We start from the raw sequence: 115343 nt of genomic DNA on the forward strand, positions 1-115343 counted from the left end.
GATGCAGGACCTGCCGTGGATCCCGATCGTGGCGCCGCGGGCGCTGGTGTGGCAGAACACGAAGGTGACCGGGGCGCCGCTGACGTTCTCGTACATGTCCTACGCGTGGGGCGCGGCGGTGGGCGCGCCGTGACGGTCCGATTCCTGATCCGCAGGCTCGGCGGGCTGGGGGTGACGCTGCTGCTGGCCAGCATGCTGATCTTCTCCTCGCTGTACCTCGCGCCGGGGAGCCCGGAGAACATCGTGTTCGGGAACCGGACGCCCTCGCCCGCGGCGCGGGCGGCGGTGCGGCACCAGCTGCACCTGGACGATCCGCTGCCGGTGCGGTACTGGGACTGGCTGACCGGGGCGCTGCACGGCGACTTCGGGCGGTCGATGGTCACGGACCAGCAGGTGTCCGACCGGGTCGGAGCGGGGCTGGCGACGACCGTGACCCTGGTGGTCCTGGCCGCGCTGATGATCGCGGTGCTGGGCCTGACGCTGGGGGTCGCGGCGGCGTTGAAGCCGGGGTTCGTGGACTCGGCGGTGAACGTCTACACGTCGGTGTCGGTGACGGTGCCGCCGTTCGTCGCCTCCGCCCTGCTGATCTCGACGTTCGCGGTGAAGCTCGGCTGGTTCCCGGCCTCGGGGGTCGAGAACGGGTTCTGGGGGCGGATCGACAGTCTGGTCCTGCCGGCGGCGGCGATGGCGCTGATCTCGTGCGGGTTCCTGGCGCGGGTGACGCGCAACGCGATGCGGGAGCAGTTGGCCAAGGAACACGTGCAGACGGCGACGGCCCGCGGGCTGCCGCGACGGCACGTGATCCGGCGGCACGTGCTGCGCAACGCGCTGCCGCCGATCGTCACGGTGATCGGGCTGCAGGTGGCCGGGCTGTTCGCCTCGACGCTGATCGTCGAGTCGGCGTTCGGGGTGCCGGGGATCGGGCGGCTGACGATCCAGTCGGTGGCGCAGAAGGACTTCCCGGTGGTGCAGGCGGTGGCGCTGCTGCTGGTTGCGGCGTTCGTGGTGGCCAACGCGGTGACGGATCTGGTCCAGGGCCTGGTCGATCCGCGGTTGAAGACGGCGGGAGGTGCGGCGTGAGGAACAAGAAGCAGGGCCGGATCCGGGCCGTCTACAAGTGGCTCGGTCCGTCCGGCACGCTGGCCGCGCTGTTCCTGCTGCTGATGGTCCTGGCGGCGGTGTTCGCCTCGGTGCTGGCTCCGGCCGACCCGAACACCGGCGACCTGCTGAACAACTATCAGGGCTCTTCGGCGAGCCACCTGCTGGGCACCGACGGCATCGGCCGCGACATCCTGTCCCGGCTGCTGTACGGGACGCGCACCTCACTGCTGGGCCCGGCGCTGGTCGTCGGCGTGTCGATGGCGATCGGGATCCCACTGGCGCTGCTCGGCGCCTGGTACGGCGGCGTCGTCGACTCCGCGGTCGCCCGGGTGCTGGACCTGGTGTACGCGCTGCCGGGGCTGTTGCTGGCGGTGCTGACCGTGGCGCTGTTCGGCCCGGGGCTGACACCGGCGGTGGTGGCGTTGTCGATCGCGTACGTGCCGTTCCTGGCGCGGATCGTGCGGGCGGCGGCGCGGCAGCAGCGGGTCAGCCCGTATGTGGACGCACTGGCGGTGCAGGGCTTCGGGGTGTTCCGGATCAGCGTCCGGCACATCCTGCGGAACATCGCGCCGGTGGTGCTGGGGCAGGCCGCGATCGCGTTCGGGTACGCGCTGCTGGACCTGGCGTCGCTGTCGTATCTGGGACTGGCGGTGCAGGCCCCGACGGCGGACTGGGGCGTGATGGTCAGCGACACCGACGCGCTGTTGAAGGGCTATTCGACGCCGGTGCTGCTGCCGGGGTTGCTGATCGTGGGCTCGGTGCTGTCGCTGACGGTGCTGGGTGCGCGGATCTCCGGCGAGCGTCCGGAGCCGCATCCGTTGTTCGGGCGGCTGTTCGGACGGGTTTCCGGATCAGGATCGGAAAGGAGGGCGGCCGATGCTCCGGCTTCGTGATGTGGACGTGGCGCTGAATGTCGAGGGCCGGATGCGGCCGGTGCTGACCGGCCTGAACCTGGACCTGGCCGAGGGCGAGGCGCTGGGGCTGGTCGGCGAGTCCGGGTCCGGCAAGTCGATGACCGTGCGCACCATCACCCGGCTGCTGCCGCACGGCGCGCGGGTGAGCGGCGCGGTCGAGTTCGAGGGACGCGACGTGCTGGCGATGCGGCCGGCCGAGCTGCGGGCGTTCCGCGACTCGGACGTCGGCGTGGTCTTCCAGGACCCGCGGGCCGCGATCAACCCGACGCACCGGATCGGGGACTTCGTCGGCGAGGCGCTGCGGGTGAACCGCGGCGTGTCCAAGGGCGAGGCGGCGCGGCGCTCGGCGGAGCTGCTGGCCGCGGTCGGCATCGACGACGCCGAGCGGCGGCTGCGGCAGTACCCGCACGAGCTCAGCGGCGGCATGCTGCAGCGCGCCATGATCGCCTCGGTGCTGGCCGCCGAGCCCCGGCTGATCCTGGCCGACGAGCCGACCACCGCGCTGGACGTGACGATCCAGGCCGAGGTGGTGGGCATCCTGGACCGGCTGCGCCGCGAGCGGGCGCTGAGCATGGTGTTCATCACCCACGACCTGGACCTGGCGCTGGCGGTGTGCGACCGGGTGGCGGTGATGTACGCCGGCTCCGTGGTGGAGGTGCGCTCGGCGCGGGAGCTGCACGACACCGCGCGGCACCCGTACACGATCGGGCTGCTGGGATCACGGCCGGCGATCGAGCGGCGGGCCGAACGGCTCACGGCGATCCCGGGGCGTCCGGTGTCGGCGTTCGAGGCCGGGCCCGGCTGCGCGTTCGTCAGCCGGTGCGCATTCGCGCAGGACGCGTGCCGGGCGAGCCGGCCGCGGTTGGAGGCGTTCCAGGGTGGCCTGGTCCGCTGCCACCGGGTGGAGGAGATCCATGAGCACTCTGTCGTCTGAACCGTCGTCTGAACCGCGGACCCCGCCGATCCCGGCCGACAACCGCCCCGCGATCGCGGTCAGCGGTCTGACGAAGGACTTCCGCGTCGCCGACAAGCACGGCCGGCGCTCGGTCTTCACCGCGGTGTCCGACGTCTCGTTCACGGTCCCGGCCGGCGGCTCGCTGGGCCTGGTCGGCGAGTCCGGATCCGGCAAGACCACGACCGCCCGGATGCTGGTCGGGCTCGAAACGCCGACCGCCGGCCGGATCGAGGCGCTCGGCCACGACCGCTCCCGCCCGGCCCGCAGCGCCGCCGAGCGCCGCCGCCGAGCCCGGGAGCTGCAGATCGTGTTTCAGGACCCGTACACCTCGCTGGACCCGAGCCAGACGGTGCGCGCGGCCGTCGACGAGGTGCTGCGGGCGCACAGCGGCCTGGAGGGGCCGGCGCGCGCCGGCCGACTGGCCGAACTCCTGGACCAGGTCGGCTTCGACGAGCGTCAGGCATCGGCACGCCCCCGCGAACTGTCCGGCGGACAGCGGCAGCGCGTCGCGATCGCCCGGGCGCTGGCCGCCGACCCGCGGGTGCTGATCCTGGACGAGGCGGTGTCGGCGCTGGACGTGTCGATCCAGGCGCAGATCCTGAACCTGCTGGTGGACATCCGCACCGCGACCGGCATCGCCTACCTGCTGATCTCGCACGACCTGGCGGTGGTGCGGCACCTGTGCGACTCGGTGGTGGTACTACGACGCGGCCGCGTGGTGGAGTCCGGGGACTGCGGCGCGGTTTTGGACACGCCCGCGGACGAGTACACCCGGGTGTTGCGCGCCTCGGTGCCGGTGCCGGGGTGGCGGCCGGGGAGCGGGTGACTCCTTGAGCGACGTCGATCGCGGCAGGATGTCGACGCTCCTCCGGAGCCACCGCCGCGACCACGTCCGTCCGGGACGGCTTCGACGTCACTTTCCAGTGAGGGCGTCGAGGACGTCGGCGGCGACTGCCCGGGCGGAGCCGGGGTTCTGGCCGGTGATGAGGTTGCCGTCGCGGACTGTGAACGACTTCAGCGGCAGGCGGGCCTTCTCGTAGCGGGCGCCTTGTTGTTTGACGATTTCCTCGACGTTGTAGGGGACCTTCTTCGCGACTCCTGCGACGATCTCCTCGGTCCAGGAGAATCCGGTCATCCGCTTGTCCTTGACCAGGTACTCGCCGTCGGTGAGCCGGAGGTCGGCCAGCGCGGTGTATCCGTGGCAGACGCTGGAGACGATGCGTCCGTTCTCGAACATGTCGCGGGCGAGCCGCTGCAGGTGGGGGTCGTCTCGGAAGTCCCACATGGTGCCGTGCCCGCCGGTGAAGTAGATGGCGTCGTAGTCGGACCAGGTGAGGTTCTCGGCGTGCAGCGTGTTCTCCAGGCGTGCCATGAACGCCGGGTCTTCAAGCCGTCGTCGCACCGCTCGGTCGGCGGTGAACCGGCCCAGCGAGCGGGGCTCCAGCGGCGAGCGTCCGCCGGCGGGGCTGGCGATGTCCTGCTCGTATCCGTGGGCTTCGAGCAGGTCGTAGAAGTGCGTCAGCTCGCCCAGCCACAGCCCCGTCGGCTTGTCCGTGTCGCCGAAGGTGCCCTGGTTGGTGACGATGTTGAGGATCTTGCCCATGGTGGACCCCTTCGGTGGGTCGCGGCGCTCAGGCCTGTTCGGTGGGGCGGACGAGCAGTTCGTTGACGGTGACGTGCCGGGGGCGGGTGACGATGTAGCCGATGGCGTCGGCGACGTCCTGGCTCTGCAGCCGTTCGATGTCGCCCAGGCCGGCGGCGATCATCTGCTGGACGGCCGGCGAGTTCTGGGCGCGCAGTTCGGTGTCGACGCTGCCGGGTTCGACGACGGCCACGCGGACGTGCTGGCGGGTCAGCTCCTGGCGCAGCGCTTCGGTGAAGCCGTTGACGCCGAACTTGGTGGCGCTATAGACGGCGGACATGGCGAAGGCGGTGCGGCCGTTCAGCGAGCTGATGTTGACGATGTCGGCGACCTGGCGCGGCCCGTCGCCGGCGGCCTTGAGCAGGTGGGGAATCGCGGCGTGGGTGGTGTGCATCAGACCGGTGAGGTTGACGTCGACCATGCGCCGCCAGTCGTTCAGGTCCGCACCGGGGGTCGGTCCCAACAGCATCACGCCGGCGTTGTTGACCAGGATGTCCAAACGGCCCAGTTCCTCGGCGGTCCGCTCGACCGCCTCGGCGACAGCGCCGGCGTCGGTGACGTCGGTGGGCAGGGCCAGCGCCTTGCCGCCGGCGGCGGTGATCTGTGCGGCCAGGTCGGTCAGCCGGTCGGCGCGTTGGCCGACCAACGCCACCGACGCGCCTTCGCGGGCGAGTTCGGCGGCGGTCGCCTGGCCGATGCCGCTGGAGGCCCCGGTGACCAGGGCGACGGTTCCGTCAAGACGGCGTGTCATAGTTCAAGCCTTTCGATGATCGTCCACACGGCTGCGGACCGTACAAGCCCCAGGCGGCAACGCCTCGGTGGCCCGGCCAGCCGCTGTATGTATTCAAACAGTCACCCGGAGTTCCTGCCCGGGTGGGTTGTTTGCCCGATCGGCCACTCGGTCGTCCTGCCGAGGCGCGATTGTTCGAGGCCGACAACCAATCCATTCAAACAGCGCGACGGGCGAAGGTGTTAGAACAATTCTCCCGGGCACTTGCCTGATCCTCGCGCATTTAGAAGACCAGGTCCGACCAGGTACGTAAGGTAGCTCGCCGCAGAAAATGCAATACTTAGACATGGCGTTGGACGAACTTTGCACTCTTCTGGCCCGTCACGCCCGCGACGACGCGACGACCGCCATCGAGGATCTGCTGATCGGCCGGGAAGAGGCGGACACGTCGCTGCCGCCGGCCACCGGAACGCGCATGACCTTGATCGCCCAAGGCGCGAAACGCCTCGCGTACGACGACGTCGTGCACCACTTCCAGGCCGGCCAGTACCTGGTCTCCTCGATCGCCATGCCCCTCAAGTGCCATTTCATCGACGCCACTCCGGAGCGGCCGGTCCTGGGTCTTTGCCTGCTCCTGCACTCTTCGGAGGTCGCCGGACTGCTGCTGCAAGCCGCCCCCGACGCCGTCGCGCACAACGACACCGCGGCCACACCACCACCCGTCGCCTTCAGCGACGTCCCCGACGCGCTCCTGGACGCCTCAGTCCGCCTGGTCCGCCTGCTCGACCAGCCACGCGACCGGGACGTGCTCGCCCCCCTGGTCAAACGCGAGATCATCTGGCGGCTGATCACCAGCGAGCACGGCGCGACAGTCCGCCAGATCGGGCTCACCGACAGCAGGCTCTCCCCCATCGCCAGGGCCCTGCGATGGATCCGGGACAACTACAAGGAGCCGTTCCAGGTCGAGGACCTCGCAGCCCTGATCGGGCTGAGCGCCTCCGCCTTCTACCGGAACTTCCAAGCCGTCACCGGAACCACTCCCATCCAGTACCAGAAGAAGATCAGGCTCCAAGAGGCCCGACTTCTCCTGGCAGCGAATCCGAAGGACGTCGCACGCATCGGAAGCCTCGTGGGGTACAGCAGTCCCTCGCAGTTCAGCCGCGAGTACCGCCGTCACTTTGGAGCACCGCCCAGCCAGGACGCGATCCGATTCGCAGCGGACGCCGGCGACGCGAAGGGCTGAGCGGCTCGCCAGCCTCGGCGAAGAGGTGAGCCGATAGTCGGCTGGAGCGAAGCAGACTGTCGATGAGGGCACGCTCCAGCGTTCCCCTCCGGCAAAGCGCCTTGCCCAAAAATGGCTGCGCCGTGCCCGATTCTCGCTATCTACCCTTCGCAGGCAACGGACCGTTGCACGTCACCTGACTCTCATTCAATACTGCACACCACCACTCCGTAGCGGTCTAGACCACAAAGGTTCACGGTATAGACCACCGGGCACCTCTCGCCCTTCGCTCATACCCGCTCTCACACTCAGGGCCGAACATGCGAGCACTCAGATTCCTCGTCGCGGCGTCCCTCGCCGCAGCCGGCACAGCGCCGGCGACCCTCCTCATGGCGACTCCCGCCGCCCATGCCGCCTCCACCACCCCCCAGACCGTCCCCGCGCTCCAGTCCTGGTCACCCGGAACCGGTTCCTTCGCCTGGACGCCGGCCAGCCGGGTCGTCATCGATCCGGCGTACTCCGACCAGCTGTCCGGTGACGCGAACACGTTCGCCACCGACCTGTCAGCCCTCGAAGGCCGTACGGTGGCAGTGGCGCAGGGCACGCCGAATCCGGGCGACATCGCGCTGACCCTCGGCGGGTCCCAGCCGACCGAGGGCTACACCATGACGGTCGGCGACAGCATCTCGATCCAGGGCAGCACCACGACCGGCGAGTTCTGGGGCACGCGCACGGCGCTGCAGTTGCTACACCAGAGTCCGACGATCACTGCCGGGACGGCCACCGACGCACCCGCGAAATCGGAACGGGGCCTGATGGTCGACACCGGGCGGAACTTCTTCCCCGTCGGCTGGATCGAGAACCAGATCCGTGACATGTCCTACCTGAAGATGAACTACCTGCACCTGCACCTGTCCGACACCTACGGGTTCCGGCTGGAGAGCGATACGCACCCGGAGATCACCTCGGCGCAGCACTACTCCAAGCAAGACATCGCCGACATCGTCGCCCTGGGCAACCAGTACCACGTCATGATCGTGCCGGAGATCGACATGCCCGGGCACACGGACGCGATCCTGTCCGGCGAACTGTCGATCGGCAATGACTACCGACTCAAAGACTCCTCCGGCAACGCCTCCAGCTCCTACATCGACCTGTCGATCCCCGGCGCACGGACCCTGATGAGCGACCTGATCAACGAGTACCTGCCGTTGTTCACGAACAGCCCGTACTGGCACCTCGGCGCCGACGAGTACGTCACCGACTACAGCGCCTACCCCCAGCTACTCGCCTACGCGCAGCAGAACTACGGGCCGAACGCCACCGCGAAGGACACCTACTACGGCTTCGTCAACTGGGCCGACAGCCTCGTCCGCGGCAACCCCACCGCGCCGAAGACCATGCGGATGTGGAACGACGGGATCGGCTCCGGTGACGGCACCATCACCCCCAACGCCGACATCATCGTCGAGTTCTGGGCGAACGGAGCCCTGACCCCGCAGCAACTCATCGACGCCGGCCACACCGTCGCCAACGCCTCCTGGACCCCCACCTACTACGTCTACGGCGGCGCGAAACCCAACACCACGTGGATGTACCAGTCCTGGAACCCCGACCTGTTCGAAAGCACGCACACGATCGACAACCCCGCTGCGAACCTCGGCTCCCTGATCCACGTCTGGTGCGACAACCCGTCAGCGGAGACCGTCGACCAGACCGCCGAGAACCTGAAGTACCCGCTGCGTGACCTGGCCCAGATGACCTGGGGCTCCCCCAAACTCACCACGACCTACGCGGACTTCGTCCCCATCATGGACGCGATCGGCCGCGACCCGCTGTGGCCGGGCTCGCAACCGCAATCCCACGACCTGGCCCTCGGTCAGCCGACCACGGCGTCCTCGGTGGAGAACGGCACCAGCTTCACCCCGGACCTGGCCACCGACGGCAACCCCGCCACCCGCTGGTCGAGCGACTACTCCGACCCGCAGTGGCTGCAGGTCGACCTCGGCACCACCCACACCGTCACCGAGGTCAAGCTGTCCTGGGAGACCGCGTACGCCAGCGCGTTCCAAATCCAAGTCTCCGACGACGCCACCACCTGGACCACGATCTACTCCACCACAACCGGCACCGGCGGAACCCAAGACCTGACCGGCTTGAACGGCACCGGCCGCTACATCCGGATGTACGGCACCACCCGAGCCACCCAATGGGGCTACTCCCTGTGGTCCTTCGAGGTGTACGGAACGTAGAGCTCGTTCGGCTTCAGGTGCAGGCGGTACCCGCACGGGTACCGCCTGCACCTTGTTGCGAGTCCTCAGGTTGCAAGTCCTCAGAGGGATTCGGCGATCTTGGCCACTTCGGCGAGGATCGCGCCCGCGGTCTGCTCGACGATCTCCTTGGCCTCGGCGGCGACGCGAGTGCTGGAGGTGACCTCGGTGCGGCCGCCGCCCAGGTCGGCGAAGTCGACGGCCACTTCGAGCGTCTCGGGGCCGTTGGGGACCGTCATCACCACGCGGCGGTGCTCCACGACCTCGACATAGCGGCCCTCCAGCTCGATCTCCTCCCCACCGGGGGTGACGACGGCGCTCCACGTTCCACCGGTGCGCAGGTCGGCACGGACGGAACCGGGCTTGGCGCCGAACCACTGCGCGAAGTACTCAGGCTCAGTGTCGGCACGCCACGCCTTGTCGCAGGTGGCGTTGATGACGCGGGTCACGGAGACGGTGATGGTCTCGCTCGTGGTCTGGCTCGTCGTCTGACTCGTCGTCTCGCTCATGATCTGCTCCTTGGCCGAGGTCCGGCGTCCGTTGTGCTTGCCGTCGGGGGTGTAGACGAGCGGGGCGGCGGAAACTCATCGCTGGGCCCGCTTCACTGACACCCGCTACCTCGCCTCACGCAGTTGTCGCAAGGCATCGGCCGCGCTCGTTCGGACCTGGCCGTTGGCGCTGCGGCCGACGGTCTCCAGCAAGTCGAGCGCCTGCTCCACATAGCCCTCTTGAGCGGCCATGATGCCCAAGTGCAGATGCCCCTGGGCGGCGGCGTCGGGGTCCGTGGAGTACGCGGCCGCGCGGAAGCAGTTGGCGGCCTCGCGCGGGTCGCCGGTCTTGAGGTGCAGCAGCCCGAGACGGACCACCGCCGCCGGCGCGAAAGCGCTCGTGCCGGTCGCCACAGATTCCAGCAGTTCTCGCGCCTCCTCCAGCTCTCCTCGCCCGCGCAACAACTCGCCGAAGTAGAACGCCGCGCGGGGCGCCACCTCGGGAACTCTGGAGTCCACGGCCTCTCGGTAGTACCGGATCGCGCCTTCGATGTCGCCCGACTGCTCGCAAGCCGCTCCCAACTCGGTCGCTGCTTGCGCCGCCAACTTTCGGTCGCCGCACTCACGCGCCGCCTTCAGCGCCGCGACGGTCCCGGGGTGGTCTCCGCGCTGTATCAGCAGGCGCGCCAGCCCGAGCGCCGCCTGGCCGACCGCGCTTGGCCGCCGCGTATCCAGCGCCATTCGGTACTGCTGCTCTGCTTCCCGTACGCGGTTCTGCTGCTCCAGGATCAACCCGCTCAGCGCCGCGGCCTCGGCCCGCACGTCCGGATCGGCTGATGCCGCAACCGATTCCAGCTCCGACAGCGCACGCTCGGTCTTGCCCTCGGCCGCGTCGAGGAACGCGGCCGCGATCTGGCCGGCGGTGCGCACTTTGGCGTCGTGGGAGGCGGCGGCCCGTTCGGCGACGATGTGCGCGGTGCCGAGGTCTCCGCGGCCGAGCAGCCCGGTGGACAGTTCGAGGACGAGGTCGAAGTCGAGCTCGACCTCCCCTCGCGCCACCATGGCCTGAGCCAGCCCCGGCGAGTTCACCAGATCCTCCACCGACCGCGGCGCCGGTCGGCCCTCCATGCGTTCCAGGACCGCTTGGAACTCCTCGTCGATGGTGATCGTCGGCTCGCCGTTCTCGACGGATGTCACCTGGACGACTTTGCGCGGCCGCCACCAGTAGACCGACGGCGAGAGCGGATCGTCGGCCTGGTCGTAGAAGGTCTGGGCGGACTGGCCCATGGCGTTGAGGCTGGCTGCGAAGACCGATAGATCCTCAAGCGGGTGGACCAGCAGGTGCTGCCTGGTCGGTACCGCCACCAGCGCACCCTCCGGCGGCAGCGGACGACCGGTCAGAGCCGCGGCCAGCTGGCTCAGCACCGACACCAGGCTCGCGGTGTAGGGCGAGGCGTCGATCAGCAGGTGGAAGCGGCCACCGTCCTCGCTTTGCACGAGGTGACGCCCCCGGAACTCCAGCTTCGCAAGGTTCTCCATCGCCCGCTGGCGAACCACCGGGGATCCGCCGAGGTCGGCCTCACCGGAGGCCGACAGCACGTGGACTCCTTCGGGCAGGTTCAGCGCGGTGAACAGGCGGATGCCGGGCACGACGACCTGTGCGTGCGCGACCCGGCCGGGGTCGTCGAAGACGGACTCGTCGAGCAGGATCGGTATCAGGGTGCTGTGTGCGTGCTCCAGCCCGTGCGCTTCGAGGCGGCTCAGAGTACTGATCGAGCGGACCATGCCGGCCACACGTTCCCGCACCAGCACCGGCCAGGATTCGGTATCGGGCAGCGTCCGCACGCAATCGGCCACCAGCGACGGTAGCCAGAACAGGCGCCCGGCGCCGTCGATCGCGATCTGCCCCTTGAACGCGACCTCCAATCCGTCGGCCGCGAAGGCCGCCCGGACGAGCTCGTGCAGCTGCCGCGCCAACGGCTCGCTGAGCGCGCCGTACCCCTGCTCTGCAGACATTGTGCCTTCCCCGATTCCTGCTGCGTTCCCGACCCGCTGACAAGATCCGGATTCTAGCGGCGGCGGTGACCTGCTCCCCTGATGAGTAGGTCTTCGCATGCGGCGAAGACGAGCTGAACGCTAATCTCGACGAGCGTCATCCAAGGATGCAGTGAGACTTCGCGATCAATGAGCCGGGGGAACGCCAGTGCCAGGGCACAGTGCACAGCGACGCAGAAGGCGCACGGTCCACGGCATCGCGGCGGCCGCCGGCCTGGCGACCGCGGTGGCGGTGGTCGCGGGATGCGCGAGCAGGAGCGGGCTCGCCGCGCGGCCGGACAAGTCCGTCGGCGGAGCGATCCAGTTCGCGGCCGCGCGAGTCGTCGCGGCGAAAAGCGTCCACGTCCACGGGGCGATCTCCGGAGGTGTCTCCGGAACGGTCGACGGGTCGGTCGTCTTCGCGCCCGCCTTGCAGGGCGAGCTGACGGTGAAGCTCAGCGATGCGGCGGACATGGTTCCCACCCGCGTCCTCTACGACGGCACGACCTTGTACACGTCGATACCGAAGGGCTACCACGCCACTTCCAAGGCCAAGCCGAACGCCTCGTGGTTCGCGATGAACGCGGCCGATCTCCTGCCGAAGAACTCGCCGGTTCTCGGCATGCTGAGGTCCGACCCGGCGGCGCTGGTCAAGCAAGTTCTGGCGAAGGGCAAGTTCGCCCAGGCCGGGACGGGCACGGCCGACGGCGTCGCCGCGACCCACTTCACCGGCGACCTGGCCGGCGACACCGCCGGCCACGTCGATGTCTGGCTCGACGCCACCGGCCTCCCGGTCGAGATCGTCTTCCAGTCCACCGCGGACAAGCAACCTTCTGGCCGCACCGAGCTCCATTTCAGTCAGTGGGGCCAGCCGGTCACGATCACGCCTCCACCGGACGACCAAGTCCTCACGGAACAGGATCAGATCTCGTTCGCGATCTCCGGCCAGCAGTTCAAGGTCTCCGGCGGCAAGTTGAACGGTTCGACATTCCCGCAGAGCGGCGGCGGCGTCACCATCGGCAGCCCTCCGTCGGGCGGCTCCGGTCAGCAGGTCTGCGTCCCGGTCACCCTCCCGTCGTCGGACCAGCCGGACCAGCCAGATCAGCCGGCCCAGCCGGCTCCGACGAGCGTGTGCGTCACCGTCACGCTACCGGCGGCGCCGACGCACACCTGAGTGAGAACGGGTGATGTCGGAGGGATCTTCGCGGGTGCGCGGCGCCCCGACGTGGCGCGGTTCGGAGATGACCACCGCCAGGGCGGTCACGAGAAAGATCATCCCAAGGATCAGCAACGTGGCGAGAAGACCACCGGCATACATGACGACGTCTCCCTTCGTAGGGGTCAGACATCCCTTGTAGCCGTGATGCGCAGGTTCAAACGATGTCCGCGATATGGCGGGCGATCTCCAGCGCGCTCGTCGCGGCCGGCGACGGCGCGTTCAGGACGTGCACCTGGTCGCGCGTGGTCTCGATGAGGAAGTCGTCGACCAGCGAGCCGTCGCGGCGCATGGCCTGCGCACGCACGCCTGAGCCGTGGCGCACGATGTCGTCCTCGGTGACCGCCGGAACCAGCCGGGCCAGGCTCGCGGCGAACCGCCTCTTCGAGAACGAGCGGCGGACCTCGTCCAGACCCGTCGGGATCGCGTACTTGCGGGCGAGCCGCCACGTCCCGGGGAAGGCCGCCACCTCGGCGACGTCCTTCGCGGAGAAGTCGGTCCAGCGGTAGCCCTCGCGACGCAGGGCGAGCACCGCGTTCGGCCCGGCGTGCACGCTGCCGTCGAGCATCCGCGTGAGGTGCACGCCCAGGAACGGCAGCGTCGGATCCGGCACCGGGTAGATCAGGCCCTTGACCAGGTGGCGGCTCTCCGGCCGGAGCTCGTAGTACTCGCCGCGGAAGGGCACGATCTGTGCCGAAGGCGTCAGCCCGGCCAGCCGCGCCACCCGATCGGAGTGCAGGCCGGCGCAGTTGACCAGAACGTCGGCGCGGACGATGCCGGCCGCGGTCGCGACCTCGACACCGCCGTTGCGCCCGGCCCGAATCCCGAGCGCGGCACTGTTCAGCCGTAGGTCGGCGCCGGCCTCACCGAGCAGCCGGACCAGCGCGGCACAGACGCCGGGATAGTCGATGATCCCGGTGGACTCGACCCGCAGCGCGGCGACACACGAGACCTCGGGCTCGTACTCCCGGGCCTCAGCCGGCGTGATCCGCCTCGCCGGCACGCCGTTGGCCACGGCCCGCTCGGCCAGCACGTCGAGCGCCGGGATCTCCTCCTCGCCGGTCGCGACGACGAGCTTCCCGCAGACTTCGACCGGCACGCCGTGCTCGCGGGCGAAGTCCACGATGGACCGGTTGCCGGCGACGGACATGCGCGCCTTGAACGAGCCGGGCTTGTAGTAGAGCCCGGCGTGGACGACGTTCGAGTTGTGGCCGGTCTGGTGCGAGGCCCAGGCGGCCTCCTTCTCCAGCACGGTGACGCCCAGCCCCCGCCCGGCCAGCTCCCGGGCCACGGCCAGACCGACGATTCCGCCCCCGACGACTACGACACTGCGCACGATTGGTCAGGCTACGCGACTCAGTACCGACAGGTGCGGGAATCGGACGGTGGCGAGGATCCCGCGCAGCGGGACCAAGACGACTGGACGGTGTACACAAGAGCCCGGCCGAACCCGAAGGAGCGGTACTTCGGATCCGGCCGGCGCTCAGGTTGCCTTACCCCTGCCTAGACCGCCGCCGCAGGCTCTCCGCCGCCGGTCACCCGGAACTTCGCCCTCGCCCTCAACGTGTCGACGGCCAGCGGCCCCGGCCCGACGATCGCGACCATGAGGAACGCCCACGAGAACAACGCGGCGGGCTCGCCGCCGTTCTGCATGGGCAGCAGGGCCTTCTCCTGGTGCACGGAGAAGTAGGCGTAGGCCATGGTCCCCGAGAGCATCACCGCCGACGTCCGGGTGCCGAGCCCGACCAGCACGAGCACCCCGAACCCGAACTGCAGGGCCGCCGCGACCCCGCCGGGCCACATCAGAGGCGAGACCGTCTTGCCCGAGACGGGGAAGCCGAACAAGGTGGAGGCGCCATGGCAGGCGATGAGAAAGCCGACCACTATGCGGAACAGTGATGCGCCGTACTCAGGCACAGGTTTGAGGCTGGACATCTGGTTCTCCGCTTCCGTGTCCGTCCGCCGGCCTGCGCCGTCGGACCGTGGTGGTGTCCCCCGGAACGGCCAGGTGTGGCCGACTGTCACAGAACGTTGAAATAAGGGTCCTGGTTCAGTTTCGGAAGCGGATTCCGGCCGGGGATGAAAGTTCCGACCACCTCGGCGTTCAGCCGCGCCAGACGCCCGTCCAGTCGTAGCGCGGCGCCGAGGTCGCGTGCTCCCGGAGGTAGGCGATTTTTCGGCGCTCCTGCTTGATGTGTGGGTGTGGGTGTGGGTGTGGGTGTGGGTGTGGGTGTGGGTGTGGGTGTGGGTGTGGGTGTGGGTGGCTGGGGGTGTGGTGGGTGCGGTTTGTTGGTGGGTTTTAGGAGCTTTTTACGGCTTCGCGCGGGTTTAAGAAGGATCCGCTGGGGGGCGCAGTTCGGTGGTGTGCCGCAGGTTGCGCTGGCGGCTGGCGGTGTTCGTGTGCACGACCGCGCACAGGTTCGGGTCACTGCGCACGCGTTGCGTGGGCGGCGATCGTCGGGCGTGGTGGGCGCCGACAGTCAAAAGCAGGGCCTCCGGCGGCGCCTGCGCGGCGAGCGGCACTCGCTCCGGGGAGGGGGGCCGCGCTGTCTGCCGCCGGACGCTGCTTGTGGTCGCCTCGTCCCGGATTCCCCGTCGCGTCGTCGCCTGACGGAAGCAGACCGGTCCGGTGGTATCAAGTCGGATCACTGCTGCTTCGGTCGGGTTTCGTGCGACTTGACACCACCGGCCCGATCAGCTTGGCTACGCCCGCCGACGCGACGGGGAACCCGGGACAACCCCGCCTGTGGGAAGAATTCCCGCACCTCCGGCTCGACGGCTCACCGCCGCCTATGCCTGCCGAGTGGACCCCGTCCACACCACAGGCGGCCGCCGCCCGCCCACCTGACGCGCGCGCAGTGACTCGGACCCGCGCGCGGTCGTGGCCAGCACCACCGGCGGCCGCCTGCGAGACGATCTTCCAGTCGTCGACGGGGCCGCCGGCGTCGAACCAGGCGTGCATCCACTGCTCGACGCGGGCATGGCCGTGGTAGACCGGGCCGTAGCACTCGGCGACCACGCATTCCTCGGTCGAGGTGGCCCCGGCGGCGGATCTGCCGCGTTGATTCTCGCGGAAACCGGAGGTACAGCGGACCGTGAGTCAGGACATGCCGGCTGATACCAGTGGGGGTACCCCCTACGGGCATGGCGGCCACCCCGTCGAGTCAGTGGTTCGCGGCGGCGACTACACTGAGTGGCCAAGAATCAGGGTTCTGCCGAGCCCGGCGACGCGAGGAGGGGCGCCCATCGTGCCCGCAAGCGAAGGAAGAGGCCCGGCGGAGGCCTCTGACCGGCAGGTGAACAGTGTGTTCGACATCGACGAGGTGTCCGGGTACCGAACGGTCGTCAAGTGCATGGGCCGCACCTTCTCCGCCGTGGCGGCGGACGGTGAGGTCACCATCACCGACGTCACCGACATCACCCGTCCCGTCCGGCTCGGGGTCGCCCGGGGGCGGGGCAGCGACGGCCGATGGCGGATCATCGGCCCGAACGAGCAGGACGTCCTGACGACCGCGAGCCTGCTGCACGCCGCCATCGCCCTGCGGCAGGCGGTCGAACCGGCGTTCGCGGCCCGGGCCGTCCGGAGCGAGTGAGCGAGAGAGCGATCCGGCACTCCTGTCGCGCGACCCGCCGGGTAGCGGCCCGGGTGGCTGTGACTACCCGGCCGCCCACACCTCATACATCTGTGTCCCGTGGCTGGTCGCTCCCGGCACCTGCGCCACCAGCCGGTAGCCGGAGCCCTTCGCGCTGAGCGTCTTGTCCAGCTCGTCGTCGAGCGCCGCGGTCGGGCCGTGGTCCAGGATCACCAGGTTGAAGTAGTGGTCCTGCAGCGCGCTCTGGTACGCCTGGACGCCCTGCAGCGCCTGTCCCTGCTTCGTCGTGTATGAGAAGAAGAAGGTCGTGAACCACTCGTAGGGCTGCGTCTTGTCCCGGAGGTAGTACCGCGGAACCTCGTTCTCCTCCGCGAGATACCGCTCATGCCCCTCGTGCACGAGCGGGCGGATCGCGTCGACCATCTTCGTCGAGTTCGGCCAGCCGTCGTACAGCGGAACCACGGCGTGCGTCGCGTACAGGGTCAGAACGGCCGCGATTCCCAAGGCCAGGCCTGGGATGCGCTTGCGGACGTCCTTGTGCTGGAGACGCGCCAGACCGGCGATCGCCAGCCCGGCGACCGGGGCGGCGAACATCAGGCCGAAGCCGAGGTGCTTGTGCAGAGACTGCATCTTGTGCAGGTGGCCCTGGTAGATGGTGGCCAGCAGCGCGGAGCCCGCGAGGGTGGCCGCCAACCAGGTGCGAGCCCGCGAGCCGTTCCTGCGGAACGCCTCGAAACAGGTGCCGGCGACCGCCAGCACGAACACCCAGCCGCACCAGACCATCGACAGCCGGACGATCGCCGAGACGGGGTCGCCGCCCTGGTCGCGGCTGGTCGTGGTCTGTCTGATGCCGAGCTTCATATCAGGACTGAGCGACATGTACGCTGCGAGGAGGAGCGCCACGACTCCGGCCGTCAACGCGGCACCACGTATCAGGCCCTTGATCCACTGGGCGCGGCGAGGGTGTTCGCCGTCCGGGACGGTGAACACCGACACGGCGATGACCGTAGGCACGTATAGCAGCGCCGCGTACTTGACCGCCACTGCCAAGGCCAGTACCGGGGCTGCTGCCAGCACCGCGACGGCCGGCATCCGCGCCGTCCGCACCACGATCCAGAACGCCGTCGCCAACAGCAGGATCGCCAACGCGTCGTAGGTGGCGAACCGGCTGAGGAACAGCGTCGGCGCGGACGTCGTGAACAGCAGCGCCGCGAGGATCGCCGGAGCCTGCCCGTAGAGCCGCCGCGTGATCGTCCAGACGAGTCCGGTCGCCGCGAGCAGGAACAGCATGCTCATGGCCCGGGCCGCCTCCAGGCCGCCGAGGTAGTCGGCCCCGGCGGCGAGGATCGGATACAGGAACGGCGCGCCCGAGAAGTAGCTCGGGTAGGAGTCGTAGGTCGGCGTGCCGTGCAGCTCCAGCGCGAGTTCGCGGTGGCCGGCGTAGAGATACAGCGACTCGTCCTCGAACGCCGAGTTGGACAGCCGGTACGCCAGGACGATCTGCAGAATCATGATCAGCGCCAGCGGGAGCCGGCCGCGAAGCAGGATGCTGATGCGGTCGCCGAGGCTCGATCGCTGCGTACCCGCCGTTTCGGCGGTCTCGACCGCCGGCCCGTCCTCGGCCGTGTCGGACCGGGATTCCACCGTCGTCACCGATTCACCTTCAGAATGTCGATCCGCTGATCCCCGCTGCCGAAGGTCGCCACGACCCCGGCGTGCCCCATGGCCTCGCGCACCGTCGGCAGGCCGTTCGGGTCCTGCCGGATCACGGACGTCGAGACGACGTAGTCGATGTCCTTCCACCCGTCGGGCATGGTGTGCGCGACCGCCGGGTCCAGGTCCACCTTGTAGAACCAGATCACCCCGAGCCCGGGCTGGAAGCCCTGGTCGGCCAGGTCCGGCCACATCGCGTCGTCGACGACGATCCGGGTGTGCGCGTGGTCCGGGACGTGTGTCCTGATCCAGGCCGAGGCCTGGGCGTACTGGTCGTTGGAGAACGCCGTGTCGGCGGTCGCGTCGCCGGTCTGCCACTGCGGCGCGATCAGCCCGATCAGCACGACGCCGCCGAACGCCGCGACGTCGAGCCGGCGCCACGGCACGTCCCAGCGCCACCAGCCGCGGATCCAGGCTCGCGTCCGCTCGCGCAGGAGAACCGCGACGACGGCGTCGGCGAGCCCGGCGATCGAGACGGCGAAGAACGGGATCGCCTGGATCACGTACATCGCCGGCAGGTAGCCGTTCGGCCGGGCCCCGACGATGATCAGGATCACCCCGGCCAGCGCGATCGGCCGTAGCCGCCGCACCGCCAGCGCCAGGAACGAGCACGCCGTCCCGGCGTACATCAGGATCGGGTCCCGGACCAGCCACCAGTGCAGCGTCAGGTTCGACACCGATCCCGAGCGCAGGATGTTCCCGGAGCCGGTCCGGCCCAGCTGATAGGAGATGGCCCCGAACAGCGAGTTGTGCCCGGGCCCGGCGAACAGCTCGCCCTTGAGCAGCGCGTAGAGCGGGTACTGGAGCACGATCAGCCCGGCCGCGGACAGGAACCCGACCACGGAGAACTTGCGCGTCGCCTTGTCCGAGCCCCGCCACAGGGCCAACAGCAGCGCCGGCGCGACGACCAGCATCGTCTCCTTCGACAGGATCGAGACCGCCGCGCAGGCCCCGGCCGCGACGTGGTGCCACAGGTGCCGCTTCGGCGACAGCGCCAGCACGAAGGCGGCGACCATCCACACCACGGCGAAGTTGTCGAGGTAGATCTCGCGCTGCATGGTCACCGACAGCGGCGACAGCCCGAAGACCACGACGCCCAGCGCGGCGGCCCACCGCGCCATGCCGACCCGGCGGCAGAGCACGTATACGAGTGCCGAGGCGATCGCCGTGACCGGCAGCATGATCACCCGGGCGTGCATCACGACCATGGTCCCGTGGTCGAACAGCGCCGGGATCCAGGACAGCGCCGCGATCTGGATCCAGCCCAGCGGCGGGTGGTCGTACCAGTAGCTGTAGTGCGCGAGGCCGTGGCCGTGCTGGATCGCCCAGGCCTGCGCCAGGTAGGTCCCCTCGTCGTCGCTGACGGTCGGGAAGTTGGCGATGTTCTTGCCCTGCACCAGCACGATGAGCGCCACCAGCGGCAGGCAGACCGACAGGTCGGGGTGGCGGCGGACGAAGTCCATGAACCGTCCCCGCATCAGAGTGCGGCCTCGGCTTCCAGGTGCGCGCCGACGTGCTTGGTGAGCTCCCAGTCCTTGCGGCCGCGCGCCTCGCGCCACACCGCGCGCAGCGCCGCCCAAGCCAGGATCAGCTGGTAGACCGGGCCGCCGAGGAGCAGCTTGACGTAGTGCTGCGGGCGCACCGGAAGCTGGTACTGCTTGCCGAAGTCGTGCAGCCCCACGGCTTCGAAGAAGAACGTCGCCAGCATCGGGATCACCGGCAGGAACGAGATCAGCGCGACCCCGATCGGCACATTCGTGATCAGCGCGACGGTGAAGCCGAGCATGACCAGGATGCCGGAGAACGCTTGGAAGAACGGCGTCATCAGCGTGTAGCGGGCCAGCATGCGCTGGCGTCGCGAGGGGAGCCGCTTCCAGTCCTTCTTCCGCAGGACCTGCAGGAAGCCCTGGTTCCAGCGGGTCCGCTGCTTCATCAGCGCGACGACCGAACCGGGCGTCTCCTCGCGGGTGACCATCTCCGAGTCGTAGGCGACGACCACCTTCGCGCCCTGCGACGAGAGGCGGACGCCGAGGTCGCAGTCCTCCGCCAGGCACTCCTGGTCCCAGCCGCCGTTCGCGCGCAGCAGGTCGGTCCGCACGAACACCGTGTTGCCGCCGAGCGGGATGAAACCCTTGCTGGCGTGCAGATGCAGCCGGCTGCGGAACCAGAAGAAGTACTCCAGGCAGTTGCGCAGGCTGTACCAGGAGGAGTGGTAGTTGATGAGCTGCACGCCGCCCTGCACGACCGCGGCACCGGTGTCCCGGAACGCGTGGTCGACGTGCGCCAGCAGCTCCGGATGCACCTGGTCCTCGGCGTCGAAGACCCCGACGACCTCGCCGCGGCAGTGCGGGAGCGCGTTGTTCAGGGCCTTGGGCTTGTTCTTCTTCTCGTGGTAGTCGGTGACCACCCGGACCCGGTCGGCGTTGCGCGCGGCCAGGCCGTGCGCCACTTCGGCGGTCTCCGGGTCGTCGTGGCCGACGATCACCAGGACCTCGTAGTCGGTGTGCGTCGACTCCAGCAGCCGGGTCACCGTGTGGTCCAGCACCTCCTGCTCGTGCCGCGCCGGCACCAGGAGCGAGAACGACAGACCGCAGTCACCGTCGGGGGCTGCGAACTTCGTGGATTCGAGCGTCTCCGGCGTGCGCCAGGCGTGCAGCATCCACCACAAGGTGAAAGCCGCGACACCGAATTGGAACGCGGAGAACAAGATGATGGCGATTGAGAACATTGAGTGGATCCCCCTGAACGACCGGTCGACCCGGCGTGGCCCGCACTCAACACTTTCGCATGCCCAAAGCCAACCCTCTGGGAACGGAGTGTAAATTGTTGCGCATCGCGATCGCCGACGGGCTTGGGCGCTGGTAGTTTCCGGCTTCCGGCACAATCGCCGGGATCGGGATCCGCGCAGGGGGTAAAGTGCTTCTTTCGGGCAGAATCACGCGAAGGCGCGCACGGCCGGCGATCGCCGTCGCCGTTGTCGCCGTACTGGTCTCGGCGGTTCTCAGTTTGCCCTCGACCGCGGTCCGCGCCGACGTTACCACAGTATCGCAGGACACTTATAGGACCGGATGGGATCAGAACGAACCCGCGCTGACCCCGGCCGGAGTCGCGTCGTCCTCGTTCGGGCAATTGTTCAGCACTCCCGTCGACGGCCAGGTATACGCACAGCCGATCGTCGTGAAGAACACCGTTGTCGCCGCGACGGAGAATGACAAGATATACGGCTTGGATCCCGCCACCGGGGCGATCAGATGGACCGACGACGTGGGTCCGGCCTGGCCGATCACGAAAGTCTGGAGCCAATGTACTGACCTTTATCCGAACATCGGCGTGACCTCGACCCCGGTCTACGATCCGGCTTCGGGCTACGTCTATTTCACGGCCAAGGTCAACGACGGCACGGATATCAACAGCCCCAACTGGTATATGCACGCGGTCTCGCCCGTGGACGGCACTGAGAAGGCCGGCTTCCCGGTGCGGATCGGCGGCTCGCCATCGAACGACCCGCAGAACGTGCCCTTCGACGCCGAGCACCAGATGCAGCGCCCCGGCCTGCTGCTGCTCAACGGCGTCGTCTACGCCGCGTTCGGCTCGCACTGCGACAACGGCCCCTACCGCGGCTACGTCGTCGGCGTCTCCACGGCCGGGAAGCAGACCGCGATGTGGGCCTCCGAGGTCACCTGGGCCGGCGGCGGCGCCGGGATCTGGCAGTCCGGCGGCGGCATCGTCGCCGACTCGGGCGGCGGAATGTACGTCGCGACCGGCAACGGCGTCTCGCCCACCCCGGCGCCCGGAACCAACCCGCCGCCGTACCTGTCCGAGGCGGTCGTGCACCTGAAGGTCAACGCCGACGGCTCGCTGTCGACCTCGGACTTCTTCGTACCGTCGAACGTCAACGACCTCAACACCGCGGACAAGGACCTCGCCTCCGGCGGCCCGATGGCGCTGCCGGACAGCTTCGGCACCGCCGCCCACCCGCACCTGCTGGTGCAGCAGGGCAAGGACGGCCGGGTCTTCCTGCTCGACCGCGACAACCTGGGCGGCATGGCGCAGGGTCCCGGCGGCACCGACGCCGATGTCAGCACCATGACACCGGGGGCCGGCGGGCAGTGGAACCACCCGGCGTTCTGGGGCGGCGACGGCGGCTACGTGTACGTCGTCGACAACGGCGCACCGCTGCGGGCCCTGAAGTACGGCCTCGACGGCGCCGGGACACCGGTGTTGAGCCTGGCCGGCACCAGCAGCGGCGGCGGCTTCGGCTACACCTCCGGCGCGCCGGTCGTCACCTCCTCGGGCACCACCTCCGGCACCGCGGTGGTGTGGGTCGAGTACTCCGGCGGCTCCTTCGGCACCGGCGGCCAGCTGCGCGCCTACAACGCCGTGCCGGACGGCAACGGAACCCTGGCGCTGCTGGGTTCCTGGCCGATCGGTTTCACGTCCAAGTTCGCCACCCCGGCCACCGACGGCGGGAAGGTATACGTCGGAACCCGCGGCGACGTGCAGAACGGCTCGACGCAGGGCACTGTCATGGGCTTCGGCTCGCCGACCACGGCCGCGCTGACCGCGTCCACGGTCGACCTCGGCAAGGTGAACGTCGGAGCCACCGGCACCGCCACGCTCACGGTGACCGCGACCAAGCCGGTGACGATCTCGCGGATCACCGCGGCCGCGCCGTTCTCGGCGACCGCGCCCACGCTGCCGGTGACGCTGACCACCGGCGGCACGCTGTCGCTCCCGGTGTCGTTCTCGCCGACGGCCGCGGGCTCGGTGACCGGCATCGTCGGCTTCACCACCGACTCCGGCACCGTCGGCGTCGGCGTGACCGGCTACGGCGTCAAACCCGGCTTCAGCGCGGCGCCGGGCACGGTCGTCTTCAACCAGCAGCCGACGGGGACGACGGACACGGTCAACGTGACCGTCACCAACACGGGTACGGGCCCTGAGACGATCAGCGGCACGACCGCCCCCGCGACCCCGTACACGGTCACCGGACTGCCGGCGGCCGGCACCGTCGTCCCGGCCGGCGGCACCTTCGCGTTCAGCATCACCTACGCCCCGACGGTCGCGGCCACGGACAACGCCTCGGTCACCGTGAGCTCCACCTCCGGGACGCTGACCGTGCCGATCTCCGCCTCGGCCGTCACCGGTCAGGCGAACCTGGTGTTCAGCCCGTCGACCCTGGCGTTCGGGAACGTCCCGGTCGGGGCCACCGCCTCGGCCTCGTTCACGGTGTCCAACACCGGCAACATCCCGACCACGCTGTCCAAGGCGAAGGCACCCGGCGGCGACTTCAACGTCCCGAACCCGGTCCCCGAGGGCCTCGTGCTCGGCGCGGGGCAGACCATCACGGTCACCGTGCAGTTCAAGCCTTCGGCGAGCGGGGCGCAGACGACTCAGTACACGCTGACACCCGACAGCGGGCAGGGCGTGATGAACGAGCCGATCACCGGCACCGGCGTACCGGTCCTGCCGACGCCGCCGACCTCATGGCACGCGAACGGCGCCGCGACGCTGCCGAGCAGTGCGGCGGGCACCATCCAACTGACCCCTGCGACGAACAACCAGCGCGGGTCCGCGTTCTACACCTCGGCGGTGCCGACGAACGGCCTGACCGCGTCGTTCACCGCGCGGATGAGCGGCGGCACCGGCGGCGACGGCTTCAGCTTCGCGCTGGTCGACGCCACCAAGGGCACCGCGACCGGAGTGGGCGCCGCGGGCGGCGGGATGGGCTTCTCCGGCCTGACCGGGCTCGCGGTGGTCGGTGCCTCGTCGTGGAACGGCAAGCTCGGCTACGGCGACTACGTGTGCGTCGCGCAGGGCCCGGGCGACGGCGGCCAGGACGTCAACTGCCTCGCGGCGGCGAAACTGCCCGCGGCGTGGGGGTCGTCGGCGCACCAGCTCGCGATCACCGTCACCGGCTCCTCGGTGAAGGTGTCGGTGGACGGGACCCAGCTGCTGAACTACGCGCCGGCCGCCGGGGTCATCCCGGCGAGCGCCTTCGCCGGGTTCACCGGGAGCACCGGCGGGCTGAACAACGTCATCGCCGTCAGCGGCCTGAGTATCGCGCCGGGGACCTCGACACCGGTCGGCCAGGCGCTGACCGCGAACCCGAGCTCGGTCGCGTTCGGCAACGTCGCGACCGGCGCGACCGCCTCGCAGAACGTCGTGCTGACCAACAACGGCGGCCTCACCGAGACGGTGAACTCGGTAACGTCCCCGACCGGCGCGTTCACCGCGACCCTGCCGGCCACGGGGGTGACCATCGCCCCGGCCGGGACGGTCACGGTGCCCGTGACGTTCGCACCGACCTCGTCCGCGGCCGGGTCGCAGAGTTCGTCGTTCGGCGTCACCACCACCTCGGGGACCGTCACCGTGGCCCTGTCCGGCTACGGGGGCACCGGCGGCGCCACCGCGAACCTGCCCGCGCTGACGGACGCCACCTGGCGGGCGAACGGCACGGCCGTGGTCGCCGCCGGCACGACCGCCGCACCCGGCGGTACGGCCACGCTGACCGCCGACGGCGCCACGGGTTCGGCCGGGACCGTCGTGAACAGCACCGCGGTGAACCCGATCGGGTTGACCGCGTCGTTCTCAGCGACCATTTCCGGGTCGGCGACGCAGGGCGCCGACGGCATGACGTTCGCGCTGCTGGACGCGTCGCAGACCACGAACACCGCACTCGGCCAGACCGGCGGCGGGCTCGGCGTCGCGGCGCTGCCGGCGACGTTCGTCTCCCTGAACACCTATGGCGACATGGGCATCTACGGGCACTCGGCGTGGTGCGCGGTCGGGACGGCGACCTACGGCAACGCCAATCTGAACGCGGTCGCCTCCAACACGGCGATCCCGGCAATCCGGAACACCGGGGCGCACGCGGTCACCGTCACCATCACCGCGGCGTCGCACGTCGTCGTCACCCTGGACGGGACCCAGGTGCTGGACGCCGCGGTCACGCTGCCGCCGAAGGTGCTGGTGGCGTTCACCGGCGGGGACGGGTCGCTCACCGACACGCATCTGGTGACGAACCCGGTGGTGACCTACACGCCGTAGTCGGCTGCCGGTCGGGCGCCGCCGTGCTGGAGTAGCGCGGCGGCGCCCGGTCGAGAACCGAACCCGGGATCGGGGGGGTTTCTCAGCCCTGCTCGAAAGTCCCGAGCGGGTCGTCGTGCGTCGGGACCCAGCCTAGTTCGCGGCGGGCCTTGGCCGAAGTCAGGCGCTGGTCCAGCGCGAACGCGTCCGCGACGGGCCCCATCTGGGCGCGGGCCTGTTCGATGGTGATCGACACCGTCTTGCCACCGAGGCCGGCACCGCGCGACGTCGCCTCGGCGACCTCCTTCATCGTCGGGTGCGTCTCGCCGACGCCGATGTAGACCGATCCGGCCTTCGCCGCGAGCGCGGCGACGTAGAGCGTGGCGACGTCGTCGACGTGGATCAGCGACCAGCGGTTGGCGCCGTCGCCGATGTACGGGACCGCGCCGTCGCGCTTGCCCGGCGTGATGAAGAAGTGATCGATCAGCCGGTTGTCGCCGCCGTAGAGCAGGCCGGGCTGCACGACGACCGGACGAGCGCCGTCGGCGGCGCGGGCCAGGACCTGGTCCTCAACCGACTTGCGCCACGCCACGACGCTCGGCGGATTCCACGGCGCGGTCTCGTCCTGCACGCCGTCGGTGTCGCCGTAGACCCAGCTGCCGCCGGTGTGCACATAGGTTCCGGCCCCGACGCCGTCTTGCATGGCGGTGGCAGCGGCGAGCTCGGTGGCCGGGGAGTCGGCCTGCGCGAGGTGGATCACCGCCTCGGCGCGGGCGGCCGCGTGCTGGAGCACGTCCAGATCGGCGAGCCCGCCGCGTACCGCGACCGGGCCCACATTCGCGACGGCCCGCGCCGACTGCTCGCTGCGCGCCAGCGCCTCGACGACGTGGCCGTGGCGCACCAGCTCGGCGATCGTGGCCCGGCCGATGTAGCCGGATCCGCCTGTCAGGAAAATCCTCATTTGTCATCCTCCGTCACTCTTCAGACCCGTCTCCACGATGCGGCCTGATCAACGGCGGCGTCCAAGACCTCTTCGGCTCTCTGTGATACCCGCAGGGCATCACACGCGCTGATACCCGCAGGGCATCACAGGACACGGAATAGGTCTTGGACAGCACGGGGTCGGGAGATCGAGAGTGGATGTGTCGCGGCGGCGGCTGCCGCCGGCGAATCTCGAACGCTTTCCAGAAGGTGCAACCATGGCTCACGTCCTGATCACCGGGTCCTCCGACGGACTCGGCCTGATGGCCGGCCGCCTGCTGATCGCCCAAGGCCACTCGGTCACCCTGCACGCGCGCAACGACAAGCGAGCCGAGCAGACGCGTGCCGCCGTGCCGGGCGCCGAGGACGTGCTGGTGGCCGATCTGAGTTCCCTCGACGGGATCCGGTCCCTCGCCGCGGCGGCCGACGCGGCGGGCCGGTTCGACGCCGTCATCCACAACGCGGGCATCGGCTACCGCGAGCCGCGCCGCGTCGAGACCGCCGACGGCCTGTCCCATCTGTTCACGGTCAACGTGCTCGCGCCGTACCTGCTGACCGCGTTGATGACGCGGCCGGACCGGCTGATCTACCTCAGCTCGGGCATGGCCCGCGGCGGGGATCCGGACCTGTCCGATCCGCAGTGGACCGGCCGTCGCTGGAGCGGTTCGCAGGCTTACAGCGACAGCAAGCTGTTCGACGTCCTGCTGGCGTTCGGTGTCGCGCGCCGGTGGCCGGACGTGCTGTCGAACTCGGTGGAACCCGGGTGGGTTCCGACGAAGATGGGTGGGCGCGGCGCGCCGGACGACCTGGATCAGGGCCCGGTGACTCAGGCGTGGCTGGCCGTCAGCGACGACGAGGCCGCGCTGGTCACCGGCCGGCACTTCTACCACCAGCGGGAACGCTTCGTTTCCCCCGAAGCGCAGGACGCGGCGGTTCAAGACGCGCTGCTCGACTACTGCGCCGAACTCACCGGCACAGCGATCACGGCGACCACAGCGATCTCGACGATCGACGGCTGATGGAGCTCACCGTGGCCGTCTGAGTAGTCGCGGTCCCCCATTTGGCCGAGCGCGACAGTCTGCTCGACTCCCGTAGAACAAGTCCGATCAAACGCTCACAATTACGGTGTGCGTATGCCGCTCGTTCCATGGTGGACACTGCTGTCATCCGGTGCAGCCCCGATCCTGATGATCGGCGGCTGGACGGCCGCCGCGGCTCTTCAGCCCACGGGGTTCGATCCGCTCAGCCACACCATCAGCGCGCTGGCCGCCGACCGGGCGACCGACCGGTGGCTGATGACCTGGGCGTTCGCCGGCATCGGGGTGTGCTACTTCGTCACCGCGTACGGGCTCAAGCGCATACGGCCCGCGGGTCGGATGTGCCTGCTCCTCGGCGGTGTCTGTTCGGTCGCGGTGGCGGCTTTTCCGGAGCCCGGCGACGGCGGCACCACGCCCCAGCACGTCGTCGCCACCGGGATGGGCTTCGTGACGCTCGCGGCGTGGCCCTGCCTGGCCGTGGAAGACGGCCCGTCGGTGCCGTGGCCGCTGCGACCGGCGTCCTCAGCCGTGTTCACCGCGCTCGTACTCGTCAGCGCGGCCTGGTTTCTGTACGAACTGAACGGTCACGGCTATGCCGGGGTGGCCGAGCGTGTCGTCACGGGGCTCCAGTCGCTGTGGCCGTTGATCGTCGTCACCGGGCTTCGGTACGCGGCCGGTCAGCAGGGTCGCAGTCATCCCGACTACGAATCCGGCCAGCGCGGGCCCCGGCAGGCGCCCGCCTGGCGCGAAGCCGTCCACGGCGAAGGTGGCCAGGCTCTGAGCCGCGGCCGCAATGCCGACCACCAGCAGCACCGGTGACCACCACCCGGCCGGGCCGACCCCGCCGGGCAGACGCAGCATCGGCCGCTCGGCCCAGCTGACGGCCGCGACCACCGGGACCAGCAGGACGGTCAGCAGGGCCAGCCAGACCACCCGCACCTCCCACCACCACCCGCTGCCGATGGGGGGCTGCGCGAACACGCCGGTGGCGTAGAAGGCCACCGCGGCGACGAGCGCGGGCACGAAGTGCCACAGGTAGACGTTCATGACCACGCTGTTCAGGCGCTTCACCCGCGGCCACAGGCGCGGCCCGGCCAGCCGCCGGGAGACCCACGGCTCCGCCGCCAGCACCAGGCCCGACTGGGCTGCCGCGAACGCCAGAAGCGCGATCGACGGCGGGTTGGTGTTGCCGGACCCGACCATGTCGACCTTGAAGGTGCCCGACGCCACCAGCCCCACCAGCAACGCCGCCCCGACCACCGCCAGCGCGTAGGGGCGCCACCGCGGCGCGGTCAGCCGGCCGTCCAGCCACGCGAAGCCCCACTGGTGGATGCCGCCCCACACGAACAGGTAGTTGGCGTAGCCGACGAAGTGCAGGCCCGGGGCGGTCCTGACCACCTCGACCAGCGCGGTCGCCACAGCCATCGCGGCCGGCACCGCCAGGCCCCACCGCCGGTGCGCGGCCAGCAGGACCGGCGTGAGCGCGTTGAGCAGCAGGTAGACAGGCAGGAACCACAGGTGCAGGGCCATCAGCCAGGCGATCTCGGCGAGCTCCGCACGGGGCACCCCCGCCGCCTGCGCGATCACCACCGCGACGATCGCCACGGCGATGTAGGCGGCGGTCGGCCACAGCAGCCGCATGACCCGGTCGCGGACCCACCGGGTCCAGCCCTGGCCCTCGGCGTGGTGCGTGCGCCAGGACCCGGCGTTGACGTACCCGCCAACGAGGAAGAAGACCGGCATCACCTGCATGGCCCAGGTGACCCACCGCCCCCAGCCGATGTGGTCGATCGCGTTGACGCCGGACAACCGCCCGTGCTGATAGGTGACCGAGACCAACAGCCAGTGGCCGTAGACCACGCCGCTGATGGCCACGACCCGCAGCAGGTCCGCGTAGCGATTCCGCGCCATGTCGTCCTTCGGCCGGCTTTGGGCGAACTTCGAGATGAAGGGGGCCTACCCGGGTCTGGGGGAATTATTGGAGCTTCGCACACCGGTTCACCCGTTCACGGGTTCACGGCGGCGGCGGCAGCAAATCGCTGTCGCTGATGGTATACGTCAGCGGAGGGTAGACGAAGTCCGTCTCGTTGTTCTCGCGGCGTCGCAGTCGGTAGAACTCGCGCTGCTGCTCGTCGTCGGCCGGCGTGAGGCGCGCGTCGTGGGGGAGGTACGCGTGTCCGTCACGGAACCGGATGAGGGTCTTTGATGTTCGAAAGGTCACGCCCAGCCAGTGGTTTTCGGCCGCTGGGGCGGGCGCGTCCAATATGATCTTGTGGCGGAGTCGCCGGTTCGCGTCGGCTGAGAAAGCGACGACGCTGTTGTGGGCGAGAGGGATCTCGAACTTCTCGCCGCTGGACTCCTTCGGTTCGAAGATCAGCTTTCTCGGCGGGCCCGCTTCGGGATTCTGGTAGCACGAGAAGACAGCGATGAACGACTCGGCGGCCAGATCGAGGGCCTGGTCGGAGTGGCCGCCCATGGTTGTGTAAGCGTTCGTATAGGTCTCGATGAGGGCGTTGTTGAAGCCGGCCGAGAGCCCCGTACGTTCTTGGATCTGTTGCGCCAGCCGCTCGTGCACCGGCCGGAAACGCTGCGCCGGGCTGCGGTATCGAGTGGTGGTGCGCACTAGAGGTACGCCACCCGCCTCGTCGACCCTCGTGAGCACGGCGCCTCGCCGACCTTTGCCCACGTCTTCCCAACTCACCGAGGCGAACAACTCTGCAAAGAGGTTCTCCTCGACTGGCAAGGCGCACAACAGGATCTCTTCGGAGATCTCAGACTCGGGGGGCATCGTAGTCTCCCGCATTCATGCTGAAGAGAATCTTGTCGCCGTAATCAATGAAGGACGCGGTCCTGTTCTCCTCCGCGTACAGCCTGCGCAGCTCGTCCATGCCGTCCGGCGTGGGTGGCTCCAGTTCCACCAGATCCCCGGCGACTTTGAGGAACGTGTGGCCGTCCTTGTGCACGGCTTCGGCGTTCGAGCAGCGCACCACGTATCCCAGGCGGGTCGGGAGCAGCGCTGCGTCCAACATTGACGGCCGAATCTCGTGCGTATAGAGGCGGTTGGTGGACAGCGGCATGAAGAACACGGAGCCGGGATAGAGCGTCACAGTGAACTGTGACGGAAGCACGGACTCCTCGCGGTGTTCGGTCGACTCCTTGAGGCGAAAGTGGAGCTTGGTCAGCCCACTGACACCGTTCACGCCATAGTCGAACGCGTCCTCGGCTAGCGGCTGAAGCTTGTCAAGCTGGTCGTAGAAAGTACAGAAGGCCATGATGCCGTTGGCTGGCATGTCCTTCGTCTTGTCGGCGTGCGCCGAGATCTTCGCCTTGGCCTGCTTACGCTCAGCCGTGGCAAGGGTGTTGTGGTAGATCTGCGCGAGGACGTGATTCAACGTCGCCGGGCTCCGGAAGACAGCAGCGGCCTCGCGGTTCAGATCCTCGACGATGCGCGCGTCTGTCGGGCGAAAGTTCTCGGTCGGCCCCGAGAAGTTCGTGGAGCAGCGGAGCAGACGGAAATGGAGTTCATCAGCATCCTGCGTGACCGGCGTCAGATAGATCCCGCTGCGATGGGCCGTTCCCGGCTTGGTGGACTCCGTCAGGGACTGGAACTCGTGCTCCGCACTGATCCGTCCGAAGTGATCGTCGCCGAGTTCGAAGAAGCGACGGTAGTACACACCGGCGCCGCCCATGCGGATAGGGACCCGGCCGATATCAACGAGGGTCCACGGATCGTCGACGTCCTCGCGGTACCCCTGTGACAGCTCGCGGATAACGAATACCCGGGAAGCCGTGCGCAGTTGGTGGCCGCTGATCCCGGATATGTCACCACAGAGGTAGACGGTCTTCTGCCCGAGATCGGGCGAGCCCGTAGCCAGGTCCTCTGGCGTGATGGTGGACCCGAAGAAGTCCCTCACCAAGTCAATATCATGCAGTACGGAAGGCGCGACCAAGATGCTGCCCGCATCCTCGATGCACGCTTCCGTCAGCGCTGATTTGTCCATCAAACCCCCCGTTCATCGACTGGTAGCCGCAGACGAGCTACACGTTAGCGTTCACGCAGCTCGCGCCTCCAACCACCCGGAGTTCGCCTCAGTCGCGCCGCGCGACCACCCGGTACGCGTTGGAAAGCCGAAGGCTGCGTATCAGGGCCTTGGGAATGATCCGATCCAGGATCGTCGCCGCGACCAACGCCGGGACGCCGAGCGTCACGATCACCGCGCGCGCCGTGCGCTTCAGGCGGCCGGGACGCTGCGGGAGCCAGGGGGCCTCGTCGCGGGGGGCCAGGGCGTCCAGGACGAACCAGGTGGCGGCGAGGAGGTCGACGCGGTCGTGGGGTTCGGCGTGTTGTTCGGCCAGCACGGTGAAGCCGAGGGCGGTGAGGCGGGTGCGGAGGTTCTGGATCGGGGTGAAGTGCAGGTGTTGCGGTTGGAGCCAGGGCAGCCAGCGGCGGCCGAGGAGGCGGGAGTAGCGGCTGGCCGCGTCGGGGACCTCGATCAGCAGGTGTCCGCCGGGACGCAGAGCCTTGTGTGCCGCCTCCAGTTCCAGGCCGGGCTCCACGCTGTGTTCCAGGTAGTGGAACATGCTCACCACGTCGTAGGTCCCTGCGACTGACGGCGCGACGTCGACGAAGCTGCCGCGGTAGCCGTGCCGGACGCGGCCGGCGCGCTCGGCCAGTTCGGCGCCGTCCGTGAAGTCCAGGCCGTCGAACGCCGTGTCCGGGAAGACTTCGCGCGCCGCCTCGCAGAAGTGGCCGTGGCCGGTGCCGACGTCCAGCCAGGTGTCCGGTGTGCGAGCGGAGCCGGCGACGCCGGAGACGTGCGGCAGCAACGCTTTCGCGCGGCGGCGGTACGTCGCGCCGCGGCCCGCGAAGATGCCGCCGCTGCTCTTCTCGCCAAGTCCGTCGTAGAAGTCGCGGTAGTAGAACTCAAGTCCTTCTGAGCTTAGGCGCGGGTTCTGGAAGATGTGCCCGCAGTCCAGGCACCGGTCCAGGCGGAAGTCGCCGGGCTTGTGCTGGAGCAGATCGGTGGTGTGCAGGCGTTCGCGGAGCCGGTCCGAGGCGCACCACGGGCAGACGGTGCGGCGCGGTTCGAAGAACCGGTCGAGGCCGTCCTTGAGGTCGGCTTCGTAGGCGGGGCGGCGTAAGGCGATCGCCTCGGCGCGGCGTGGTGCGGTAGCGGCGGGTGCTCCGGCAGACTCCGGGGCTCCGGCGGGCTGGTGTGTCGGCTCGGGCTCTTCGGTCGGACCCACGCGAATTGAGTATCACAGCTCGCATCACGGCGCCAGGCCGGGCAAAGGCGCGAAATCAGCCCCCGAAGCGCCGATCAGGGCGTTCGAGCCGCAAGTTTCATCTCAGGGTCGGAAGACACCCTCTGTGTGCAATTTCGTTGATACAGCTTAACAGCGGACTATCTTCCGACATCACGTTCGATGTGCCAAACTCCCTACCCGTTGGTAACCATAAATCAGTGGCCTTACGGCCGCGCCGCGCAGGACGGAGCCGCGATGCCCGTTGCACGGGATCGACGAGACCTGGTCGTCGGGATCGGACCCTGCGGTATCCCGAACGCACGCCTGGCCGCTGCGGTCGGCCGGGGCGGGGGCACCGGCGTCGTGGACCTCGGCACCGGAGGGCGGGCGGCGCGGGAGGCGCTGGCGCTGGCCGCGGAATGGCTCCCCGACGGGTTCGGCGTCAGATGCGGGCGGGGCTGCGCACTGGAGTTCGCTGAGGTGGCCGAGCCGGTCGGCATCGGCGCGGGACAGGCCGGCCCGGGAAGGATCGACCTGGTAGTACTCGGGCCAGGTGCGCCGTGGGGCATAGACGAGCTGACCGCGACCGGCTGCCGCGTCCTCGTCGAAGTGACCGACGCCGCCGAGGCGCACGCCGCCGCGACCGCAGGCGCCCACGGGCTGATCGCCAGAGGATCCGAGGCAGGCGGCCCCGTCGGCGAACTGAGCACCTTCGTCCTGCTCCAGCGGCTCCTCGCCGAGCCCGGCCTCGACCTCCCGGTCTGGGCCGCCGGCGGCATCGGCGAGCACACTGCCGCCGCTGCCGTCATCGGGGGCGCGGCCGGCGTCGTCCTCGACACCCAGCTGGCGCTGCTTCCGGAAGCCGAACTCCCCGAAGAGATCCGCGCGGCGCTGCGCGTCATGGACGGATCGGAGACCGTCGTCATCGACGGCCACCGGGTACTTCGCGCTCTCGCATCCGTCCCCATCGGCCAGGACGGATTCCTCGCCGACCGCTTCCTGCAGCGTCACGCCGACGCCGCCGGCGCGGTGCGTGCCGTCCGCTCGGCGATCATCGAGGCGATCCGCGACAAGAACGGCGCCGAATCCCTTGCCCCGCAAGGGCCGCTCGCCGCAGCTCTCAATCTACGTATACCGATAGCCCAGGGCCCGATGACGCGCGTCAGCGACCAGGCGTCGTTCGCCGCGGCGGTCGCCGAAGACGGAGCGCTGCCGTTCCTAGCCCTGGCACTCGCGAACCGCGAACAGACCCGCGCGATGATGGAGCAGACAGCGGCCGCGCTCGGCGAGCGTCCCTGGGGCGTCGGGATCCTCGGATTCGCCCCAGCCGAGCTCCGGGCGGCACAGCTGGAGATCGTCAGGGAACTGCGACCGGCGTACGCGATCGTCGCAGGCGGACGCCCGACCCAGGCCCGCGCGCTCGAAGACGCCGGCATCGCGACGTTCCTGCACGCCCCCTCCCCCGGCCTGCTCCGGCAGTTCATCACCGCCGGGACCCGCAGATTCATCTTCGAGGGCTCGGAATGCGGCGGCCACACCGGCCCGCGCGCGAGCTTCCCGCTCTGGGAGGCGCAGCTCGGCGTCATCGAGGACTGGCTCGCCGAGCAGACAAAAGCCAAGACCAACGCAGATCCCGCAGAATCGGCCGACTGCCTCCAAATCCTGTTCGCCGGCGGCATCCACGACGCGCGCTCGGCCGCGATGGTCGCCGCGATGGCTCGATCGGTGGTCGGCGCCGGAGTCCAGATCGGCGTGCTGATGGGCACCGCCTACCTGTTCACCGAAGAAGCCGTCGCGTGCGGCGCGATCCAGCCGCTGTTCCAACGTCAGGCCCTCGCCGCCGAGGCGACCGCCCTGCTGGAATCCGCCCCCGGCCACACCACGCGCGGCATCGTCAGCCCGTTCACCACCGAGTTCCAGACCCTGCGGCAGGAGCTGCGCGCCCGCGACGTCCCCGAGCGTGAGGCGTGGGAACAGCTCGAACAACTCAACGTCGGCCGCCTGCGTATCGCCGGCAAAGCGCTGATACGCGAGGGCTCTGAGTTGCTCCCGGTCGACGAGGGCCGCCAACTCCGCGAAGGGCTGTTCATGGCGGGCCAGGTGGCGGTGCTCCGCGACTCCGTCACCACCGTCGCGGACCTGCACGCCGAGGTCACCGAGGGCGCGAGCGCGTTCTACGCCACGAACGCGTCCGAAGCGGCCCGCGAGCTCGGAGTACGCGCCGAATCCGACGACGCGCACGAACCCCCGGCGCCCCTGGACATCGCCATCGTCGGCATGGCCTGCGTCTTCCCCGGTTCCCCCGACCTCGCGGCGTTCTGGGCCACGATCCTCGACGGCGCGGACCGCGTCACCGAGGTCCCGGCGGAGCGCTGGGACCCGGAGCTCTTCTTCGACCCGGACGCCGTCGGCTCGGCGGCCGGCCGTGGCACGCCGTCCAAGTGGGGCGGCTTCCTCCCGCCGATCCCCTTCGACCCGCTGCGCTACGGGATCCCGCCGAACGCGCTGAACAGCGTCGAACCGGCGCAGCTGCTGGCGCTGGAGGTCGCGCGGCGAGCGCTCGTCGACGCCGGCTACGACCGGCCCGGCGTGGACCACGACCGCACCTCGGTGGTCTTCGGCGCGGAAGCCGGCAGCGACCTGTCCAACGCGGGAGTCCTGCGCACCACGCTGCCCGCCTACCTCGGCGTGCTGCCCGCCGAACTCGACGCACAACTCCCCCGGCTCACCGAGGACTCGTTCACCGGCGTCCTGTCGAACGTCATCGCCGGCCGCATCGCCAACCGCCTGGACCTAGGCGGCGCCAACTACACCGTCGACGCGGCGTGCGCGTCCTCGCTCGCCGCGGTCGACATCGCGTGCAAGGAGCTCACCCTCGGCACCAGCGACCTGGTGCTGTGCGGCGGTGTCGACATGCACAACGGGATCAACGACTTCCTGCTGTTCTCCTCGGTCCACGCGCTGTCCCCGACCGGCCGCACCCGCGCCTTCGACGCCTCCGCCGACGGCATCGCGCTCGGCGAGGGCGCGGCGTGCGTCGTGCTGAAGCGGCTCGCGGACGCCGAACGCGACGGCGACCGCGTCTACGCGGTGGTCAAGGGCGTCGGCAGCGCCAGCGACGGACGCGCGCTGGGGCTGACCGCGCCCCGGCCCGAGGGCCAGCGGCGCGCGCTGGACCGCGCCTACCGGTCGGCAGGCGTGTCCCCGGCCCGGGTCGGCCTCGTCGAGGCGCATGGCACCGGGACCGTGGTCGGCGATCGCACCGAACTCAGTACCCTGACGAAGCTGTTCGCCGAGGAGGGCGCCGAACCCGGAAGCTGCGCGCTGGGCTCGGTCAAGTCCCAGATCGGCCACACCAAGTGCGCCGCGGGCCTGGCCGGACTCGTCAAGACGGCGCTCGCGGTGCACACCGGCGTACGGCCGCCGACGGTGAACCTCACCAGCCCGAACCCCGCATGGAGCGCCACCGAGAGCCCGTTCGCGTTCCGCGCGGCCGCGACGCCCTGGGCCGTGCCGCCGGGCGAACGCCTCGCGGGCGTCAGCGCTTTCGGGTTCGGCGGCACCAACTTCCACGTCGTGCTCTCCGGCCATGAACGAGCCGTGGACCCGCGCCACGGCCGAGCCGAGTGGCCCGCAGAACTCTTCATCTTCCGTGGCCCCGACCGCGTCGCCGCGCATCGCGCAATCAGGACACTGCTAGACCGGACGACCACCGACGCCGCCAAGACCCCGTGGCGGCTCCGCGATCTGGCGCTGGCGGCAGCGCGGGCGTCCGACGCACGTACGGACCGCGCTTGGATCGCCCTGGTCGCCTCAGATCTCGACGAGTTCGCGTCCCTCGCCGAGCGCGCGCTGGCCGGTGAGCACGACCCGGTCGCAGGGCTGCACCAGCCGCCCGACGAGGTGTTCTTCGGGCCCGGTGCGCCGGAATCCGGGGGCACCGCGTTCCTCTTCCCCGGGCAGGGCAGCCAGCGCCCAGGGATGCTCGCCGAGCTGTTCGTCGCCTTCCCCGAGCTCCAGCACTACCTGCGGCTCGGCCGCGAGTGGGCCGACGTCCTGAACCCGCCGCGCGCCTTCGACGACGCCACCGCCGCCGACCAGGACCTGCGCGTCCGCGACACGCGAGTCGCGCAGCCGGTGCTCGGCATCGGCGGGCTCGCCGTGGACCATCTCCTGCGCAAGCTCGGCATCCGGCCCGACGCGGTGGCCGGTCACAGCTACGGGGAACTGGTCGCGTTGGCCAGCGCGGGCGCGCTGGATCCCGCCGCGCTTCTGGACGCCAGCCGGGGACGCGCGGAGGTGATCCTGGAGGCCGCCGGTGACGACCCGGGTTCCATGGCCGCGGTCGCGGCGGGGAGCCGGGACGTCGTCGCCGTACTCCAGCAGCACGGACTCGCCGACCGCGTGGTCCCGGCGAATCAGAACTCTCCGAAGCAGGTGGTGATCTCCGGTCCCACCGAGGCGGTGGACGAGGCGGTGTCCCGGTTGCGGTCCGCCGGGTTCGGGGCGAAGCGCATCGCGGTGGCGTGCGCGTTCCACAGCCCGGTCGTCGCGGCGGCGGGTGAGGCTTTCGCCCGGCTGCTGAAGGACGTTCCGGTCCGCGCCCCCGAGACGCCGGTCTACGCGAACCGGACGGCTGCTCCCTACGGCCCGAGCGCCGATGACGTGCGCGACGAGCTGACCGCGCAGATCGGCTCGCCGGTGCGCTTCGCCGACGAGATCGAGGCGATGTACGCCGCGGGCGTGCGGGTGTTCGTGGAGGCCGGGCCCGGCAGGGTTCTGACACGCCTCGTGGACGCGATCCTGGAGGACCGCCCACATCTGGCCGTCGCCTGCGAGGACAAGCCCGGCGCCGGGCTGCGCGGCCTGCTCACGGCCGTGGCCCGGCTGGCCACCTCCGGCGTCGCGCTGCGCACCGGCTGGCTGTTCGAGGGCCGCGACGCCCGGGACGCCGCCACCGCCACCGCGGCCCCACGGCCGGGCTGGACGGTCGACGGCCACCTCGTCCGCACCGCCGACGGGTCCTGCGTGCCCGGCGGTCTCACCCCGGCTCGACGAATCTCCCTGGAGGGGAGCATCTTGACGCCCGATTCCGTGACTCCGGCCGGCCAGGACGCGCTGCTCGCCGAGTTCCTGAGGACCAACCGCGAAATGATCGCCGCGCAGCGGGACGTGATGCTGGCGTACCTCGGCGGTGCGCCAGGGGCCGGGCGCGTGGTGTGGCAGGACGCTGAGAGACCCGCCATGCCGTTTACTGTTCCCGCGATCGCCGCGGCGCCGGCGGCCGCAGCGCCCGAGCCGCCGACACCGGAGCGGGTCGAGGATCCCGCCGCCGATCTGCTCGGCACGATCCTGGGGATCATTAGTGCCCGGACCGGATACCCGACCGACATGATCGAGCCCGACCTCGACCTTGAGGCGGAGCTGAGCATCGATTCCATCAAACGCACGGAGATCGCCGGGGAGCTTGCCGAGCGCCTGGGGCTGTCGGCTGCCGAGCTCGAAGACGAGCAGCTGGAGGAACTGGCGAAGGCACGGACGGCGCATGCCATCGCTGATTGGCTACGCGCGCACCTCAGCGGCGGGTCCGAACCCGATGTGTCGAGCAGCGCTCCGCTGTCGTCGAGCTTTGACATTATGGCGGCTGCTGCGCCGAAGCGCTTCGTTATGCGTGAGGAACACTACGGCTTCGCAGAACCCGTTGATACCGGCATCCTGGCCGGGACCCGCTTCGCGATCGTCGGTGCGGCCGGTACCGGCGCTGTGGAGCAGGCGCTGGCCGGCCGGCTCGCCGAGCTCGGCGCGACCGTCGACGGCGGGGCGGGCGCCGACGGGATCGTGCATCTCGGGGCGCTCGGCGCCGAAGACAGCGAGGAGGCCCGGCTCCTCCCCCACGGCTTCGCCGAGATCAAGGAGGCGCTGGCCGGATCGCCGCGGTGGTTCGTCGGCGTCGCGCCGGTTCAGGACCGCGTCGCCGGTGCGGGCCTGCGCGGCCTGTGGCGCACCATCAGCCGCGAATACCCGCAGACCACCGCGCGTCTGGTCGAAGTCGACCGGGACGCGTCTGCCGAAGACCTCGTGGCGCAAATTATCGAGGAGATCGTCGGGGCGGACCGGGAGCCGGTCGTCCTACGGTCCGAGGGACTGCGGCGCCGGATCACTCCGGTGGAAACGCCGCTGGGAACGCTGGCCGCGAGCGGCGCCGGACCGGCTGGCGACGGGGCCGCCGAAGTGCAGGCGCTCGGGCTGGACCGGGACTCGGTCGTCGTGCTTGTCGGGGGCGCGCGCGGGATCACGGCGCATGTCGCCGAGGCGGTGGCGGCCGCGGGTCGCTGCCGGGTGGAACTCGTCGGCCGGACGCCGTTGCCGGACAGTGCCGAGCCCGCGGCGACGGCGTCGGCCGCCGACGGGGTGGCTCTGCGGGCCGCGCTCATCGCCGGCGGGCTGAGCACGCCGGCGCGGATCGAGCGTGAGGTCGGCCGCATTCTGGCCGGTCGCGAGGTGTCCGCGACGGTCGCGCGGATCAGTGCTCTGGGAAGTGCGGTGCGGTACCACTCGGTGGACGTGCAGAACAGTGAGGCGCTGCACCGGCTTTTGAAGGGGATCCACGCCGAGCACGGCCGGATCGACGCGGTCTTCTACGCGGCCGGCGTCATTGAGGACAAGCTCATCGCCGAGAAGGATCCGGCGTCCTTCGCTCGCGTTTTCACCACCAAGGCCGACGGTGCGCAGGTGTTGCTGGCAGGGCTCGATGATCTGCCGGAGCGGCCGCGGTACACGGTGTTGTTCGGCAGCATCGCGGCGGTGTTCGGCAACCGTGGGCAGGGCGACTACGCGAGCGCCAACGATGCGTTGGAGGCGTTGGGGGCGGATTGGTCGGCCCGGACTGGGGCACATTGTCTGACTGTTCATTGGGGGCCATGGGCGCCTTCGGCCGAGCACGGCGGGATGGTGACGCCGGAGCTGGCGCAGTCATATGGCAAGCGGGGTATTGCGCTGATCGATCCCGAGGAGGGGGTGTTGGCGCTGCTGCGTGAGCTGGCTTGGGGCGACGGCCCGGCGGCCGTGGTCTACACGGCTTCGCAGTGGTGAGCACGGGCGCGGCGGCGGGCGCATCGCCGGTCGCCGTCGTCGGGATGGCGGTGCTGATGCCCGGGGCCCGGGACCTCGACGCCTACTGGCGCAACCTGGTCGCCGGAACCGACTGCGTCACCGATGTCCCGGCGCACCGGTGGGACCCGGAGTTCCACGACCCCGCGGCGGATCCGTCGCGGCCGGACCGGGTCTACGCGCGCCGCGGCGGGTTCGTGGACGGGCTCGCCGAGTTCGACCCGCTGGCGTACGGAGTCATGCCGGACTCGGTGGCCGGCGCCGAGCCGGACCAGCTGATCGCGCTGCGGGTGGCGGCCGAGGCCATCGCCGACGCGGGTGGTCGGGAGCGGCTGCCGGGTGGGGACCGGGTCGGCGTCGTGCTGGGGCGCGGCGGTTACCTGACGCCGGGTCTGGTGCGTTTGGATCAGCGTGTCCGTACCGCCAATCAGCTGGTCCGGACTCTTCGAGAGCTGATACCCGGGTTGCCGCAGGAGCAGGTGGACGCGGTTCGGGCGGCCTTCGCCGAGGCGCTCGGCCCGAACCGTCCGGAGGCCGCGATCGGACTGGTCCCGAACCTGGCGGCGTCCCGGATCGCGAACCGGCTGGACCTGCGCGGTCCGGCGTACACCGTGGACGCGGCGTGCGCCTCGTCGCTGGTCGCGGTCGACCAGGCGGTGGCCGAGCTGGTGTCAGGACGCTGTGACGCGATGCTCGCCGGCGGGGTGCACCACTGCCACGACATCACGTTCTGGAGCGTGTTCAGCCAGCTCGGGGCGCTTTCTCGGACGGGGCAGATCCGGCCGTTCCATCGTGGCGCGGACGGGATCCTGATCGGCGAGGGCACCGGTGTGGTGGTGCTCAAGCGGCTGGCGGACGCGCTCGCGGCCGGCGACCGGGTATACGCGGTGATCCGTGGGACCGGTGTGGCCAGCGATGGACGGGCCGCGAGCTTGTTGAACCCGGAGCCGGCGGGACAGATCCGGGCGGTGCGGGCGGCGTGGGCTGCTGCCGGGCTGGATCCGCTGGCCGCTGACGCGATCGGGTTGTTGGAGGCGCACGGTACGGCGACGCAGGCTGGGGACCGTGCGGAGTTGGTGACTATCGCAGAGGTCTTCGGGCCGGCACGTACCGACGAGGGTGTGGGCGGCGCGCCGGTGCTCGGGTCGGTGAAGTCGATGATTGGGCACACGATGCCGGCTGCGGGGATCGCCAGTCTGGTGAAGGCTGCGCTGGCGGTGCATCACGGCGTGCTGCTGTCGACGTTGCATTGTGAGGATCCGCACCCTGATGTGAAGGGCACGCGGTTTCGGACGCTGTCTGTAGCTGAGGAGTGGCCTGATGCCGAGAGCGGGGCGCCTCGGCGGGCTGGGGTGAATGCGTTCGGGTTCGGGGGGATCAACGCGCACGTTGTTTTGGAGCAGGCGCCTAAGCAACCTCGGCCCCGGCGAAGCGCTGCGGTTGCTACAGAGACTGAGAAGGAAGTGCGGCTGGCGGCCGACGATCTCGGCGCACTCGCGGAGCTGCTCGATGCGGTGGAGTCGGAACCGAACCCTGGATCCTTCCTGCAGCGCGGCAGCGGTACGTGCCGGATCGCGATCGTCGGCCCGACGCCTCGGACCTTCAAGCTGGCACGCCGCGTCATCGCCAACGGCCAACCGTGGCACGGTCGCGCCGATCTGTGGTTCACTCCGCGTCCGCTGCTCGCTGAGCGCGGCGAGGAGCGGATCGCGTTCGTCTTTCCAGGGCTCGAAGTCGATTTCGCGCCGCGCGTCGATGACGTCGCCGAGTTGCTGGGGGCGGCGTCTGCGGGGCACAGCGCGGACAGCGTCGGTTCGCATGGGCTCGGCGTGTTCGAGGTCGGGCGGCTTCTGGAACGTGCGCTGCGGGAGGTGGGGATCCGGCCGGCGGCGGTCGCCGGGCACAGCGTCGGCGAGTGGACCGCGATGGTGAGTGCGGGCATGTTGGCCGGCTCGGCGGTGGACGATTTCGTCTCGGGCTTCGATCCGGATTCGGTGCGCGTGCCCGGGCTGGTCTTCGGGGCTGTGGGAGCGGGGGCCGAGCGGGTCGCGGCGATGCTGCCGCAGTATCCGGGGGTCGAGCTATCGCATGACAACGGGCCGAATCAGTGCGTCGTGTGCGGGCCTGAGGACACGATGGACGGGTTGTTGCGCGCGCTTCGGCGACAGAACGTGCTGTGTCAGGTGCTGCCGTTCCGGTCGGGGTTCCACACGCCGATGCTCGAACCGTATCTGAGCCCGATCGTCGAGGCGTTCGAGGGCTTCGAGCTGCGCGATCCGGTGGTGCCGGTGTGGTCGGCGACTCTCGCTGCGCCGTTTCCGCGCGAGACGGAGGAGGTGCGGCGGATCTTCATCAGGCACCTGGTGGAGACGGTTCGGTTCCGGCAGACGATCGAGGCCATGTACGGCGCCGGGATGCGGGCGTTCGTGCAGGTGGGCACCGGCGCGCTGGCGACGGTGATCGGCGACGTGCTCGGGGAGCGGGATCACCTGGCCATCGCCGCCAACGCACCGCAGCGGGACGGGGTGGCTCAGCTTCGGCGGGTCGCGGCCGCGTTCTGGGCTGAGGGGTTCGAGACGAGCGACGGGTTTTTCGCCGGTCGAGCAGGGGTTTCGACGCCACGGCGCGGGGGTGCGGCTTCGGTTCAGCTTGATCTCGGCGGGTCGCTTATTAGCTTGGGAGACAAGGCTGTGGCGCTTGCGCCGGCGCCGGTTGTCAGGGAACTGACCGAGCTCGACGAGCTTGCGGCGCGGCATCCGGTGGCGGCGGAGGTCGCGCTGCTGCTGCGGGAGACGGCGGCTAGCGCAGGTGCTGTGTTGGCTGCGCGGCAGGCTGGGGATGTGGCGGCGCGGCAGCGGGAAGCGGGTACTGACGCGGGCGCTTTGCCGGCTCCACGGCACGCCGGAGACGCCGCGGCGCGGCAGCGGGACGCTGCGGCTGGCGCGGGGGCGGTGTTGGCTGCGCGGCAGGCTGGGGATGTGGCGGCGCGGCAGCGGGACACTGCGGCTGGCGCGGGTGCTGCGGTGGCTGCGGTGGCTGTGCGGCAGGCCGGGGATGCGAGTACGCGGGAGCGGCGGATCTCGCTCGCAGTCGATACCGAGTCGATGCCCTATCTCCTGGACCACTGCTTCTTCCCGCAGCGTGCGGACTGGCCGGATGTGACCGACCGCTTCCCCGTCGTTCCGGCGACCACGGTCATTCAGCACATAATGGATGCCGCGGGCCCTGGCGCGATCGCGGTGCGGGACGCGCGTTTCGACCAGTGGACCGCTGCGGCGCCGGCGACTGTGGTGGAGGTTGTCGTTCGGCCGGGTAAGGATGCCGAGTTCGCGGTCGAGTTCGGGCGGTACGCACGCGCGACGATTGAGACCGGGGCTGCGTTTCCTCGTGCGCCTGAGGTGTGGCCGGTCGATCCGGTCGGCGAGCGCCCGGCTTCCATCGCCGCGAGGGACCTCTATGAAGACCGGTGGATGTTCCACGGTCCCTTGTTCCAGGGAGTCAGAGAGCTGACAGCCATCGGGGATCGGCACGTGCGGGGTGTGATCGCCGCGTTGGATACTCCGGGCGCCATTTTGGACAACGTCGGTCAGTTGCTCGGCTACTGGGTCATGGACACGTTGCCTGAGCGGACCGTGGTGTTCCCGATGGGGATGAAGCGGATCGCGTTCTATGGCCCGACGCCGCGTGAGTCAGTGGCCTGTCATGTGCGGATTCGGAGCGTTGAGGACACTGTTGTGGTCGCGGATGCTCAGCTCGTCAGTGGTGGTCGGGTGTGGGCGGAGATCTCGGGGTGGACCGATCGACGGTTCGGGAGCCATCCGGATACCAAGGCCGTAGAACATGATCCGGGCGGCGCGCTGCTGGCGCGACGGGAGGCTGGCGGCTGGTTCGCCGTCTTCGATCGGTGGATCGATCCGGCGTCGCGGCAGCTGCGGATGCGGAGTTATCTCGGTGCGGCTGAGCGCGAGTTGTTCGAGGCGCGGCCGCCGCGTGGTCGGCGGCAGTGGCTGTTGGGGCGGATCGCCGTCAAGGACGCGGTTCGGCAGGCGGTCTGGGATGAGAGCGGGGCGCGGAAGTTCTTCCCGGCCGAGGTCACGGTGGGCAATGACGGTGTCGGGCGGCCCTTTGTGGAGGGGACGCATGGGACGGCGTTGGCGCCGTTCGCGGTGTCGATCGCGCACGCCGGGGATGTGGGCGTGGCGATCGTGGGGCCCGCTGGCGACGGTCGAACGGCGGTCGGGATTGACGTCGAGCAGGTAATCGCGCGGGACCGGGCGACACTCGATTTCGCACTGTCAGAGGACGAATTCGCACGGCTGCGCCTGCTCGCTGCGGACGGCGACGGGGAAGACCTGTGGTTCGCCCGATTCTGGACGGCGAAGGAGGCCGTCGCGAAGGCGTTGGGGACCGGGTTGGCCGGCAATCCTCGGCGCTTCGCGGTCGTGGACGTCACGGCGTCCGAAGCCGTGGTCGAGGTGGACGGCAGCCGGTTCCGCGTGCGCGTGGAACAGCTTGCCAATCCGGACGATCTACCCGCACGAGAGTACGTGGTCGCCTGGACCCAGGGTCCGGAGGCCGACAACCATCAGGAGAGGGACACGTGACCACCGAGACGACGACCCCGCACGCACACACCCAGGACGCCGAGGCGGTGCTGACGGCAGTTGCCGCCATGCTGCGGTCGATCCTGGACGAGTACGGGCTCGATGACATCGAGGTCGAGTGGGACAGTCGGTTCCACGACGATTTGGAACTGGAGAGCGTGGATCTCGTCGCGCTGGCCGGGAAGCTCGCGGAGCGGTACGGGGAACGGGTGAATCTCGCCGAGTTCATCGCTGAGCTCGGGCTGGACGAGATCATCGAGCTGACGGTCGGGCAGCTGGTCGCGTACGTGACGGCGGCGCTCGTCGGCGCCGGCGCCGACGCCGACGGCGACGCGGGCTGACGCGCCATGCCCGCCGCCGTCGCCAACGGGATCCGCCAGAACCATGAGGTGCTGCTGCCGCGTGACGGGTCGCTGGATCCGCCGACCATCGTGTGCGTGCACGGGATTCTCATCGACAGCCTCGCGAGCTACTACTTCACGGTCGCACAGGCACTGCGGGACGCCGGATTCCGCGTCGTGCTCTACGACCTGCGGGGCCACGGCAAGTCGGAGCAGCCGGCGTCCGGGTACCGGGTCGACGACTTCGTCGAGGACCTGGCCGGCCTGCTCGACGCGCTCGACGTGAGCACGGCGTCCTTCCTCGGGAACTCCTTCGGCGGCACCGTGGTCTACGGCTTCGCGGCGCGGTACCCACACCGGGTCGCGGGCATCGTCGCCATCGAGTCGGAGCCGGCCACCGCAGCGTGGTCGACGAAGATGACCGCGAACCTGCACAAGGCCGCGACGCAACTCGGCACCTGGGAGGCGACGGCATGGATCACCGCACGCTACGGCCGCGACCTGGCGCGCCGCGCCAAACGCGCCGCGCGCCTGCTCGCGGCGACGACCCTGGAGCGCGACCTGCCGGCCAGCACGGTGCTGGCGGAGGCGGACATCGCCGCCATCGCATGCCCGACACTGGCCCTCTACGGCTCGAAGAGCGACCTCGCCGCCCAGGCCGCGCACCTGCGAGCCCTGATGCCGCGCTGCGAGCCGGTGATCCTCCCGGACCTGGAGCACTCGGTGCTGGTGGAGGCGCCGGCCCGGGTGCTGGACCTGATCCTCGGGTGGCTGGAGGCGCATCGGCTCGCTGAGCGAGGCTCGGCGTGACGGGGGCGGGGGCGGCGCGGCGGGCGGGGCGGTTTCTGATCGTCGTGCCACCGTTGGTGGGGCATGTCAATCCGGTCGTCGGTGTTGCGGCGGCGTTGGTTGCGCGGGGCCACGAGGTTGCGTGGGCTGGGCATCAGGACGTGATCGGGCGGCTGGCGGGGCCTGAGGCGAGGGTGCTGGAGTGTGGTGTGCCGGTCGGCGAGGCGGCGCGGCCTGCTGGGTTGCGGGGGCCGGGGGCGTTGAAGTTCTTGTGGGAGACGTTTCTTGTGCCGCTTGCGGAGGCGATGATTCCGGGGGTGGCGGCGGCGGTTGCGGACTTTGGGCCCGATGTGATGCTCGTCGACCAGCAGGCGGTCGGTGGGGCGGTTGTGGCGATGCGGCATGGTGTGCCGTGGGCGACGTCCGCGACTACGGCTGCGGAGTTGGGGAATCCGCTGGCGTCGATGCCGAAGGTTGATGCGTGGGTTCGGCAGTTGCTGCTGGAGCTTGAGGTTCGCAGTGGGTTGCCGACCACGGCTGCTTCCGCGCGGTATCAGAGTACGTATGGCGACCTGCGGTTCTCGCCGCACCTCGTGCTCGCGTACAGCACAGCCGTGTTGTCCGGGGAGTTCGACGCGCTGCACGAGACGCTCCGGTACGTCGGGCCGTCGATCGGCGAGCGGCCGGCGGATCCGGACTTCCCGTGGCGTCGGGTGCCGGACGACCGCCGGCTGGTGTTTGCCAGTGTTGGGACCGCGAATTCGGATGCGGGGGTGTCGTTTCTGCGGGCGTGTGCCGAGGCGATCGGTGAGCGGCCGGAGTTATTCGGCGTCGTCGCGGATCCGGCGGGCGCGGTTGGTCGGGCGGTGGCGGACAACGTGCTGACGGTGCCGCACGTTCCGCAGCTGGAGGTGCTGCGCCGGGCGAGCGCCGCCATCTGTCATGCGGGGCAGAACACGGTGTGCGAGGCGCTGTATCACGGGGTGCCGCTGGTCGTCGCGCCGATCCGGGACGATCAGCCGGTGGTCGCGCAGCAGGTTGTGGCTGCTGGGGCGGGGGTGCGGATTCGGTTCGCGCATGCGGGGGCGGTGCAGATCGGCGCGGCGTTGGATCAGGTGCTGGGGAAGCCGGAGTTCGCTGCTGCTGCCAGGCGGATTGGGGAGTCGTTCCGGAGTGCGGGGGGTGCGGATGCTGCGGCTGGGCACCTGGAGGCGATGCTTGCGCCTGACGGGCCAAAGCCCCGGCACATGCAAGGCGGGGAAGTCGCCGGTCAGTCGGCGCGGGAGTCGTAGGCAGGCCGAGAATCGTAGTCGTCGCGAGCATCGTCGATCTGCGACAGGTGCGCGATGCTCCACTCCAGCAGCGGCGCGGCGGCTTCGCGCAGCGTGACGCCCATCGGGGTCAGCTCGTAGGTCACGTGGGGCGGCATGACGTTGCGCACCGTGCGCGTCAGGATCCCGTCGCGCTCCAGGCTGCGCAGGGTGACGGTGAGCATGCGTTGGCTGATTCCGTCGATGGCTTTCTTCAGCTCGGTGAAGCGGCGCGGCCCGTCCCGGAGGTTGCGCACGACCAGCAGCGACCACTTGTCGCCGACGATTTCGAGCACCACGCGGGTCCGACACGCGTCGCCGTTGACCGCCTCCACGGTTACCTCCAGAGAACCGAGGCACTGAAAAGTGCCTTATTGCCCGTGGTGCCTTGAGTGCACCAGCATGGCGGTGGTTCTCAAAGAGTACCGAGGTATGAAAGGTAACCACCATGTCCACTTTCCTGCTCGTCCACGGCGCCTGGCACAGCGGCCAGTGCTGGGAGCGGGTGGTCCCGCTGCTGGAAGACGCCGGGCACCGCGTGCTCACGCCGTCGCTGACCGGCTACGGCGACAAGGCGCACCTGCTCAGCCCCGAGGTGGGGCTCGACACGCATGTCGACGACGTCGTCGGACTGATCCGCGACCACGACCTCACCGATGTGGTCCTCGTCGGCCACAGCTACTCGGGGCTGGTCATTTCCTCCGCCGCCAATCAGGTCCCGGAACGTCTCGCGCACCTGGTCTATCTCGACGCGATGGTGCCGGAGGACGGCGAGAGCGCGCTCGATGTCCTGCCGGTGACCAAGCACATGATCGAGGCCGCCGAGGGGTGGCGCATCCCGCCGATGCCCGAGCAGCCGGCGCCCTTCGGGCTGTTCGGCGTCACCGAGCCGGCGGACGTCGCCTGGCTGCGCACGATGCTCTCGGACCAGCCGGTGCTGTGCCTGACGCAGCCCGTGCACCTCGACAACCCAGCCGTGAACGCGATCCCGCGCACGCACATCCACTGCACCGGCGCCGTGCCCGAGGGCGTGATCCGCCGCCCCGTCGCCGCCACCCAGCCCAACGGCACGCCCGCGCAGGTATGGGAGCTGCCGACCGGCCACGACTGCATGATCACGATGCCGGTCGAGCTCAGCGAACTGTTCCTCAAGCTCGCAGACGTCTGACACGTCCGAGTGCGCGGCAACCCCGGTGCCGCCCGGCAATTCCGTTGCGGCGCAAGCCATCGACCTGCAAACATCGCGACCATGAACACGCGAAGGGTCGACGGCACCGCCGGAGCATGACCGAGCAAGAACGCCGGGAGGCGTTGCACCAGGCCATGATCGACCGGGACTTCCCGGTGATCGAGCAGGCACTACGGGGAGACGACCTCGCTCTGAGGCGGGCCGCGCTGCGAGCGGTCAGAACCCTCCCGGTCACCGATGTCACCGACGACGCGGCGGCGGCCGTCCTGACGGACGCCTCGCTGGACCTGCGTCGAGCGTTCTACCGAACCCTGTTCCACGCGCGGCGCACCGCGCTGGCCGACCGCCTGCTGCCGTCGGTGCGCCGACAGTGGGGCGACGGCGAGGCCGCGGCACTGCTCCCGGCCTGTTCAGCGGAGGTGGCAGCGCAGCGGCTGCCGGAGCTGGCGCACGCGATCGGCTCGTGGACCGCGCTGGCCCGCAGGCATCCGGACGCCGTGATGACCTACATCGAGAGCGGCGATCCGGCGCTCGGCGTCGCCGGCTACCACTTCTGGCGGCGGTGGACGAACGTTGTCGGCATCCTCGCGGAGTCGCTGCCGACGCGGACGATCGCGCTGCTGGAGAAGCAGCCGAACCGCTACGGGCTCCAGCTCCCGTCGCGCGCGATCACCGCGCTGGTGAAAGCCGACCCCATGCACGCCTGGCCCGTCGTGTCCTACGACGACCGGAAGAAGACGACCCGGCGACACTACGATGCCGTCGCCACCCTGGACGACGCGGGAATCATCGCCTACGTGAACGGCGGCCTCTACACGCTGTGGGCAGTGCTGCGACACCTGCCGCCGACGCGCCGCGAAGCCCTGGTCGACGCGTTCGCCGCAGCCGCCCCCGAGCTCCAGCCGATGTGGGCCGAGCCTCTTCTCGACGTGCTGCCGCGAGCGCGGGCCGAGGCCGAGGCCCGGCGGATGCTGGAGTGGCACCAGCCGCAGTGGCAGGCGAACCGGCGCCGGTCGCAGGCCGCGGCGGTCGAGCTGACGCTGGCTTCGTACCTGCCCTTCGCCGAGGCGGTCGAGGTGCTGACCGAAGCAGCCGCGTCGGGCACCTCGACGGTGCGGACGGCCGCACGGGCCCTGCTCCTGCGCCGCGCGGCGGAGACCGGTACGGCGGCGGAGGTCCTGCGGCAGGTCGAGGCATTGGCCCCGCGCGTGCTGAACGAGCCGGATCCGGTGCGCCGCGGCTACCTCGAATCGCTCGTCCGGCTGCCGGTCGCGGTGTTCGGGGACGCGTGGGTGCCGCTCCTGGAGCGGCTGACGGCGGCCGCCCTCGACTCGCGCGACTCGTCGACGGAGACGCGACGGACACTGAGGCTGCTGGCCCGCCGGACACTGCGGCATCAGACGTCGCCGGGCTTGGTGGCGTGGGCGTTGGACGTGCACCGGCAGCTTGTCGCGCGGTTCGGCACGGCGGGGCTGGACGTGCCGACCGAGGAGGAGCTGAACCCGCCGCCGCCGGTGCGGCGAATGCGCCGACGCGGTTACTGGCACCGCCCGGTCCCGCCGGCGGACCACTGGCGGCTCGACCTGGCGCTGCGGCCGGGCCAGGAACGCGAGCTGGTGGCGGTGCTGCGGCCGTGGCTCGGCGACGCCGCTGTTGTCAGGGATCTGCGACGGGCGCTGGGACGGCGGGCTGAGAACTGCCCGGAGCTCGCGATGCCCGCCGAGGGGACAGAGGCAACGCCGGACACCGCCGACACACTCGAACAGGTCGCGCAAAACTCAGGCGGTGCCGAGGAGAAAGACCTCGCGCAGCCGAGCACCGAACCGTCTGCCGAAGCAGCCAGGGCCGCCGGAGCAGCCAGAGCAGCCAGAGCAGCCGGGGCCGCTGGATCCGCCGGGGGTGCGGGAGCAGCCGGGGGCGCCGGAGCAACCGAGGCCGCTGGATCCGCCGGGGGTGCCAGAGCTGCCGGGGCCGCCGGAGCCGCCGGAGCAGCCGGGGGTGCGGGAGCTGCCGGGGGTGCCGGAGCAGCCAGAGCAGCCGTAGCAGCCGGGGGTGCCGGAGCAGCCAGGGGTGCCAGGGCCGCCGGAGCTGCCGGGGATACCAGAGCTGCCGGAGCTGCCGGAAAATCACTTGTCGCCGAACCCCCCGAAGCCGCCCTCCCCCGCCTCCTCGCCGAGGCCAACGGCCCGCAGTCGCCCGAAGCCGTCGCGGCGCTCACCGCGTGCTGCGCGCGGGTGCGTCCCTCGGTCCTCGGCCCGGCGCTCGAATCAGTGCTCTTCGCCCCGGACAGCAAGGTCACGCTGCGCAAGCAGGCGGTCCGCCAGCTCCGCCGCAACCGGACCCCCGGCCACCTGGACGTCCTCCTCCGCGCCTGGCAACAGCCTGACACCCACCGCGACGTGCGGGTGGCGATCGCGGTCGTGCTGCGCGAGGCCTCCGAGGACCCTCGCGCGCTGGACGCCGTCGCCGCGGCCGTCGGGCCGGAGATGAGCGAGCTGATGATCCGCACGCTCTTCCAGCCGCACCCACGGCAGTACCCGCCGGAGGCGCGCGCCGTCTACGCGGCGCTGGTCCGGAATCTTCTCCGCGCCTCGAACGACGGCGGTGTCCGGTTCCGGGGTCTGAAGGCGTTCGGGGTCTGGGCGCCGTGGTACCAGGGCGGCTTCGACGAACTCCTCGACACCCTTTTCGGGTCGGATCCCGACGAGGCCGAGCTGGCCTTGGAGCTCATCAGGTCCCTGATCTCGACCGGATCCGGCACGGACCGGGTCCCGGACGTGTTGCGCCGCCTCGCCGACGACCCGGCGCGGGCCAAACTCGCCTCGGCGCTGACCGGAACCCTCGTCAGTCTCCGGAACCGCTATCAGAACCCTGAGCCGTGGTCCCTGGACCTGGTCGAGCGATCTCTCACCGCGCTGGCCGGCGAGCCCCGGTACACGCGGTTCGCCGTCCGACTGGCGCTGGCGCTCCTGGACCCGGCGGCCGACGACCTCGACGAGCGTCTCATCGCCTACGCGGATCTGCTGGCAGGCCGTCCCTACCTGGCGGGCGTGTCCGAGCACCGGCTGAGGGAGCAGATCAGCCACCAGCTCGGGGCGCGGGTGCCCGCCGGGTTCCTGGCTGCGGCGCAAACGTTGGCCGACCGCCGCGATCTGGCCGGTGGTCTTGTCGCCGCACAGCTCGCGAACGTGGTCATCGGCAACGGAATCCGCAGCGAATCCTGGCACGAGGTCGTCACCGCACTGCGCGCCTCGCCCCATCCCGAGGTGGCCGACACCGCGCGCGACATCGATCTCCATCGCGAATAGCAACGGCAGTGCATATCAAGCAATCACAAAGAAGAAGGCCCGTAAATCGCCGCACTAGAGTAACGCTCCGACATGTCCGCAATTGCCGGAATAAGAGAGTGGACGATCGTGGCGAAGACAGTAATCGGACCCGACGAAATGGGCCGGCGGTACGACGAGTCGGCCTCCATGACCGATCTCCTCAACGAGGGGCAGGTCCACCTTTCCTACTGGTACGGCGAGGAGGACACCACGCCGTTGCGGGAAGCGTCGCGGCGCATCACGCGGAAGGTGGCCGACGCGCTCAACCTCCGGGCCGGGGACCGGGTCCTGGACGCCGGCTGCGGACTGGGGCTGCCCGCCCTCGACGTGGCCGAGGCCACCGGCGCGCAGGTCACCGGCGTCACGGTCAGCCAGGCCGAGGTGGACGCCGCGACGGCCCGGGCGGCCGCAGCCGGGATGCAGGAGCGGGTCCGCTACCAGCGGGCCGACTACATGGCGCTGCCCTTCGCCGACGCCTCGTTCGACGCGGTCCTCGCGATGGAGTCGCTCATCCACGCGCCCGATCTGGACCGGGTCCTGCGCGAGTTCCACCGCGTGCTGCGCCCCGGCGGGCGCGTCGGGTTGGTCGACTACACGGTGGAGTCCGAGGCGAGCGCGCGCGAGGTCGAGGAGTTCTTCGCCGCCCTCGGCCTGACCAACCTGCTCACCCTGCCGGGCTGGATCGAGAAGTTCACCGCGGCCGGGTTCGCGGTCGAGGAGTACACCCAGTGCGGGCCGCGAGTGTTCGGGATGGGCCCGAAGTACATCGAGGCCGCGCGGGGAGTCCGCGAGTCCGTGGTCGCCCGGTTCGGAGACGAGGCGTACCAGGGGTTGGAGGGCGGGCTCTCCGGGTTCTTCGAGATCAGCGCCGACCGGATCGGCTACGCCGTCGCCGCGTTCGGCAAGCCGCGCGCCTGACCGCTACGGAACGCACCACGTGCATCATGCGCACCACCCACGCACTACCCCACCCACCACACCACGACAGGCCGGCGCCCGCACCCCTCACAGTGCGCGGACGCCGGCCCGTTTCGTGAGTCGAGTCGGGGCGCAAGACGTGCCGACCCCAGATCTTCGAACCCGGATCACTGGACATGTCGGGTTCTCCGGATCTGCTCCGACTACCAGGTGAAGGCGCCACGCGCGGGGTGCCGACCCACTGTGGTGAGCGAGGAAGGATTTGCCATGAGTGACACGACTCCGGACGCGGCCCCGTTGGCCGGGCGCCGGGAATGGCTGGGCCTGGCCGCACTGGCGTTGCCCACGCTGCTCGTCGCCTTCGACATCGGCGGCCTGTTCCTGGCGCTGCCCCATCTGAGCGCCGACCTGCACGCGACCGGCACCCAGCAGCTGTGGATCACCGACGTCTACGGGTTCATGCTCGCCGGGTTCCTGATCACGATGGGCACGCTCGGCGACCGGATCGGGCGGCGCAAGCTGCTGATGATCGGCGCGGGCGGCTTCTTCGCCGCCTCGCTGCTCGCGGCGTTCTCGACCAGTCCGCTGATGCTGATCATCGCGCGGGCCCTGCTGGGCATCGCCGGCGCCACGCTGTCGCCGTCGACGCTCGCGCTGATCAGCAACATGTTCCGGAACCCCAAGCAGATGGGCACGGCCATCTCGCTGTGGGCGTTCTGCAGTTTCGGCGGGGCCGCGCTCGGTCCGGTCATCGGCGGCGTTCTGCTCCAGCACTTCTGGTGGGGCTCGGTGTTCCTGCTCGGGACGCCGGTCATGCTGCTCCTGCTGATCGTCGGGCCGATCCTGCTGCCTGAGTACCGCAGCGCCGACGCCAAGCGGCTGGACCTGGTCAGCGTGGTGCTGTCGCTGGCCGCGATCCTGCCGGTGATCTACGGCGTCCAGCAGCTGGCGGCCGGCGTCGGAGGCTCGCCGATGGGACCGGTCGTAGGCATCGTCGTCGGCGTCGTGTTCAGTGTCGCGTTCACGCTCCGACAGCTGCGGCTGCCGAACCCGCTGCTGGACCTGCGGCTGTTCCGCAACGTCAGGTTCAGCAGCTCGCTGCTGGCCATGCTGATCGGCTCCGGGACGCTGGCCGGGGCGGGCCTGCTGACGAGCCAGTTCATCCAGAGCGTGCTCGGGCTGGAGCCGGCCAAGGCCGGGCTGTGGCAGGCCCCGACCGGCGTGGGCATCGCGATCGGGGTCCTGGTCACCCCGGTACTGGTGCGGAAGATCAAGTCGAGCACCGCGATCCTCGGCGGACTCGCGCTGTGTGTCGTCGGCCTGGTCCTGCTCAGTACCGTGACGCGCACCAGCAGCGTCGTCCTGGTATCGCTGAGCGTGGCGCTGGTGGCCCTCGGCATCGGGCCGCTGTTCGTGCTCGGCACCAGCCTGGTCGTCGGGTCGGCGCCGCCGGAGAAGGCGGGCTCGGCGGCGTCGATGTCGGAGACCAGCAACGTCTTCGGCTCGAACCTCGGACTGGCCCTGCTCGGCAGCGTCGGCGCCGCGGTCTACCAGTCCGGCATGGCGCACTCGGCGGTCACCGGCGCCCGCCAGACGCTGGCCGACGCGGTCGCCGCCGCGGCCAAGCTCCCGGCCGACCAGTCCCAGGCGCTGCTGGTCAAGGCCCGCAACGCCTTCACCGACGGGCTGGACGTGGTGGCCGTCAGCGGCATCGTGACCATCGGGGTCGTGTTCGTCCTGGCGTGGACGACGCTGCGCCAGAAGCCGGCCGCGCAGGCGGCGCCCGGCGCGGCCGAGGAAGCGGGCGACGGAGCCGGCGAGGGAGCCGGCGAACCGGATCCGATCGGCGAGCCCGCCACCTTGACTGAGTCCTGACAACCGAGACCTGACAGCCGAGTCCTGACAGCAAAGTCCTGACAGCAAAGTCCTGACAACCGTTCCGCCCGCCACCCTCACCGGGTGGCGGGCGGAGCGCCGCGCTCGGCTCAGCCCGTGGTCGCGGCCTCGCTGACCTCACCGGTGCGGACCACAGCCACCGGCTGGCGCGACCGCGGCCTCGACCATCTCCGCATGATCGGCATCTCCACGAACCGGTAGAGCAGCCACGCCAGGAAGACGCTGACGGCCAGACAGCCCAGCAGGAACAGCACCGCCACCGGCGTGCTCCACGACGTCGGGTCGTAGTCGCCGTATCCCATCCACTCCCCCTTGAACGCCGCCTGCGCGGAGTTCAGCACGTTGAGATGGATGAGGAAGAACGCGTACGAGATCTCGCCCAGCCAGACCAGGGGACGACGGGTCAGCACCGTCCTGCGACCGGCGATGTCACTGGTGGCGACAGCCGAGACCAACAGCCCGAGCGGGAACGAGTAGGGCGCGGCGAACGTCCAGAGCTGAGGCATCCACAGGGACGGCACGTATACCGCGAGCACGATGAGCGCGGCCGGCCCCAGACCGAGCCGGACCCACCGCCCGCTGATGACGATACGGGCGAAGAGGATGCCGACGATGAACTCCAGGCAGCGCACCAGCGGGAACTGATACACGAACCACATCTGCGGCCAGGAGAACTCGGTGTACCCCGGGAACATCGGAGAGCCGGGCAGGAAGGTCTTCGACAGCAGCGGGACCGACAGCGACAACGCCGCCACACCGACGGCCCAGTACCAGAGCTTGTCGGCCCGGATCCTGGCGATGCCGAGGATCAGGTACGGGAAAAGCAGGTAGAAGACGATCTCCGCGGACAGCGACCACGTGACCCCGTTGACCGCGTAGAGCAGGTTGTTCATGTCCGGCGCCCACGAGTTCACCAGGAAGAGGTTGGCGACGGCCGGCTCGACCATGAACTTGGTGCCCGAGACGAGCAGCATGGCGACGATCACCAGCCAGATCACGGCGTGGTTCGGGAAGATCTTGAAGAACCGCCGGCGCCAGAACTGGACCTTCGTGTCGTCCGGCTTCGCGACCCAGGTCAGCACGAATCCGCTGAGGACGAAGAAGAACGAGACGCCGACCGCGCCGGCGCTGTTGGTGACGAAGCTGTAGTCCTTTTGCACCCTTGCGTCGCGGAACGCGCCCAAATAGTGCGAATGGTAGATGAAGACCATGAATGCGGCGACGAATCGTAGCGCGGTCAGGGAGGGGAGTCTGGCCGTACGGGCTGCCGTTGCCTCTGTCATGTGTGCCTGCCTCGTCAAATGGGGGCCGGGAGCGAGCCACAACGGGTCTCGGGTGTGGAGTCTGAGGGTGCTGAGTCAGGCGGGCATCTTCCAGAATGCGCGAAGCAGCCGGTGCTCCTGCGTTCGCAGAGCACACCGACTGCTTTCGGCCCGAGACCGCTACCGCAGGGGATTCGCACCGCGCGGCCTGCTGGACAGTTCCTGCGGCGTCCGCTCCAGCAGCAGAAGCGGGTCCTGCGTCTCGACCTGGCCCAGGCCGGGCGGACAGCGGTCCCAGCCGAGCAGCCGCTGCACCTCCTCGGGCAGGGTCTGCACCGTCTCCCGGGGGACGGCGAGGTACTGGTTCTCCTCCTGCCGCAGATTGCCCAGGTCGAGCCCGACGGACAGGCTGTAGCGCGGCGTGTCCGTGGTGTTGGCTCCGCCGCCGTGGTAGACGCCGCCCGGCCAGAGCAGCGCGGAACCGGTGGGCATGACCGCCGGGACGGTCTCGGCGTAGGCCGGGGCCCGCTCGTCGTCCCAGCGGTGACTGCCGGGGATGACCAGGGTCGCGCCGTTGGCGGCGGTGAACTCGGTCATAGCCAGCATCAGCTGCAGCCGGCACGGCGGGCCCGGGTGGCGCCACAGGTGCATCGCGTCGTCGCGGTGCAGCGGCTGGCGGCCCTGGCCCGGATCGATCCTGATCGCCTGGGTGAAGCTGACCTGGATGCTCGGCGTCACCTCCATCCGGACCTTGCCGATCCACATGTGCGTGGGCTGTTGCAGCAGGCGCCGGGCCGCGCCGAGGAACTGCGGTTGCAGGACCACGTCGGTCATGGGACCCGGCGAGCGGTGGAACAGGCTCGACAGCCGCTTGGTCTTCTGGCCGTCGTAGCCGCTCTCGCTGTAGCCGGCCGCCTCCAGGCCGGGTGCGAGATCCGCCCGGAGCGCGGCGAGCGTTTCGGCGTCGACGAAGTCCTCGACGATCACCGCTCCGTCGCGGTCCAGGATCTCGACGACGTCGTCGAGCGGGGCGGCGGGAGTGACGTGGGTCAGTTCGGGCATCGCAGCTCACCCCTCGAAACGGGCCAGGATGTCCCGGGTGAGGGTCTCCAGGTCCGGGTCCTCGAACAGGTCGCCGATGTCGAGCGTGACGCCCAGTTGCTCCTCGACCGCCGCGGCGATCCGCACGGCGGCGATGGACTGTCCGTTGAGCTCGAAGAACGTGGCGCCGGCCCGGTCGGAGCCCGGACCCAGGACGTCGGTCCAGATCGCGGCGACCCGCCGGGCGATGTCCGTGGTGGCCGGCTGCTGCTGAGTGGTCATGTCGCTGCTCCTCAAATGAAGTCAGAGGTGCTCCGGTGTTGGGGGGAGTCCCGACGCCATCGATGTCGACTTTCGCAGCCCCCGCATATGCGACACATCTCCTGAACTGCCCTGCCACCGGGCACCGTCGAAGAACCCTGCGACGACGGCCGCCGCCCACCATGGGAGGGATCTGTACCGATCCGTCCTCACAGGAGGTAGACGTGGACGACGATTCGCTGTTCGTCATCGATCCGGCCGGCACCGACATCCACGGCGAGGCGGCCCGGCTCCGGGCCCGCGGGCCGGTCACCCGGGTGTTGCTGCCCGGCGGACTCCAGGCCTGGTCGGTGACCGGCTACCACGCCGCCCGGCAGATCCTGGCCGACGAACGGTTCTCCAAGAACGCCCGGCTGCACTGGCCGGCCTACGCCGAGGGCGCTCTCGCCCCGGACTTCCCGCTGATCGCCTGGGCCCGCATGGACAACATGTCCACCGCCGAGGGCGAGCCGCACACCCGCCAGCGCAAGCTCGTCGCCGGCGCCTTCAGCCCGCAACGGATCGCCTCGCTGCGGCCACGGGTCGAGCGGGTCGTGGCGCGCGCCCTGGACGAGCTAGCCGAGTACGCGGCGAAGCAGCCCGGCGAGCCGGTCGATCTCAAGGCGCAGTACGCACACCAGGTCGCGACGCGGGTCATCGGCGAACTACTCGGCGTGCCCGAGGGCGACCCGGACGGCATCCTGGGCCTCGCGGGGTACGTCGAGCCGGACCCGCAGAAGGCACGCGCGGATTTCCTGGCGATGCAAGGCAAAATCTCTGCGCTGGTCGTGGAGAAGCGACGGGAGCCCGGGGAGGATCTGATCAGCGATCTGATCGCGGCTTCGCCGCCGAGCGGCGGATGCCCGGTGGCCGGAGTTCATGCGAGCTCTGACACAAGCTCTGATGCGGCGCCTGACGCCGACGCCGAGCTGGTCGGCCTGGCGCAGCTGATGTTCAACACCGGCGCCGAACCGGCCCGGAACCTCATCGTCAACGCCGTCCTGGCCCTGCTCACCCGGCCCGGCCAACGCGCCCTGGCGGCGAGCGGCGAGGTCGACTGGGAGGACGTGGTGGAGGAGACGCTGCGCGCCGACGCGCCGGTCGCGAACCTGCCGTTCCGGTTCGCGACCGAAGACGTCGAGGTGGCCGGCGTGACCATCTCCCGGGGCGACCCGGTGGTGGTCGCCTTCGCCGCGACCGGCCGCGACCCGGAACTGCACGGCGCCGACGCCGGGGAGTTCGACATCCTGCGCGCGGACAAGCGGCACGTGGCATTCGGCCACGGCGTGCACCGCTGCGTCGGCCCGGCACTGACCCGCATGGAGGTGCGCATCGCGGTGGAGGCGCTGTTCGCGCGCTTCCCCGGTCTGCGCCTTGCGGTGGAGCCGGACGAACTGGCCGGACAAGGCACGTTCGTCATGAACGGCCGCCGCACCCTGCCGATCCATCTCTAAGCACGGCTAAGCACGACTAAGCGCGACGGAGCACGACGGAGCCGGCGGTGGGACGTCCTCGTCCCGCCGCCGGCCTGTTGTAGGTCAACGACGCGCGCCGGCCAGCTTCAGCTGCGCGTATCCGCGGTTGGCCACGGTGGTGAGCAGCACGGCGGAGCTGGCGTGCGTGCGGCCGGTGGAGAGGTCGCGCCAGACCCGTTCCAGGCGGGTTCCCTCCCGGACCGCCGGGCTGCCGGCGGTCGGCTGGAGGATCTCGTCGACGGCCCGCCAGGCCAGTTCGGTAGCTTCCCGGCAGGTGATCGCGATCCGCAGGTCCTCTTCGGCGGTGAACGCCCCGACCGGTTCTCCGGCCAGTTCGTGCCAGCGCCGCGACGCCGCGAGCACCAGGGTTTCGGCGGCGTCGATCATGCCGCTGGCCTTGCCGTACCAGAGTTGGAAGTCGGGGTCCTCCGTTCTGGGTCCGAACGGCGGCAGGATCGTGGTGCGGGAGAACATCAGCTCCGTGTACGCCTCCAGCGCGCCCTGGCACATGCCGACCGCGATGTGTGCGCCCTCCAGGGCCATCGAGCTCGCCGGGGCGCCGCCGTACTGCGGGTGCTCGTGCAGCTCGCGGCCCGGGGTGCCCTCGGTGACTGAGATCTCTTCGAAGTTGACCTCGATGCCGAAGTGCTCGGGGATGCGTCCGCCGGCGATCCGGATGCTGTGCGATCCGCTGCCCTTGAGGCCGAGTTGGCCGCCCCAGTCGTCGAGCATCTCCCACTGGTCGCGGGGAGCGATGAAGAGCAGTCGGCGCGGCGGGGCTGTGTCGTCTGCGCCATCAGCGTCGTCCCCAACGATCATGGTGTTGCCGATCAGGTGGGTCGCATACGGCGCCCCGGAGCAGTACCGCCACACGCCGTCCAGGATCCAGCCGCCGTCCTCGGCGCGCCTGGCGGTGCCGTAGGGAGCGTTGACGAGCGGCGCGATGAAGTCGCCGCCGCTGAAGATCTCAGCCTGCGCCTTCTCGCCGAACATGCTGCCGGCGAACAGCGAGTGCGCCGCTCCGAGGCAGTACATCCAGCCTGTGGACGCGCAGGCGCGAGTCAGGGTCATCGCGATCTGCAGGAAGGTGTCGAAGCCGAACTCGTAGCCGCCGTAACGCTTTGGCACCGTGACGCGGTAGAAGCCCGCGTCCCGGAACGCCTGGTGGGTGTCCTCGGCGTAGTAGGTCCGCTGTTCGGTCTCGGCCTGGCCCGCCACCAGAGCGGGCACCATGGCCTTGGCCCGCTCGATCAGCACGGCCGGGGTGACGTCCGGCTCGGCCGCCACGGCCGCGTTCCGCACGACGTTCTCAGTGGTCGTCATCGCGTCGCCTCCCGGATCTCCGAGTCCGGGTCGGCCACCATCTCACCGATCACTCCGAGGAACCCGGCCACCTGTTCCTCGACCTCGGCCCGCTCGAACAGGTGGCGGCTGAAGCTGAGCCCGCCGACCACTTCGGTGTCGCTGAGGTGCATCGACCAGATCATGCCGTCGGGGGTGTCGGAGCCGAGCGGCTGCGGGATGACGCGCCGCCAGATCGCCGTGTACTCCAGGTCGCCGATCCGGTTGCCCTGCATCAGATACGGCGGCTGGACGGCCTGGAACAGGGTCGGCACCGCGTCGGGGCCGGCCGAGGACATCAGCTCAGGCACCTCGGCGAGCACGTGCAGCAGCGGCAGCTCGTGCGAGAACGCGCCGACGCAGGCCGTCCTGGTGCGGGCGATGACGTCGCGGAAGGTGCGGCAGCCGGCCAGGTCCACGCGCAGCGGGACGAAGTTGAAGAACGACCCGACCGTGGACTGGAAGCGGGGTTCGCGGCCGGGCCCGAACGTGGGCACGACGATGTCGGTCGCGTCGGTGCGGCGGTTGACGAAGACGGTGAACGCGGCGAGCAGGACCATGAACGTCGAGCTGCGCGTCGCCCTGGCGAGCTTGGACACCTCGGTGCTCAGCCGCGCTTCGGTGGTGAAGCGGTGGTAGCTCGTCGCAGGGGTCTGACCCGTGGGCTGCACCGGCGCGACCATGATCTTGGCGCCGCGCAGCGCTTCCCGCCAGTAGGCGCGCGAGGCGGCCACCTTCGGCCCGGCGGCCTCCTGCTGCTGCGCGGCGACGTAGTCGCGGTACTGGGTCGCCTCGGGCAGCTGCGGCTCCTTTCCGGCCGCGCGCGCCGTGTAGCTCTCCGCCAGGTCCTGCAGGATCACCTGGATCGACCAGACGTCGGCGGCGCTGTGGTGCGCGCACAGGACCAGGACGGAGTCCTGCTCGTCGAAGCGGCCGAGAACGGCGCGGATCAACGGGATCCGGTCGGCCGGGAACAGCCGGGTCTCGGCCTCGATCATCAGCTCCTCGGAGCGCCGGTCCCGGTCCGCGCCGGGCGAGCCGTCCAGGTCGATCAGCAGCAGTTCGGGCTGGACGGCGGGCAACACGCGCTGGGCGCCGCCGTTCTCCAGGTCCACCACGGTGCGCAGCGCCTCGTGCCGCTCGACCACGTCGGCCAGCGCCTGGCGCATGGCGCGCTCATCGACGCGGCCGCGGATCCGCCAGGCGAAGACCTCCGTGTAGTGCGGCCCGAACGGCCCGGATTCGAAGCCCTGGGCGAAGATGCACAGGAACTGCTGTTGCAGTGAGAGCGCCGCGGTTGTCGGCTGGGTGTCCGACGTCGTCGTCATGTGAGATCTCTCCTCGGTGAAGGCTGACGCTGGCGTTGTGGAGGGAATCGATCAGAGTGATGCGGCTCAAGTCCGTCACGGATGCGATCGGCCAGACGTGGAAGATCCCGGGGCAAGGTGTGAACGGATGATCAGTGCGCTGTTATGTGGCCGCGTCTCGATTCTCATCAGCGCCGGCCGGGGCGCGCATCTTCCTGATTGCCGCCGCGCGTCCTTCGAGATAGCGGCGTTCGGGCAGGCTGGTGGTGCGGTGGGCGGCGAGCAGGTAGCTGTCCCGCGCCGGGCCCGGTTCGCCGGCCATCTCCAGCAGGTGCGCGCGGACCGCTTCGAGGCGGTGGTGGTCTGCCAGCCGTCCGTCGGAGTCCAGGGCGCGCAGCATCGCGAGGCCGGCCTGGGGACCGTGGGCCATCGCGATCGCGACCGCGTGGTTGAGGGCCACGATCGGGTTGGCCGACACTCGCGACAGCAACTCGTAGAGGGCCAGGATCTGGGGCCAGTCCGTCTCCTCCAAGCGCGGCGCCTCGGTGTGCACGGCGGCGATGGCGGCCTGGAGCTGGTACGGCCCGAGGGGGCCGCGGGCCAGCGTGCTGGTGATGAGTTCGACCCCTTCCTTCAGCGACACCGGGTCCCACAGGCCGCGGTCCTGGTCGGCGAACGGGATCAGCGCGCCGTCGGGCGCGGTGCGGGCCGGGCGGCGCGCATCGGTGAGGAGCATGAGGGCGAGCAGGCCGGCCACCTCGTTGTCGTCGGGCAGCAGGCGGTGGACGGCGCGGGTCAGGCGGATCGCCTCGTGGGCGAGTTCGGCGCGCTGGAGTTCGGGTCCGGAGCTGGCGGTGTAGCCCTCGTTGAAGATCAGGTAGAGGACGTGCAGGACGACCCGCAGGCGGTCGTCGCGTTTGTCCGGCGGGGGCATCTGGAAGGGGATGGCCGTGGCCTTGATCCGCTGTTTGGCGCGCAGGATCCGCCGCGACATCGTGGCCTCGGGGACCAGGTAGGCCGCCGCGATCTGGGCGGTGGTCAGCCCGCCGACCGCGCGCAGGGTCAGCGCGATCTGCGACGACGGGGACAGCGCCGGGTGGCAGCACAGGAACAGCAGCAGGAGGGTGTCGTCCCGGTCGGGGGTGTGGTCGTGGTCCTCCGGGCCCGGCACCACCGGCTCCAGCGGGGTCTCCAACGCCGCCACCACGGCCTCGCGGCGCCGTCGGGCGCTCTCGCTGCGGACGTGGTCGGCCAGCCGGCGGGAGGCGACGGTCGTCAGCCAGCCGGCCGGACGCTCCGGGACGCCGTCGGCCGGCCACTGCACGGCCGCGTCGAGCAGGGCTTCCTGGACGGCGTCCTCGCAGGCCTCGAACTGTCCGTGGCGGCGCACGAGGGCACCGAGCACCTGCGGCGTCAGGCGGCGCAGCAGGTCCTCGATGTCGGTGCGGATGGTCACATCTCCATGCCGCCGGGATGCATCACGGCACGGACTTCCATGGCCCCGTGCCGGGCGTCCGGCCAGCGTGATGCGATCTCGACCGCGCGGTCGAGGCTGTCGGCCTCGATCGTGAGGTAGCCGGCCAGCATCTCCTTGGCCCCGACGTAGGGTCCGTCGGTGGTCTCCGGGACGCCGTCGACCACCCGTACGGTCTTGGCGGTCGAGGGGTGTGCCAGCGCCACGCCGCCGATCATCTCGCCGGATGCCGCGAGCTCCGCCAGGATGCTGTCGACGCCGCGCATCGCGGCCTCGCGCTCTTCCTCGCTCATGGCCTCGATGTTGTCCGGGTTGTTGTAGATCAGCAGCATGTACTTCACGGTGCTTTTCCCTCGCCTGCGGGCGCCCCGGTCGGGCGCGGCTCTGAGGTAGTCGGAGCAGACTCGCGGCATCGGACATCGAAGGTGGACGTCGGGTACCCGCGGCGAGGCGAATCAGTTCCAAGGCTTCTGCACGGTGATGACCGCGTAGCCGATCTGGCCTGTCTCCCCCGGCGCGAAGAAGGTCTCCAGCGTCTGGCGGAGTTCGTCGACGGCGGCGTCGCCGAACTGGGCGGCCAACTCGGCGCGCCGTGTCTCCACGGCGTGCACGTACTTGGGGCCCATGCCGAACACCCGCGGCCCGCACTGCAGGTACTCCAGGAGCTCGAATCCGGCCTCGCGCAACGGATCCAGCCACTCGGCCACCGACAGCAGCCACTTCGACCCGAAGTTCGCGGCGAACTGGCTGGCGGCCACGACGCCGAGCCCTTCGCGGGTCGGCTCGGTCAGGGACAGCCGGCCGCCGGGGCGCAGCACCCGGTGCAGGCCGCGGAGGGTGGGCCCGAGATCGCTGACGTAGACCAGGGCCTCCATCGCGACGAGGGCGTCGAAGCTGCCGTCCGGGAAGTCCAGCGAGCGGTAGTCGCCGGTCTGGAACGTGACCTGGTCGCCGAGTCCCGCCGCGCGGGCCCGGGCGTGCGCCTCGGCGACCTGGCGGGTGCTGATGTTGACGCCTGTGACCTCCACGCCGTACTCGGCGGCGAGCTGGATCGCCGGGGCTCCGAGGCCGCAGCCGACGTCGAGGACGCGCTCGCCCTTGCGCAGGCGCAGCGAGTCGGCCATTTTGCGGGTCAGGCGCTGCGTGGCCTCGACGAGCGGGGCCTGGTCCTCGTCGTCGTACCAGTAGGCCAGGTGGACCTGACCGTCGTTGAAGGCGTTCGACATGTCGGACGACTCGTCGAACATCTCGGCGATCCCGTCGGGCTCGGGCCGGTCGCCGGTGGTTGCCGCGCTCTCCATGGCTTCTCCTCTCGGGCTGGGACTCTCGGGCTGGGACCGGATCCACCGGGTCCTCGGTCGGGTCCTCGCTCAGGTCCTCGGTCCATGCTCGCGGCCGCGATCAGGGCCCTCATCTCCGTGCTTGCGCAGGTTGCGGCGGCTGTCGGCTCGCAATCCAGGAGATGCCCGGCGTCGGCTCGGGACCACATCGTGAAGCTGATACGCCATCCCCGGCACCCGATCTCCAGGAGGTGGGCGAGATGCCCCAGGAAGCAACCCGGCCGGCGGCCGACGGCGCCCCGACCCGCGCCGTCGTGCTGGGCGGCAGCATCGCCGGGCTGTTCGCGGCCCGCGTGCTCGCCGAGGCCTACGACGAGGTCCTGGTCGTCGACCGGGACACGGTAACCGGCGTCGACGGCCCGCGCCGCGGACGTCCCCAGGGCAAGCACATCAACGCCATGCACGTGCGCGGCCGGGTGGTGATGGAGGAGCTCTACCCCGGCATCACCGATCAGCTCATCGCCGACGGCACCCCGTTCGGCGACTTCTCCGGCTCGGTCCGCTGGTACTTCCGCGGCCGCCCGGTCAAGCGCGCCGACATCGGCTACATCGCCGTCCCGGCCTCGGCGCCGCTGATGGAACGCCGGATCCGGGAGCGCACGGCGGAGCTGGAGAACATCCGCTTCGTCGAACGCTGCGACATCCTGGGCCTGACCGCCACCGCGGACCACGCGCAGGTGACCGGGGTCAAGGTCCAGAAGAGCGGCGAGCCCGGCGAGACGATCGCGGCCGACCTGGTGGTCGACGCGACCGGGCGCGGCTCGCGCACCCCGGTGTGGCTGGAGGAGATGGGCTATCCGCGGGTCGAGGAGGAGCGGACCAACATCGGGCTGGGCTACGTCACCCAGAACTACAAGATGAAGGCCGACCCCTACGACGGTGACCTCGCCATCATCGCGGTCGCCTCCCCCGACGTCCCGCGCGGCTGCATCTTCACCAAGACCGAGGGCGACAAGACCCTGCTGACCGTCTACGGCATCCTCGGCGACCACCCGCCGACGGACCAGCAAGGGCTGTACGAGTTCGTCAAGGGCCTGCCGGTCCCGGACATCCACGAGGCGCTGAAGCACGCCGAACCGCTGGACGAGCCGGTCGCCTTCCGCTTCCCGACCACGCAGCGCCGCCGCTACGAGCAGATGACCCGCTTCCCGGCCGGCCTGCTGGTCATCGGCGACGCCGTGTCCTGCTTCAACCCGGTCTACGCACAGGGCATGACGGTCGCGGCGCTGTCCGCCCTGACGCTGCGCCACCACCTGCACTCCGGAGCCACCCCGGACTCCCGCCAGTACTTCCGCGACCTGGCGCGCGACGTCATCGACCCGCCGTGGGAGATGACCCGCACCGTGGACCTCGGCTTCGACGGCGTGGAGGGCAAGCGCGACTTCAAGGTCCGCCTGGGCCAGCGCTACCTGGCGATGGTCCAGGTCGCGACGACCCGCGACAGCTCGGTGACGCGCGGCTACATGCGCGCCGCCGGCATGCTCGACCGGCCGGAGCAGCTGATGCGACCCGCGATGGTCGCGCGGGTGCTGCTGAACGCGCTGCGCGGGCCGGCCGGACCGGCCGCGGTGCCGCCGGCGGTGGCGGAGGGGGCTGGGGCGGGGGCGGGGGCCGGGGCTGAGGCGGCGAAGGCTCCGGTGGCCGGGGCGCGGTAACGGATGCAGGGGGTTGGCGGCCGGTGCCCGTGGGCGGTGCCGGCCGCTGTGCTGCCAGTCTTCGGTCGCGGCCATCGGCAAGCAGGACACGAACATGGATGCCCAGAGAATCTCACAGTTGAAGCGGCGCCTTTCCCGCCGCACGCATGCCAAAGGGGCGCGGCAGCCCTCACTACCGCGCCCCAGCGCGTCCCGACCTGGACGCGCGCCGGCCGCACCGACTTCAATCGCGGTGCCGCCGATCCTCAGTGGTGGCCTAAGTGGTGGCCTATCGTGCGGTGGCTTTCGCGTTGTACGCGTCCAGCCGCTGCTGCGCCGTGGCCGTGGCCTGTGCGAAGCGGCGCGCGGGGTTGGCGCCTTGCTCCAGGACGTCCGTCATGGCCTGGACCAGGTCGGCGTGCGTGGCTGCGAGCTCGCCGACCAGCGCGCCGGTTGCGGCGGGGGATCCGTTGGAGGCGGCGAGTTGGGCTGGGGCTGTCAGGTGGTGCGGCTTCTGGGCGAACCAGCCCTCTGCTTCGAGCAGGCGGTGCGCGCCGTGGGTCACCGGGATGAAGCCGCTCGACTTGTGCCATGCGGCGGCGGCTGCCGGGTTCAGCAGGTATTGCAGGAACGCCAGCGCGCCGTCCTCCACCTCCGGCGGCAGTCCGGCGGCCAGCCACAGGGAGTCGCCGCCGAGGACGTCGCCGGCGTACCGGACGGCGCCGTTGCGCGGCAGGCGGGCGGCGACGGCGTCGATGCCGGCCTGCGCCGCGGCCGACATCAGCGGCTCGGCCATCACCGAGGAGTTGTAGAGGAACGCGACGCGGCCCTCGATGAAGGCCTCGAACGTCCCGGCCCAGTCTTGGGTCACGCCGGTGTGCAGGTACAGGCCGTCCTTGTGCAGTCGCTGCCACCACGTGACCCAGGCCAGCAGTTCCTCGGAGGCCAGGTCCACCGTCCGGGCCCGGCCGGACCGGCCGTTGTCCCGGTCCACCAGCAGGCCGCCCTGCTGGCTCACGAAATGCTGGAAGAACCAGCCGTCGACGGCCCACGCGACGCCGTGCGAAGGACCGCCGTCCAGCCGCGTGACGGCCCGGCACGCGTCCTCCAACGCCTCCCAGTCCTGCGGCACCTCCGAGATCCCGGCCGCCCGCATCATCGCAGTGTTCGCATACAGCAGGCCGGTGGAGACGCTGAACGGCATCGACACCAGTTCGCCGTCGTAGCTGTAGTAACGGTGCGCGGCCTCGACGAAGTCGTCGAGAACCACCGGCACGCCCAGGATCTCCCGCCGCCCGGCGACTGCGCGCTGCACCGGGGTGAACAGCGGCCCGCCGGTCGCGGCGACCGCGTCGCGGGCCCGCTGGGTCTCGGTGAAGAAGACGTCGACGATCGCCGGGACGCGCCCGGAGTCCAGGATCCGAATGAACTCGTCGCCCCCGGTGAACGTCCGGTACGTCGAAATGCGCACCTCGTAGCCGGGATGCGCCGCCTCGAACTCCGCAGCCCGCTGACGGACCGGGTCCAGGAACCCTCCTCGAACCGGGTGTTCAGCGAGCAGTATCTCAACGACGGTCGGGCTCTCCCCCACGCCTCAGCCCTCCCGCTCAGCGGTGATGAACACGAACGTCCCCGGCCCGGACTCCTCAACAACGCTCAACCCGGCGGCGGCCAACCACGACCGGATCTCCTCCCGCTCGAAGAGCTCATAACCCTCCGGGGCGGCCGGGAAGATGTGCGAGTGCTGGAAGTACCGGTACACCGCGTCATCGGCCCACCGGAACGTCATCAGCGTCAGCACGCCGCCGGGCCGCAGGCAGCGGCCGATCTCGGCAAGGGCTTGCGCCGCGTCCGGCACCGCTTGCAGCGCGTTCCAGAAGTTGACGGCGGTCAGGCTGCCGTCGGCCAGCGGCAGCTCCAGGGCACTGGCCCGCACGGCAGCGACCTGCGGCAGCCGACCGCGCAGCCAGTAGAGCATGGCGTCGTTGAGGTCCAGGGCGATGACCCGGTCGGCGCCGACGGCCTCGGTGACCACCCAGGTCCAGCGGCCGGCGCCGGCCGCGAGGTCCAGGACCGGTCCGTCGGCGCGCGCCTCGGCCGCCGCGCGCAGCCGGTCGGTGATGTAGGCGTCCTCGATCGCCGGGGTGACGCCGCCGTCCCAGTTCTGGCCCATGACGCGCAGGAAGGCCGGACGCAGCCCGGACTCGTAGTGCTGGCCGACGGTGCTCATCACGGCAGCGTTCTGCAGCACATCAGCCTCGACGTCCTCGGCGTCGTCGCTGACTCCGGCGCCGGAGCGCTCGCGGCGAGACAGGTCGAGGATCCCGCCGACGGTAACCGGGTAGAAGGTGGAGCAGCTCTGGCATCGGGCGCCCTTGGCCTGGAAGGTGAGCGCGCTCCCGCAAGAGGTACAGCGCAGCGCTTCTTCGTGCCGGCCGAACGACGTCGCGTCCACGGTTCCCGGTGCCTCGTGCAGAGCCGCCCAGTAAGGGCTCTGATCAACAACCGGGGTGGGCACCACGCCGTTCGCCACCGACCACAGAGCCTTGGCCCCGGCTGTGGCCCACAGCGTGCGGGTGTCGTCGTTCCAGGTCGTGGTGACCTGCTCGGGCGTCAGGGTCCTGATCCAAGCCCGATCGAACTCCCGCTCCTGCTCGTCGATGGCCCAGTCGAACGGCGAGGGCCAGGCCCGGCCCAGATCGGGGTCTTCCGGGTCGAGCAGCGACAGCCCGCGGTCCAGCCGGGTCCGGTCGTCGGGGTCCAGCGGCACGCCGTCGAAGGCGGACCAGATCCGGGCCCGCTCGTGCGGGAAGTGCGCGAGCAGATACAGCGACGCCAGCGTCAGCGGGGTGACGGCGGTGGCGCCGCGGACCTCGTCGAGGACGGCGTCCAGCCCCCCGCGCACGGCGGTCGCGACCGGGCCGTCGAGCGCCGGGTATTCGGCCTCGGCGAACAGGCCGAGGGCGATCGCCAAATAGCCGCGGTGCGCGGCGTCGGTGCCGTCCCAGGCGGCCAGCAGGCCGGGAACGGCGTCCCGCGCCGAGGCGGGATCGGTCAGCACTCCGCCGGTCCAGAACGTGCCGACCAGGCGGCTGAACGCCCCGGCCAGCGCTTCGGAATCGGCGTCCCTGAAGGCGGTCAGCGGTCCGGCGACGGTGGCCGGCTCGGCATGCGGAGCCATGGCGAATCCTCTCCTCGACTGGTCTGCCACCACGATCACGCGCTCGGCGCGGGCGGGACATCTTCGGGGATGCCGAACCGGTGGGCGCCGCTTCGCACGCAGCGAGAAGGTCCCGTGCCATGTCGTTGCTAGCGTCCTGGACCATGAAGACTGCGCTGCGGACATGTCCCCTGTGCGAGACGGCCTGCGGGCTGCGGCTGACCCTGGACGACGCCGGTTCCGTGCTGCGCGTGGAGGGAGACCAGGACGACCCGTTCAGCAAGGGCTTCCTGTGCCCGAAGGGCGCGGCGCTGGGCAAGCTGGACGAGGATCCGGACCGGCTGGCGCGTCCGCTGGTCCGGGACCGGATCGACGGGCAGCTGCGGCCGGCGAGCTGGGACGAGGCGTTCGCCGAGGTGCACCGCGGGCTCACCGAGACGATGGCGGCGCACGGCCGCGACGCCGTGGCGCTGTACTTCGGCAACCCGACGTTCCACACCATGGCCGGGTTCCTCTACCGGCAGCCGCTGACGCAGGTCCTGGGCAGCCGCAACGTCTATTCGGCCAGCACCGTCGACCAGATGCCCAAGCACGTCGCCAGCGGCCTGATGTTCGGCGACGCGTTCGCGGTGGCCGTGCCGGACCTGGACCGCACCGACTACATGCTGATCCTCGGGGCCAACCCGGTGGAGTCCAACGGCTCGCTGTGCGTGGCGCCGAACTTCAAGGGCCGGCTGCGGGCGCTGCAGGAGCGCGGCGGCAAGGTCGTGGTCGTGGACCCGCGGCGCACGCGGACCGCCGAACTCGCCGACGAGCACCTGTTCATCCGGCCCGGGACGGATCCGTACCTGTTGTTCGGCATCGTGCACACGCTGCTGGCCGAGGGCCTGACCGCGCTGGACGTGGAGGTCACCGGGCTGGACGAACTCAGGGCTCTGGCTCGCGACTTCACGCCGGGGGCAGTGGAGCGGGCTTGCGGCGTGCCGGCCGCGACGACGGTACGGCTGGCTCGGGAGCTCGCGGCGGCACCGTCGGCGGCGGTGTACGCCCGGATCGGCACCTGCACCGCCGAGTTCGGCTCGACGGCGCAGTGGCTGGTCGATGTCATCAATGCCCTGACGGGGAACCTGGACCGGCCCGGCGGCGTCTTGTTCGCCAAGACCGCGGCCCTGGAGATCTTCCGCAACGGACAGCCCTTCACCACCGGCGCCTGGCACAGCCGGGTGCGCGGCCTGCCGGAAGTCCTCGGGGAGTTCCCGGTCGCGACCATGGCCGACGAGATCGAGACGCCGGGCGAGGGGCAGATCAGGGCTCTGATCACGGTCGGGGGCAACCCGGCGCTGTCCGCACCGGGCGCGCCGCGCTTGGCCCGGGCACTGTCGGAACTGGACTTCATGGTCTGTGTCGACCCGTATCTGAACGAGACCACGCGGCACGCGAACGTGATCCTGCCGCCGCCGCGGATTCTGCAGAGCCCGCACTTCGACTTCCTCGTGCAGATCATCATGGTGCGCAACTACGCGCGCTTCTCTTCGCCGGTGCTGCCGCTGCGCGACGATCAGCGTTCGGAGGCCACGATCCTGGCCAAGCTGCTGCTGGTGCTGGCCGGTCAGGGTCCTGACGCCGATCCCGCCAGCGCCGAGGAGATGCTGCTCGGGCAGTTGCTCGCGGCGGTGCCGGAGATGCGCACAAGCTTGGACGGCGACGACGGGACCGAGCAGATTCTGGACGCGTTGCTGAAGCTGGGGTCCTACGGCCTCTCGCTGGAGGCAATGCGGGAGGCGCCGCACGGTCTGGACCTCGGTCCACTCCAGCCGCGGCTGCCGGAGATCCTGTGCACCGCTTCGGGCAAGGTCGATCTGGCGCCGCCGACGCTGGCCGCCGACGTGCCGCGCCTGCTGGAGCGGCTGCGGGATCCGGTGCCGGAGATGGTGTTGATCGGACGCCGGCACCTGCGGTCGAACAACAGCTGGATGCACAACGTGCCGTCGCTGATCGGCGGCAGCAATCGGTGCACGCTGCACGTCCATCCGCGGGACGTGGCGCGTCTCGGGCTCGGGGGCCTGGCGCGGGTGCGGTCGGCGGCCGGGGAGGTCGAGGTGGTGGTGGAGGCCACGGAGACGATCATGCCGGGGGTGGTGAGCCTGCCGCACGGTTGGGGGCACGAGGACAGCGGGCAGGCGGTGGCGCGGAAGAACGCCGGGGTCAATGCCAATGCACTGACGGATGAGGCAGTGGTGGATCCGATTTCGGGGAACGCGGTGTTCAACGGGGTGCCGGTGACGGTGCTGCCCGGCTGAGGTCCGCAGACCAGACGGCAGACCCGAGACAGCAGACCCCAGACACCAGACAGCTGGCGGGCGGGCAAGCGGGGCCGGGACGCCTGGCGACGGTCCGGCCCCAGCTCCGTGGGAATCAGTCCTGGTCGGCTCCGGCCGGGACGACGTTGACGTTCAGGTGGAAGACGTTGGCGGGGTCGTACTCCTGCTTCAGCGCCGCCAGCTTGCGGTACACCCGGCGGGGGTACACCGCGTCGATGTCCGACTGGAGGACGTTGCTCAGGAAGCCGCTGTACGCGCCGGACGCCGACGGGGCCACCGCGGACCAGAACGCCTCGTAGGCGGGCATCAGCGGCTCGTTGTCCTCCGGGGAGCCGAGCAGCACGCCCATGATCAGGGCCTGGGTGGAGCGGTGCGCGAACGCGGTCGCGTCCTCGGGCACCAGGCTCAGGGCGCCGCCGATGCTGCGGATCTCGACGTACAGGTTCTGGAGGTTGGCCTGTTCGGCGAGCATCGCCGTGGCCAGGTCCGGGGTCAGGTCCGGGGTGAGACGGTTGCGGACGTACGGCTGCCAGCCCGGGGGCAACTCGTTGGCGTCGGCCAGGACGCCGCCGTAGGGCATCAGGCGGACCTGGTCGTCCACGACGGTGCCGAGCTTGCGGATCGGATCGATGGCCAGCGCGGCGGCCGCGTCGTCGTCGCCGGCGTAGCAGACCATGACGGCCAGCGGCGGGGCCTGCTGGCCGAAGGTCGGCCAGCACATCGCGGTGGCCGTGAGCTCCTCGGGAGCGGAGTCCATGTAGGACACCCAGCCGCGCAGGACGGCCTCCGTCTCCTCGGGGGCGAAGGAGATCGCGCCGAAGAAGACCTGGGCGACCGGCTGCGCGATGACGGTGAAGGAGGTCACCACGCCGAAGTTGCCGCCGCCGCCGCGGATCGCCCAGAACAGGTCCGGGTTCTCATCCGCGCTCGCCGTCAGGATGCGGCCGTCGGCGGTGACGACGGTCGCGGCGACCAGGCTGTCCAGGGCCAGGCCGTACTTGCGGGCCATCCAGCCCACGCCGCCGCCGACCAGCAGGCCGCCGACGCCGACGCTGGTGGTGTCGCCGGAGGTGAACGCCAGGCCGTACGGCGCCAACTGCGCGGCGACGTTGGTCCACAACGCGCCGGCGCCGAGGCGCACCCGGCGCTCGGCCTCGTCGAGCACTTCGACGCCGTCCAGCAGCGACAGGTCCAGGACCAGGCCGCCGACGTTGGTGCTGAAGCCGGCGTTGCTGTGGCCGCCGCTGCGGGTGGAGATCTCCAGACCGTGCTCGACCGCGAAGCCGATGCCCCGGGCCACGTCCTCGTCGCTGTTCGCCCGCACGATCACGGCCGGGTGCCCGGTGTAGGCGAAAATATTAGCCCGGGCCTCGTAGCCGTCGTCGCCCGGCACGAGAACCTCACCGGTGACTTCGGCCCGCAGGGACTCGATGGCCCCGGGCTCCACGGCGCTGTCCATGGTGTACTCCTTCTTCTCCCGTTGAGCAGCACACGGCGGCGCTGTTCGCTTTCTACCCGGTGGTCGGAGCCGAGGCGCGGATCCGGACATGGCTGGGACGTGCCCGGGGGAACTGGTGTGCGCACGAGCGGAGATGCCGGGGTGCCGCCCTGTGGTGCCGTGCTGTGGTGCTGCGTGGTTGTGCTGCGTGGTTGTGCTGCGTGGTTGTGCTGCGCGGCGCGGGCCGCGTGCTGCCCGCCACGCAGCACGCGTCGCCGGCGGCGGACGACCGCCGCCGGCCCGGCCCCACCGGCGCCTCAGCCCTCCTCGGGCATCTCCAGGAACGGCCGGACCTCGACGGCGGACCAGTGCGCGTCCGGAATCATCGCGGCGAGCTCGACGGCCCGCTCCTGGCTGGCGACATCGACGATGTAATAGCCGCCGAAGTAGTCCTCACCCTCGAACAGCGAGCCCTCGGAGGTCACCGTCTTGCCATCGCGCACCCGCACCACGGTGCTCTTGGCGGGCTCGGCGAGGCCGTCCATCGAGACGAGCTCGCCGGACTCCGAGATGATCCCGATCAGCTTCTCGTGAGCGGGGCCCACAGTGGCCTGCTGCTCTTCGGTCAGAGACTCGGCGATCTTGGGGTTGATGATGATCTGCAGCATGTACTTCACGGCTTCGCTCCTTACGGTGGGGCGTCCGGCGTGGACGCTCTCGCCTGTAGGTCGGAGCCGGGACCGGGAACCGGACATCGGGCGGGGAGAGGTTCGTCGGGATGCCCGCGGGGCCGGCCCGGGGCGGCCGCCGCGCTGCACACGACCCGCGAAAGTGGTGACCGCCTGCTCCCCACCAGAGACTTCTGCACTTCTCGCAGGCGGTCATAAGCCAATCCGTTCAGCCTGAAAGCAGGCGCCTCACCTCCTTGAGCCGACCAGCCGTCGGTATCCGCGGCGGGGTCGCCGCGAACCCGGTGGAGCTCCGCGTCCCGTCGCGGGAGCTCAGATCTCGATGCTCTCGGCCACCACGCGCATCTGGTGGCGGGCCAGGGCGAGGTTGCCGCGGGTGCGGTCCAGGGCCAGGTAGAGGAACAGGCCGGTGCCGCTGCGGGAGGTCAGGGGTCTGATGATGTGGTACTGGCGGCCGAGGGTTATCAGGATGTCCTCGATGGTGTCGTTCATCTTGAGCATCTCCATCGTGCGCATCTTCGCGCGGACGACCTCGGTGTTGCCGGCGGCGGCGACGGTCAGGTCGAGCTCCTTGGAGACGCTGATCTCGCCGAGGGACATGCCGCTGCCGTAGTCGACCAGTGCGGCGCCGATCGCGCCCTCGGTGCGCATGGCTTCTTTCAACGCGACGTCGATGGTCATCGACATGGAGTACTCCTTCGCTGGGGTATGACCCGCCCCGCGGGCGGGGGGCCTGCGGGCGGGGACCGGGGCGGCCGGCTCTTCGGTCCTTCTCCGTGCTGGCACGCTTCACCACCTTCATCCCGGGTCGCGGGATGCGATCCGGGCGGACTCGACGTCCACGCCGCGGTGGGACGCCTTCACGGGCCACGACCCTGGCACCGCCGGGACGCGCGAGCGGCGTGTGCCTTCCGGAGTCCGCTAGGAGTCCGGTCGCGGTTCGGCGGTCTCGCGGCGGCGGCCGGCGGCGTGCGGCGCGGGTGCCTGCGAGGACGCGCCGTGCGGCGGCGGCGCGGGCCGGCGATCGCCTTCAGCAATCGCACAAACACACTGCGGGATCATCGTGGACTGCGATAGGGGTATGCGCTGTGACTCGTCGGCTGCGTTGGGTGACTGGCGGGTGGGGCTGGAGGCATCGATATCGGTGGTGGGGACGGCGATGGGGACAACGCTCGCGTTCTGCGGGGCTGTGGCCGGCTGGGGCGTCATGGTGCTGATAGCACGACGGCGCGTGGCGACGCTGCGGCTGCGCTGCGCCGAAGCCGAGGCCGAGAACGCTCGGTGGCGGCAGGCGCACAGCGGCCGGCTGCGCGAGCCCGGCGGCGGCAGCGGCAGCGCAAGCCGGGTCGAGCAGACGCAAACGCAGACGCAGACGAGAGACCAGGAACGAGACCGCGACCAAGCCCGTGAGCCAGCCGCCACCAGCCCCGACTTCACCGAGCGCGCCTTCGTGAACATCGGCCGCCGGGTCCAGGCGATCGTCCACCGCCAGCTCGGCGACCTCGGCGAGATGGAGGAACGCCACGGCAACGACCCGGCCGTCTTCGCCGACCTGATGCGCCTGGACCACGGCACCGCCCTGATCGGCCGGTTCGCCGACAGCCTCGTGGTCCTGGCCGGCGAGCGCCCGGGACGCCAGTGGAGCGAGCCGGTCCCGGTCTTCAGCATCCTGCGCGGCGCGATGTCCCGGATCGTCGACTACCGCCGGGTCGAGCTCGCGGCGGCCCCGGAGGTCGAGCTGGCCGGCACGGCGGTGGAGGCGGTCGTGCACGCCCTGGCCGAACTCCTCGACAACGCGACCCGCTATTCGCCCCCTGATTCCCGGGTCATCCTCACCGCCCGCCGCAGCGCCACCGGGGTCGTGATCGAGGTCGTCGACGCCGGGGTGGGCCTGGCGCCGCAGGCCGCCGAGCACGTCGCACGCGTCCTGGCGGACCCCGGCTCCCCGGGGCTGGACCTGGCCGACGTCGGCGGCTCCCCGAGGCTCGGCCTGGCGGTGATCGGCCGCCTCGCGCGTACCGTCGGCTTCCAGGCCACGGTGCGGCCCTCGGCGGCGGGCGGGGTCAAGGCCCAGCTGCTGGTGCCGAAGGAACTCGTGCTGGAGCACACCGGGAAGCCGGCCGGCGGACCGGTTCCCCCCGATCCGCGCTCCCCCGACGCACCGAGCCCGCGCGCCAACGGCACGTACGACGGCCGGCCCGGCGGGCTCCCGCAACGACGCCGCCGTCCGCCGACGATGACGCCGATGACCTCGACGACCTCCACGACCTCCACGACCTCCACGACCTCGATGACGGCACCGCGTGAGTCCCGCAACGGAACCCCCGCACCCGGACAGTGGCTGGACGCCTTCCACGGCGACGGGCACGACCCCGAATCAGAACACGAAGACCACGGCAGCGACCCCCGAACCGACGACGGACAGCGAGGTGCGGCGTCGTGACCCGACCCGGCGTGCAGATGGACTGGCTCCTCAAAGGCCTCGTCGAGGACGTCCCGGGAGCCCGCCACGCGCTGGTGCTCACCGCGGACGGCCTGCGCCTGGCGCACTACGCCGTCGACGAAGCCGTCGCCGACCGCCTCGCCGCGATCTGCGCCGGCCTGCAGAGCCTGTCGGGCGCGGTGGCCGAGCTGTTCCCCGGCGCGGACCAGCGCACTCGGATGATCGTGATCGAGGTCGGCGGCGGTTTCTTCTACGTGATGGCCGCCAGCGAGGGCGCGTTCCTGGCCGTGGTGGCCGACGACGGCGTGGACGCCGGGCTGATGGGACGGCAGATGCGCGATCTCGTGGTCCGCATCGGCGAGCATCTGGCGAGTCCGGCGCGTCGGGGAGGGCCGGTGACGCCGTGAGCACCGGATCGACGCCGCCCCGGACGTCCTGGCCGCAGTCCGGGCCGTTCCGGCCGCCCCCCAGGCCCGCGCTGCCTCGGCACGCCGCGAGCGATGCGGCCCAGGCCGACGCCGCGGAGTCGCCGGCGCCCGGGCCGGAGCCCTCAGCGGCCACTCCCCACCGGCGCGCGCGCCTGGAGCGCGTCTACGTCATCACCAACGGCCGCTCCGCCCCGGGCTCCGACCTCGACCTGGTCACCCTGATCGTGGCCACCGACGCCGCGCCGCCGGGGCTGCCGCCGGAACAGGCCACGATCATGCGCCTGTGCCGCCGTCCGCTGTCCGTCGCCGAGCTCTCGGCCCACCTGCGCCTGCCCTTCAGCGCCACCGCCGTGCTCGTCGGCGACCTCCTCGCGGCCGGGCTGGCCGTCCAGCGGCGGCCGGTCCGGCCCGCCGCCATCGACCACGAACTGCTGGAGCAGGTGATCAATGGCCTCCGGCGCCTCTAACCGCGCCCCCGCTGCTGACGCGGCCGACATATCCGATGCCGCCGACGTCTCTGCCGCCGCCGGCGTCGCCGATGCCTCTGATGATGTCTCTGACGTCTCCGATGTCTCTGACGTCTCCGGGGAGCCGGGTCTGGAGCCAGGCCTCCCCACGACCACCACGGTCGCCCTGAAGATCGCGGTGGTCGGACCGCTCGGCGTCGGCAAGACCACCTTCGTCACCTCGGTGAGCGACATCGCCCCGCTGACCACCGAGGAGCCCATGTCAGGGCCCGCACCGGCAGGAGCCCCGCCGACGAAGACCACCACGACCGTCGCCATGGACTTCGGCCGCATCAGCCTCGACGACCGCGTGGTCCTCTACCTGTTCGGCACCCCCGGCCAGGAACGCTTCTGGTTCCTGTGGGACGGCCTGGTCGAGGGCGCGCTCGGCGCGATCGTGCTGGTCGACGTCCGCCGCCTGGAGGAGAGCTTCGACGTCCTGGAACGTCTGGAGGACCGCAGCGTCCCGTTCATCGTCGCGGCGAACTGCTTCCCCGACGCGCCGCTCTACCCGGTCGAGGACCTGCGCGCGGCGATGGACCTGCCGGCCTCCGTCCCGGTCGTGCTTTGCGACGCCCGGGAACGGAGCTCGTGCCGCGACGTCCTGCTCGATCTGAGCACCTATCTCCTGGCCCTGACTCACCCGGCGCCAGGCGTCACCCCGAACACGATCCGGTAGTCGCAATCGCCCTTGCAGGACATGGTCGCCGAGTCGTCGAAGGCGTAGGAGTACGCGTACGGCTCAGCATCCTTATAAACGAGCTTCGCGTAGTCGACGGGCCACTTGGCCGGGTCGCAGTTCGCGCGTCCCGACCACGCGCCGCGGCAGCAGTACGCGTCGCCGCCGAACGCCGTGCAAGGGGTCGTGCACGCCACGACCTGACCGCCGGCCCTCACCTGCATCGGGCCCGGGCAGACGATCGGCTTGGTGCAGGCGCCCTGGTAGCAGCCGGTGGACGAGACCGGGTCCGCACCGACGCGGTGGCTGGTGTTGATGTACATCGGGAGGTTCGAGCCGTCGACGAGGCTGACGTCGTAGAAGTCCAGGCCGTCGAACGAGTCGAGGGTCAGCTCGGCGAGGGTGGCCGGCGGGGAGTCGCCGCTCAGGCAGTGGCCGCTGCCGTTCGCCGAGCAACCGGTACGTCCCCACACGCGGCCGCCCCAGCCCTGCGGCACCGCGAACGTGACGCTCTGGCCCGGGTCGAGACGCCAGCTGGTCTGCGGAATCGGGTGCTGGGCGTTGGGGTTCGTGGTCGCCCAGATGGTCTGGCTGACGGCGTTCACGATGGTGATCAGGTGCCCGCCGGCGGGGCGGGTCACCGAGGCCGGGTTGGACGCCGACTGCGTCGTGGTGCCGGCCGAAGTCGTGGCCGACGAGCCCGACGACGACGATCCCGACGTGGCGCTCGTGCTCCGGCTCGTGCTTGTGTGCGCCGAGGAGCTGGCCGACGCCGCGGACGACGACGATGCCGAAGACGAACCGGGCGCGCTCTGAGTCTGCGTCGGAAGCGTCGATCCAGTAGTGCTCTGCTGCGTCGTGGACATGGACTGCCCGGCCTGAACACTGCCGCTCCGGCTGGACCCGACGCCGGCGAGCCAGAGCACGAGGCCCAGGGCCGCCACGGCCGCCAGGCCGCCGGCGACGATCGGTTGGTACTTGCGACGTCCGCCGCGGTGGCCGGTCATGGGCTCACTCCCCAGGTTATGCGATAGCTGCACTCCCCCGTGCATGTCAGGACACTGGTGGCGTCGTCGTCCACGTAGGAGTACGCGAACGGCTCGGCCTTCTTGAACACCGCCGCCGAATCGACGGGCCACTTGGCCGGGTCGCACGCGGCCCGGCTCGACCACTGGCCCAGACAGCACATCTGGTCGCCGCCGAGGGCCAGGCACGAGCTCTTGCACGCGGTGACCGCCCCGCCGCGCACCACCTGGAGCACCGACGGGCACGACGCGCTGGCGTCCCGCGTGCAGCCGGCCTTGGTACAGCCGTCCGGGCTCATCGGGTCCGGCGCGCGGCCGCCGGACTGGTTGACGTACATCGGCAGGTTGTTGCCCTCGACGAGGCTGACGTCGTAGAAGTCCATGCCCTGCCAGGCGTTCAGATTGAACTCGGCGAGCGTGGACGGGAACTCGCCCCATGTGCTGCCGCACTGGAACTTGCCCTGGCAGTCCCCTGACAGGCAGTGCCCGGTCCCGCCGGCGCTGAAGACGCAACCGGCACGAGCCCAGACGCGGACGTCCCAGTGGTCGGGGATGCTGATGGTGACGCTGGCGCCGGGCGCCAGCACCCAGCCGGTGGCGGCGACGGGGTGCTTGGGGTCGGCGGCCACCGCGGGCCAGATGGTCTGGTTGAGCTTGTTGACCATGGTCAGGGTTCGAGGACCTGGCGCGGCTGTCGTCGCGGGGGCGCTGGACGTGGAGGCGGCCGACGTGTGAGGCGCCGGGGTGGTGCTCCGCGACGTGGTGGCGGTGGTCGGCGAGGCCCCGGACGCGCCTGCGGAAGACGAGGCAGGAGCGGATGGTGCCGACGTCGGCGTCTGCGTCGGCTGCGCAACTGTCGAGCCGGCCGAGGTAGAGGTCCCGTCAGCCGCCGTGGATGCCGCGAACGGCGACGAAGGCGATGAGCTCGAACAGCCGGCAACCGCCATGACACAGAACATTGCGACGGTCAGCGACAGCAACCACCGAGACTGCTTCTCAGGATCCTTCATAAGCCACCCCCATCGGTGTCGGGCCGCCGTTCTGGAACAGCGCGGTACCCGTCTGGGCCCCGGACGCCGCCAGGCCGAACCACGCGTAGCGCTCGACGTACGGCAGCGCATCGAGCATCGCCGCGGAATCGGTCACGAATGCCGCCTGCTGATCGGGGGCCGGGTATTGGGAGCCGCCGCCGGAGAAGGAGATGAGCGCGTACTCCGTGACCCAGATCGGCAGGTGGTAGCGGTCGTGAATGGATTGGAGGTAGGTCCGTAGCTGGTCGGTCGCGGGGCCGGGCCGGAAGTCCGAGCCGTACCAGTGCACGGTGATGAAGTCGACGCGGTAGCCGCGTGCCGCCGCCCCGGCCATGAAGCGGTCGAGCCAGCCCCCGGGCGTGGCGGCGTCATAGGCGACCGCTGGACTGCCCAGCCGCAGGCCGGTCGCCTGGAGCTTGGGCCACAGGTCCAGGGCCTGCTCGACGGTCATGTTCGACTGCCCGGACATGTCCGGCTCGTTGAAGCCGAGCAGGACGGAGCCCTGCGACTTGGCGGTGGCCAAGGTCGCGGAGTCGGTGTTCTTGGCTCCCCAGATCATCGGTACGAACTCCGGTCCCGCGCTCCCTATGTGATCCATGCGGCTCGGCGACCAGTCGTAGTACCAGGACGCCTTGGAGGCGCTCAACGCCGCGTCGAAGCCGGGAGCGCTCCAGGCCGCGACGCCCTTCTTCGGGCCGGTGACCGCCGGACGCGAGGGCGGAGGCGCGGACGCGGCCTTGGTGGGAGTCTGGGTCGTAGCCGGGGAGGTCGAGGGCTTCGGAGACGGCTTCGGCGACGAGGTCGAGGCCGGGATCGCCGACGGACTCACGGCCACGGCGCTCGGGGAGGTCGTCGTGGTGCCGGCCGCGACCGGTGTCGGCTTCGGCACGGTCCCGGACGTCTGCGCACCGGCCCAGACGGCGGTCGCGGCCACCCCGACGCTGCTCACCGCGACGACCGTGGCGATCACCGCCGGCGCCTTCGCGGGCAGGAAGCCCAGCAACTTGGTAGAGCTGTGCGCGAACCCCGCCGCACCGCCGGAACCGTGGGCGGCTCCCGTAGCGCCGGATGCACCCGCCGCGCCGGATCCCGTAGCACCCCCGACTCCGGCCGCCAGCACCGTCCGGAACACCGCCGCGGCCAACCCCGCCGGCACGACGGCCAACGGCAGCCCGGCCAGCAGCTTCTCAACCGGAACCAGGTCGCGCGACCGAGCGTCGCACACCTCGCAGTCCCGCGTGTGCCCGACGAACCGCTTCCGCCACAACGCGTTCCGATGGCCGTCCCACCGGCTCGTCAGATCCGAGAGGCCATGGCAGCGCTCCGGCGCACGCAACGCCCGAACGACGACACGGATCGCCGCCAACTGCTGCTTCAAGCGCTGAATCCGCACCGCAGCCTGGTTCTGCGGCACACCGAGCGCAGCGGCCAAGTCAGCCCGGTCCAGCCGCCCGTGCTCAGCCAGCCACCACAGCCCCAGCAGCTCCCGGCTCCCGTCATCAAGCCACCCGGCCGCCTCAGCAACCTCCCGCCGCTGCCCAGTGAGGTCCAGCTGCAGAACGGTTAGATCGGCGAAGTCCGCAGCCGGATCGGCAACCGCCACCGCCTCCTCCAACGGAAGAGTGCGGGCCTGCACCGCACTACGCGCACGCTGCTGATCGTGCACCTGCCGAACCGCCACCGCGACCAACCAGGACCGAAACGCCCCAGGATCACGCACGTCCCGCAGCCCACGCACCGCGCGCATCATGGTCTCCTGGACAGCATCGTCGACATCGGCATGCGCCCGCAGCGCAAACCCGATGATGTTGTAGACCAGCGGCAGCGCCTCAGCAACAAGGTCGCGCAGCGCCTCCTGATCCCCGCGCTGCGCCGCCAGCACAGTGGCGACATCAAATCCGCCCCGCGGTGCTCTCATGCCGAACCGTCCTCTGGGGTCGACGGTGGTGGTTGTGCGATGACCATATAGAGGAGACGGCACGCGCCCGGGGCGCATAACACGAATCTTTGGACGGTTCTGACTCGCACTTGGCCTAGCGACGCGAGTCGCACTGACGGCGAGCGGCAGTGGCGGCGCAGTCGGACTGATGCGACCGACCTCGGCCAGCCACGTGGTTCGCCGTGTCCGACCGGACCACGCGGGGTGTTGGTTCTGGGTCCCTCGCCGCGTCGGCGGGCTCTGCCAACCTGCCCGGGCCGGTGGTGTCCAGCCGGACGAAGCAGCACCACAGCAGCAGCGATGCGGCTGGACACCACCGGACCGGGCTGGTTCCGTCTACGGCGACGACGCGGCGAGGGGCACAGAACCTCGGCGACCACAAGCAACACCGCCAGCCGACAACGCAACGCAGGCAACAGCGGATAGAAAGCCGAGCAGTCGCGGGCCGCCGCCATCAAGCAGGTCGCGCGGGTCGCCCCCTCGCTGTAGAGCGCCCGCCGGAGGCCTCAAGGTGCCCACCACGCACGACGATTGCCGCCTACGACATGCGCAGTGACTCGGACCGGCGCGTGGTCTTGCACGCGCAAACCGCCAGCCGCCAGCCGCCAGCCGCCAGCCGCCAACGCGACGCCGCAGAGACCTGAACCGTCGCGCGGTCGTGTGTGGCAGCATTTTGTTAGGACATTATCGCCCCTTATCGATAGATATAGCACGCGCCACCGACACCAACGCCACTGCCGGCGGCCGCCAGCGCAACCCGCGACGCACAACCGAACTGCGTCCCCCTGCGAGGCCATCAACCCCTGCGCGAAGCCGTAAAAATCGCCTGCAAAACCACAGACCGACCGCACACACAAACCAGCCGCGTCACCAGCCTCAACTCAGCCCCAACTCACCCCTAACCCCCACCTCAACCCCGCCCCGGCGCATAAACCTGAATCCGCCCACCCTCAACCCGCACCGCCAACCGCGGCAGCGCCGGCAGCGGCGAACCCCCCGCCGGTCGAACCAGCGGCGCCCCGGCCAGTGTGAACGTAGCCCCATGGCAGGGGCAGGCCAGCTGCTCGTGCGGCGTGTCCAGCCGCAGCCGGCAGCCCTGGTGCGTGCAGAACCCCGACACGGCCTGCACCCGTCCCGACACCCGCCGGACAAAACCCGAAACCGCGCCGAGGTCGAACGACAGCACCGCCCCTTCGGCCAGGTCCGCGTCGTCGGCGACAGTCTGCCAAGTACCGACCGTAGGCGTCAGGTCCGGCTCCGCCGAAACCGGCGCCGCCGGCCCCACCGCCGCCTGGTCGGCGACAACCCCCGCGACCACCCCGGTCGCCGTGAGCGCCGTCGCCGTCAGAAACCGCCGCCGCCCCCGCCCCCGGTGCGCCGCCGGGAGTGCCGCCGCCGTCTGGGGCGCGTCCTGGCGGTCGGCGATGCGGCGGCGGAGGTCCTCGACGAACGCCTCGCGCGGGCGTTGTGCGTCGGGGGCGGCGGCGGCCAGGTCGATGGCGGCGCGGGCGACGGCGATGTCGTCCTCGGTCGGGGCGAAGGGTGCGGGGCGGCGACGGCGCAGCAGGCTGTCCACGTAGCGGTCGATCGGGCGCTTCATGACGCTTCCCCTTCCTTGTCGAGCCCCGCCGCGCGGCGGAGGGCGCGGTGTTGCAGGACTTTGGCGTTGGCCACCGTCACGCCGAGTTCGGCGGCGGCGGCCTTGATCGAGTACCCGCGCAGGAAGCGCAGGGTCAAGATGGCGCGGTGCCGCTCCGGCAGCCCCGACAGGATCACCCCGATCCGCTCGGCGGTCCGGCCGGCCCGCTCGTCCTCGCCCGGCCCGCCGAAGTCTTCCAGGCCGGCCTCGTCGACGTCGATCACGGTGACCTGGTGGCCCAGCGTCGAGCGCCAGTGCGTGGCCAGGACGGTGCGCGCCGTGGTGAGCAGGTAGGCGCGGACCTCGCCGACGCTGGCCGTGGCCCGGAGCGGACCGAAGGCGGTCAGGAACACCTGGGAGGTCAGGTCCTCGGCGTCGTGGCGGTTTCCGACTTTGGCGTACATGAGCCGATAGATCCGCTCGACGTTGTCGGCGTAGATCGCCTCCCAGCCGGGGTACGCGGCGGTGGGCAGGACCCGGGGCTGCGCGGACGGCGCGGGCTGCGCCGACGGCCCAGGCTGCCCGAGCTGCCCCGTTTGCCCGAGCTGCCCCGCCTGCCCGACCTGCCCCGCCTGCTCAGGCTGCGCGGCGGTCATGCCACGCTCCAAAGCCCTGACGAGCTGCGCCAGGCGCCTCCTGCTCACACCTCATCGTAGAGCGCCATCCGTGATCGACCTCGCAAAGCGTCCGTCGGTGCCGGTAGGTCCGGTCTCACGAAGAGATAGGCGACCGGGTTACACCGGGGCGCTGTAACCCGCCCCGCTATTGGTCATGGGGGACGCCGGCCGCTGTCCGCCCGCATCGGACACCGGCCGGTCCCGCATCGTGCAAACCAAATCAGGAGTCGAAATCACATGAAACCGAAAGTCGGCCGAAGCCCCGGCGACCCCGGCCGTTCGCGAGCCGCAGCCCTGGCCGGCCTGGCCGTGGCCACACTCGCCGTGACAGCCGCGTGCAGCAGCGCCGCGTCCCACCCGGCCGCGGCCGGCGCCTCCACGGCGATCGCGCCGGGCAGCGGGCAGTCGCTGCCCGGCGCGCCCGGCGCCACCGCGACCGGACCGGTCACCGGCACCGGCACCGGCACCGACGCCACGTCGATGCCGGGCATGACCATGACCATGGGCTCAGTCGGCTCCACCACCGCGCCGGCCGCGCCGGTGGCCGGCAACGCCGTGGCGATCATGAACTTCGCGTTCGCGCCGGCCGCGCTGACCGTGAAGGTCGGCACCACAGTGACCTGGACGAACAAGGACAGCGACGCGCACACGGTCACCAGCCAGGGGTCCGGCGGGCCGTTGGGGTCGGCGGCCCTGGCCACCGGACAGAGCTACTCGTTCACGTTCACCAAGCCCGGGACCTACTCGTACCTGTGCACGATCCACCCGTTCATGACCGCGACTGTGACGGTGACGCCATGACCGAAGAGCAGGCCGCGACCGAAGAGCAGCCCGTGAACGACGAGCACGGCATGACCCGACGCCAGCTGATCCGCCACGCCGGATGGTTCGGATCCGCCGTCGTGCTCACCGTCGCCGGCGGCGAGGTGATCAGCCACGTCGCGCACGACAAGGACAGCGCCGCGGCGGCGACGACGGCCGCCGATGCCAATGCCCTGCGATTCGTGCAGATCTCCGACAGCCACATCGGCTTCAAGGGACCGGCGAACACCGACGTCACCGCCTCGTTCACCGAGGCGATCGACCAAGTCAACACCCTGGGATTCCGCCCGGACTTCGTCATGCACACCGGCGACCTGACCCATCTGTCGACGGCGGCGCAGTTCGACCAGGTCCGGCAGATGCTGACCGGCGTACGCACAGAGCGGGTGTTCACCGTGCCGGGCGAACACGACTCCGTCGGCGACTCCGGCCGCGCCTACCGCCAGACGTTCGGCGCGGGGACGACCGGCGACGGCTGGTACTCGTTCGACACCCACGGCGTGCACTTCATCGCGCTGGTCAATACCCTGAGTCTGGAGAAGCTCGGGCATCTGGGCAACGACCAGATCGACTTCGTGCGCCGGGACGTAGCGGGTCTGAGCTCTGATACACCGATCGTGGTATTCAGCCACATCCCGCTGTTCGCCATGTATCCGGCGTGGGGATGGAGCACGGACGACGCATTGCAGGTATTGGCGCTGCTGAAAAGGTTCGGCTCCGTCACCTGCCTCAACGGGCACGTGCACCAGCTGTTCAGCAAGACCGAAGGCAACGTCACCTTCCACTCCGCGACCACGACCGCCTATCCACTTCCCGCTCCAGGCAAGGCTCCGGCCCCGACACCGCAGGTGCTACCGGCCGGGCATCTCAAGGAGGCGTTGGGAATCCGCACCGTGACGTACAAGACCGGCGACTCGGCGTTGGCCATCACCGACACGAGGCTGGCATGAAGTCCCGGACGGTACTCGACATCGGACTGCGAGTCGCGAGCGCCGCCACCTTGTCGATCAGCGGCTATATCCACGCTCAGCTGTACGTCACCGGGTACCGGTTCATCCACGTCGTGGGAGTGCTGTTCCTACTACAGGCCAGCGCATCCTTCGCGGTGGCGGCACTGGTTCTGATCGGCGGACCCGTGCTGCTGCGGCTGGCAGCAGCGGGAGCCGCAGCCGGAGCGCTCGGCGGGTTCGCGGCGTCGCGAACGGTCGGCGTGTTCGGCTTCACCGAGCGAGGTTGGCAGCCGTCGCCGCAGTCGCTGATCAGCGTTCTGGTCGAGGTCGCGACGTTGCTGCTGCTGGTTCCGACGTATGTGGCGGCGGTGAATTGGGCCCGCGTAAAGGCGGCACGGCTGCGAGCCTGATCGTCCAGCCGTACCAGTAGCCTGAGTCGTATATCAGTAGCCTGAGTCATAGTCGTCATCAGCGTCCGGCCAGGTCCCCGGACGCCGGGCGCCGAGCCGTTTGGCGCGCAGCATCAGCAGGTCGGCGGTGCGGAACGCGGCGGGCAGACCGCCGGGCCCGTCAAGCGGCGCGAAGCCGACGGTGAAGCTGACGGGGGTGCCGGGCGCCAGGTCGTTCCAGTCGTGGGCCTCGACGGCGGCGCGCAGGCGGTCGCCGACCGCGCGGGCGTCGTCGGCCGTGGCGCCCGGCAGGATGATGACGAACTCGTCGCCGCCGTAGCGGGCCAGGAAGCTGCCGCTGCGCAGCGTGCGGGACAGGATCGCCGCGACCTGTTCCAGGACCTGGTCGCCGACCAGGTGGCCGTGGATGGTGTTGACCTCCTTGAAGTGGTCCAGGTCGCCGACGCCGAGCATGGCGCTGCGGCCGGATCGGGTGAGTTCTTCGACGTGCCGCTCCAGGTGGCGGCGGTTGGGCAGGCCGGTGAGGGAGTCGGTGTGGGCCTCGTCGGTATAGCGGCTGACGTTGCGGCGCAGTTCGTCGAAGTCCAGGCGGGCGGTGATGCCGTCGACGAAGAGGTCGTAGATCGGGTCGGCGGCCTGCGCGATGCTCAGGGTGGCTTCGCCGGCGGCTTTGTAGGCCGAGGCGTAGTCGCCCTGGACGGCGTAGGCCATGGCTTTGAGGCGTGGCACTTCGGCGGCGCCGAGGCGGGTGTGGGTGGTAGCGGCGTCCTTGAGCAACTGGAGCGCGAGCGCCGGGCGGTATTCGGCGATGGCGAGGGCGGCGTGGCCGAGGCGGCGGATTTCGGCGTTCTCCACGATCGGCTCGGCGGTGCTGTCCAGCAGCGCGTGGACGTCGATGTCGACGCGTCCGCCGAGGGAGGCGTACCGCGCCGCCGCGTAGCCGAGGTAGCCGCGCTCCATCTCGATGAGGTCGTCGAGTCCCAGGTGCACGACGAGCTCGCGGAGCAGGGCTTTGGCGGCCACGGATTCGCCGCGCTGGTCGAGCCACACCGCGTGCCGGACTTTGATCTCGGGGTGCGAGGCGAGCTTGCGGTCCATGGCGGTGCCCAGGCGGCTGATGCGCTCGGCGTGGCCCTGCGCGGCGACGGCGTGGCGGTGGAAGCCGACGTAGGAGTAGGTGACGGCCATCGCGATCCAGGGCCGCAACGCGCGGACGTCGGTGGCGGTGACCTCCAGCGCGCGGGCTCCGCGGACGAGGTTGGTGACGCAGCGCTCCAGCGAGCCCTCGCGGTACGCGAAGAACGCGGCGAGAGCGTGGAACTCACCGAGGTCGGCGGGCACCGCGCCGTTGGTCTGCACGGTCTGCCACGCGGCGTCGATCACCACGGGGCACTCCCGCAGCCGGTCGGTGTTGAGCAGCGCCGACAGCTTGGCGAGCAGGACGCCCAGGATCTCCTCCGGATCGGTGAGCTCAGCGAGCAGCCGGTCCGCGAGGTCGATCGCCTCGGAGTGCCGACCCTCCCAGTTCAGGCGAGACACCGCGAGCCGAGGCCCGGACCAGACCGACGAACCACCCTCCTCGCTGTTCACCTCTGCAACTCCAGCATGGTCACCGCAAGGTCGGCTTTGTTCCATCGTGGGCCCGGGTGGGGGCGGGCGCCACGGCGGGGGGCCGGTCGGGGGGCTCGGGGGCCGGCAGGTGCTGCGGGCTCCTGTCCGTCAGGTTCGTAGCTGAGGTCCCGGGTGGCCCCGAAGGGGCGGGGAGCCGGCGCACAACGGCCCCCGCCCCGAAGAACTTTCCGGGTCTCACCGGCCGGTTCGAACGCCGGGGCCCCTCCTGCGCCCCTGGTTGTGACCATGACCGATTCCTTTCCGACGCGCGCCGAGTCTGCCTGGTTGGCGGCAGTTCGCCGTTCGCGGATGAGAGGATCGACGATGACGGAACCGAGCGTGAGCCGGGGTGTGGATTTGAGTTCAGCCTTCGACAGCACAATGGGCGTCCTGCGGAAGGTCGAGCCGCATGACTTGGCGAAGCCGACGCCGTGTGCGTCATGGGATGTGCGGGCGCTCATCAATCACATCATCAGTGCGGCGCGCTGGTGGGCGGCCATGGTGTCCGGCGACCCGGGGCTTGAGGCCGCGGAGGGTGCGGACTACGTCGGGGGTGACGGGGCCGGTGACTTCGTGGCCGCTTATGAGGAGAGCATCCGTGTCACGCTCGGTGCGTTCGGGGCCGAGGGCGCTGCGGAGCGGATGGTGACGGTGCCGTTCGGCGTGTTCCCCGGCGCGGCGCTGGCGCAGTTCGCGGCCAACGACCAGTTCACCCACGGCTGGGATCTCGCGCGCGCCCTCGGGCAGGACACCGACCTCGCGCCGGAGCTGGCGGTGGCGCTGCTCGGGCTGGCCAAGGTGTCCATCACCGACGCGCTGCGCGGTCCGGACACCGAGGCGTCGTTCGGGCCGGAGCGGGTGGCTCCGGATGGTGCGTGCGCTGCGGACCGGCTCGCCGCGTACCTCGGGCGAGAGGTGTAGGGACGCGCCTATGGCCGACGCTGCGGACGCCGACTACGGCGACGATGCCAACGATGCCGACCACGGCGACGAATTCGCCAGGGAGACAGAGCCCTACCGGCGGGAGCTGTTCGCCCACTGCTACCGCATGCTCGGCTCGGCGCTCGACGCGGAAGACCTCGTGCAGGAGACGTATCTGCGGGCTTGGCGTCACTATGGCGGGTTCGAGGGCCGTTCGTCGGTGCGTACCTGGCTCTACCAGATCGCCACCAACGGCTGCCTGACGGCGTTGGCCAAGCGGCGCGACGTCGATCGGCGGGTCCTGCCGTCCGGCCTGGGCCCGCCGGAGCAGTACACGCAGGCCGCGCAGCTCGAACCGGACCTGCGGGAGCAGTGGCTCCAGCCGGTCCCGGACGCGCTGGTCACCACCGACGCCGAGGACCCGGCGTCGGTGGTCGCCGCGCGCGAGGGGGTGCGGCTGGCGCTGGTCGCGAGCCTGCAGCACCTGCCGGCGCGGCAGCGGGCGGTGTTGGTACTGCGGGACGTGCTGGCGTTTCCGGCGGCGGAGGTCGCGGCCATGCTGGAGATCTCGACGGCGTCGGTGAAGAGCGCGCTCCAGCGCGCCCGGGCGACGCTGCAGGAGCACGCGCCGGCCGCCGACGAGATCGCCGAGCCCACCGCGCCGCAGGCCAAGGCGGTGCTCAACAAGTACATCAAGGCCTTCGAGAACTCCGACGCGGACGCGCTGACCCGGCTGCTGCTCCACGACGCCGCGATCGAGGCGCCGCCGATCCGCGCCTGGTTCAAGGGCCTGGAGAACTGCATCCCGGTGCTGCGGGACCGCGTCATGGGCACGCCGGGTCTGTGGCGCATGTTCCCCGTCGCAGGCGGCGCCAACGGCAGTCCGGCGATCGCCGGGTATCTGCGCGATGCGGAGGGGCGGTATCAGCCGTACGGGGTCGTCGTGCTCGACGTCGTCGGCGATCGTATCGGGCGGATCGTTTCGTTCGGGGATCCGCGGCTGCTTCCGGTATTCGGTTTCGAGAACACCGCGCTTCAGGAGGCGGGGTCGGCTACCAGCCCTCGATGACCATGCCTTCGAGCGGATGGTCCCAGTCGTACCGCGTCTCCCATTCCGGGACCTCCGGCCTGGAGCCGGGAGCAGCTCGCGGTCCATCGGGTATGCGCCAGTCACGAGGGCGAGCAAGAAGGCTGCGAATCTACCTTCGAAGGTGTCCCACTTCGCCAGCTGCCGGTACCAGATCGCGACTGTCCGGCCGTCAGGGTCCTCGCCCCGGGTCAGCCAGAACAGTTGGTCGGCGTTCCAGGTGTTCCTGTGTGGCCGGTGGGTGAGCCCGGAGAGCCCCACGCCGACGGCGAGTGGACGGCAAGTTCGTGCCGGAACTGACCGCCGCCGAAGTGATCGACGAAATCGCGGAAGTCGGCGGGAAAATCGATGTCGGCCTCGGAACGCGAGAGGTGCCACGGCACCGGTGTGACCGGTCTTTGAGGCGGTCCGAGAAGGGCCGCCAGCTTCGCCACCGTTTCGTGCACGTGTCTCTCCTACGGTCGCCGCGGTCGAAAACCATCGGCGTCCACTCTGCCCGGCGGCGCCCACAGAACCCTTACACGTGCGCGCCCGCGCACCCGAAAAAAAGGGGCGGGAACCGGCGCACGACGGTCCCCGCCCGAGCGCCCGGGGCCGGCTGCGATCGGCCCCGGGGCGCTTCCCGCGTCAGTCGTCGCCCAGGGGGCGGCGGGCGCGGGCGATCGTGTCGCGCAGCCAGAGGGCGCTGCGCTTGGGGGTGCGGGCCTGGGTCTCGTAGTCGGTGCGGACGATGCCGAAGCGCTTGTCGTAGCCGTAGGCCCACTCGAAGTTGTCCATCAGGGACCAGGCGAAGTAGCCGCGGATGTCGGCGCCGCGGCGGCGGGCCTGGACCACGGCTTCCAGGTGGTCCTCGATGTACTTGGTGCGGTCCTCGTCGTCGACGAAGCCGTCGGCGTCCGGGACGTCGTCGTAGGCCGCGCCGTTCTCCGTGATCACCAGCGGGATGCCGGAGTACTCGTGGCCGATGCGGACCAGGAGGTTCGCGAAGTCGTCCGGCATGACCTCCCAGTCGATGTAGGTCTTGGGCAGGCCGCCGAGATCGATGGTGCGGGTCACCGGGCGGCCGGCGGCGTCGGTGGTCGCGCCGTCGGCGGCGAAGCCGGTGGTCTTCATCGAGCGGTAGTAGTTGACGCCGAGGGTGTCCAGGGGCGCGCTGATGATCTCCAGGTCGCCGTCCTCGACCGGGATGGCCACCCCGACCGCGTCCAGGTCCTCCAGCAGGTCCGCCGGGTAGGCGCCCTTGAAGATCGGGTCCATGTACATGCGGAAGTGCAGGGCGTCGCCGCGCCGGGTGGCCTCGACGTCCACCGGCAAGTCGGAGGCCGGGATCGCGTTGCCCAGGATGTGCGTGATCGCCAGGTCGATCGGGCGGTCCGCGGCCTCGGCCGCGGCGCGCAGCCGCTGGGTCGCCAGGCCGTGACCGAGCAGCAGGTGGTGGATCGCGGAGATGCCGTCGGCGAACTCGCGGCGGCCCGGGGCGTGCACGCCCTCGACGTAGCCCAGCCAGGCCGAGCACCAGGCCTCGTTCAGCGTCGTCCAGTGCTCGACGCGGTCGCCGAGGCGCTCGTAAACGATTTCGGCGTAGTCGGCGAACCGGTAGGCGGTGTCGCGGTGCGGCCAGCCGCCGGCGTCCTCCAGCTCCTGCGGCAGGTCCCAGTGGTACAGCGTGAGCCAGGGCGTGATCCCAGCGCTCAGCAGCTCGTCGACCAGCCGGTCGTAGAACGCCAGCCCGGCGGGGTTCGCCGGCCCGCGCCCGCCCGGCTGCACGCGCGGCCAGGCCACCGAGAACCGGTAGGTGTCGACGCCGAGCGACTTGATCAGCCCCACGTCCTCCGGCATCCGGTGGTAGTGGTCGCAGGCGACGTCGCCGTCCTCGCCGTTGTCGATCGCGCCGGGGACGCGGCAGAACGTGTCCCAGATCGACGGGGTCCGGCCGTCCTCATCCACCGCCCCCTCGATCTGGTACGCCGAGGTCGCGACGCCCCACCGGAAGTCGCGGGGAAGGTCGAAAGACATGGTTCTCCTCAGTACTAAATATGCTGATACAGCTCACACAGAAGGGTGCAAGTAGCAGGCCACGGACCGCGCTCGGTCCGAGGCCGGCCGGACCAGCGGCGGCGGCGAGACGCCGCAGGGGTCGAAGGCCTTCGGGCAGCGCGGCTGGAACGCACAACCGACCGGCATGTCGCGCAGGTCCGGCGGGGATCCGGGGATGCCGGTCAGCTCCCGCCGGGGGCCGCGCAACGCGGGGAACGAATGGAGAAGCCCGTCGCTGTAGGGATGCAGGGACTTGTCGTAGAGCTCCGCGGCCGGCGCCTCCTCGACGATCCGGCCGCCGTACATGATCGCGATCCGGTCGCTGAACTCCACCAGCAGCGACAGGTCGTGGGTGATGAAGATGACGGAGAAGCCCAGCTGCTCCTTCAGCTTCGCCAGCTGCCGCATGATCTGCCGCTGCATCACCACGTCCAGCGCGGTGGTCGGCTCGTCCATGATCACCACACGCGGTTCCAGGACCAGCGCCATCGCGATCATCACGCGCTGCCGCATGCCGCCGGAGAGCTGGTGCGGATAGCTCTCCAGCCGGTCCCGGGCGATGCCGACCAGGGACAGCATCTCGGCGGCGCGCGCCAGCCGCTCGGCCTTGGTGGACTTGGGCCGGTGCTCGGCGATCACGTCGGTCAGCTGCGCGGCCACGGTGGCCACCGGGTTCAGCGAGTTCATCGCGCCCTGGAACACGATCGACAGCTCGCTCCAGCGGAACGCCCGCAGTTCGGCGGCCGTCATGCGCAGCAGGTCGACCGGCTCGCCGTCGTCCGGGTGGTAGAGCACGGAGCCGCCGGTCACCACGCCGGGCGGCGGCAGCAGCCGGGTCGCGCCGTAGGCGAGCGTCGACTTGCCCGAGCCGGACTCGCCGGCCAGGCCGAGCACCTCACCGCGGTTCAGCGTCAGGTCCACCTGGTTGACCGCGCGCACCGACTGCTCGCCGGTGCCGTAGTCGATCGACAGTCCTCTGATCTCCAGGACCGGGCTCATCGGCCCCCTCCTTCGTCCGTCCGCGGCGTGAGCACCGGGGTGAATCCGAGCCGCATACGGGCCTTGCGTCCGTCGGGGTAGCGCACCACGGCCTTGCTGCCGCCGCGCAACCGCGGGTTGACGATCTCGTCGATGCCGAAGTTGACCAGCGCCAGCGCGGTGCCCAGCAGCGCGATGCACAGCCCGGCCGGCACGAACCACCACCAGGCGCCGATCGCCAGCGCCTGCTGGCCCTGCGCCCAGAACAGGACCTCGCCCCAGTTCCACTCGGAGATGCCGGACACGCCGACGTAGGCCAGCGCGATCTCGGTCATCACGGCGAACATCACGGTGCCGATGAACGAGGAGGCGATGATCGCCGTGAGGTTGGGCAGGATCTCGACGGCGACGATGCGCCAGGTGGACTCCCCGCCGGCCTTCGCGGCCTGGACGAAGTCGCGGTTGCGCAGCGACAGGGTCTGGGCTCTGAGAAGCCGGGCGCCCCAGGCCCAGGACGTACAGCCGATGACCACGGCGATCGCCCAGTCCCCGGAGTTCGGGATGACGTTGGTGACGATGACGATCAGCGGCAGGGCCGGGATCACGATGAACACGTTCGACAGCGTCGCCACCGCCTCGCCGCCGAAGCCGGTGAGGTAGCCGGAGGTGACGCCGATGATCACGGCGATCACCGTGGCCAGGATCCCGGCGGCGAAGCCGACGAACATCACGCTGCGGGTGCCGACCAGGATCTGGCTGAAGATGTCCTGGCCCAGGTGCGTGGTGCCGAACAGGTGCTTGGCCGACGGGCTCTGCAGGATGTCGTTGCTGCGCGCCGAGGGATCGAAGGGGGCCAGGGAGGCGCCGAAGAACGCCACGAAGGTGAACACGATCAGGATCGCCAGTCCTACTGTGACTTTGGCGCTCGGCATCCGGAAACGGAACTTCACGAGGTCATCCCTCCTTCCGGGTGCGCGGGTCGAGCACCATGTACGCGAGGTCGGCGAGGAAGTTCGCGGCCAGCACCGCGATCGTCACGACCAGGAAGATGCCCTGGATCAACGGGTAGTCGTGCCCTGAGATGGCGTTGATGAGCTGCAGGCCGACCCCGGGCAGCGAGAAGACCTGCTCCACCAGGAACGTGCCGCCGACCACCAGGCCCAGGGCCATGCCGAAGCCGGAGACCGAGGGCAGCAGCGCGTTGCGGGCCGCGTACTTGGTCATCACGCGCGCCCCGGACAGGCCCTTGGCGTGCGCGACGGTGATGTAGTCCTCGGCGGTGACCGTGACCATCATGTTCCGCATCGACAGCAGCCAGCCGCCGACCGAGGTCACGATGATCGTCAGGGCGGGCAGGATCATGTGCTGGAGGATGTCGCCGGCGATGTTCCAGCCCGGGATGTTGCCGACCGTGTAGCCGCCGGACGTCGGCAGGCCGAGCGGCCCGGCGAGCCAGGCCACGGCGATCAGGCCGAGCCAGAAGTACGGGATCGACGACAGGAACGAGGTCGCCGGCAGCAGGCCGTCCACCCAGGTCCCGCGCTTCCATCCGGCGAAGACCCCGAGCAGGGTGCCGATCAGGAACGACAGGATCGTGGTGGTGCCGATCAGCCCGAGCGTCCAGGGCAGCGCCGAGCCCAGCACCGTGGTCACCGGCTCGGGGAAGTTGCCGAAGCTGATGCCCAGGTCGCCGTGCGAGAGCTGGACCAGGTAGTGCCAGTACTGGGACGGCAGGCTCTGGTGCTTGTCCAGGCCGAACAGGATGTTCAGGGACTCGACGGCCTTGCTGTCGACCTCGCCGCGGCGCTGCTCGATCAGGGAGTCGACGGCGTTGCCGGGGATCAGGCGCGGGATGAAGAAGTTGATGGTGATGGCGGCCCAGAGGGTGAAGGCGTAGAAGCCCAGGCGGCGGGCGAAGTACCTCACGGCGCTGCCTCCTCGCGGTCCGGGTCTTCGGTGTCGGCGGCTTCGGCCGCTTCGGGCTCAGCCGTTTCCGGCTCAGCCGCTTCGGTCTCAGCCTTCTCGGGCTCGGCCGTCACGGACTCGACCGTCGTGAGCTCAGTCAGCTCAGTCAGCTCAGTCAGCTCGGTCAGCGCAGCCAGTTCGACATCGACCGCGTCGGCGGACCCGTCGCCCTCGTCACTGAACAGCCAGCACGCGACCCAGTGATCCGGCGCGTCGCCGACCAGCGTCCGCTCCGGCACCTTCGCCTTGCACACCTCCATCGCCTTCGGGCAGCGCGGATGGAACCGGCAGCCGCTCGGCGGGTCGATCAGGCTCGGCGGCTCGCCGGTGTCCTCGTCGTCGTCCGGCATCGCTCCGCCGCGCACGCGTTCGGGATCCGGCGCCGAGTGGACCAGCAGGTGCGTGTACGGGTGCGCCGGCCGCTGGGTCACGGTCTCGGAGTCCCCGCCCTCGACCATCCGCCCCGCGTACATCACCAGCGTCTCGTCGGCGAAGTAACGCGCCGAGGCGATGTCGTGGGTGATGTAGAGGATTGCGAGGTCCAGCCGTTCCTTGAGGTCCCGCAACAGGTTCAGCACGCCGAGCCGGATCGACACGTCCAGCATCGACACCGGCTCGTCGGCGAGCAGCGCCTCGGGGTCGGCGGCCAGCGCCCTGGCGATGGATACGCGCTGGCGTTGCCCCCCGGACAGTTCGTGCGGGTACTTCTCCAGGTACAGCGAGGCCGGCGTCAGCTGGACCCGGCCCAGCAGTTCGGCCAGCGACTCCTCGCCGGTGTACCGGCCGTGGATCTTCAGCGCGCGGGTCAGGTGATGCCGCACGGTGTGCACCGGGTTCAGCGACGCGAACGGGTCCTGGAAGATCAGCTGCACCCGGCGCGCGTACGCCTTGAACTGCCGTCCGCCCTTGACCGCGGTGGAGACGCCGCCGATCCGGATGTCGCCGCCGGTGCGCGGGTAGAGCTGCGCCAGCAGCCGTGCGACCGTCGACTTGCCGGAGCCGGACTCGCCGACCAGCGCGGTGACCCGGCCCCGGCGCAGGCTCAGGGAGACGTCGTCGACCGCGTGCACCACCTTCGGCGTACGGGTCAGGGCCGCACGGCCGCGGGCGCGGACCGGGAAGTGCTTGGTCAGCGCCTCGGCTTCCAGGACCACCTCGGAGGTCATCGAATGGTTCCTTCCACGGGCCGGGCGGCGGCGCCCCTCAACGCCGCCGCCCGGCCCTGGTTCACAGTGGCTCGGTTGCTTGCCGGTGGCGGGTCAGGAGGACTGGGTCAGGTGCAGGACGATGTCTTCCATCCCCCACCGGGTCGGCTGCGGGGCCTCGTAGGCGTTGTCCGCGCTCGGCCAGCCGCTCCAGTTCTTCGTGGAGTACTCGGCGCCGAGGTTGCCGGCCGAGGTCGGGATCATCGGCATCTCCTGGACGAACAGCTGCTCCAGGTTGTCCATGGCGCTCTTGCGGCTGGCGTCGTCGGTGGCGTTGGAGTACGCCTTCAGAGCGGCGTCCACCGTCGGGTTCTTGTACCGGCCGAAGTCGCCGGTCGCGGCGGTGCCGATCGGCTCCAGGCCGGCCGAGTCCATGATCTGGTCGTACATGTCGTACGGCGTGGTCCCGGAGTTGGTCCAGTGCAGCGCGGCCTCGAAGTTGCCCTTGGCGATGTTGTCGAACCAGGCGTCGTCGTTGGCCTTGTCGATGGTCGCGTTGATGCCGATGGTGGCCAGGTTGTCCTTGATGATCGCCAGGTCGGTCTGGTAGTCGTTCCAGTCCGCCGGGTCGGTCAGGGTCAGCGTGACCGCCTTGCCGGTCGGGTCCATCAGGGTGCTGCCGCTGTAGGTGAAGCCGTTGTCGGTCAGCTCCTTCTTCGCCGCGTCCACGCCGGAGGTCGGCGAGACGCCCTTGAACTGCGCGGCGATGTAGGGCTCACCCTGCGGCGTGGGGACGCCGGTGACGTTGTCGATCAGCGGCTTGAAGTAGCCGGCCTCGCCCTGGTTGAAGATGTCGGTCCGGTTGATGACCATGCTCATCGCGCGGCGCAGGTGCGGGTTGTCCAGCGGCTTCTTGGTGGTGTTGAACCACAGGCCGTCGGCCGAGAGCTGGGCCGGGAAGTAGAGCTTGAAGTGCGCGGGGTCCTTGGCCACGAAGGTGCTCTTGGCGTCGGACATGAAGTAGTAGCTCCACTCGGCCGCGCCGGAGGTGAGAGCGGCGCCCATGGTGTCGTTGGAGCTGTAGGTGGTGAAGTTGATCGTCTTCACCTTCGGCGCCGTACCCCAGTAGCCGTCGCGCGCCGCGACGGTGACCGTCGAGGGCGTCGTGGTCTTGATGGTGTACGGGCCGGTGCCGACCGGGTTGGTGACCGTGTCCTTCGACGGGTCGGCCATCGCCGACCACTGCTTCTTGTTGATCACCTGGGTGGACAGGATCTTCGTGCGGTTCACGTACTGCGAACCGTTGAAGGACACGGTGACCTGGTTGCCGGCCGTCGACACGTCGGTGATCGGCAGCGAGTAGTAGTTGACCTCCTTGTGATCCTTCTGGATCTGGAAGGAGTACGCCACGTCGTCGGCGGTCATCGGGGTGCCGTCGGACCACTTCACGCCGTCGCGGACGGTCAGGGTCACCTTGCTGTAGTCCGGGGACCAGACCCACTTGGTGGCCAGCCACGGCTGCGGGTCCTGGTCCGGCTTGGCCTCGTCCTGCATGGCCAGCGGCTCCCAGATCAGCCAGGTGTAGCCGAGCTTCTTGGCGAACGAGGAGTCCAGGTAGGGGTTGTTGTTGGCGGGCAGGGTCGCTCCGTCGGGCATGCCGACGTTGAGCACCGTCTTGCCGCTGCCGGTGGAACCGCCGCCGCCCTTGGTGCTCGCGCCGCAACCGGCGGCGAGGGTGACGGCCAGGCCCGCGGCCAGCAGTGCGGCCAGCGGTCGCCGGGCTGCGGTGCCGGGTGTCGCGAGGGTCATTACTTCTCCTCCAAGCTGGGGGATCCGTGCCGCCGCCCTGTGCGGGGGTGTGCGGCATCGCGGCACGGCCCTGATGCGGGCGCGCCTGCCGGATCGCGATGGGATCTAGTCCTGATCTAGTCCTGAGGTGCGGTGGAGCCTCGGACGACGAAGTCGGTCGGAATGACGACCGGCTCGGCCGGCAAGGGCTCGCCGCCGAGGTGTGCCGTGAGCAACCGGGCCGCGGTGGCCCCCAACTCGCGCAGGGGCTGGCGGACGGTGGTCAGCGGCGGCTCGGTGACAGCGGCGCACTCGACGTCGTCGAACCCGACGACGGCGACGTCCCCCGGCACCTTCAGTCCGGCCTCTCTCAGCGCCTGCATGGCGCCCGCAGCGGAGAGGTCGTTGTGCGCGAAGACGGAGTCGAACCGGACTCCGTCGGCGACGGCCCGCGCCACTGCGGCACGACCCGACGCGATGCTGAAGTCGCCCTCCAGCACGGCTTCGGCCGGCAGCGGATGCCCGGCCTCCTCGAAAGCCTCGGCGAAGCCTTCGAGCCGTTCGGTGACACAGCCGAAACCCGGATTCCCGGTGACGACCACCGGGTGTCGGCGGCCGATGTCCAGCAGGTGGTGCGCCACCTGCCGTCCCCCGGCACGATTGGTGGTGGCGACCGAGGCGAACTCCGGCCGGCTCTCCCGGTCGTCGATCAGGACCACCGGCAGCCCGTTGGTGTGCAGCTCGGTGATGTAGTCCAGGGTCCCGTCGGGCTCGATGACGAGCAGCCCGTCGAAGGCCTTGGCGTTGACCTGACTGGCGAACCGCCGCATGGACTGGTCGCCCTGGTTGCAGGTGAAGAGCATGACCCCGAACTCACCGCTCTCCACCACGTCCACCGCACCCTGGATCACGTCACCGATCCACGGCCAGGTGAGCGAGGGCACCAGCATCCCGATGACCCCAGTGCGCCCGCGCGCCAACGACACGGCCCGCGCACTGGGCACGTAGCCCAACTCGTCGATGACGAGCCGCACCCGCGCCACGGTGGAGGCGTCGAGCTCGCCCTTGCCGTTGAGGACGCGGGAGACGGTGGTCTTGCTGACCCCGGCCCGGGCCGCGACGTCGGCGATGGTGATCGGCATGAACGGCGCCTTTCGGACGGCTTGGTGCCACTGGATGTGTCAGTGCTTTGGTGCGCTTGCGCTGTGGTGCCTTTGCCTCGGGCCCGTTGCCAGGGGCCCGGATCGGCCCGGACGGTACCGGAACCGGTCTCGCGACCGCTTACGGCACCGGTTCCGAAACCGGTTCCGGGGAGCAGTCAACACCCGGTCGGGCGGCTGGGCAATAACAGCGGGGTAACGTTCTGGAAATCTAAGGGCGGCGGGGGCGGTCGGCGGCGCGGCATAGCCCGCACCGATCCCCTGTCGGCCTAAAAAACCTTTCCCCAGTGGGTACTTCTCCCGTCGCGACACCCTCGCCGAACACGTCATGCTGTGCCGGACACCACCGGAATCAGACGAGGAGACGCCGTCGTGGCCGACACAGGCGCTTTCAGCATCGACCTGCCGCTCATGAGCGTGGTCACTGCGGACCTGGAGGGCCTGGTCTGCACCGGTACCAGTGCGCTGAGCGAGCTCGGTTCGCTGGTGCTGGGCGGGGAGATGTTCGGCGAGATCGGATCGCTGGTCGGCTCGGTCAACGGGCAGCTGCACGACAACCTGGTCAGCTCCCTGACTTCCGGCATGGGACTGTTCGGCACACTCAACGGCGCGGTGCAGTGCTGCGCCAGCGACTACGCCTCGCTGGACACCATGGTCTCCGACAGCTTCGCGAGCCTGGGGCTGGGCGGGACACTGCCGTCCACGCCGACGGCCGGGACCAGCCCCGCCGACGTGAACAAGTGGTGGAACGGACTCAGCAGCGACCAGCGCTCGGCGCTCGTGGCCAGCGAACCCTCGCAGATCGGGGCCCTGGACGGCGTCCCGGACACCGTGCGCGACGCCGCGAACCGGACAGTGCTGTCCAACCTGCAGACACAGACCCAGCAGCAGATCACCGATCTGAAGAACACGCCCCTGTCGCCGTACGACACCGAGGGCTTCGACGCGATGCAGAACCAGAAGCAGATCGACGCGCTGCAGGGCAAGCTCGACGGGATGAACGAGCTGCAGAAGGTACTCAACGACGGCGGCACCAACGGCGCGCCGCAGAAGTACCTGCTGGGCATCGACACCAACGGGGTCGGCCACGCGATCATCGCCAGCGGCAACCCGGACACCTCCGCCAACGTGGTGACGGTCGTCCCCGGCGTGAGCACCGACCTGTCGGCAGGCCACGTCGACCAGTACACGAAGGCCGCCGACAGCATCGTGGCCTCCGCACACAACGCCGACCCGAACCAGAGCACCTCAGCCGTCGCGTGGATGAACTACAACGCCCCGGCAACGGTCCCCGGCGCATTGTTCTCCGGACCCGCAGAGGCCGGCGGCCCGGTACTGGACAACTTCCAGCAGGGCCTCTACGCCACCCACGACGCGAGCGACCCCCTGCACACCACGGTCATCGGCCACAGCTACGGCACCACAGTCGTCGGCGAAGCCACCCAAGCCCCCGGCGGCCTCCGCGCCGACGACGTGGTCCTGGCCGCGAGCCCAGGCATCAACGTGGACAACGCGGCAGCGATGCACGTCCCCGACGGCACCTCACACGTCTGGGCCACCCGCGACGACAACGACCCCATCGTCTGGGCCGAAGGCTTCCACAACACCGACCCGGTGACCCCAGCCTTCGGAGCCCACGTCTTCAACGGCGGCGTAGGCCCCAGCTGGGACCCGATCGGCGCCCACGACTACTACTTCGACCCGTCCTCCCCCGCCATGGCCAACTTCGGCCAAATCGCCACCAGCCACTACAGCCAGGTGACCTCCCCGCCCCCAGTCGAGCCCGACCCGGCCTGGTCGTTCCCAATGGTGCCGTAAGCGCACACCGCTAAGACTTCGGGGAGAGAGGGCCTCCCCGACGAAGCGAGGTCCCGGTTCGGCTTCAGCCGCGCCGGGACCACGCTTTTGCGGGGCGGGGATTCGCCGGCAACGGGACTACGCGACCGGCCACGCGGTGAGTCGTGTCCGACCGGACCATGCGGGGTGTTGGTTCTGGGTCCCTCGCCGCGTCGGCGGGCTCTGCCAACCTGCCCGGTCCGGTGGTGTCCAGCCGAACGGAGAACGACCACAGCAGCAGCGATGCGGCTGGACACCACCGGACCGGGCTGGTTCCGTTTACGGCGACGACGCGGCGAGGGACCCAGAACCTCGGCGACCACAAGCAACACCGCCACCAAGCAGCGCAACGCAGGCAACAGCGGACAGAAAGCCGACCAGTCGCGGACCGCCGCCGAAGCGCCGGACGCTCGGGTCGCCCCCTCGCTGTAGAGCGCCCGCCGGAGGCCTCAAGGCACCCACCACGCACGACGATTGCCGCCTACGACATGCGCAGTGACTCGGACCGGCGCGCGGTCGTGAACACGAAAACCGCCAGCCGCCAACGCACCGCCGCAGCGACTCGCAGCGCCGCGCGGTCGTGTCCACGAAAACCGACAGCCGCCAGCGGAACCTTCGGGGCACAACCAAACTGCGTCCCCCTGCGAGGCCATCAACCCCTGCGCGAAGCCGTAAAAACCGCCTGCAAAACCGCAGACCAACCGCACCCAACCAACCGGCCCAGCCCTCCGCCAATGACAAACCTCTGACATCACGAAGTTACTTCCACGCCGTCCCGGAAGTGCGAGACCTCAGCCCACAACGCGAACCTGCCCGTCCCCCCATCCGCGTGTGTTCGCTAATGGACCGCCCGAACGCCCCCCGCCCGGACGAACCCCCACGTCTCACCTCACGGACGATCACATACCCCCTATGCCCCACTGTCGCAGAATGTTGTTTCCATCACGAAACATCCGGATGCGACCCTGACTGTTGTTCAATCATCTTTAGCCCCCATACACAGTCATCCGACCGATACCTCCGCTACATCCGCGCGCCACCGACGCTCCGCGTCGTCCACGGACCATGGACTTGGAAGGTGAAAGGGCATGTCTGAGACCCACACGCCGCTGGGAACCCGGTTGGCGATCGTTTCGACCTACGCGCCGCGCCGCTGTGGCATCGCCACGTTCTCGCAGGACCTGACCACGGCGCTGGCGCACTCGGCGCCGGACCTGGCCGTCGAGATCTGTGCGCTGGACCGGGACGGCCTGGACTACCCGGCCGAGGTGTCCACCGTGATCGGACAGGACTCTTACTCCGACTACCGCAAGGCCGCCGCGCGGCTGGCCGACTCCGGCGTGGACGCCGTGGTCATCGAGCACGAGTACGGGATCTTCGGCGGCAACGACGGGGCCTGGATCACCGGCTTCGCCGGCGAGTTGGTGCGGCGGGGCGTGCCCTATCTGGTGACTTTGCACACGGTGCTGTCCGAGCCGACGTGGACCCAGGCCTCGACCCTGAACCGGCTGTGCCAGGACGCCGCAGCGGTCACCGTCTTCACCGAGACGGCGCGCACGCTGGTCGTGCGGACCGGGATCGCGCCGCCGGACCGGATCGTGTACGTGCCGCACGGGGCGCCGGAGCCGGTGACCGATCAGCTGACGTCCTACGAGATCGGCCCGGAGGGCCGGCGGACGCTGGACGCGCTGGCCGGCCGGCGGCTGCTGTCGACCTTCGGCCTGATCTCGCCCGGCAAGGGCCTGCAGACGGCGATCGAAGCCCTGGGTCTGATCGCCGAGGAGCACCCGGACGTCTCGTACCTGATCGCCGGATCGACGCACCCTGAGATCGTGCGGAACAGCGGCGAGGACTACCGCGACAGCCTGATGCGGGTGGCCAAGGAGGCCGGCGTCGCGGACCGGGTGGTGTTCCTCGACAGCTTCCTGACCGAGATGGAGATCGGCGCGATCCTGGCGCAGACGGAGATCTTCCTGACGCCGTACCGCTCGCGGGAGCAGATCTCCTCGGGCGCCCTGACTTTCGCCGTGGCCGCCGGAAAGCCGGTGGTGTCGACGGCCTACCACTACGCTGTGGACATGCTCGGTGACGGTGCCGGGATCACTGTTCCGCCGGAGGACCCCGAGGCCTTCGCCGGCGCGCTCCGTACGCTGCTCGGCGACGACGAGCGGCTGGCCGCGGCGCGCCGGGCGGCGCGCGAGCGCGGGGCGGGGCTGCGCTGGGACGCGGTGGCGCAGCGGTTCGCGGCGATCGTGCGGGCCTGTGCCGCGCAGCGTCGCCTGAAGGGACCAGCGGCGCACGCGGCGGGTACCGCGAACACGGCGCACGCAGCGAGTACCACGGGTGCCGCGAGTACCGCGAGTACCGCGACCGCTGGGAACACGCCGAGCGCGGTGCGGCCGGATCGCTCGAAGCACAACGACCGCCCGAAGCACCCGAAGCACCCGGAGCCCACGAAGCACACAGAGCGCTTCGAACTGCCGCGGCTGAAGCTGAAGCACCTGACCCGGCTCACCGACTCCGGCGGCATCATGCAGTTCGGCCAGGGACTGCGGCCGGACCCGGCCTCCGGGCACTGCGTCGACGACGTCGCGCGGCTCGCGATCGTCGCGGCCGGGTTGTGCGGGGAGCAACCGCAGGCGCTGCGCGCGGCGGCTCCGCACACGTGGCTGGACACGAGCCTGGATTTCCTGCTGGCGGCTTACGACCCGGAGTCGCGAGCCGTCCGGAACATGCGTACCCTCGACGGCCGCTGGCTGGACGAGCCGCACTCCGGGGACCACGTCGGACGGCTGGTCTGGGGCCTGGGCGAGGTCGCCTCGTCCCCGGCGGTCCCGGACAAGTTCCGGGAGCGCGCCTCCGAGCAGCTGATGGACGTGCTGCCCGCCGTCGAGGGCCTGACGAGCCTGCGGAGCATGGCGTACGCGGTGCTCGGGCTGGTGCAGATCCCGGAGCCGACGCCGCAGCTCGACCGGTGCGTCGAGCGGCTGGACGCGGCGTGGCAGGACACTGCTACCAGCCAGTGGCCGTGGTTCGAGAAGCAGCTGACGTACGACAACGCGAGGCTGGCGCAGGCGCTGCTCGCCGGCGGGGCGCGGGCCGGAGACGCCGCGATGGCCGAGCGCGGCCTGATCGCGCTGGACTGGTACCTGGAGCAGGTGGGGCTGGACCCGGCCGGGTACTCCGCCGGGGACCCCGCCGAGGACCCGGCTGAGGGCCCCGCTCAGGACCCCGAGCGCGGCCAGCTCCGGCTGGTCGGGAATCTGTGGCGGCACAAGGGGAAGGGGGTGGCGCGCCCCGAGGACGAGGGCGACGAGCAGCCCATCGACGCCGCGGCCGTGGTCGAGGCGGGCGCGCAGGCGTGGCGGGTGACCCGGCAGGAGCGGTACGCCAGCCTCGCGCGACGTTCCTTCGGCTGGTTCCTCGGGGACAACCGGCTTGGGCTGCCGTTGTACGACGCCGGTTCCGGCGGGTGCCGGGACGGGCTGGCGTCCGGGGACACGAGCGTGAACCAGGGGGCCGAATCTACGTTGGCCTATTACCAGGCGCGCCTGGGGCTGATCCGGGCGGGTTTGGCCGACGCCAGGGGTACCGCCGATCAATAATGAGGGGGCGGCTTTGCCGACCAAAGACGACATCATCCGGGACCTGTTCCGACGGGAGCCCGCCAATCCGATCCTCACCGCGGAGGACTGGCCCTACCGCGTCAACACGGTGTTCAATCCGGGCGCGGCGACGCACGACGGCGAGACCGTGCTGCTGTGCCGGGTCGAGGACGCGCGCGGGATCTCCCACCTGACGGTCGCGCGCTCGCCCGACGGCGTGCACGGCTGGCGGGTGGAGCCCAAACCGCTGCTGGCCGAGGACCCGGGCGACCACACCTCGATGTGGGGCGTGGAGGACTGCCGCGTGACGTGGGTCGCCGAGCTGGGGAAGTACGTGATCACGTACACCGCTTACGGGCCGTCGGGGCCCTGCGTCGCGCTGGCCACCACCGAGGACTTCCAGTCGGTGGAGAAGCTGGGCGCGGTGATGCCGCCGGACGACAAGGACGCGGCGCTGCTGCCGCGCCGGGTGAAAGGCGAGTTCGTGCTCTACCACCGGCCGGTCAGCTCCCGGTACGGCAACCGCGGCAACATCTGGCTTTCGCGCACCACGGACCTGCACCACTGGAGCGCGCCGGAGCCGGTGATGGCCAGCCGCGAGGGGCCGTGGTGGGACGCGGCGCGCATCGGGCTGGGGCCGGCGCCGATCGAGACCGAGCACGGCTGGCTGGCGGTGTACCACGGGGTCAAGCAGATGCCGTCCGGCCCGATCTACCGGGCCGGGCTGGTGCTTTTCGACCTGGAGGAGCCGGCGCGGGTCGTGCGGCGCTCGCCGGCGTGGGTGATGGGGCCGGCCGCGGAGTACGAGACGCGGGGGGACGTGCCGAACGTGGTGTTCCCGACCGGGATGGTGCACGACGAGGACAGCGGGGAGTTGCGGCTGTATTACGGGGCCGGGGATTCGGTGGTCGCGTTGGCCACGGCGAATCTCGACGAGTTGCTCGACTATCTGTGGCAGTACGGCTGAGGGCGGCCTGAGGGTGTGGAGCGGAGCCGCTGCTCCGCGCTCGGGCTGGGGCTCGGGGCGGGGCGGCGGCTCTTTACGTACGCGGCGAGGCTACCAGCGCGTCTCGGCGCGTCTCGGCATGTCTCCGCGCGTCCCGGCACGTCCCGGCGCGCGGAGGTGGGTTCAGTCCGCGTCGTCGATCTGGAAGCCGACCTTCAGCCCCACCTGGAAGTGCCCGACCTCGCCGTCCTTCAGGTGGCCGCGGATCTGCGTGACCTCGAACCAGTCGAGCTTGTGCAGGGTCGCGCTGGCGCGGCTGATCGCGTTGCGGATCGCGGCGTCGACGCCCTCGTGCGAGGAGCCGACGATCTCGGTGACGCGGTAAGTGTGCTCGCTCATAGTTGCCAGGCTCGGGCAGGTGGCGGCGGCGCGCATCCGGGGAGGCGGCGGGCGGCGGGCCGAACGGGTGACGGCGGCGCGGCGGCCGGGGCGCCGACATGGTTCGATGGCGGCATGACGACGCGGTTCGCAGGGTTCGGTGATGAGGCGTACGACTTCTACCTCGGACTCGTCGCCGACAACTCGAAGACGTACTGGACCGAGCACAAGCAGGTCTACGACAGCGCGGTGCGCGAGCCGATGCAGGCACTGCTGGACCAGCTGGCACCCGCCTTCGACGGCACGCCGAGCCTGTTCCGGCCCTACCGCGACATCCGCTTCAGCAAGGACAAGACGCCGTACAAGACGCACCAGGGCGCGCTGCTGAACCTCGCACCGGGAATCGGCTACTACCTCTCGCTGGACGCCGACGGCCTGCACGTCGGCGGCGGCTTCTTCCCACAGCAACGCGAGCAGACCGCACGCTTCCGCGCCGCGATCGACAGCGACGCCACGGGAGCGGAGCTTGAGGCGATCGTCGCGAAGCTGGAGAAGCGCGGCTTCGAGATCGGCGGCGCGCAGGTGCGCACGCGGCCGCGCGGGGTGCCCGCCGACCACCCACGGCTGGACCTGATGCGGCGGGAGCACCTGACGGCCGGCCGCGCGGTGACGCCGGCCGTGGCCGAGGACGCCGGGTTCGCGAAGGTGCTGACGAAGTACTGGCGGGAGATCACGCCGCTGGTCGGGTGGGTGATGGCGAACGCCGCGCCGCGGGTTGAGGAGGACTGAGGCACAACGGCCGCGCTGCGCGGGGCGCCGAGATCGGCCGGACCGCGAACCATCCGGGCGCCCGGGCGAACGCAGGCCGCCGCCGACCGCTCCAGCAAACGACTGGTCGCGAGATCGCGTCCGCTGGCATGCTGGCTCCGTGGCGAAAGCGGACATCACCATCACCTTCGACCCCGGGCTGCACGTCTTCGTCTCGGCGGCGAACCGGAAGCCGGGCGCGCCCGTCGCGACCGACGCGACCTCCAGCCTCGGGCACGTCGTGGAGGCGCTCGGGGTGCCGTTGGTCGAAGTTGGGGAGTTGCTGGTGGATGGGCTGCCGGCGGTGGCCGGGCATGTGCCGGTCTCGGGTGAAGACGTCGAGGTCCGCAAGCTCGCCTTTCCGCAGCGGGTCGAGGGTCCGCTGCGGTTCCTGCTCGACATCCACCTCGGGACGCTCGCCCGGCGGTTGCGGGTGCTCGGCATCGACGCCGCGTATGAGACCCCTGACATCGGCGACGCGGCGTTGGCGGCCCGGTCCGCGCGGGAGCGGCGGGTGATGCTCTCGCGCGATCGGGGGCTGCTGCACCGGCGCGAGCTGTTCGCCGGCGCCTACGTCTACAGCCACCAGCCCGCCGTGCAGCTCGACGAGATCCTGGACCGCTTCCAGCCCGAGCTCGCGCCGTGGACCCGGTGCACCGCGTGCAACGGCGTGCTGCGGCCGGTGACGAAGGAAGAGATGCAGAGCCGGGTGGAGAGCGGCACTGCCAAGTCCTACGACGCCTTCGCCGAATGCGAGTCCTGCGGCCAGGCGTATTGGCGCGGCGCGCACTCGGCGAGCCTGGACGCGATCGTCGAACAGGCGACGCGGCACCGGTAGAGCCAGGAGCGACAGTCCCTGCACCGGTAGCGCCAACAGGGGTAGCCGGCACCGGTACAAATGCCCGGCCCGACCGCTCACTGCGGGTAATTCTGCCGGTGTGCCGCGCTGACGCCCCGCGTTAGGGTCCCGTGTCCAGCATCGCCCCGGCCCCGCCGAACGACCGTTCCGGCCACCCCGCGGCGGGGTATTCGGTCGGGTCATGGCAGGGGGAACGTCGGTGGGGATCTTGGGCAAGTTGAAAAACATGGTCGACTTCGGCTTCAAAGTACTGCCCGACGCACCCCCGCTGACCCAGCGGCAGGAGCGCGGCCTGGCGCTCGGCGCCGTGTACGCGGCGAGCGACTACCTGCCGATCAACGCCCTGACCGCCGCCGCCGACCCGAAGTCCGCCGCTCGGATCCTGGAGCAGTCCTGGGACGTGTACGACGCGCAGTCGGCGCGCGCGACGTACCGCTATCTGCTGGACGGCGGCGGCCATCGCAACGTCTACACCTGCGTGCGCGGCTACCTGAACGCGGGCTGGGACCTCAGCCGCGCCGAGGAGCGGGCCCGGGTCGAGCAGGCCACGCGGGAGATCCCGGCGATCGCGCTGCAGCGCGGCGAGCGGCCGGACGTGGCGTTGAACTACTTCCAGTCGGGCTGGCCGTACCGGGCCTCGATGCAGTGGTACTACCCGCGCCGGATCATCGAGAGCATCGCCGCCTGGGACGCCGCGCGGGTCGTGCACGTGAGCCGCTTCATCGTGGACGCCGGCTACCTGCACCCGGACGAGGCGTGGGCGGCGATCGACGCGGCGGTGCACATGGCGCTGCCGGAGTACCCGTCGTGGGAGGAGTTCCAGCTCGGCTTCCTGGCCGGCCGGGTGTTCTGGCAGGCCAACGTCGGGTTCGACGCGCAGCAGATCAACGCCGACTACCGCCGCTACACCAGCGGCGGGAAGTCGTTGCTCAGCAAGCCGGAGAGTCCCTGGATGCGCCTGCCCTGGTAACGCGCGGCCGGACCGCGGAAGCGGCCAAAAACCGGAAGGCTCAGCTCACGTCCGAACGACCCGCACCCCGGCGTCCCCGAACTCCCCCGCGGTCTCCTCGTCCAGCCCCTCGTCGGTGATGAACAGGTCGACGTCGTTCAGCCCGCCGAAGCGCGCCATGCAGTCGTTCCCGACCTTGCTGTGGTCGGCCAGCAGCACGGTGCGCCGCGCGGCACCGATCATCGCGCGCTTCACCGCGGCCTCGGTGATGTCCGGCGTCGTCAGCCCGCGGCCGACCGAGACCCCGTTGGTGGCCATGAACGCCACGTCCACACACAGCTGGGACAGCGGGGCCAGGGCCCAGTCGTCGACCGCGGCCATGGTCCGGCCCCGGATCCGGCCGCCGAGCATCAGGACCGTGAGGTTGGAGCGGGTCGCCAGCTGCGCGGCGAAGGCCGGCGCGTTGACGACGACGGTCAGCTCCCGGTCCACCGGCAGCGCCTCGATCAGGCGCCCGGTCGTGGTCCCGGCGTCGACGATGATCGAGCCCTCCTCGGGCAGTTCGGCCAGCGCCGCCTTCGCGATCCGCTCCTTCTCCCCGGTCATCACCGAGTCCCGCGCCGCCACGCCGGGCTCGAAACCCAGCCGCTCGACCGGGATCGCGCCGCCGTGCACCCGGCGCACCACCCCGGCGCGCTCCAGCACGGTCAGGTCCCGGCGGATGGTCTCGGTGGTGACCGCCAGCCCCTCGGCCAGACTCACCACGTCGACGCGGCCGTCGGCCCGCGCCTTGGCCAGAATGGCCTGCTGACGCTCCTCCGCGTACATCTCCCCACCCCCTGACGACCCGAGGCCGGACCCGTTGGTTTCGGCGCCGTTTTGCTGTGTTTCGCTGGCCGTATTCTAAAGGGGTGGCGCGGTCGAAGCCGAAGAGTCTCACGCAGCAGCTCTTCGAGGCGCAGCAACGCAGGGCGGCGCACAAGGCGGCGTTGGAGAAGGCTGCGAAGCCCCGGACAGCCACGACGGCGGTGTCGACGCGGTGGCCGTCCGCGACGACATCGCCATCGGCGGTGTCTGTGTGATCCAGGCCAAGCGCTACACCGGCCTGCTGAGGGATCACCTCGACAGGGACGCGGTGATCACGGGACGCAGGACAGCGACGAGCTGACCGCCAGCGCCATCGGGCCGCCGCCCCGCGACAGGCGCCGGAAGAAGCCCAGGATCCCGGCGACGCCGTAGGCCCAGGACGCGCTGTACTCGCCGGGGTCGTCGCGCACGAACAGCGGGTGGCCGGCCGGTCCGGCGCTGCGCACCAGCAGTTGGGCCACGACGGCGCGCGCCGCGCGCCAGTACCGTTCGTCGCCCTCGCGGACGGCGACGTCGATCAGCATGTTGCCGATCCCGGACAGGCCGCAGCACTGGGTCGGCTTGTCCATGCGCGGGATGAGCGCGATACAGGCGTCGGCGGTGCGGCGGGCGGTTTCGGTGTAGGCCGGGTCGTTCAGGTACTCGCCGGCGGTCAGCAGGCTGGTGGTGATTCCGGCCAGACCCTGGCACCAGGATGCGGCCAGCGGGGCCGTGGTGGGCCGGGCGGACTTCGCGGCGAGCCGGTCGGCGCGGCGCACGAGTTCGCGGGCGCGTTCGTCGGCGCCGGCCAGGACGGTGTCGTCGGCGAGCCGGCTGCCGATGACGGCGAGCGCGTCGACGGTGCCGGCCAGGCCGTGCCCGCGGGCGGTGGAGGGTTCGACGCCGGAGGCGGCGCCGAGCAGCCCGGGCTGGGAGTCGGCGTCGGGCATGGCGTTGGCCAGGACGTGCTCGGCGCACTGCCGGGCGATGTCCAGGTGGTCGGGGCGCCGGTCGAGGTCGTGGAGCAGCAGGTGGCCCAGGCCGATGCCGGAGGCGCCGCTGATCAGGTCGGAGTATTCGGGTTTCCAGTCCGCGTCGAGGGTTTCGACGGCGGCCAGGTCGGTTAACGGGTATCCGGCGGGGTCCGCGTCGGCGGCCGGCAAGATGCCGGGAGCCAGGCGCTGTGCGGCGCTGAGTCGGAAGATGTCCAGGCCGGTCCGCCCGGTCCACAGTCCGGGGCCCAGCCGGACCACGTCGGCTCCGCGCCGGCTGAACGGAACCAGCTCGGCGACCAGTGCCGGGACTCCCGGGGTCTCCAGGTGTTCCAGCAGTTCCATGCCGATGCCAGCGCCGCCCCGGTAGACGCAGCCGTCCACGCCGACCTGTTCGGTGCGCGGGACTTCTGTCAGGATCCTGCGGGTCTGGCCGGTGAGGTCGGTCAGCAGGTTCGCAGCGATCTCCTCGATCAGCGCGTCGGTGACGGGGGCGGAGACGGGCAGGGCGGTACGGGTCCGCCGGGTGGCGGAGAAGTCGCCGGCGGCCATGCGCTGTGCCGCCTGCTGCGCACGGACGTCGTTCATACCGAGCAGATCGCAGATCAGCCCCAGGACACCGCCCGGGGCCTCACCGCAGCGCGCTCGGATCATGCGTAACGCGATGCGGCGCGGCTCGTCCACGTCCTTGCTCAGGACCACCGCGGGCAGGGCCGACCAGGCGTAGCACAGGGTGGTTCCGAGGGCCAGAAGGTCGTCGCCGGTGGTCGGCTCCTGGTGCCGGAACTGCCGGGCGCTGGAGTAGCCGGAGGTGCCGCCGGGCAGGTACAGGCCGTTGTGGCCGGCCAGCCCGAGGTCGATCAGTTGCGCGGTGCCGTCCGGGGCGATGACCACGTTGCGCGGGTTGAGATCGCGGATCAGGACGCCCCGGTCGTGGACGGCCAGGATCACGGTCGCGAGTTGCTGCGCGAGCTTTTCCAGCGTGCGTCCGGGGGCCCGACTGTGAGACACAGCAGGGTCGGCTGTGGCGCGGGCCGCGGGGTAGCGGCCGTTCTCCATCACGTCGTCGGCGAGGTTGTAGCGGCCGACGTCGCGGGTGACCAGGAACTCGTCGGTGCCGGCGCGGAAGTGGTCGACGTACCCTGCGACGCCGTCCACGCCTTCCAGCACGGCCAGCACGCGCCGCTCGTTGCGCACCCGCAGCCGGGTGTCAACGCCGTCCTCGCCCTCGTCGACCAGGGCCCGCGACTGCTTGACGATGACCCGGCTGCCGTCGCGCACGTCCACGGCGCGCATCACGTCGCCACGGCCGGCGTGCACAATGCCGGAGTCGATCTCGTAGTAGTCCCCCAGGCGCGTGGAAGCCGTCGGCGGCCGCTGCCAGTCCCGCGCGCCGGGCTCGCCGGTGAACGGGTCCACGGCCCAGGCCGGCTGCCGGTAGCGCAGCGTCGCCAGGGCGGGGAACTCCTCACCGTCCGGGCCGGTCAGGGTCATGACCAGCTTGCCCTGCGCGTCGGCGCCCCAGGGCTTGTCGATGGGTCCGTAGCGGTAGTAGACCGGGGCGTCGGCGGCCACGCGGCGGTCGCTGAGCACGCGCGGCGCCGCCCGGCCGCGTAAAAGGCGCGCGAGCATCAGCCCCACGGCGCGTACGCGGTCCTGTTCGGGGTAGACGGTGAAGGCCTTGCCGATCGACGACGGCGTGATCGTGCCGTCGTTGAGCCGCGCCAGGGCGCCGGTGGAGGCGGCCATCTTGAAGGCGCAGCCCTCGGCCAGCAGGGCCGGTACGATCACCTCGGCGGTCTCGGCCAGAGCCCGGGTCCGGCTGGAGACGTGCAGCTTCCATCCTTGTTCCACGACGTGCGCACCCGGCGGCCGGACACCCAGCCAGGTGACGCCTTCCTTCAGCCCGATCTCGACGCCGGCCTCGGCGGCGTGTTTTCGGATCAGCCGCTCCACGTCCTGAGGCGACAGCCCGCCGTTCATATCGAACGTCCTTCTTTCGTGGTGCTGTGGTGCCGTGTCGCCGTGTCGCCGTCAGTCCTGACGCGGGTCGCCCCCAGCGCGCCGTCGTGCAGGACTACCAGGGGATGCTGGTCGCGAAGAACCAGTGGCTGACGTCATCACCGCAGCAGTGCAGGCACTGGCTGTGGTCCCGAGCGGCGTCGGCGATCCCGCTGAAGGCAGTGTCCACGTCGAGCTCGTCGGCATCGGTCTCGCGTGGCTCCAACTCAAGCAGTTCGTTCATCATTCGGCTCCTTGTGAGAGGCGTCCGATGCTCGGACTCTGCCCTGTCTAACCGCCCTCGGGGCGGGCGTCAATGGGTGATCGACTCTCCGTGTGAAGTCGGACCCCGGAGCTGACGACGCCGCGCGCCCTCCTCCGCGACCAGCATCAGGACCATGACAACGGCCAGCCCGAGAAGTTCCGCCGCCGCCGAAGCGCTCGCCAGCGGAATCATGGCGAGGACGGCCGCCGCGCCGACGGCCCGGAAGAACATGGGAGAAATCCGCAGGCTGAGGCGGAAACAAAGATCGCCGACGAGAAAAACGGCGACGCCCCCGGCGAGCGCGACCGCGGCGCCCGCCGGCAGCGCGTCACCGAGGTGCCCGATCGCCTTCTTCAGGCCGGCGGCGAGGATCGCGATGCCCAGCAGCATCGGGATGAAGCTGTAGTAATAGGCACGCATCCCGAGACGGAAGCGCTGGATGCCGGACGCGGCGGCGAGAGCGTGCTCGGCGGCGGATTCGTCGTGCCCGAAGTACGTCCACCACAACGCCGCGGCCAGCGTCAGGGCCAGCGCGATCCCAGCGGCCAGCGGCCAGTCCAGGCGGGTGCCGGAGGCCCCGGCGCCGATGGCGACGACCGACTCGCCGAAGGCGATGATCAGCAGCAGGCCGTGGCGCTCGACGAAGTGCGCGGGGTCCAGTTCCCCGACGGTCTCGGTGACGCGGGCACGGCCCTGCCCGTAGTCGCCGGTGACGCGCCCCGAGACGACCGGCGCCACCTGCTGAAGGACGACCGCCGCGAGCCAGAGCACGTCGGCGGCGGTACCGCCGTTCACGGCGCCGGCCGCGGTGACGCATGCGGCGGCGGCCAGGTTCGGGACGGCGAAGCTGAGCACGTACTGGCGGTGGATCAGGGCGTACAGGGCGCTGTGGACGGCGGTGACGAGGATGAACGCCAGGCCGAAGGCGACGCCGTCGACGCTGAAGACCTTGGGGATCGCCAGCGCGCAGGTGAGGAACCCGAACATGCCGACCATCAGGATCACGCGACGCGACAGGTTCTCCGGCGGGACCTGGTTGGTCAGGTAGGCGTAGGCCCCGTACATCCAGTAGAGGACAGCGAAGATCAGCAGGACGCGGCCGACCTGCGCGAAGGACAGGTCGCCGGCCAGCAGCACGGTCAGCTGCGTGATGGTGAACACGAAGACCAGGTCGAAGAACAGTTCCAGGGTGGTCACGCGGCGCGGGGCGGACTGTTCGTGTGCGGCGGCCTGGTCGGTGTCGTGGCCGGTGCTGTGGCCGTTGCCGTGGCTGGCGCTGTGGTCGCTGTCGGCGGGGGCCGGCGTGGCGGTCATGGGCTCACCCTAACCGGGGAACCCGCGCTGACGAGCGGCCCGCCATCCCCCGTGGACGGCGGGCCGCCGGCACCGCGGCAACTCCGGTCAGCCGCGCGCCAGGCGCTCGGTCAGGCGCTGCTTTGCGGCCGGCCACTCGTCCTGGAGCATCGAGAAGTAGACGCTGTCCCGGAACGTGCCGTCGGGCCGCACCCGGTGCCGCCGCAGGACCCCTTCGCGCTGCGCCCCGAGCCGCGCGATGGCGTTCTGCGACCGCTGGTTCAGGTGGTCGGTCTTCCACTGGACGCGCCCCATGCCCAGGTCCTCGAAGGCGTGGGTGAGGAGCAGGAGCTTGGCCTCGGTGTTCACCGGGGTGCGCCAGTAGGCGCTGCCGTACCAGGTCCAGCCGATCTCCAGGCGCTCGTCGACCGGACTGATGTCGAGGAAGGTGGTCCAGCCGACGGCGCGGCCGGTGGCCAGGTGGATGACGGCGAAGGCCACGAAGGAGTCGTCGGCGAGGAGCGCGTCCAGCTTCGCGCCGAGCTCTTCCTCGGTACGCGGCGTCGGCCCGCCCTGCCACTGCCAGACCGCATCGTCGTTGCCACCGGCCGCGAACAGGTCGGAGAGGTGGCCGCGGGTCAGCGGCTCCAGGCGGATGTGGGACCCGGTGAGGGTGATCGGCGCGGGGGTCTTCGCAGTCATGATCCGTAGCCTAGCGACCCTTTGAACTAGTGACAACCTAATATGTACTAGTTCAATCACTCCGCCGCCGCGGCCCAGGTGTCCGCGTGCTCGGCGGCGTACCGCGCGAGGCTGCGCGGCGCGTGGCCGGTGAGGCGCTGGACGACGTCGGTCACCGGGGCGTTGCCGCCGTCGCGGATGACCTGGAACAGGCCGCGCTGGGCCACGATGGTGCGCTCACTGGCACCGGCGGCACGGGAGCTCTCCTCGGCCTGCCGCGGCGGGACCGCTCGGTAAGTCAAGGTCCGACCGGCGGCTTCGCCGAGGATGTCGAGCGCCTGCTGGTGGGTCAGGCTCTCGGGCCCGGTGATGGTGAGAATCTGCCCGGCATGGCCGTCCTCAGTGAGCGCCACGGCGGCGACCTCGGCAATATCGCGGGTGTCGACGAAGCTGACGGCGCCGTCTCCGGCGGGGAGCTGCAGGACTCCGCGATCGCGCAGCGCCGGAGCGAAGCCGGTCCCGAAGTTCTGGAAGAACCAGTTCGGGTGCAGGATGGTCCACTCCTTGCCGGAGGCGCGGACGGCGCGCTCCCAATGAGCCATCATCGCCTCGGTCGGCAGGAGTTCGGCGCCGATCACCGAGAGCAGCACCACGCGGCGGGTGTCGTGGGCCTCGCCGAGGAGGTCGGCGACGAGGGTGTCGCCGTCGGGCTGGGCATAGGGGCCGACGATGAAGAGGGCTTCAGCACCCTGCAGGGCCGGGGCCCAGGTGGCGCGGTCGGCCCAGTCGAAGCGAACGGGGATGACGGTACTGCCGACACCCTCGCCCTCCGGGTTGCGGCTGGCGGCAGCCACCTTGACGCCGCGCGCGGCAAGCGCCTCCACGACGGGCCGGCCGGACTTACCCGTCGCACCGATCACCAGAACGGTCATTGCCATCAGCTCCCTGAGTTCGTTCTCTTGGCTACGTGTCCTAAGTTAGAACTCCCCTGCCGGATGATGAATGTCGTCGAGTCCAGGATTCATGTCTGATCGTCCGAGAAGGCGCTACCATTCGGCGCATGGACGTACTCACCGACGCCCTGGCGGCGATGCGGGTCGGGCAGACGCGCTCGGCGCGTACCGAAGTGCACGCGCCATGGGGCCTGCGGTTCCCCCGAGTCGGCGGGACGACGTTCCATGTACTGCTACGCGGGCAGTGCTGGCTACTACCGCCGGCGGGCGAGGCGGTGGAGATGGCGGCCGGAGACGTGACGCTGCTGCGACACGGAAGCTCGGTATCGCTGGCCGACGATCCCACTACGCCACTGCAGGACTTCCGACCTGCGGCGTGGCGCCCAGGGCAGACGATCGGCCGGGTGGACGTCGAGGGACCCGGGGAACGTTCGCTGCTGATTTGTGGTGCCTATCAGCTGGGACGGACGCGTCCGCATCCGCTGCTGGCGGAACTCCCAGAACTGTTGCTCCTGCGCGCCTCCGAGACACCAGGACTGGCCGCGACGGTCGCACTGCTCGGCGAGGAACTGGAGCAAGCCCGGCCAGGGCAGGACGGCGTGGTCCCAGCACTGGTCGACGCAATGTTGCTGCTGATCCTCCGCGGCTGGATCGAGCGCTCGACCCGCGACCACGCAGCGCTCGGCTGGCCCGGCGCCCTGACGGATCCCGCAATCGCCACCGCACTGACAAACCTGCACGACGATCCGGGCCACGCCTGGACCGTCGCAGAACTCGGCGATCGAGCCGGCCTGAGCCGCTCGGCCTTCGCGCAGCGCTTCACGACACTGGTCGGCGAGCCACCACTGACGTATCTGACATGGTGGCGCATGACGACGGCCGGCCGCCTCCTGCGGGAGTCGGACGCACCGCTGAGCGCGGTGGCGCAGCAGGTCGGATACTCGTCGGAGTTCGCGTTCGCGAAGGCCTTCAAGCGCGAGTTCGGTATCGCGCCGGGACGATACCGGCGGACGACCGGCGCCGGCGAGGCGGCTTGAGGCGCGCCCCGGCTCCACGGATGGCGACGGGTAAGCGCTGGCCGGCCCCGTGGTTCGTCGTGTCCGACCGGACCATGCGGGGTGTTGGTTCTGGGTCCCTCGCCGCGTCGGCGGGCGCAGCCAACCTGGTCGGGCCGGTGGTGTCAAGCCGGGCGAAACCGGACCACAGCAGGTGTGATCCGGCTTTACACCACCGGACCGGCCTGGTTCCGTAAGGCGACGACGCGGCGAGGGGCACAGAACCCGGCGACCACAAGCAGCGACCGCCGCCGGA

At 70.4% G+C, this 115343-nt stretch carries 87 protein-coding genes and 2 pseudogenes (1 of these 89 cut by a window edge); 41 read left to right on the forward strand and 48 right to left on the reverse strand.

Annotation, left to right across the window (positions count from 1 at the left end; genetic code table 11):
* The 5 genes in view from ABH935_RS17380 to ABH935_RS17400 are tightly spaced (each overlapping or abutting the next) and all read left to right on the forward strand, a layout consistent with a single transcriptional unit that may run on beyond the window.
* Positions 1 to 133, forward strand: partial view of an ABC transporter substrate-binding protein gene (locus ABH935_RS17380; protein WP_370378926.1) — the end only. The gene continues 1535 nt to the left of window position 1, outside the view; only the last 133 of its 1668 coding nucleotides appear in the window; its start codon lies beyond the left edge, outside the window; it ends in the stop codon at positions 131 to 133.
* The gene (locus ABH935_RS17385; RefSeq protein WP_370378927.1) at positions 130 to 1080 is read left to right on the forward strand and encodes an ABC transporter permease; all 951 of its coding nucleotides are present in this window, start codon (positions 130 to 132) and stop codon (positions 1078 to 1080) included. Before ABH935_RS17380 ends, ABH935_RS17385 begins: the two co-directional genes overlap by 4 nt.
* Entirely contained in the window at positions 1077 to 1994 is a 918-nt protein-coding gene (locus ABH935_RS17390) for an ABC transporter permease (protein ID WP_370378928.1), read from the forward strand. The genes ABH935_RS17385 and ABH935_RS17390 overlap by 4 nt, the downstream gene beginning before the upstream one ends.
* On the forward strand, positions 1978 to 2949 hold the full coding sequence (locus ABH935_RS17395; protein WP_370378929.1) for an ABC transporter ATP-binding protein: 972 nt from the start codon (positions 1978 to 1980) through the stop codon (positions 2947 to 2949). Before ABH935_RS17390 ends, ABH935_RS17395 begins: the two co-directional genes overlap by 17 nt.
* Positions 2930 to 3796, forward strand: coding sequence for an ABC transporter ATP-binding protein (locus ABH935_RS17400; RefSeq protein WP_370378930.1), 867 nt, complete (start codon positions 2930 to 2932; stop codon positions 3794 to 3796). The genes ABH935_RS17395 and ABH935_RS17400 overlap by 20 nt, the downstream gene beginning before the upstream one ends.
* An 87-nt stretch (positions 3797 to 3883) precedes the next feature.
* On the opposite strand, the gene ABH935_RS17405 is transcribed toward ABH935_RS17400, so the two are convergent.
* Together ABH935_RS17405 and ABH935_RS17410 are read right to left on the reverse strand one after the other, a co-directional pair.
* Positions 3884 to 4573, reverse strand: coding sequence for a type 1 glutamine amidotransferase domain-containing protein (locus ABH935_RS17405; protein ID WP_370378931.1), 690 nt, complete (start codon positions 4571 to 4573; stop codon positions 3884 to 3886).
* A 28-nt stretch (positions 4574 to 4601) separates the two neighbouring features.
* Entirely contained in the window at positions 4602 to 5363 is a 762-nt protein-coding gene (locus tag ABH935_RS17410) for an SDR family NAD(P)-dependent oxidoreductase (RefSeq protein ID WP_370378932.1), read from the reverse strand.
* A 325-nt stretch (positions 5364 to 5688) separates the two neighbouring features.
* Here ABH935_RS17410 and ABH935_RS17415 point away from each other — a divergent pair, with 325 nt between their 5' ends.
* Both ABH935_RS17415 and ABH935_RS17420 read left to right on the forward strand, forming a co-directional pair.
* Complete coding sequence (locus ABH935_RS17415; RefSeq protein ID WP_370378933.1) at positions 5689 to 6585, forward strand: AraC family transcriptional regulator N-terminal domain-containing protein; 897 nt, start codon at positions 5689 to 5691, stop codon at positions 6583 to 6585.
* 299 nt (positions 6586 to 6884) lie between these two features.
* Positions 6885 to 8816: a family 20 glycosylhydrolase gene (locus tag ABH935_RS17420; RefSeq protein ID WP_370378934.1), complete on the forward strand. Its 1932-nt coding sequence runs from the start codon at positions 6885 to 6887 to the stop codon at positions 8814 to 8816.
* A gap of 80 nt (positions 8817 to 8896) precedes the next feature.
* Here the strand turns inward: ABH935_RS17420 and ABH935_RS17425 are convergent, their stop codons facing one another.
* Positions 8897 to 9343 (reverse strand): SRPBCC domain-containing protein, encoded by a 447-nt coding sequence (locus tag ABH935_RS17425; protein WP_370378935.1) that lies wholly within the window; start codon positions 9341 to 9343, stop codon positions 8897 to 8899.
* 105 nt (positions 9344 to 9448) lie between these two features.
* Positions 9449 to 11338 carry a tetratricopeptide repeat protein gene (locus ABH935_RS17430; RefSeq protein WP_370378936.1) on the reverse strand — a complete coding sequence of 630 codons (1890 nt, stop codon included), beginning with the start codon at positions 11336 to 11338 and terminating at the stop codon, positions 9449 to 9451.
* 187 nt (positions 11339 to 11525) lie between these two features.
* Here ABH935_RS17430 and ABH935_RS17435 point away from each other — a divergent pair, with 187 nt between their 5' ends.
* A complete protein-coding gene (locus tag ABH935_RS17435; protein WP_370378937.1) occupies positions 11526 to 12530 on the forward strand; it encodes an LppX_LprAFG lipoprotein in 1005 nt (334 codons plus the stop codon).
* 199 nt (positions 12531 to 12729) lie between these two features.
* Here the strand turns inward: ABH935_RS17435 and lhgO are convergent, their stop codons facing one another.
* Complete coding sequence (lhgO, locus tag ABH935_RS17440) at positions 12730 to 13908, reverse strand: L-2-hydroxyglutarate oxidase (protein WP_370378938.1); 1179 nt, start codon at positions 13906 to 13908, stop codon at positions 12730 to 12732.
* Between the two features lie 167 nt (positions 13909 to 14075).
* A complete protein-coding gene (locus ABH935_RS17445; RefSeq protein ID WP_370378939.1) occupies positions 14076 to 14507 on the reverse strand; it encodes a DoxX family protein in 432 nt (143 codons plus the stop codon).
* 1370 nt (positions 14508 to 15877) lie between these two features.
* Between ABH935_RS17445 and ABH935_RS17450 the strand changes: the two genes are divergently transcribed.
* Complete coding sequence (locus ABH935_RS17450) at positions 15878 to 16165, forward strand: hypothetical protein (protein ID WP_370378940.1); 288 nt, start codon at positions 15878 to 15880, stop codon at positions 16163 to 16165.
* A 63-nt stretch (positions 16166 to 16228) separates the two neighbouring features.
* On the opposite strand, the gene ABH935_RS17455 is transcribed toward ABH935_RS17450, so the two are convergent.
* From ABH935_RS17455 to ABH935_RS17465, 3 genes are read right to left on the reverse strand one after another with little or no spacing between them, the layout of a single operon-like run.
* Positions 16229 to 17818: an ArnT family glycosyltransferase gene (locus ABH935_RS17455; RefSeq protein ID WP_370378941.1), complete on the reverse strand. Its 1590-nt coding sequence runs from the start codon at positions 17816 to 17818 to the stop codon at positions 16229 to 16231.
* Positions 17815 to 19341, reverse strand: a complete 1527-nt coding sequence (locus ABH935_RS17460) for an ArnT family glycosyltransferase (RefSeq protein ID WP_370378942.1) — start codon at positions 19339 to 19341, stop codon at positions 17815 to 17817. Before ABH935_RS17460 ends, ABH935_RS17455 begins: the two co-directional genes overlap by 4 nt.
* A 14-nt stretch (positions 19342 to 19355) precedes the next feature.
* Positions 19356 to 20606: a glycosyltransferase family 2 protein gene (locus ABH935_RS17465; protein ID WP_194909167.1), complete on the reverse strand. Its 1251-nt coding sequence runs from the start codon at positions 20604 to 20606 to the stop codon at positions 19356 to 19358.
* A 401-nt stretch (positions 20607 to 21007) separates the two neighbouring features.
* On the opposite strand from ABH935_RS17465, the gene ABH935_RS17470 reads away from it, so the two are divergent.
* The gene (locus ABH935_RS17470; RefSeq protein ID WP_370378943.1) at positions 21008 to 24928 is read left to right on the forward strand and encodes a choice-of-anchor D domain-containing protein; all 3921 of its coding nucleotides are present in this window, start codon (positions 21008 to 21010) and stop codon (positions 24926 to 24928) included.
* A gap of 82 nt (positions 24929 to 25010) precedes the next feature.
* Here the strand turns inward: ABH935_RS17470 and ABH935_RS17475 are convergent, their stop codons facing one another.
* A complete protein-coding gene (locus tag ABH935_RS17475; protein WP_370378944.1) occupies positions 25011 to 25868 on the reverse strand; it encodes an NAD-dependent epimerase/dehydratase family protein in 858 nt (285 codons plus the stop codon).
* A gap of 238 nt (positions 25869 to 26106) precedes the next feature.
* On the opposite strand from ABH935_RS17475, the gene ABH935_RS17480 reads away from it, so the two are divergent.
* Both ABH935_RS17480 and ABH935_RS17485 read left to right on the forward strand, forming a co-directional pair.
* Positions 26107 to 26907 (forward strand): SDR family NAD(P)-dependent oxidoreductase, encoded by an 801-nt coding sequence (locus ABH935_RS17480; protein ID WP_370378945.1) that lies wholly within the window; start codon positions 26107 to 26109, stop codon positions 26905 to 26907.
* 168 nt (positions 26908 to 27075) lie between these two features.
* Positions 27076 to 27519 (forward strand): annotated as a pseudogene (locus tag ABH935_RS17485) (DUF998 domain-containing protein); the annotation flags it as partial.
* Here the strand turns inward: ABH935_RS17485 and ABH935_RS17490 are convergent.
* The 4 genes from ABH935_RS17490 to ABH935_RS17505 form a co-directional block, all read right to left on the reverse strand.
* The gene (locus ABH935_RS17490; RefSeq protein WP_370378946.1) at positions 27448 to 28836 is read right to left on the reverse strand and encodes an acyltransferase; all 1389 of its coding nucleotides are present in this window, start codon (positions 28834 to 28836) and stop codon (positions 27448 to 27450) included. The pseudogene ABH935_RS17485 and the gene ABH935_RS17490 sit on opposite strands and share 72 nt — an antisense overlap.
* A gap of 103 nt (positions 28837 to 28939) precedes the next feature.
* A complete protein-coding gene (locus tag ABH935_RS17495; RefSeq protein WP_370378947.1) occupies positions 28940 to 29713 on the reverse strand; it encodes an alpha-ketoglutarate-dependent dioxygenase AlkB in 774 nt (257 codons plus the stop codon).
* Complete coding sequence (locus ABH935_RS17500; protein ID WP_370378948.1) at positions 29697 to 30926, reverse strand: hypothetical protein; 1230 nt, start codon at positions 30924 to 30926, stop codon at positions 29697 to 29699. The genes ABH935_RS17495 and ABH935_RS17500 overlap by 17 nt, the downstream gene beginning before the upstream one ends.
* Before the next feature lie 88 nt (positions 30927 to 31014).
* Positions 31015 to 32178: a class I SAM-dependent methyltransferase gene (locus tag ABH935_RS17505; RefSeq protein WP_370379008.1), complete on the reverse strand. Its 1164-nt coding sequence runs from the start codon at positions 32176 to 32178 to the stop codon at positions 31015 to 31017.
* A 249-nt stretch (positions 32179 to 32427) separates the two neighbouring features.
* On the opposite strand from ABH935_RS17505, the gene ABH935_RS17510 reads away from it, so the two are divergent.
* Genes ABH935_RS17510 through ABH935_RS17530 form a run of 5 tightly spaced genes read left to right on the forward strand, consistent with a single transcriptional unit; the run spans position 32428 to position 46308 of the window.
* Positions 32428 to 39264: an SDR family NAD(P)-dependent oxidoreductase gene (locus tag ABH935_RS17510; RefSeq protein WP_370378949.1), complete on the forward strand. Its 6837-nt coding sequence runs from the start codon at positions 32428 to 32430 to the stop codon at positions 39262 to 39264.
* Positions 39261 to 43886: a beta-ketoacyl synthase N-terminal-like domain-containing protein gene (locus tag ABH935_RS17515; protein WP_370379009.1), complete on the forward strand. Its 4626-nt coding sequence runs from the start codon at positions 39261 to 39263 to the stop codon at positions 43884 to 43886. The genes ABH935_RS17510 and ABH935_RS17515 overlap by 4 nt, the downstream gene beginning before the upstream one ends.
* Positions 43883 to 44227: an acyl carrier protein gene (locus tag ABH935_RS17520; RefSeq protein ID WP_370378950.1), complete on the forward strand. Its 345-nt coding sequence runs from the start codon at positions 43883 to 43885 to the stop codon at positions 44225 to 44227. Before ABH935_RS17515 ends, ABH935_RS17520 begins: the two co-directional genes overlap by 4 nt.
* A gap of 6 nt (positions 44228 to 44233) precedes the next feature.
* Entirely contained in the window at positions 44234 to 45037 is an 804-nt protein-coding gene (locus ABH935_RS17525) for an alpha/beta fold hydrolase (RefSeq protein ID WP_370378951.1), read from the forward strand.
* Positions 45034 to 46308: a glycosyltransferase gene (locus tag ABH935_RS17530; protein ID WP_370378952.1), complete on the forward strand. Its 1275-nt coding sequence runs from the start codon at positions 45034 to 45036 to the stop codon at positions 46306 to 46308. Before ABH935_RS17525 ends, ABH935_RS17530 begins: the two co-directional genes overlap by 4 nt.
* Here ABH935_RS17530 and ABH935_RS17535 read toward each other — a convergent pair.
* Positions 46287 to 46661 (reverse strand): winged helix-turn-helix transcriptional regulator, encoded by a 375-nt coding sequence (locus ABH935_RS17535; protein ID WP_370378953.1) that lies wholly within the window; start codon positions 46659 to 46661, stop codon positions 46287 to 46289. The genes ABH935_RS17530 and ABH935_RS17535 overlap by 22 nt on opposite strands.
* A 113-nt stretch (positions 46662 to 46774) precedes the next feature.
* Between ABH935_RS17535 and ABH935_RS17540 the strand changes: the two genes are divergently transcribed.
* The 4 genes from ABH935_RS17540 to ABH935_RS17555 all read left to right on the forward strand — a co-directional run bounded on the left by ABH935_RS17540 (position 46775) and on the right by ABH935_RS17555 (position 53637).
* Positions 46775 to 47494: an alpha/beta fold hydrolase gene (locus ABH935_RS17540; protein ID WP_370378954.1), complete on the forward strand. Its 720-nt coding sequence runs from the start codon at positions 46775 to 46777 to the stop codon at positions 47492 to 47494.
* 116 nt (positions 47495 to 47610) lie between these two features.
* Entirely contained in the window at positions 47611 to 50823 is a 3213-nt protein-coding gene (locus ABH935_RS17545; protein WP_370378955.1) for a hypothetical protein, read from the forward strand.
* 108 nt (positions 50824 to 50931) lie between these two features.
* Complete coding sequence (locus ABH935_RS17550; RefSeq protein WP_370378956.1) at positions 50932 to 51762, forward strand: cyclopropane-fatty-acyl-phospholipid synthase family protein; 831 nt, start codon at positions 50932 to 50934, stop codon at positions 51760 to 51762.
* 267 nt (positions 51763 to 52029) lie between these two features.
* Positions 52030 to 53637 (forward strand): MFS transporter, encoded by a 1608-nt coding sequence (locus tag ABH935_RS17555; protein WP_370378957.1) that lies wholly within the window; start codon positions 52030 to 52032, stop codon positions 53635 to 53637.
* 110 nt (positions 53638 to 53747) lie between these two features.
* Here the strand turns inward: ABH935_RS17555 and ABH935_RS17560 are convergent, their stop codons facing one another.
* The 3 genes from ABH935_RS17560 to ABH935_RS17570 all read right to left on the reverse strand — a co-directional run bounded on the left by ABH935_RS17560 (position 53748) and on the right by ABH935_RS17570 (position 56243).
* On the reverse strand, positions 53748 to 54941 hold the full coding sequence (locus ABH935_RS17560; RefSeq protein ID WP_370378958.1) for an acyltransferase family protein: 1194 nt from the start codon (positions 54939 to 54941) through the stop codon (positions 53748 to 53750).
* Positions 54942 to 55100: 159 nt separating this feature from the next.
* Positions 55101 to 55982 carry a phytanoyl-CoA dioxygenase family protein gene (locus tag ABH935_RS17565; RefSeq protein ID WP_370378959.1) on the reverse strand — a complete coding sequence of 294 codons (882 nt, stop codon included), beginning with the start codon at positions 55980 to 55982 and terminating at the stop codon, positions 55101 to 55103.
* A 6-nt stretch (positions 55983 to 55988) separates the two neighbouring features.
* Positions 55989 to 56243 (reverse strand): phosphopantetheine-binding protein, encoded by a 255-nt coding sequence (locus ABH935_RS17570; RefSeq protein ID WP_370378960.1) that lies wholly within the window; start codon positions 56241 to 56243, stop codon positions 55989 to 55991.
* Between the two features lie 203 nt (positions 56244 to 56446).
* On the opposite strand from ABH935_RS17570, the gene ABH935_RS17575 reads away from it, so the two are divergent.
* On the forward strand, positions 56447 to 57715 hold the full coding sequence (locus ABH935_RS17575; RefSeq protein WP_370378961.1) for a cytochrome P450: 1269 nt from the start codon (positions 56447 to 56449) through the stop codon (positions 57713 to 57715).
* A gap of 84 nt (positions 57716 to 57799) precedes the next feature.
* Here the strand turns inward: ABH935_RS17575 and ABH935_RS17580 are convergent, their stop codons facing one another.
* The 5 genes from ABH935_RS17580 to ABH935_RS17600 form a co-directional block, all read right to left on the reverse strand.
* Positions 57800 to 59059, reverse strand: coding sequence for an acyl-CoA dehydrogenase family protein (locus tag ABH935_RS17580; protein ID WP_370378962.1), 1260 nt, complete (start codon positions 59057 to 59059; stop codon positions 57800 to 57802).
* Positions 59056 to 60405, reverse strand: a complete 1350-nt coding sequence (locus ABH935_RS17585; RefSeq protein WP_370378963.1) for a condensation domain-containing protein — start codon at positions 60403 to 60405, stop codon at positions 59056 to 59058. The genes ABH935_RS17580 and ABH935_RS17585 overlap by 4 nt, the downstream gene beginning before the upstream one ends.
* A gap of 142 nt (positions 60406 to 60547) precedes the next feature.
* Positions 60548 to 61834, reverse strand: a complete 1287-nt coding sequence (locus ABH935_RS17590; RefSeq protein ID WP_370379010.1) for an RNA polymerase sigma factor — start codon at positions 61832 to 61834, stop codon at positions 60548 to 60550.
* Positions 61835 to 61836: 2 nt separating this feature from the next.
* Complete coding sequence (locus ABH935_RS17595) at positions 61837 to 62190, reverse strand: YciI family protein (protein WP_370379011.1); 354 nt, start codon at positions 62188 to 62190, stop codon at positions 61837 to 61839.
* A 123-nt stretch (positions 62191 to 62313) separates the two neighbouring features.
* On the reverse strand, positions 62314 to 63159 hold the full coding sequence (locus tag ABH935_RS17600) for a cyclopropane-fatty-acyl-phospholipid synthase family protein (RefSeq protein WP_370378964.1): 846 nt from the start codon (positions 63157 to 63159) through the stop codon (positions 62314 to 62316).
* Between the two features lie 239 nt (positions 63160 to 63398).
* Between ABH935_RS17600 and ABH935_RS17605 the strand changes: the two genes are divergently transcribed.
* A complete protein-coding gene (locus tag ABH935_RS17605) occupies positions 63399 to 64853 on the forward strand; it encodes an FAD-dependent oxidoreductase (RefSeq protein ID WP_370378965.1) in 1455 nt (484 codons plus the stop codon).
* A 268-nt stretch (positions 64854 to 65121) separates the two neighbouring features.
* Here the strand turns inward: ABH935_RS17605 and ABH935_RS17610 are convergent, their stop codons facing one another.
* Positions 65122 to 66423 (reverse strand): extracellular solute-binding protein, encoded by a 1302-nt coding sequence (locus ABH935_RS17610; protein ID WP_370378966.1) that lies wholly within the window; start codon positions 66421 to 66423, stop codon positions 65122 to 65124.
* Between the two features lie 3 nt (positions 66424 to 66426).
* Positions 66427 to 68013, reverse strand: a complete 1587-nt coding sequence (locus ABH935_RS17615) for a class I SAM-dependent methyltransferase (RefSeq protein ID WP_370378967.1) — start codon at positions 68011 to 68013, stop codon at positions 66427 to 66429.
* 143 nt (positions 68014 to 68156) lie between these two features.
* On the opposite strand from ABH935_RS17615, the gene ABH935_RS17620 reads away from it, so the two are divergent.
* The gene (locus ABH935_RS17620; RefSeq protein WP_370378968.1) at positions 68157 to 70292 is read left to right on the forward strand and encodes a molybdopterin-dependent oxidoreductase; all 2136 of its coding nucleotides are present in this window, start codon (positions 68157 to 68159) and stop codon (positions 70290 to 70292) included.
* A 115-nt stretch (positions 70293 to 70407) separates the two neighbouring features.
* Here ABH935_RS17620 and ABH935_RS17625 read toward each other — a convergent pair whose 3' ends face one another.
* From ABH935_RS17625 to ABH935_RS17635, 3 genes are all read right to left on the reverse strand, one after another.
* Positions 70408 to 71772: an FAD-binding oxidoreductase gene (locus ABH935_RS17625; protein ID WP_370378969.1), complete on the reverse strand. Its 1365-nt coding sequence runs from the start codon at positions 71770 to 71772 to the stop codon at positions 70408 to 70410.
* A gap of 296 nt (positions 71773 to 72068) precedes the next feature.
* Positions 72069 to 72419: a YciI family protein gene (locus ABH935_RS17630; RefSeq protein ID WP_370379012.1), complete on the reverse strand. Its 351-nt coding sequence runs from the start codon at positions 72417 to 72419 to the stop codon at positions 72069 to 72071.
* Positions 72420 to 72752: 333 nt separating this feature from the next.
* Entirely contained in the window at positions 72753 to 73127 is a 375-nt protein-coding gene (locus ABH935_RS17635; protein ID WP_370378970.1) for a hypothetical protein, read from the reverse strand.
* 472 nt (positions 73128 to 73599) lie between these two features.
* On the opposite strand from ABH935_RS17635, the gene ABH935_RS17640 reads away from it, so the two are divergent.
* From ABH935_RS17640 to ABH935_RS17655, 4 genes are read left to right on the forward strand one after another with little or no spacing between them, the layout of a single operon-like run.
* Positions 73600 to 74883 carry a sensor histidine kinase gene (locus ABH935_RS17640; protein ID WP_370378971.1) on the forward strand — a complete coding sequence of 428 codons (1284 nt, stop codon included), beginning with the start codon at positions 73600 to 73602 and terminating at the stop codon, positions 74881 to 74883.
* A 17-nt stretch (positions 74884 to 74900) separates the two neighbouring features.
* On the forward strand, positions 74901 to 75290 hold the full coding sequence (locus tag ABH935_RS17645; RefSeq protein ID WP_370379013.1) for a roadblock/LC7 domain-containing protein: 390 nt from the start codon (positions 74901 to 74903) through the stop codon (positions 75288 to 75290).
* A complete protein-coding gene (locus ABH935_RS17650) occupies positions 75287 to 75778 on the forward strand; it encodes a DUF742 domain-containing protein (protein ID WP_370378972.1) in 492 nt (163 codons plus the stop codon). The genes ABH935_RS17645 and ABH935_RS17650 overlap by 4 nt, the downstream gene beginning before the upstream one ends.
* Complete coding sequence (locus ABH935_RS17655) at positions 75759 to 76496, forward strand: ATP/GTP-binding protein (protein WP_370378973.1); 738 nt, start codon at positions 75759 to 75761, stop codon at positions 76494 to 76496. The genes ABH935_RS17650 and ABH935_RS17655 overlap by 20 nt, the downstream gene beginning before the upstream one ends.
* Here ABH935_RS17655 and ABH935_RS17660 read toward each other — a convergent pair.
* The 5 genes from ABH935_RS17660 to ABH935_RS17680 form a co-directional block, all read right to left on the reverse strand.
* Positions 76457 to 77503 carry a thaumatin family protein gene (locus ABH935_RS17660; RefSeq protein ID WP_370378974.1) on the reverse strand — a complete coding sequence of 349 codons (1047 nt, stop codon included), beginning with the start codon at positions 77501 to 77503 and terminating at the stop codon, positions 76457 to 76459. The two genes, ABH935_RS17655 and ABH935_RS17660, sit on opposite strands and share 40 nt — an antisense overlap.
* Complete coding sequence (locus tag ABH935_RS17665) at positions 77500 to 78186, reverse strand: thaumatin family protein (RefSeq protein WP_370378975.1); 687 nt, start codon at positions 78184 to 78186, stop codon at positions 77500 to 77502. Before ABH935_RS17665 ends, ABH935_RS17660 begins: the two co-directional genes overlap by 4 nt.
* Positions 78187 to 78517: 331 nt before the next feature.
* The gene (locus ABH935_RS17670) at positions 78518 to 80470 is read right to left on the reverse strand and encodes a sigma-70 family RNA polymerase sigma factor (RefSeq protein ID WP_370378976.1); all 1953 of its coding nucleotides are present in this window, start codon (positions 80468 to 80470) and stop codon (positions 78518 to 78520) included.
* A gap of 931 nt (positions 80471 to 81401) precedes the next feature.
* The gene (locus ABH935_RS17675) at positions 81402 to 82091 is read right to left on the reverse strand and encodes a Rieske (2Fe-2S) protein (RefSeq protein WP_370378977.1); all 690 of its coding nucleotides are present in this window, start codon (positions 82089 to 82091) and stop codon (positions 81402 to 81404) included.
* Positions 82088 to 82774 carry an RNA polymerase sigma factor gene (locus ABH935_RS17680; protein WP_370378978.1) on the reverse strand — a complete coding sequence of 229 codons (687 nt, stop codon included), beginning with the start codon at positions 82772 to 82774 and terminating at the stop codon, positions 82088 to 82090. Before ABH935_RS17680 ends, ABH935_RS17675 begins: the two co-directional genes overlap by 4 nt.
* 210 nt (positions 82775 to 82984) lie before the next feature.
* Here ABH935_RS17680 and ABH935_RS17685 point away from each other — a divergent pair, with 210 nt between their 5' ends.
* Genes ABH935_RS17685 through ABH935_RS17695 form a run of 3 tightly spaced genes read left to right on the forward strand, consistent with a single transcriptional unit; the run spans position 82985 to position 84929 of the window.
* Entirely contained in the window at positions 82985 to 83548 is a 564-nt protein-coding gene (locus ABH935_RS17685) for a cupredoxin family copper-binding protein (RefSeq protein ID WP_370378979.1), read from the forward strand.
* Positions 83545 to 84519: a metallophosphoesterase gene (locus ABH935_RS17690; protein ID WP_370378980.1), complete on the forward strand. Its 975-nt coding sequence runs from the start codon at positions 83545 to 83547 to the stop codon at positions 84517 to 84519. Before ABH935_RS17685 ends, ABH935_RS17690 begins: the two co-directional genes overlap by 4 nt.
* Entirely contained in the window at positions 84516 to 84929 is a 414-nt protein-coding gene (locus ABH935_RS17695; protein WP_370378981.1) for a hypothetical protein, read from the forward strand. Before ABH935_RS17690 ends, ABH935_RS17695 begins: the two co-directional genes overlap by 4 nt.
* A 33-nt stretch (positions 84930 to 84962) precedes the next feature.
* On the opposite strand, the gene ABH935_RS17700 is transcribed toward ABH935_RS17695, so the two are convergent.
* Complete coding sequence (locus ABH935_RS17700; protein ID WP_370378982.1) at positions 84963 to 86519, reverse strand: GGDEF domain-containing protein; 1557 nt, start codon at positions 86517 to 86519, stop codon at positions 84963 to 84965.
* Between the two features lie 345 nt (positions 86520 to 86864).
* On the opposite strand from ABH935_RS17700, the gene ABH935_RS17705 reads away from it, so the two are divergent.
* Together ABH935_RS17705 and ABH935_RS17710 are read left to right on the forward strand one after the other, a co-directional pair.
* Positions 86865 to 87461, forward strand: a complete 597-nt coding sequence (locus tag ABH935_RS17705) for a TIGR03086 family metal-binding protein (RefSeq protein WP_370378983.1) — start codon at positions 86865 to 86867, stop codon at positions 87459 to 87461.
* Between the two features lie 10 nt (positions 87462 to 87471).
* Positions 87472 to 88530, forward strand: coding sequence for a sigma-70 family RNA polymerase sigma factor (locus tag ABH935_RS17710; protein WP_370378984.1), 1059 nt, complete (start codon positions 87472 to 87474; stop codon positions 88528 to 88530).
* 645 nt (positions 88531 to 89175) lie between these two features.
* Here the strand turns inward: ABH935_RS17710 and ABH935_RS17715 are convergent.
* From ABH935_RS17715 to ABH935_RS17745, 7 genes are all read right to left on the reverse strand, one after another.
* Positions 89176 to 90564 carry a GH1 family beta-glucosidase gene (locus tag ABH935_RS17715; RefSeq protein ID WP_370378985.1) on the reverse strand — a complete coding sequence of 463 codons (1389 nt, stop codon included), beginning with the start codon at positions 90562 to 90564 and terminating at the stop codon, positions 89176 to 89178.
* Positions 90565 to 90597: 33 nt separating this feature from the next.
* Complete coding sequence (locus ABH935_RS17720) at positions 90598 to 91584, reverse strand: ABC transporter ATP-binding protein (protein WP_370378986.1); 987 nt, start codon at positions 91582 to 91584, stop codon at positions 90598 to 90600.
* Positions 91581 to 92513, reverse strand: a complete 933-nt coding sequence (locus ABH935_RS17725) for an ABC transporter permease (RefSeq protein ID WP_370378987.1) — start codon at positions 92511 to 92513, stop codon at positions 91581 to 91583. The genes ABH935_RS17720 and ABH935_RS17725 overlap by 4 nt, the downstream gene beginning before the upstream one ends.
* Before the next feature lie 4 nt (positions 92514 to 92517).
* Positions 92518 to 93489: an ABC transporter permease gene (locus tag ABH935_RS17730; RefSeq protein WP_370378988.1), complete on the reverse strand. Its 972-nt coding sequence runs from the start codon at positions 93487 to 93489 to the stop codon at positions 92518 to 92520.
* Complete coding sequence (locus tag ABH935_RS17735) at positions 93486 to 94694, reverse strand: ABC transporter ATP-binding protein (RefSeq protein ID WP_370378989.1); 1209 nt, start codon at positions 94692 to 94694, stop codon at positions 93486 to 93488. The genes ABH935_RS17730 and ABH935_RS17735 overlap by 4 nt, the downstream gene beginning before the upstream one ends.
* A gap of 93 nt (positions 94695 to 94787) precedes the next feature.
* A complete protein-coding gene (locus tag ABH935_RS17740) occupies positions 94788 to 96482 on the reverse strand; it encodes an ABC transporter substrate-binding protein (protein WP_370378990.1) in 1695 nt (564 codons plus the stop codon).
* A gap of 116 nt (positions 96483 to 96598) precedes the next feature.
* Entirely contained in the window at positions 96599 to 97603 is a 1005-nt protein-coding gene (locus ABH935_RS17745) for a LacI family DNA-binding transcriptional regulator (RefSeq protein WP_370378991.1), read from the reverse strand.
* A gap of 390 nt (positions 97604 to 97993) precedes the next feature.
* Between ABH935_RS17745 and ABH935_RS17750 the strand changes: the two genes are divergently transcribed.
* The 3 genes from ABH935_RS17750 (at position 97994) to ABH935_RS17760 (ending at position 104029) form a co-directional block, all read left to right on the forward strand.
* Entirely contained in the window at positions 97994 to 99439 is a 1446-nt protein-coding gene (locus ABH935_RS17750; protein ID WP_370378992.1) for an alpha/beta hydrolase, read from the forward strand.
* Positions 99440 to 100545: 1106 nt separating this feature from the next.
* Positions 100546 to 103062 (forward strand): glycosyltransferase, encoded by a 2517-nt coding sequence (locus ABH935_RS17755; RefSeq protein ID WP_370378993.1) that lies wholly within the window; start codon positions 100546 to 100548, stop codon positions 103060 to 103062.
* Between the two features lie 13 nt (positions 103063 to 103075).
* Entirely contained in the window at positions 103076 to 104029 is a 954-nt protein-coding gene (locus ABH935_RS17760; RefSeq protein WP_370378994.1) for a glycosidase, read from the forward strand.
* A 162-nt stretch (positions 104030 to 104191) separates the two neighbouring features.
* Here ABH935_RS17760 and ABH935_RS17765 read toward each other — a convergent pair whose 3' ends face one another.
* On the reverse strand, positions 104192 to 104407 hold the full coding sequence (locus ABH935_RS17765; RefSeq protein WP_370354569.1) for a dodecin: 216 nt from the start codon (positions 104405 to 104407) through the stop codon (positions 104192 to 104194).
* Positions 104408 to 104521: 114 nt separating this feature from the next.
* Here ABH935_RS17765 and ABH935_RS17770 point away from each other — a divergent pair, with 114 nt between their 5' ends.
* The 3 genes from ABH935_RS17770 (at position 104522) to ABH935_RS17780 (ending at position 107022) form a co-directional block, all read left to right on the forward strand.
* Positions 104522 to 105175, forward strand: a complete 654-nt coding sequence (locus tag ABH935_RS17770; RefSeq protein WP_370378995.1) for a DUF2461 domain-containing protein — start codon at positions 104522 to 104524, stop codon at positions 105173 to 105175.
* A 139-nt stretch (positions 105176 to 105314) separates the two neighbouring features.
* Entirely contained in the window at positions 105315 to 106031 is a 717-nt protein-coding gene (locus ABH935_RS17775; protein WP_370378996.1) for a Mut7-C RNAse domain-containing protein, read from the forward strand.
* 229 nt (positions 106032 to 106260) lie between these two features.
* Positions 106261 to 107022 (forward strand): DUF1266 domain-containing protein, encoded by a 762-nt coding sequence (locus ABH935_RS17780; protein ID WP_370378997.1) that lies wholly within the window; start codon positions 106261 to 106263, stop codon positions 107020 to 107022.
* Positions 107023 to 107067: 45 nt separating this feature from the next.
* On the opposite strand, the gene ABH935_RS17785 is transcribed toward ABH935_RS17780, so the two are convergent.
* A complete protein-coding gene (locus ABH935_RS17785; protein WP_370378998.1) occupies positions 107068 to 107829 on the reverse strand; it encodes a DeoR/GlpR family DNA-binding transcription regulator in 762 nt (253 codons plus the stop codon).
* Between the two features lie 190 nt (positions 107830 to 108019).
* Between ABH935_RS17785 and ABH935_RS17790 the strand changes: the two are divergent.
* Positions 108020 to 108169: pseudogene (locus tag ABH935_RS17790) on the forward strand (hypothetical protein); the annotation flags it as partial.
* On the opposite strand, the gene ABH935_RS17795 reads toward ABH935_RS17790, so the two are convergent.
* From ABH935_RS17795 to ABH935_RS17815, 5 genes are all read right to left on the reverse strand, one after another.
* Positions 108141 to 110822 (reverse strand): lanthionine synthetase LanC family protein, encoded by a 2682-nt coding sequence (locus ABH935_RS17795; RefSeq protein WP_370378999.1) that lies wholly within the window; start codon positions 110820 to 110822, stop codon positions 108141 to 108143. The pseudogene ABH935_RS17790 and the gene ABH935_RS17795 sit on opposite strands and share 29 nt — an antisense overlap.
* Positions 110823 to 110916: 94 nt before the next feature.
* The gene (locus ABH935_RS17800; RefSeq protein WP_370354563.1) at positions 110917 to 111084 is read right to left on the reverse strand and encodes a hypothetical protein; all 168 of its coding nucleotides are present in this window, start codon (positions 111082 to 111084) and stop codon (positions 110917 to 110919) included.
* A gap of 69 nt (positions 111085 to 111153) precedes the next feature.
* A complete protein-coding gene (locus tag ABH935_RS17805) occupies positions 111154 to 112419 on the reverse strand; it encodes a low temperature requirement protein A (RefSeq protein WP_370379000.1) in 1266 nt (421 codons plus the stop codon).
* 87 nt (positions 112420 to 112506) lie between these two features.
* On the reverse strand, positions 112507 to 113100 hold the full coding sequence (locus ABH935_RS17810) for a GNAT family N-acetyltransferase (RefSeq protein WP_370379001.1): 594 nt from the start codon (positions 113098 to 113100) through the stop codon (positions 112507 to 112509).
* A 56-nt stretch (positions 113101 to 113156) separates the two neighbouring features.
* Positions 113157 to 114011, reverse strand: a complete 855-nt coding sequence (locus ABH935_RS17815) for an NmrA family NAD(P)-binding protein (RefSeq protein WP_370379002.1) — start codon at positions 114009 to 114011, stop codon at positions 113157 to 113159.
* A 128-nt stretch (positions 114012 to 114139) separates the two neighbouring features.
* On the opposite strand from ABH935_RS17815, the gene ABH935_RS17820 reads away from it, so the two are divergent.
* A complete protein-coding gene (locus ABH935_RS17820; protein WP_370379003.1) occupies positions 114140 to 115069 on the forward strand; it encodes an AraC family transcriptional regulator in 930 nt (309 codons plus the stop codon).
* The last annotated feature ends 274 nt before the right edge of the window (positions 115070 to 115343 follow it).

Source organism: Catenulispora sp. GAS73 (genome assembly GCF_041262085.1).
Classification (GTDB): domain Bacteria; phylum Actinomycetota; class Actinomycetes; order Streptomycetales; family Catenulisporaceae; genus Catenulispora.

What these genes read in the sequence shown, in the direction of transcription:
- ABH935_RS17395 (WP_370378929.1), top strand. Translation starts at nt 1,978, where the DNA reads ATGCTCCGGCTTCGTGATGTGGACGTGGCGCTGAATGTCGAGGGCCGG.
- ABH935_RS17400 (WP_370378930.1), top strand. Translation starts at nt 2,930, where the DNA reads ATGAGCACTCTGTCGTCTGAACCGTCGTCTGAACCGCGGACCCCGCCG.
- ABH935_RS17405 (WP_370378931.1), bottom strand. Translation starts at nt 4,573, where the DNA reads ATGGGCAAGATCCTCAACATCGTCACCAACCAGGGCACCTTCGGCGAC.
- ABH935_RS17410 (WP_370378932.1), bottom strand. Translation starts at nt 5,363, where the DNA reads ATGACACGCCGTCTTGACGGAACCGTCGCCCTGGTCACCGGGGCCTCC.
- ABH935_RS17415 (WP_370378933.1), top strand. Translation starts at nt 5,689, where the DNA reads ATGGCGTTGGACGAACTTTGCACTCTTCTGGCCCGTCACGCCCGCGAC.
- ABH935_RS17420 (WP_370378934.1), top strand. Translation starts at nt 6,885, where the DNA reads ATGCGAGCACTCAGATTCCTCGTCGCGGCGTCCCTCGCCGCAGCCGGC.
- ABH935_RS17425 (WP_370378935.1), bottom strand. Translation starts at nt 9,343, where the DNA reads ATGAGCGAGACGACGAGTCAGACGACGAGCCAGACCACGAGCGAGACC.
- ABH935_RS17430 (WP_370378936.1), bottom strand. Translation starts at nt 11,338, where the DNA reads ATGTCTGCAGAGCAGGGGTACGGCGCGCTCAGCGAGCCGTTGGCGCGG.
- ABH935_RS17445 (WP_370378939.1), bottom strand. Translation starts at nt 14,507, where the DNA reads ATGTCCAGCCTCAAACCTGTGCCTGAGTACGGCGCATCACTGTTCCGC.
- ABH935_RS17460 (WP_370378942.1), bottom strand. Translation starts at nt 19,341, where the DNA reads ATGGACTTCGTCCGCCGCCACCCCGACCTGTCGGTCTGCCTGCCGCTG.
- ABH935_RS17465 (WP_194909167.1), bottom strand. Translation starts at nt 20,606, where the DNA reads ATGTTCTCAATCGCCATCATCTTGTTCTCCGCGTTCCAATTCGGTGTC.
- ABH935_RS17475 (WP_370378944.1), bottom strand. Translation starts at nt 25,868, where the DNA reads ATGAGGATTTTCCTGACAGGCGGATCCGGCTACATCGGCCGGGCCACG.
- ABH935_RS17480 (WP_370378945.1), top strand. Translation starts at nt 26,107, where the DNA reads ATGGCTCACGTCCTGATCACCGGGTCCTCCGACGGACTCGGCCTGATG.
- ABH935_RS17490 (WP_370378946.1), bottom strand. Translation starts at nt 28,836, where the DNA reads ATGGCGCGGAATCGCTACGCGGACCTGCTGCGGGTCGTGGCCATCAGC.
- ABH935_RS17495 (WP_370378947.1), bottom strand. Translation starts at nt 29,713, where the DNA reads ATGCCCCCCGAGTCTGAGATCTCCGAAGAGATCCTGTTGTGCGCCTTG.
- ABH935_RS17500 (WP_370378948.1), bottom strand. Translation starts at nt 30,926, where the DNA reads ATGGACAAATCAGCGCTGACGGAAGCGTGCATCGAGGATGCGGGCAGC.
- ABH935_RS17510 (WP_370378949.1), top strand. Translation starts at nt 32,428, where the DNA reads ATGCCCGTTGCACGGGATCGACGAGACCTGGTCGTCGGGATCGGACCC.
- ABH935_RS17525 (WP_370378951.1), top strand. Translation starts at nt 44,234, where the DNA reads ATGCCCGCCGCCGTCGCCAACGGGATCCGCCAGAACCATGAGGTGCTG.
- ABH935_RS17540 (WP_370378954.1), top strand. Translation starts at nt 46,775, where the DNA reads ATGTCCACTTTCCTGCTCGTCCACGGCGCCTGGCACAGCGGCCAGTGC.
- ABH935_RS17545 (WP_370378955.1), top strand. Translation starts at nt 47,611, where the DNA reads ATGACCGAGCAAGAACGCCGGGAGGCGTTGCACCAGGCCATGATCGAC.
- ABH935_RS17555 (WP_370378957.1), top strand. Translation starts at nt 52,030, where the DNA reads ATGAGTGACACGACTCCGGACGCGGCCCCGTTGGCCGGGCGCCGGGAA.
- ABH935_RS17560 (WP_370378958.1), bottom strand. Translation starts at nt 54,941, where the DNA reads ATGACAGAGGCAACGGCAGCCCGTACGGCCAGACTCCCCTCCCTGACC.
- ABH935_RS17565 (WP_370378959.1), bottom strand. Translation starts at nt 55,982, where the DNA reads ATGCCCGAACTGACCCACGTCACTCCCGCCGCCCCGCTCGACGACGTC.
- ABH935_RS17570 (WP_370378960.1), bottom strand. Translation starts at nt 56,243, where the DNA reads ATGACCACTCAGCAGCAGCCGGCCACCACGGACATCGCCCGGCGGGTC.
- ABH935_RS17580 (WP_370378962.1), bottom strand. Translation starts at nt 59,059, where the DNA reads ATGACGACCACTGAGAACGTCGTGCGGAACGCGGCCGTGGCGGCCGAG.
- ABH935_RS17585 (WP_370378963.1), bottom strand. Translation starts at nt 60,405, where the DNA reads ATGACGACGACGTCGGACACCCAGCCGACAACCGCGGCGCTCTCACTG.
- ABH935_RS17595 (WP_370379011.1), bottom strand. Translation starts at nt 62,190, where the DNA reads ATGCTGCTGATCTACAACAACCCGGACAACATCGAGGCCATGAGCGAG.
- ABH935_RS17600 (WP_370378964.1), bottom strand. Translation starts at nt 63,159, where the DNA reads ATGGAGAGCGCGGCAACCACCGGCGACCGGCCCGAGCCCGACGGGATC.
- ABH935_RS17605 (WP_370378965.1), top strand. Translation starts at nt 63,399, where the DNA reads ATGCCCCAGGAAGCAACCCGGCCGGCGGCCGACGGCGCCCCGACCCGC.
- ABH935_RS17615 (WP_370378967.1), bottom strand. Translation starts at nt 68,013, where the DNA reads ATGGCTCCGCATGCCGAGCCGGCCACCGTCGCCGGACCGCTGACCGCC.
- ABH935_RS17620 (WP_370378968.1), top strand. Translation starts at nt 68,157, where the DNA reads ATGAAGACTGCGCTGCGGACATGTCCCCTGTGCGAGACGGCCTGCGGG.
- ABH935_RS17625 (WP_370378969.1), bottom strand. Translation starts at nt 71,772, where the DNA reads ATGGACAGCGCCGTGGAGCCCGGGGCCATCGAGTCCCTGCGGGCCGAA.
- ABH935_RS17630 (WP_370379012.1), bottom strand. Translation starts at nt 72,419, where the DNA reads ATGCTGCAGATCATCATCAACCCCAAGATCGCCGAGTCTCTGACCGAA.
- ABH935_RS17635 (WP_370378970.1), bottom strand. Translation starts at nt 73,127, where the DNA reads ATGTCGATGACCATCGACGTCGCGTTGAAAGAAGCCATGCGCACCGAG.
- ABH935_RS17640 (WP_370378971.1), top strand. Translation starts at nt 73,600, where the DNA reads ATGGGGACAACGCTCGCGTTCTGCGGGGCTGTGGCCGGCTGGGGCGTC.
- ABH935_RS17645 (WP_370379013.1), top strand. Translation starts at nt 74,901, where the DNA reads ATGGACTGGCTCCTCAAAGGCCTCGTCGAGGACGTCCCGGGAGCCCGC.
- ABH935_RS17655 (WP_370378973.1), top strand. Translation starts at nt 75,759, where the DNA reads ATGGCCTCCGGCGCCTCTAACCGCGCCCCCGCTGCTGACGCGGCCGAC.
- ABH935_RS17660 (WP_370378974.1), bottom strand. Translation starts at nt 77,503, where the DNA reads ATGACCGGCCACCGCGGCGGACGTCGCAAGTACCAACCGATCGTCGCC.
- ABH935_RS17665 (WP_370378975.1), bottom strand. Translation starts at nt 78,186, where the DNA reads ATGGTCAACAAGCTCAACCAGACCATCTGGCCCGCGGTGGCCGCCGAC.
- ABH935_RS17670 (WP_370378976.1), bottom strand. Translation starts at nt 80,470, where the DNA reads ATGAGAGCACCGCGGGGCGGATTTGATGTCGCCACTGTGCTGGCGGCG.
- ABH935_RS17675 (WP_370378977.1), bottom strand. Translation starts at nt 82,091, where the DNA reads ATGAAGCGCCCGATCGACCGCTACGTGGACAGCCTGCTGCGCCGTCGC.
- ABH935_RS17685 (WP_370378979.1), top strand. Translation starts at nt 82,985, where the DNA reads ATGAAACCGAAAGTCGGCCGAAGCCCCGGCGACCCCGGCCGTTCGCGA.
- ABH935_RS17690 (WP_370378980.1), top strand. Translation starts at nt 83,545, where the DNA reads ATGACCGAAGAGCAGGCCGCGACCGAAGAGCAGCCCGTGAACGACGAG.
- ABH935_RS17695 (WP_370378981.1), top strand. Translation starts at nt 84,516, where the DNA reads ATGAAGTCCCGGACGGTACTCGACATCGGACTGCGAGTCGCGAGCGCC.
- ABH935_RS17705 (WP_370378983.1), top strand. Translation starts at nt 86,865, where the DNA reads ATGACGGAACCGAGCGTGAGCCGGGGTGTGGATTTGAGTTCAGCCTTC.
- ABH935_RS17710 (WP_370378984.1), top strand. Translation starts at nt 87,472, where the DNA reads ATGGCCGACGCTGCGGACGCCGACTACGGCGACGATGCCAACGATGCC.
- ABH935_RS17715 (WP_370378985.1), bottom strand. Translation starts at nt 90,564, where the DNA reads ATGTCTTTCGACCTTCCCCGCGACTTCCGGTGGGGCGTCGCGACCTCG.
- ABH935_RS17720 (WP_370378986.1), bottom strand. Translation starts at nt 91,584, where the DNA reads ATGAGCCCGGTCCTGGAGATCAGAGGACTGTCGATCGACTACGGCACC.
- ABH935_RS17735 (WP_370378989.1), bottom strand. Translation starts at nt 94,694, where the DNA reads ATGACCTCCGAGGTGGTCCTGGAAGCCGAGGCGCTGACCAAGCACTTC.
- ABH935_RS17740 (WP_370378990.1), bottom strand. Translation starts at nt 96,482, where the DNA reads ATGACCCTCGCGACACCCGGCACCGCAGCCCGGCGACCGCTGGCCGCA.
- ABH935_RS17745 (WP_370378991.1), bottom strand. Translation starts at nt 97,603, where the DNA reads ATGCCGATCACCATCGCCGACGTCGCGGCCCGGGCCGGGGTCAGCAAG.
- ABH935_RS17755 (WP_370378993.1), top strand. Translation starts at nt 100,546, where the DNA reads ATGTCTGAGACCCACACGCCGCTGGGAACCCGGTTGGCGATCGTTTCG.
- ABH935_RS17765 (WP_370354569.1), bottom strand. Translation starts at nt 104,407, where the DNA reads ATGAGCGAGCACACTTACCGCGTCACCGAGATCGTCGGCTCCTCGCAC.
- ABH935_RS17770 (WP_370378995.1), top strand. Translation starts at nt 104,522, where the DNA reads ATGACGACGCGGTTCGCAGGGTTCGGTGATGAGGCGTACGACTTCTAC.
- ABH935_RS17785 (WP_370378998.1), bottom strand. Translation starts at nt 107,829, where the DNA reads ATGTACGCGGAGGAGCGTCAGCAGGCCATTCTGGCCAAGGCGCGGGCC.
- ABH935_RS17795 (WP_370378999.1), bottom strand. Translation starts at nt 110,822, where the DNA reads ATGAACGGCGGGCTGTCGCCTCAGGACGTGGAGCGGCTGATCCGAAAA.
- ABH935_RS17800 (WP_370354563.1), bottom strand. Translation starts at nt 111,084, where the DNA reads ATGAACGAACTGCTTGAGTTGGAGCCACGCGAGACCGATGCCGACGAG.
- ABH935_RS17805 (WP_370379000.1), bottom strand. Translation starts at nt 112,419, where the DNA reads ATGACCGCCACGCCGGCCCCCGCCGACAGCGACCACAGCGCCAGCCAC.
- ABH935_RS17810 (WP_370379001.1), bottom strand. Translation starts at nt 113,100, where the DNA reads ATGACTGCGAAGACCCCCGCGCCGATCACCCTCACCGGGTCCCACATC.
- ABH935_RS17815 (WP_370379002.1), bottom strand. Translation starts at nt 114,011, where the DNA reads ATGACCGTTCTGGTGATCGGTGCGACGGGTAAGTCCGGCCGGCCCGTC.
- ABH935_RS17820 (WP_370379003.1), top strand. Translation starts at nt 114,140, where the DNA reads ATGGACGTACTCACCGACGCCCTGGCGGCGATGCGGGTCGGGCAGACG.